Source organism: Williamsia sp. DF01-3 (assembly GCF_023051145.1).
GTDB lineage: Bacteria > Actinomycetota > Actinomycetes > Mycobacteriales > Mycobacteriaceae > Williamsia.
This window is the reverse complement of the sequence record NZ_JALKFS010000005.1, coordinates 3847880-3963222: the sequence shown is the minus strand read 5'-3', so window position 1 is coordinate 3963222 and position 115343 is coordinate 3847880. Positions and strand designations below refer to the sequence as shown.

The following is a 115343-nucleotide window of genomic DNA, read 5'->3' as shown; positions in this document are numbered from 1 at the left end:
ACTCGCAGGGTCTGCGGGCACTGTTCACCACCTGGATCACCCTTCCCGAGTCGGCGTTGTCCACTCTCATCCCGGCAGTTCTGGCCGGGGCAATCCGGTATCTCGAATCCGGGCAGGACCGCTTCGCAGCCGAGGCCCGTACGGTGCTGGAGATCGGCGAGAACTACCCGCTCGACCCTGGCGTTCTCGCTGTGCTCCTGCTCAATCGGGTCACGCTCGCGCCGGGGAAGGCCTGTATCTGCCGGCAGGCAATCTCCATGCCTACCTCTGGGGCACCGCTGTGGAAGTGATGGCCAACTCCGACAACGTCCTTCGCGGTGGTCTCACCCCCAAACATGTCGATGTCCCCGAGTTGTTGCGCGTCCTCGACTTCACCCCGGTCGCTCCGGGCGACATCGCTCCATCGATCCACACCTTGAATTCCGAACTGATCTACCAGACACCGGCGGCGGAGTTCAGACTGTCGAAGGTGGAGCTCGACGGGACCGGTCTACGCAGGCCGTCGTCGATCCTCTTCGATGTTCCCGGTCCGCAGATTCTGCTGTGTACAACGGGTTCGATCGAACTGCGGGGTCCATCAGGTCATCTGGTGGTGCCGCAAGGTCGGGCGGCGTGGCTGGGTGACAACGATCCCGACGTCATCGTGCATGCGGCATCGGCCCACACCACATTCTTCCGAGGGTTGGTACCCGGACACTAGCCGTCCGGTCCGACGTGGTCAGACCCTGGAAGGAACCGGCAGCGTACTGCCGATGAATGCCATCTCGTCCGGCGTCGCGACCATCGTCACCATTGCGCTGCCGGTGGGTGTGGCAACCCAGATGTCCTGAGGAGCGGCTTCATTCTGTACCAGCCGGACGTCCGCCGGTTCACCCGGTGAGCCGGGAGGAACCACGGTGATCACGGTCGGAGCATCGACGGGCGCCGGTGCCACGCCATGGAAGACCGCCACGGTGTAGTGACCCTGGGGGTTTCGCCCTCCTGCGAGTGCGAGGAGACCCGGATCCCCGACGGCGGTGACGAATTGTTGCCAGACTGCGCCATGGTCGGTGTAGACGAGGACTCGAGCGCCGACTGCGATGGCGCGCAGCAACACCTGCTGAGCCAGATGTAGGCCGCCGGCGATCGACACCCGATGCGGTGGACCACCCAGCAGGTCGACCGCAACGGCCCGGCCTGAGTGGTCCGCCCCGACGAGCTGACCGCAGCCCGTTGCCGACAGGGCCACATCGGACAAGGAATCGAACGGCACCGTCTGCCTTCCGATCGGGGGTAGCTCGGCGGCAGCCCCCACCGGCAGACTTGCCGCGAGCGCTGTGCGCTGACGGCCGGGCAACTCGATCAACCCGGTTATCGCCGAATGATCAAGGGACGCAGAGTTGAACCGGACGAGCGTCCGCATCGCGACCTCGCCGGGCCCTGCCGGCGACAATCGCATCGTCACCGTCGTGGAGATCGACGGAACGGCCCATACCGCGTCGAGGATCTCGTCGAGGTGGTCGGGATCGACCGCATACGTACACATGCGCAACCGATCGGAGGTCACCGCATCCCAGTCTTCGCGCACCTCACCGGTGTCGGCGCCGTGAGCGAGGTGGCCGGTCGCGGCGGTGATCTGCGCCGCCGTGAGAATGCTGGCCGACAAACCCTGTCCCGCAAGGCGGTTGGCTACCCGGCGGGTCGCGATCATCGCGGTGCGCAGAGCGCCTTCGGAACCACCACCCCGACGTGCGACGGCGTCGGGACAGTGCGACGGGTCCAGCCGCAGCACAACAAGCACCGACCGATATGCAGTGGCAGGCAACGGGCCCAGCGTGCGCCGGTAGACCTGGGCCACCGGCCCGGTGCCGTGCGTGCGTATCCCGTGGCTGATCACATCGACCGACTCCAGGCGGATGTCGAACTGGCGAACGCATTCGGCGAGGGCGGCCAGGGGGATCGGCGGAAGGCCGCGACAACCGCTGGGGTCGAGGAAACTCAGGGTGGGTGGGGGAGTGTCGATACGCACCACCGTGACCAGAGCCGTTCCGTCCCAACGTGCGCCGATCGCATTCGATCCGGATACGGGTATGTCGAACGGTGCCTGATCCGGTTTCGAACCGTCCGACTCCGCTGCACCGATGAGCCTTCTGCGCCACAGGCCCAGTCGCAAACCGGTCCGCTCCGCCAGCGACATACGGCCCGGCAGCGCGACAAGCGTCGCGGACAACGCGATTGCCGCGACGATCCCGGCCCACCAGAGACCGCCCACGTCGTGAGACAGCACCAGCGCCCCGGCGATCAGAACTTCGATCGCGACCACTACCTTCATGATCCCCCCAAGAATCATCAACACCGCACGTCATGGACGAGCCCCGCTCGCATCCCCCCGGTTGCGCTGCGTCTACTGCAAATATGGTCGAGCTCCGCTGCGCTGCGCTACGTCTACCGGCATCCTCGATCGAGCTCCGCTGCGCTGCGTCTCCCGCAAGTCTGGTCGAGCTCCGCTGCGCTACGTCTCCCGCAAGTCTGGTCGAGCTCCGCTGCGCTACGTCTCCGCCGGCCCAATGGTGCTATACGCTACACGCCGGGGAGATGGGGGGACGGCATGCCGGCTCAATTGACGACGAAGGCTCAGGTCAACGGATACCGCTTTTTACTGCGCAGACTCGAGCATGCGCTGATCCGTCGGGACGTGCGGATGTTGCACGACCCGATGCGGTCGCAGCTGCGGTCGCTTATGGTCGGATTGGTACTCGCAATCCTGGTGCTCGCCGGCTTCGGGGTATACGGGTTGATCAAACCGCAAGGCTCCGTTGGTAAGTCGCAGATCATCATCAGCAAGAAGGCCGGCGCGATGTATGTGGTCCTGGACGGCCGACTGCATCCTGTCCTCAATCTCGCCTCGGCGCGTTTGATCACCGGCAGCGACGAGTCCCCGAAGTCGGTCGGTGAGAAGAAGTTGACGGGATACGCGCGCGGCCCGCTTCTCGGAATTCCCGGAGCGCCCGCGGCGCTGCCCGGCCCCACCGACACGAAGCGTTCGGACTGGGTTGTCTGCGACACGACGTCGGCCGGTCAGGTCGCCACCAGCGTGCAAGGCGTGGCCCCCGTACTCGGCGAACAGGTCCGTTCGGCCGGCGGAGCCGACGGGCCCGGGGACGAGGCCGTTCTCGTCTCCTCCGCGGGGCAGGTCCACCTGATCGGTGCGGGGCGCCGATCCCGCGTCGACACCGAGAGCGTGCCGGTACGCCGAGCTCTCGATCTCGACCACGCCGAGGTGCGCGAGGTCAGTCCGGGGGTCCTCAATGCCTTCCCGGAAACCGATCCCATTGCGGTGCCCGACATATCGAATCGGGGTGCCCCTTCGGCTCTCGGCCGGGACACCCCAGTCGGATCGGTGTTCAAGGTGACTGCGCTGTCGGGAGAGGCGACGTTTTATGTGGCGTTGGCGCAAGGAGTGCAACGGATCGGTGAGGTCGCTGCTGAGATCATCCGGCAGGCTGATCGATCGGGTGCCGACAGTGTGCCGACACTCAATCCCGGCGCTCTGACAGGGGTGGAGACGGTCAACATTCTCCCCACGGACGACTTTCCGACGGCACCGCCACGATTCGCGGACGCTACGGCCGACCCCGTCATATGTGCGGCCTGGTCACGGTCGGTGGACGACCACGAGGCGTCGCTACAGACACTGCTCGGTTCCGCCCTGCCGCTGAGGCCACGCGACAAGCCGGTTCCGCTCAGCGGCGCCGACGGTCCCGGCCCGGGTCTCGACGCGGCGTTCGTCACCCCCGGACGTGGACACTACATCCAGGCGACGGGGTCAGAACCCGACAGCACGCGAGCCGAATCCCTCTTTTACGTCAACGATTCGGGGGTTCGTTTCGGCGTCCCCGACGCTGCGACCGCCGATGTCATTGGGCTCGGAGGAGATCCACTGCCGGCGCCTTGGTCGGTCATCTCATTGCTCGCTGTCGGACCGACACTGAACCAGTACGACGCACTGGTGTCCCACGACGGCATCGCGCCGAATCTGGCCGGTGCGCAGTTCGAGCCACCCGGCAACTAGACGGATCGATTCGGGATGATGGCCCGCAGTTGTCCAGCGGAGTCAGCGTCGTGGCGGCGTCAGCGCCCGCACGAGTTCTTCCCACCGATCGCCGATCTGACCGAGGGCCATGTGGTCGTTGTGGAGCATGTGGTGGATGGCCGGAGCTTCCAGCGGTGCCAGCACCGCCATGCACATCAGTTCGAGATTGCCGCGAAAACCCATCTGTGTGAGCAACATTCGCGTGTGGGTGACCACAACAGTCCTGGTGGGATGGCTGAACCGCTGTGGCCCGGTGTCCTCGGCTTCGAGCAGTAGATCGAGGTGTGCCGCTGCCATCGCCAGGCGGGCGCGGCCGAATGCGATCAACCGGTCCAGCGGGTCGACCTTCTCGCCCGGGTCGCCGGGTCCGAGTGGCGCCGGGCCGGTGAGGAAGGCTTGTTGCAGCTGGATCTCGGAGTGGTTGAGCAGAGCGAGCATCAGGCCGGACCGGTTGCCGAATCGGCGAAAGACGGTGCCTTTGCCGACGCCCGCCTCGCGTGCGACCGCGTCCATGGTGACCGCCGCCGCGCCACACGATTCGATGAGGCGAGTCGCGGCTTCCATCAGCAGCTGACGGTTGCGAGCGGCATCGGCCCGTTCCGGTTCCTGGTTGTCGACCAGGGGGATCGAGGCGGGGTGGCGTCCGGTCAGTGTCAGGGGAAGGGGCGGTCGAGGCGTGTTGGGGGCATCGATCAACGGCAGCTCGGCGCCGATCGCGCTGGACTGCTCGGAGTTCGCCCCGGGTGCCGGGTGCCGTGCGGGCTTGGACACACCTTGACTGTAACGCCTGCTGCAACGACGGAATTATTCGGACCATGGTCCGGTTGAGTCGGTTGTAGGCCGAATCAATCTTGGAGGAAGAGCAGTGACAAACGAGAACAAAACGGAGTCGACGAAGATCGTGGTGCTGGTCGGGAGCCTGCGACGCGAGTCGGTGAACCGCGCGCTGGCACGCGTGGCCGCGGAGAACGCGCCGGCCGACGTCGCAGTGGACGTGTACTCGGGCCTGGAACTGTTGCCGTTCTACAACGAGGACCTCGACACCGAGCCGGTTGATGCCGAGGTTGCCAGGGTGCGCGGGACCGTGGGAGACGCGGACGCTGTACTGATCGTCACCCCGGAGTACAACGGCACCATTCCGGCGGTTCTCAAGAATGCCATCGACTGGCTGTCACGCCCGTACGGCGACGGCGCCCTCACCGGTAAACCGGTCGGAGTGCTGGGCGCAGCGCTCGCGCAGTTCGGCGGGAAGTGGTCACACGACGACACCAGCCGGTCGGTGGGTATCGCCGGAGGCCGGGTGGTCGAGGACGTCGAACTGCATCTCACCATCGGCAAGCTGGGCGGCAAGCCGGTGGCCGAAGTGCCCGAGGTGGTCGATCAGCTGCGGCACGCCGTCACGGTGCTGGTCGATGCCGTCGACGCCACCGTCGCCGCCTGAGGGCGGGGTTCGCACAGCCGACAACACCTTTGACGGACCGCCGTGGCGAGATCGATCGACTCGCCGTGGCGGTCCGTTCGTATTCGGCGCGACATGTGACGAACGACACGCCGAGACACGCCAGATGCCGATTTTTTCGGAGCTCCCGACCTGGGACTTTCATGAATGTGATTCGCAACGTGTTGTGTCGCTCCCGAATGTCAGACACTAGGTGTAGTGTTTGGAACACTGAACGGCACGACGGGGTTGACTCTTACGAACAGCACTGACAGGCCGGCCAGATCGAGATACGAAAGACACGATTTGCTGCTCGAGACACATTTTCGGCAGCGATAACCGGTCCGCACACAGGGAGTTCTGGGATATGACTACTTCGGCCACCGCAACGATCACCGTCTACACCAAGCCTGCTTGCGTGCAGTGCAACGCCACCTACAAGGCGCTCGACAAGAACGGTCTCGACTACGAGGTCGTCGACATCACCGAGGATTCCGAGGCCCGCGACTACGTGATGGCTCTTGGTTACCTGCAGGCGCCCGTGGTGGTCGCCGGCGACAGCCACTGGTCAGGGTTCCGTCCGGATCGCATCAAGGCGCTCGTCGCAGCCGCAGCCTGATCCACGTCGTCTCATCCTTTCTTAGCTTCACCGTCAGCACCATCGCGGAGGTCGGGACATTGGGGAAGATTCCCGTACATTCCGCGGAGGCCGGATCCGATGGCCCCCCGCTGATCGTGTACTTCTCGAGCGTCTCGGAGAACACACACCGATTCGTCGAGAAGCTCGGTCTTCGGGCGGTCCGGATCCCCCTGTTCGACCCCGAGGGCACGTTCGTCGTCGATGAGCCCTACGTCTTGGTCTGCCCTACCTATGGGGGTGGGAAGGCGTCAGGAGAGCCCGGCGGATTCGTTCCCAAGCAGGTCATCAAGTTCCTGAACAACAAACACAACCGTTCGCTGATCACCGCGGTCATCGCGGCAGGGAATACCAATTTCGGTGAAGAGTTCTGCCTCGCAGGCAACATCATCTCGAACAAATGCCAGGTGCCGTACCTGTACCGGTTCGAGCTGATGGGCGACGCCGAAGACGTAGAGCGAGTCCGCACCGGCCTCCATCAATTCACACTCGATCAACTCGCACAGGAGCCAGCACAGTGTCGCCAACCGCAACCGCAGTAGAGACCTCGGCAAGCAAGTCAGGCGCACATGCCGACCCGTCGGGACACAACCCGGGTGAGATGGACTACCACTCGCTCAACGCGATGCTGAACCTGTACGACGCAGACGGCAAGATCCAGTTCGAGAAGGATCGCGAAGCGGCCAATCAGTACTTCCTGCAACACGTCAACCAGAACACCGTTTTCTTCCACAACCTGGAAGAGAAGCTCAAGTACCTTGTCGAGGAAAACTATTACGAGCCAGAGGTTTTGGCGAAGTACGACCGCGAGTTCGTCAAGGGGCTCTTCGATCACGCCTACAGCAAGAAGTTCCGGTTCCCGACGTTCCTCGGTGCGTTCAAGTACTACACCTCTTACACGCTGAAGACGTTCGACGGTAAGCGGTACCTCGAGCGGTTCGAAGACCGTGTCGCCATGGTGGCTCTCACCCTCGCCGACGGGGACACCGCGCTGGCCCGCAACCTCGTCGACGAGATCATCGAAGGCCGATTCCAGCCGGCCACACCCACGTTCCTCAACTCGGGCAAGAAACAACGCGGCGAGCCGGTGTCGTGCTTCCTGCTCCGCATCGAAGACAACATGGAATCGATCGGGCGCTCGATCAACTCCGCACTGCAGCTCTCCAAGCGCGGCGGGGGAGTGGCCTTGCTGCTGAGCAACATTCGTGAGCACGGTGCCCCGATCAAGAAGATCGAGAACCAGAGCTCGGGTGTCATCCCCATCATGAAGCTGCTCGAGGACTCGTTCAGTTACGCCAACCAGCTCGGTGCCCGGCAGGGTGCGGGTGCGGTGTACCTGCATGCACACCATCCCGACATCTACCGCTTCCTCGACACCAAGCGCGAGAACGCGGATGAGAAGATCCGCATCAAGACGCTGTCGTTGGGTGTGGTGATCCCTGACATCACCTTCGAGCTGGCCAAGCGCAACGACGACATGTATCTGTTCAGCCCGTACGACGTCGAACGGATCTACGGTGTGCCGTTCGCGGACATCAACGTCAGCGAGAAGTACCACGAAATGGTGGAGGACAAGCGGATTCGCAAGTCCAAGATCAAGGCACGTGAGTTCTTCCAGACGCTGGCAGAGCTGCAGTTCGAATCGGGATACCCGTACATCATGTTCGAGGACACGGTGAATCGCGCCAACCCGATCGACGGCAAGATCACCCACTCCAACCTGTGCTCGGAGATCCTGCAGGTCTCCACGGCCTCGGAGTTCAACGACGACCTGTCCTACGCCAACATCGGCAAAGACATCTCGTGCAACCTGGGTTCGCTGAACATCGCCAAGACGATGGATTCGCCCGACATCGCGCACACCATCGAGACCGCGATCCGCGGGCTCACGGCCGTGTCGGATCAGACCGCGATCACGTCGGTGCCCTCGATCCAGAAGGGCAACAACGAATCCCACGCCATCGGCCTCGGGCAGATGAACCTGCACGGCTACCTGGCGCGAGAGCGGGTCTACTACGGATCGCCCGAGGGTATCGACTTCACGAACATCTACTTCTACACCGTGCTCTTCTACGCGCTGCGCGCATCGAACCGCATCGCCAAGGAGCGCGGTAGGGCGTTCGGTGGATTCGAGCGGTCGAAGTACGCGACCGGCGAGTTCTTCGACAAGTACACCGACCGCACTTGGGCACCGGAGACCGACAAGGTCCGAGAGATGTTCGGACAGGCCGGGATCGCGATCCCCACGCAGGACGACTGGCGTGAGCTGAAGGTGTCCGTGCAGGAGCACGGGATCTACAACCAGAACCTGCAGGCCGTTCCGCCGACGGGTTCGATCAGCTACATCAACCACTCGACCAGCTCGATCCACCCGGTCGCCGCCAAGGTGGAGATCCGCAAAGAGGGCAAGATCGGCCGCGTGTACTACCCGGCGCCCTACATGGACAACGACAACCTGGACTACTACCAGGACGCGTACGAGATCGGCTACGAGAAGATCATCGACACGTACGCCGCAGCCACCCAGCACGTGGACCAGGGGCTGAGTCTCACGTTGTTCTTCAAAGACACCGCGACCACTCGCGACGTGAACAAGGCGCAGATCTACGCATGGCGCAAGGGAATCAAGACGCTGTATTACATCCGGCTGCGTCAGATGGCTCTCGAGGGGACCGAGGTGGAGGGTTGCGTCTCCTGCATGCTGTAGTGGCTGTCTCGATGTGTTTGGCCGACAACAACTTTCATGATGAAGAACTCGTAAGCGAGGAACGATGACGTCCACTCAGAGCCATTCGCCGGCCGACGGAGCACCGATCAAACTGGTCAGCCGGGTCTCGGCGATCAACTGGAACCGGGTTCCCGACGAGAAAGATGCCGAGGTGTGGGACCGCCTCACCGGTAATTTCTGGCTACCGGAAAAGGTGCCGGTGTCCAACGACATCCCGTCGTGGGGCACCCTCACCGAGGTCGAGAAGCAGCTCACCATGCGGGTTTTCACCGGCCTGACGCTGCTTGACACCATCCAGGGCACCGTCGGCGCCGTCAGCCTGATCCCGGATGCCACCACCCCTCACGAAGAGGCGGTGCTCACCAACATCGCGTTCATGGAGTCGGTGCACGCCAAGAGCTACAGCTCCATCTTCTCCACGCTGTGCTCCACCAAGGACATCGACGAGGCGTTCCGGTGGTCCGAAGAAAACGAGTACGTGCAGACCAAGGCGCGCATCGTCATGGACTACTACCGGGGCGATGACCCGCTCAAGCGCAAGGTGGCCTCCACGTTGCTCGAGTCGTTCCTGTTCTACAGCGGCTTCTACCTCCCGATGTACTGGTCGTCGCGGGCCAAGCTGACCAACACCGCTGACCTCATCCGGTTGATCATCCGCGACGAGGCGGTGCATGGCTACTACATCGGCTACAAGTACCAGCGGGCGCTGGAAACCCAGACGCCAGAGCGTCGGCAGGAGCTGAAGGACTACACCTTCGAATTGCTCTTCGAGCTGTACGACAACGAAACCGACTACACCGAACAGCTGTACGACGATGTGGGCCTCACCGAAGACGTCAAGAAGTTCCTGCGGTACAACGCCAACAAGGCGCTCATGAACCTGGGCTACGAGGCGATGTTCCCCCGGGACGAGACAGACGTGAACCCGGCGATCCTGTCGGCTCTGTCACCGAACGCGGACGAGAACCACGACTTCTTCTCCGGCTCGGGCAGCTCGTACGTCATCGGCAAGGCCGTCAACACCGAAGACGAAGACTGGGAGTTCTGACCCACGCCACAATTCGCTCCACTTACGACAAGACGCTCCGGCCGCAACCGGAGCGTTTTGTCGTAGGTGGAGCGAATTTCTCAGCTGACCTCGTTGAGTTTCCCGGTGGCGACATCGAACACAAACCCGCGCAACGACGTCGTCTTGGTGATGAACGGGGACTTCTCGATCCGCGCCACTTACTGCCGCACGTCTTCGTCCAGGTCGCTGAACGCCTCGGCAGACCACGCCGCCTTCACGCCGACCTCGTCCTGGATGGCTCGTTTGAAGTCGTCGTCGGTGAACGTCAGCATGCCGCAGTCGGTGTGGTGGATCAGGATGATCTCGGTGGTGCCGAGCAGCCGCTGGCTGATGGCGACTGACCGGATCTCATCGTCCGTGATCACGCCGCCGGCATTGCGGATGACATGTGCCTCACCAGCCACGATGATTCCAACGAAGTCCGCCGCGATGATCTGGTCGAACGCCTTCGGCGAACCTGGGAAACGGGGGTCTCACACCAATGAGTTGCCGACGTTGAAGAGCACTATGTTCGCCGCCGACAGTCCTCCCGAGCCGAACCAGACCTCGTCTTCCACGATGCGCACGCGTCCCCAGCTCGGTGCACCCATGTCGCGCCATCGATCGCTCTCAAGGACCGAGGTGCCGTGCTCCAGCCCGGCAGGCCCGTCGAATCCGACGTAGATGACATCTCCGTCGGCAATCTCGAAGTTCTTGTCGTCTATCGGCGTCGGCTCCGGCTCACGCTGACCGGGCGGACGTTGCACACCCATGTCGGTCAGGACGCTCGCGGCGAACCCGTCGGTGCCCTCCACCGTCTCGGAGTCCTTGCCGAACCGCACGAGAGAGGCCTGGTTGTATCGCGCTCCGAGTCGGTCGCCGGTGGTCTTGGCGGCGTCTTTGTAGGCCCGCAGTCGTTGCTCGCCCGCGTCACCGCGGCCCACCGCCTCGGCAACCGCCGAGAACCGCTCGCGCCAGTCCTGCGCCGGGTCGATCTGGACGGTCCGGACCGAGCCCACAGCACCGTCGAGTGGGGATTCGCCGACCGTCAGCAGGAGGTCAGGTTTGCTCGCGGCCGCCCGTGCGACGTCTGGCCGACTCTTTTCACCGACGGTGGGAAGATCCTGCACCGCTGTGCCCATGAACGAGGGGAGTGAGCCGCCGACGGTGGTGGATGCGACCACTTTGCCCTGCACGCCGAGCGCGCACAGAGCGTCGAGGAGGCTCGGGTCCGCGACCAGGATGCGACTGGGGTCGGGGGCTCCGGAGTCGACCGGTGCCGGTGTTTGACATGTCTGGTTCTTGTGGCGATCGGGGTCCGCGAGATCGACCGAGGCGATACGTGTCGTCGTCTTCACGATCGACCCTTCGCCCTCGGGTACAGACGAGTCGAGGCATCCACTCACACCTGCGCTGACCAGGGTGGCAAGCGCAAGAGTCGCCAGGGCGCGACGGCGACGGATCACTTCGCTCACAGGTTCTCTTCCACTCTTCGGTTGCGGCCCGATGACGGCTGAATCCCGAACAAACTAGCACTGCTCCGCCGGGTGGAGACCGATGTCGAAAGCCGCGTTTGCCCACCCCCGGATCGACTACGACAGTTCGTAGGACCCGATCGGCTGCGGGCCGTATGAGGGTCTAGGATCAACATCAGCGCACATTCATGGCCGTCGCCCCAACGTCCTCCGCGGAACACACTTCCGCACCTGACGCAGGCGAGAGGCCACGCAGGCAGGAGGATCAGTGACCGCGGTAGACCAGCCCACCACTCAGGTGGCTCCGGTTCGGCCTTATCCCGAGCGCACGGGTGCCAAGGGTTCGTTCATCTACAAGATGTTGACGACGACCGATCACAAGATGCTGGGCATCATGTATTTGGTTGCGTGTTTTGCGTTTTTCCTCATCGGTGGCTTGATGGCGTTGCTGATGCGTTCTGAGTTGACGGTGCCTGGTCTGCAGTTCTTGTCGACTGAGCAGTACAACCAGTTGTTCACCATGCATGGCACGGTGATGTTGCTGATGTATGCGACGCCGATTGTGATCGGGTTTGCCAACGTGGTGTTGCCGTTGCAGATCGGTGCGCCGGATGTGGCGTTCCCGCGGTTGAATGCGTTCAGTTTTTGGTTGTTCGTGTTTGGTTCGACGGTGGCGATTGCCGGGTTCATCACTCCCGGTGGTGCGGCTGACTTCGGTTGGACTGCGTATACGCCGTTGACCGATGCGGTGCATTCGCCGGGTCCGGGTGCGGATATGTGGATTTTGGGTCTGGGTGTGTCGGGTCTGGGCACGATTTTGGGTGCGGTGAACATGATCACGACGGTGGTGTGTTTGCGTGCGCCGGGTATGACGATGTTCCGGATGCCGATTTTCACTTGGAACATTTTGGTGACGAGTGTGCTGATCTTGCTGGCGTTCCCGTTGTTGACGGCGGCGTTGATGGGGTTGGAGGTTGATCGGCAGTTCGGGGCGCATCTGTATGACCCGTCCAATGGTGGTGCGATTTTGTGGCAGCACTTGTTCTGGTTCTTCGGTCATCCCGAGGTGTACATCATTGCGTTGCCGTTCTTCGGGATCGTGTCGGAGATCTTCCCGGTCTTCTCGCGCAAGCCCATCTTCGGCTACTCCACACTCGTCTATGCGACCTTGGCGATTGCGGCTTTGTCGGTGGCGGTGTGGGCCCATCACATGTATGCCACCGGGGCTGTGCTGTTGCCGTTCTTCTCGTTCATGACGTTCATCATCGCGGTGCCGACGGGTGTGAAGTTCTTCAACTGGATCGGGACGATGTGGAAGGGTCACATCACGTTCGAGACGCCGATGCTGTTTTCGGTGGGCTTTTTGGTGACGTTCTTGTTCGGTGGTCTGACCGGTGTGTTGCTGGCGAGCCCGCCGTTGGATTTCCACCTGTCTGACAGTTACTTCGTGGTGGCGCACTTCCATTACGTGTTGTTCGGCACGATCGTGTTCGCGACGTACGCCGGTATCTATTTCTGGTTCCCGAAGATGACTGGCCGGATGCTTGATGAGCGTTTGGGCAAGATCCACTTCTGGTTGACGATGATCGGGTTCCACACGACGTTCTTGGTGCAGCACTGGGTGGGTAACGAGGGTATGCCGCGTCGGTATGCCGATTACCTGTCCACGGATGGGTTCACGTCGTTGAACATTGTGTCGACGGTGGGTGCGTTCATTCTGGGTGCTTCGACGTTGCCGTTCTTGTGGAATGTGTTCCGTAGCTACCGGTATGGCGAGGTGGTGACGGTGGATGATCCGTGGGGCTTTGGTAACTCGTTGGAGTGGGCGACCAGTTGCCCGCCGCCGCGGCACAACTTCACCGAGCTGCCCCGGATCCGTTCGGAGCGTCCGGCGTTCGAGTTGCATTACCCGCACATGGTCGACCGGATGCGCGAAGAAGCACACGTCGGCCATGCCAGCGAAAAAGCAGAACATGCCAAGCGTGATCCACTCACAGTCGGCACGCACGAGTCCTCGACGGATCCCGATCCGAGCTGACCAGGCACAACTGAGTTCTCTCACACCGCGGCGGCACTGGTTTTCAGTGCCGCCGCGGTGCTGTGTGCGAGCTTTCCGAGCCGGGCGACGACGACGCGCTACGACAGTTCGTAGGACCGGCTCGGCTCATGAGGGTGTGAGGGTTTACGATCAGCTGAGTTTCACGTCATGCTGCCCAACACACAGATGAGCAGATCGGCCACAGGAGGATCAGTGACCGCGGTAGACCAGCCCACCACTCAGGTGGCTCCGGTTCGGCCTTATCCCGAGCGCACGGGTGCCAAGGGTTCGTTCATCTACAAGATGTTGACGACGACCGATCACAAGATGCTGGGCATCATGTATTTGGTTGCGTGTTTTGCGTTTTTCCTCATCGGTGGCTTGATGGCGTTGCTGATGCGTTCTGAGTTGACGGTGCCTGGTCTGCAGTTCTTGTCGACTGAGCAGTACAACCAGTTGTTCACCATGCATGGCACGGTGATGTTGCTGATGTATGCGACGCCGATTGTGATCGGGTTTGCCAACGTGGTGTTGCCGTTGCAGATCGGTGCGCCGGATGTGGCGTTCCCGCGGTTGAATGCGTTCAGTTTTTGGTTGTTCGTGTTTGGTTCGACGGTGGCGATTGCCGGGTTCATCACTCCCGGTGGTGCGGCTGACTTCGGTTGGACTGCGTATACGCCGTTGACCGATGCGGTGCATTCGCCGGGTCCGGGTGCGGATATGTGGATTTTGGGTCTGGGTGTGTCGGGTCTGGGCACGATTTTGGGTGCGGTGAACATGATCACGACGGTGGTGTGTTTGCGTGCGCCGGGTATGACGATGTTCCGGATGCCGATTTTCACTTGGAACATTTTGGTGACGAGTGTGCTGATCTTGCTGGCGTTCCCGTTGTTGACGGCGGCGTTGATGGGGTTGGAGGTTGATCGGCAGTTCGGGGCGCATCTGTATGACCCGTCCAATGGTGGTGCGATTTTGTGGCAGCACTTGTTCTGGTTCTTCGGTCATCCCGAGGTGTACATCATTGCGTTGCCGTTCTTCGGGATCGTGTCGGAGATCTTCCCGGTCTTCTCGCGCAAGCCCATCTTCGGCTACTCCACACTCGTCTATGCGACCTTGGCGATTGCGGCTTTGTCGGTGGCGGTGTGGGCCCATCACATGTATGCCACCGGGGCTGTGCTGTTGCCGTTCTTCTCGTTCATGACGTTCATCATCGCGGTGCCGACGGGTGTGAAGTTCTTCAACTGGATCGGGACGATGTGGAAGGGTCACATCACGTTCGAGACGCCGATGCTGTTTTCGGTGGGCTTTTTGGTGACGTTCTTGTTCGGTGGTCTGACCGGTGTGTTGCTGGCGAGCCCGCCGTTGGATTTCCACCTGTCTGACAGTTACTTCGTGGTGGCGCACTTCCATTACGTGTTGTTCGGCACGATCGTGTTCGCGACGTACGCCGGTATCTATTTCTGGTTCCCGAAGATGACTGGCCGGATGCTTGATGAGCGTTTGGGCAAGATCCACTTCTGGTTGACGATGATCGGGTTCCACACGACGTTCTTGGTGCAGCACTGGGTGGGTAACGAGGGTATGCCGCGTCGGTATGCCGATTACCTGTCCACGGATGGGTTCACGTCGTTGAACATTGTGTCGACGGTGGGTGCGTTCATTCTGGGTGCTTCGACGTTGCCGTTCTTGTGGAATGTGTTCCGTAGCTACCGGTATGGCGAGGTGGTGACGGTGGATGATCCGTGGGGCTTTGGTAACTCGTTGGAGTGGGCGACCAGTTGCCCGCCGCCGCGGCACAACTTCACCGAGCTGCCCCGGATCCGTTCGGAGCGTCCGGCGTTCGAGTTGCATTACCCGCACATGGTCGACCGGATGCGCGAAGAAGCACACGTCGGCCATGCCAGCGAAAAAGCGGAACAGGCCAAGCGTGATCCTTTGACGGTCGGTGGCACCGAGTCATCCACCGAACCCAACTCGTTCTGACGGTGGGATACAACATCAGCCAAAGCTCGGAAGAAGCAGGACCTCTCGGCACCTCGGTGCTGATCACGGTCACCGGTCACGACAAGCCAGGCGTCACGTCGGTACTGTTCGGAGCCCTGTCCACCCGCAACGTCAGCGTGCTGGACGTGGAGCAGGTGGTCATCCGCGGTCGCCTCACCCTCGGTGTGCTGGTGAGCTGCATCGGCGACAGCGAAGAGTTGCAAGAGGTCATCGAGCAGGCCATGGATTCCCTCGGAATCGATGTCACGGTCGAGGTGGGAGCAGTCAACGGCGACCGCAGGCTGTCCACCCACGCTGTGGTGATCCTCGGCAGCCCGGTCAGCGCCAAGGGGTTCAGCGCACTGGCGGGTGAACTCGCCCGCCAGGGTGGCAACATCGACTCCATTCGTGGAATCGCGGACTATCCGGTCACCGGACTCGAACTACTCATCAGCGTCGACAAGGACAGCGTCGCCGCCGATGCCGCACTGCGTCAGGGACTTGCCGCCGTGGCCAGCAAGTACGGCATCGATGTGGCCGTCGAGCGCGGCGGTCTGGCCCGGCGGGCCAAGCGCCTCATCGTGTTCGACGTCGACTCCACCCTGATCCAGGGCGAGGTCATCGAAATGCTCGCGGCCCGGGCAGGCCGCGAACAAGAGGTCGCCGCAGTCACAGAGGCTGCCATGCGAGGCGAACTCGACTTCGCGGAGTCTCTCCACCAGCGTGTGGCCGCACTTGCCGGCCTCGACGTATCGGTGCTCGACGAAGTGGCTATGGAACTGCAGCTCACGCCCGGTGCCCGGACGACCATCCGCACCCTCCACCGCATGGGTTACCACTGCGGCGTGGTGTCGGGTGGCTTCCGGCAGGTCATCGAACCGCTGGCGCATGAACTCGAGCTCGACTTCGTGAAGGCGAACACGCTGGAGATCTCCGAGGGCAAGCTCACCGGCCGGGTGAAAGGCGAAATCGTCGACCGGGCCGGGAAGGCGAAGGCCTTGCGTGCGTTTGCCGACAGCGTCGGTGTGCCGATGGAGCAGACCATCGCGGTCGGTGACGGGGCCAACGACATCGACATGCTGACAGTCGCCGGCCTCGGAATCGCCTTCAACGCCAAACCGGCGTTGCAGGAAGTCGCCGACGCCGCGCTGTCGCACCCGTTCCTGGACGCCGTCCTCTTCATCCTCGGTGTCACACGCGACGAGATCGAGGCCGCGGACGCCGTCGACGGTGTGTTGCGCCGGGTGCCGCTGAACTGATGGTCGCGCCCGACGCCGACAACACTTTTGTGCAGCGGTACCGGCGCCTGACCGAGTACGTCGGTGGCGGTTCGGATCCGGTGGATCCGGGCCAGGTGCTGGCGATGCCGATGGTGCTGCACATCCCCAAGACCGATCCTCCGCCCAGGACCGAGCTGCTCAACGCTGCGGCTTCAGCGGTCGCGGCATTGTGCCTCGATCCGCGCTCGGGCGGCGACGGCCCGTGGTCGGAACCGATGGACGCGTGGTGCGACGCGCGGATCCGTAAGATCGCGCGCCGCGCACGTGGATCGCATTGGAGTGCGGCACAAGAAGTCCCGGGGGTCACCGCACGATGCGGTTCGGCCGAGGCCCGGGCCATCGTCCCCGGACCGGTCGGCGACATCGATCGGCGGATCGGACGCCTCCAGATCGGGGGCACCGACGTGCCCGGCGACGATGCCGACGTGGGCACCGGGCCGGTGTTGTGGGTCAATCCGACTCTCGAGATGACGGTCGGGAAGCTGGCCGCGCAGGTCGGGCACGCTGCGATGCTGGTCGTCCGGTTGATGTCCTCGGAGGACGCCGAGCGATGGTGGTCCGATGGATGTCCAGTACGGGTACGCACCGCGTCGCCGACCGACTGGACCAGGTTGATCGACGCCGACCTCACCGGCCATGCGGTTGCTGTGCGCGATGCCGGCTTCACCGAGATCGCGCCGGGCTCGGTGACCGTGATCGCCGAAATAGGGCAGGACGGCCTGGGCTCTGCCGATTAGTCTGGCGCCATGACCGAGCTCCCCGACTGGGCCGCCCAACTGCAACTGGAACCGCATCCTGAAGGCGGGTTCTACCGGCAGACCTGGGTGAGCGACCTGACTATCCCGAAAGATGCTCTGCCGCAGGGGTATCCGGCTGAGCGAGCGGCCGGGACGGCAATCTTGTTCCTGCTGTTGCCGGGACAACAATCCGCGTGGCATACCGTGCGCAGCGCTGAGATCTGGCTGTATCACCGCGGGGCTCCGGTGGCCCTCGGTCTCGGTGGTGACGGACCTGAGCCTGCCGGTGAACGAACCGTGCTGGTCGGCGCCGACATCACCGCCGGTCATCGCCCGCAGTACATCGTCGCGCCTGGCGAATGGCAGCGCGCGCAGCCGCAGGGAGACGAACCGTCGCTGGTCAGTTGTATTGTCGTGCCCGGCTTCGACTTTGCCGACTTCACCATGCACTGACCTCGGGGACCACAAACCCGGTCGGCAATGTACCGGACGTATTCGGCCCGCCTGCGTCGTCTTCGTGTCCCGGTGCGGCACGATAGGGGGGTGCGTGAAACGGATCCGGACCTGCTGATCGACTTCGAGGATGTCGCCCTGCGACGCTCCGGCAACACCTTGGTGGGGCCGATCACCTGGAAGGTGGAACTGGACGAACGGTGGGTGATCCTCGGTCCCAACGGGGCCGGGAAGACCTCGCTGATGCGCATGGCCGCCGCGCAGACCCATCCGAGCAGTGGAAGCGCTTTCTTGCTGGGTGAGCAGGTCGGTCGTACCGAGATGAGAGAGCTCACCACTCGTATCGGCGTCACGTCAGCGTTGCTCGGCGAACGCATCCCCGATGACGAAAAGGTGAGTGACCTCGTCATCTCCGCCGGCTACTCGGTGCTCGGCCGATGGAAAGAGGAGTACGACCAGGTCGACCGCGAACAGGCCCTGGAAACCCTCGAATCGATGGGTGCCGAACACCTCGCCGACCGCACCTTCGGCACGTTGTCCGAGGGCGAGCGCAAACGGGTTCTGGTCGCGCGTGCCCTGATGATCAATCCCGAGCTGCTCCTTCTCGATGAACCGGCCGCAGGGCTCGACCTGGGCGGGCGCGAAGAACTGGTCGCGAGACTCGAGGTCCTCGCCTCCGACCCCGACGCCCCGGCGATCGTTCTGGTGACACATCATGTGGAAGAGATCCCGAACGGGTTCACACACGCGATGCTCCTGAAGGAGGGTGCGGTGGTCGCCCAAGGCCTGATCGAGGATGTGGTCACGTCGGAGAACCTGTCGAGCGCCTTCAGCCAGTCGATCGTGCTGACCAACACCGGCGGTCGTTTCTTCGCTCGGCGGGCACGTCGCGCGGGCGGGCATCGGCGGCGTGCCGAATGACGTTCGGGCAGGTCTCCGATCCCGAGTCCGTCCCTCTGCGCGATGCGGCAACGGTGGTTCTCGTCCGCGGCGGAGCGGATGGGCGGCCCATCGAGGTCTTCCTGATGCGGCGGGTCAAGCAGATGGCGTTTGCCGGGGGGATGACCGTGTTCCCGGGTGGCGGCGTCGACCGCCGCGACGCCGAGGCTGATCTCGCATGGATCGGGCCCGACGAGCACTGGTGGGCGGAGCGCTTCAACACCGATGCCGCGACAGCACAGGCCCTGGTGTGCGCGGCCGTTCGTGAGCTGTTCGAGGAATGCGGTGTGCTGCTTGCCGCACGCCCGGATGGCACGTTCCCCGACACCTCTGCCCTCACCGCCGAGAGGGCAGCTCTCGTCGACAAATCGTTGTCGTTCGCCCAGTTCCTCCGTGAGCACGACCTGTCGTTGCGCGCGGACCTGTTGCGTCCGCTCGCGCACTGGATCACGCCGATCGGGGAGATCCGTCGCTACGACACCAGGTTCTTCCTCGCTGCTCTGCCCAAAGGCCAACAGGCAGACGGCGAGACCACCGAGGCCGCGGAGACAGCGTGGGCGACGCCACGTGCGGCGCTCGAGGCCTGGGACGACGGGAAACACTTCCTGTTGCCGCCCACCTGGACTCAACTCAAGGAGATCAGCTCCTACGGCAGTCTTGCCGACCTGCTCGCGGCCGAACGCGAGATCGAGACGATCCTCCCCGAGGTCGTGTCGACCGGCGAGCGGATGCGTGTCCGGTTCGACGGGGAATCCGACTACCGCCGCTATCGGACGGACCTGGCCTGAGGGGTCACTCGGGCTCAGGCGGCGGTGTGGCACCCTCACGCTCGTCGCGGTCGGCCCATTCGAGGAGTGTGTCCAGCCGGTAGGCGTGGTCGTCGATCGCCGAATGCAGGTCACCGAGTTCGGCGAACCGGGCCGGAACCGTCGCGATCGTGAACTCCTTCGGTTCCACATCGTCGATCTCGTCCCAGCGGATCGGGGTGGACACCGTTCCCTCCGGGTTGCCCCGAACCGAGTAGGCGCTCGCGATCGTGTGGTCGCGGGTGTTCTGGTTGTAGTCGACGAACACGGCGGCGGGGTCGCGGTCCTTGCGCCACCAGGTGGTGGTCACGTCGTCAGGGGCGCGGCGTTCCACCTCCCGGGCAAAGGCATGAGCCGCGCGGCGGACGTCGGCGAAACCCCACTCGGGCTCGATCCGAACGTAGATGTGTAGGCCCGAGCCGCCGGATGTCTTCGGATAGCCGGTTATGCCCAACTCATCGAGTACCTCATGGGCGACGTGTGCACTGCGGCGCACCCGGTCGAACGGGCAGTCGGGCATCGGGTCGAGGTCGATGCGCCATTCGTCAGGCTTCTCGGTGTCGTAACGACGCGAGTTCCACGGGTGGAACTCGACGGTCGACATCTGGACCGCCCAGATGACACTGCCCAATTCGGTGACGCAGACCTCGTCGGCCGTCCGGCCGAATCGGGGGAAGTAAATGTTCACCGTCTCGAGCCAGGGAGGTGCTCCGGACGGGATGCGCTTCTGATGCACCTTCTGTCCGGCAACGCCCTTGGGATACCGGTGCAACATGCATGGCCTGTCGAGCAGGGCGCGGACGATTCCGTCACCGACGGCGAGGTAGTAGTTGACCAGATCCAGCTTGGTTTCGCCCCGGGCAGGGAAGTACACCCGTTCAGGACTCGATACGCGCACGACGCGGTCGCCCACGGAGATCTCGATCGGCTCGCCGTGCGAGCTAGCTGCCATCCCCCGACAGTAGGGGATGGACCGGACACCCGGTAGCCTCCGATACATGCCTGAGTTCGTCACATTGCAGACGTCCGACGAGTTCCCCGGGGTCGGCACGATTCTTCTCAACCGCCCTCCGATGAATGCTCTGAGCCGGCAGGTGCAGAGTGAATTGGCCGACGCCGCCCGCGACGCCACCCGCCGTGACGACATCAAATCGGTTGTTGTCTATGGCGGACCGAAAGTGCTTGCCGCAGGGGCCGACATCAAAGAGATGAACGACATGACCTACGCCGAGATGCGTAAGGTTGCCGGCCAGTTGCAGGACGGTCTGAGTTCCATCGCCGCCATCCCCAAGCCCACCGTTGCGGCCATCACGGGGTACGCCCTCGGAGGCGGGCTGGAAGTTGCGCTCGGTGCCGATCGCCGGATCGCCGGCGACAATGCGAAGCTCGGCGTTCCCGAGATCCTTCTGGGCGTCATCCCGGGTGGTGGGGGCACGCAGCGCTTGGCACGGCTGATCGGGCCGGCCAAGGCCAAGGACATGGTGTTCACGGGCCGATTCGTCGGCGCCGCCGAGGCCCTGCAGATCGGGCTCGTCGACGAGGTCGTCGCTCCGGACGAGGTCTACAACGCGGCGCTTCGGTGGGCGTCGAAGTTTTCGGGCGCGGCCAGCGTGGCGCTTGCCGCAGCCAAGGCGGCCATCGACCAGGGTCTCGACGTCGACCTGCGCACCGGCCTCAAGATCGAGGAGCATCTCTTCGCTGCGTTGTTCTCCACCGACGACCGAGCGATCGGCATGGCGTCGTTTGTCGAGAACGGCCCGGGCAAAGCAGAGTTCACGGGCAAATGAGTATCGATCCGAAAGCAGTTGTGGAACCAATGACTTCGCCTACCAGTGATCCCGCTCCCAACCCGCATGCCACCGCGGACGAGGTCCAGGCCGCACTCGCAGACACCAAGCTCGCGCAGGTTCTCTACCACGACTGGGAAGCCGAGACCTACGACGACAAGTGGTCGATCAGCTACGACGAGCGCTGCATCGACTACGCCAGGGGTCGCTTCGACGCCGTTGCGGCCGACGAACCGTTGCCGTATGGGCACGCGCTCGAATTGGGTTGTGGTACGGGATTTTTCCTGCTCAATCTCATGCAGGGTGGGATCGCGACCAAAGGTTCGGTCACCGATCTGTCGCCGGGCATGGTGAAGGTGGCGTTGCGCAACGCGGCGAACCTGGGCCTCGACGTCGATGGCCGGGTGGCCGACGCGGAAACGATTCCCTACGACGACAACACCTTCGACCTCGTGGTGGGTCATGCGGTGCTCCATCACATCCCCGACGTCGAGAAGTCGCTGCGCGAGGTGCTGCGAGTACTCAAACCCGGGGGGCGGTTCATCTTCGCCGGCGAACCGTCGACCATCGGTGACTTCTACGCACGGTGGCTCTCGCGTGCCACGTGGGCAGCGACGACGAAGGTCACCAAACTGGGGCCGCTGCAAGGCTGGCGCCGACCGCAGGCCGAACTCGACGAGTCGTCGCGCGCTGCGGCGCTCGAGGCGGTCGTCGACATCCACACCTTTGATCCCAGCGACCTGGAGCGGATGTCCACATCTGCCGGAGCTGTGAACGTGAAGACCGCAACCGAAGAGTTTGCCGCCGCCATGCTGGGCTGGCCGGTTCGGACCTTCGAGGCCGCCGTTCCGCCGGAGAAGCTCGGCTGGGGCTGGGCGCGGTTCGCGTTCGGCGGCTGGAAGCGGCTCACCTGGGTGGACGAGAACATCTTGCGAAAAGTGGTGCCGCCGAAGTTCTTCTACAACGTGATCATCACAGGCACCAAGCCGGAGTAGTTTCGGGCTCGCCTGTGTCGGCAAAGGATGCAGGCGCTCACGGCGACAGCTCGGTCCGTGTCGTCGATCAGCAGGTGGCCACGATCTGGGCCATGGCTTCCTTCTCGGCCTCCGTGACCCACAGGTCGTAGCGCGCCTTGACGTCCATCTGCCGGGACACGTAGGTGCAACGGTAGGACTTGTTGGGTGGAAGCCAGGTGGCCGCATCGCCTGCGCCCTTGCTCTGGTTGGTCGGCCCGTCGGTGGCCTGCAGATTGGCCGGGTCGTTCGCGAAGTCGGTCCGCTTGGCGCGGTCCCATTGCGCTGCTCCTTTCTGCCAGGCGTCGGACAACGCTACGACGTGGTCGATTTGTACTGCGGGAGAGGTCTTCTCGCCTCGGACGAAGTCGATGCGACGGCCGGTGTAGGGGTCGTCCAGGACGCCGGTGAGGATGACACATTCGCGTGTACCGGGCTTCACCGTGACAACCGTCAGGTCGCGACGCAGGATGTCGTTGCGGGTGTCGCATCCGTTGTGGCCCTGCGCGACATTCACGTCGTCGGTCCAGGCCTGCCCGAATTGCTCGCGGCTGTAACCGGTATTGGGCGCTCGGCCCTTGACCGTCAGCGAGTCGAGCTGAGCAAGCGCGGGGCTCTGGGCCGTCGGCGCGTCGGGCTGGGCAGGACGGGCCGCGGTCTGACTCCCGGGTGGGACGGGCGCGTCCTCGATCTGGCAGGAGGCGACTGCCAGCACACTCAGCAAGGTGAGCGCCAGGTGGCGGCCCTGTTCGGGTCGGTTCACGTTCTCCTCGGTTTCGGCACGGATACTGTTATACCCGTGGGCTACGACTTCTCGACCGACGATGTGGCGTTCCTCCGTTCCGAAACCGGACGCGAGGCACTGCGGTTGGCCGATTCGCTTGCTCTGCAGCCGGATTCATTGATGACCGACATCGGGCGCCTGACCGCTGCCTATCCCGGGCGGCAGGCGGCGCTGGTGGAGACGGTCTCCTGCCGCCGTCGGGCAGCCGGGAAACTGCGTGACCCGCATCGCTGGCTGCTGACCTCCGACGCCCTGCAACAGGCCACCGCCTACCCCGTCGCCGATCACCGGGCAGCTGAACTCGCCGCCCGATATCCCGGTGCCACCGTCCACGACGTCACCTGTTCGGTAGGTGCCGATCTCGCGTCGCTGACGCACGCCGACGGGTTGGGCGGCGTGATCGGCAGCGACATCGACCAGATCAGGTTGGCGATGGCGGCGCACAACGTGCCCCAGGCTGCGCTGGCCCGCGCCGATGCACTCACGCCGACGAGTGCTGCCGACGTCTATGTCGCCGACCCCGCACGCCGCAGTGGGGGCCGCCGGAGCTTCCGGATCGAGGACACCGCGCCGCCGCTCCTGGAACTGCTGACCGTCTACGCAGGCCGTTCACTGGTGGTCAAGTGCGCCCCCGGGCTCGACTACCGACTCTTGCGCGATCGTTACGGATTCGCAGGCGAAGTGCAGATCATCTCGCTGAACGGCGCGGTGCGCGAAGCGTGCCTGTGGAACGACCCTCGCCCTGGCGTCAAGCGCCGGGCAACCGTGATCCGCACCGACGGCTCAGGTTTCGAGATCACCGACGCTGCCGACGACGATGCAGGCGTCGATGACGCAGGGGAGTGGATCTTGGATCCGGACGGCGCCGTCGTCCGGGCCGGTCTGGTCCGCCACTTCGCAAAAGCCCACCGGCTGTGGCAACTCGACCCCCAGATCGCCTATCTCAGCGGCGATCACCTGCCGACGGGTGAACGCGGATGGCGGGTCATGGAACAGTTCAACTTCTCGGAGAAACACCTCAAGCGACGCCTGGGCGAGTTGGGTTGTGGCACCCTCGAAATCCTGGTCCGCGGTGTCGACATCGATCCCGACAGGCTGCGTAAGAGACTGAAGCTCAAGGGTTCTGCGGCCCACGCTGTGGTGATCACCAGGATCGGGCGGCGCGGGGTGATGTTCATCTGCGAAGAGGGGGTGCGGCAACGCTGATGACCACCGCGATGTGTGCGGTCTATTTGTCCTTCGGTGCGTCGTAGAAGTAGACCTCACCGAGGTTGGTCGCAGTCGCGACCTGGCCGGTGTTGGACACGGCCACACCCGTGGTGAAACCGACCGACCCGGGGATCACAAACTTCCGCACCGTGGCACCGTCGGCGGAATCGACCTCCATCAATGTCAGTTCGTCCGCGTTGTTCTCGCGCACGACCGTCCATGCGGTCCCGGAGGTGGTGAGTGCCGACAGCCCCACCGATTGCACATCGGTGCGTTGCCACACTCGTTCGGCCTTGTCGCCCAGATCTCGGTAGGCGCGCACCGGTGCGTTGAGCAGTCCGGTCGGGATGATCAGGCCGTCGGGTGAGACGGTCATCGTCCCGAAACCGTAGTTGTCCACGAAGTAGTCCCATTTGGGCGTGCCGGTGAGGGCGTCGAGAGCGTAGATGCTGCCGAGGCGGTTGAACACGTACAGCGTGCGACCGTCGGCCGACAAGGTGGGCGTTCCGATGACGCCGCCGGGGATCTCCGCTTTCCACGATTCGCGAATCGAGCGGGTGCCGTTCTCCTCGGAGTAGTCGTAGCCGCGGACCCCGGATGCGATGACACCTTCGGGCCAGTAGTTCAGATAGAAGCGCTCGCGATCGGAATCGACTGCGGGAGGCGCTTGGACGGGGCACCGGGGACCACCCGAGACGCAGTCGCCGAGGCCGTAGAGCGGCTGTGCCGGATCGGCATCAGGACGCAACGCAATACCCGGCGCGGCAAGTTTGCCGGTCTGCGAGTCGAACAGCAGGATCTGGCCGAGATGGCTCACCATCAGCACCAGCCCCGGCGCCGCGAACTTTGCCGAGAGCGGCACGCCGACGACGCCGAAACGCCACCGGAAATCACCTGCTCCGTTGAGCCCGTAGAACATGCCGGCGTCACCGATGTAGATGTTCTCGTACTGATCGAAGAGCATCGAATTGAGTTCGATGCCCGGTCCGTAGTACTTGCAGAAGTTCTTCCGTCCGGCTCGCTGATCGAAGAGGAATGTGTTGCAGCCCCCGGGGGTGGCGGCCGTGACGCCTACGTTGGATCGGCCGGAGATCGTCAGGGGCGAGGAGATGGGCCCACCGACCGGCCGCGACCACGAGAGTTCCAGTTCGCCGGTCTTGGGGTACGCGAAGTTCGAGTTGTGGGCGTTACCCCCATAGCTGGACCAGCCTGCGCTGGCCACCGAACGCACGTCGTCGACACCGTCAGAGCACGAACTGAGCAGAACGGCCAGCAACATCACCAGGGCCGCGGCGGCTCGTGCGGTGGTCCGGCGCCCCATCGTGCTCCTCTTCGTTGCTTCGGCAGATCGGGCCTGAGCCTATCGCGAGTGACCCGCAGGATCGGGTATCGGCGTCCATTAGTGTTCGTATCCATGACGAGCATGTGGAACGCACCGCTGCATCGCCGGTGGCGTGCTGGAATGCGGCGGGAACCGGAGCAGGCCCGTTTCCTCACCCGGGAATCGCTGCGGTGGGTGCTGGAACATCGGGCGTACACACCCTGGTACCTGGTGCGGTATGTGCGGCTCCTCCGGTTCAAACTCGCCAACCCACACGTGATCCTGCGCGGGATGGTGTTCCTCGGCAAGAACGTGGAGATCCACGCGACCCCTGAACTTTCCCGGCTCGAGATCGGCCGGTGGGTACACATCGGAGACGGGAACTCGATCAGGTGCCACGAGGGTTCGCTGCGCATCGGCGACAAGGTCGTCTTCGGTGAGAACAACGTCGTCAACACCTACCTGGACATCGAGATCGGCGCATCGACACTGGTGGCGGACTGGTGTTACATCTGCGACTTCGACCACCGGATGGACGACATCACCGTTGCCATCAAAGACCAGGGGATCGTCAAGGGGCCCGTGCGGATCGGCCCGGACACCTGGATCGCCGCCAAGGTGTCGGTGCTCCGCAACACCCTGGTCGGCAGGGGTTGTGTGCTCGGATCTCACGCGGTGGTGAAGGGGACGATCCCGGACTACTCCATCGCGGTCGGTGCGCCGGCGCGAGTGGTGAAGAACCGCATGGACGACTGGGCGAGCAATGCTGCCGAGCGAGCCGAACTGGAGCGTGCTCTCGCCGACATCGAACGCAAGAAGGCTGCCGCCCAAGGGGATTGAGCCCAGGGGATTTCAGAACAGGCGTTTCAAGCCAGGGGGATCGAACCGGCCCGCCGGATGGCCCTCACCTGGACGGATCAGATCGGCCCAGCCGGGTCCCGCTCCGGCAATGGCCTGTCGACGATGGTCGGCCGCCCCAGTGGGCGCCGTGGGCGCCGTGTGGCCTTCTCGTAGACAGCCGCCGTGCGCGCCGCCACCTGGTCCCAGGCGAATCCCTGTGACACCCGGACGCGCGCGGCGATGGCGCGCTGTTGAGCGGCCAAGGGGTCGGCGAGAGCGGCGCGGATCGCAGCCGTGAGGCCACCGACGTCGGCCGGGGCGAAACTGAGCCCGGTGACCCGGTCGGTGACGGCCTCGCCGAGACCGCCGGCGGTCGAAGTGACCAGCGGGGCGCCGGTGGCTGCCGCCTCCAGGGCGACGATCCCGAACGGTTCGTATCTGCTGGGAAGCACCATCACGTCGCAGTCCTTCATCAGTTCGGCCAGTCCCGCCTTGTCGACGGCACCGACGAAACGGACCGCCCGCGACACCTTGTGGTCGCGGGCGACCTCCCGCAGCCACGACAACTGCGTGCCGTCACCGGCGACCGTCAGCACCGCTCCCCGGTGGGTGCGCCGAATGCGTGCGAGGGCCGCGATGGCGTCCTGGACACCTTTCTCGTATTCCAGTCGCCCCGCGAACAACAGGCGCGGGGGGCCGTCGTGCGCGACGCGGCGCGCGAATGGCCACGCATCGATGTCGATGCCGTTGTGGATGGTGTGGATCTCGGCCAGTTCGGGGCCGAACAACCGATGCACCTCGTCCCGCATCGACGCCGAACATGTGATCACGGCGTCGGACTCGGCTGCCAGCCACCACTCCACCGAGTGGACCTGCTTGTTCACCCGTCCGCTGACCCATCCGCTGTGCCGGCCCGCCTCGGTGGCGTGGAAGGTACTCACCAACGGCACGTCGAAGTGTTCGGCCAGAGCTATTGCCGGATGAGCGACGAGCCAGTCGTGGGCGTGCACGACGTCGGGTACCCACGTGCCCTCGCCGTCAACGCCTTTCGGATGCCCGAGCCCGAGACCGGCGCGGATGAGCGTGTGGCCGAGCGCCAGGACCCACGCCATCATGTCCTCACCGAACACAAAATGCGGGGGATCTTCGGCCGCAGCGATCAAGCGAACCCCGTCGCACACCGTGTCGGTACCCGGGTGTGTGAGTCCGTCGCTGCCCGTGGGTTGTCTCGACAACACCACCACGTCGTGTCCCGCTCGGGCGAGCTCGGTTGCCAGGTGGTGGACGTGCCTGCCGAGGCCGCCGACCACCACCGGGGGATACTCCCAGGAGACGACCAGGATCCTCATGTGATCGCGTCGGACGGCAATCGGCGGGAGTCGAGTCCGGGGAATACGTTGTCGGCGAGATTCCAACGCGCCGAGAGGGTTTCGGCCCACTGCTCGCGACCCCGGTCGGCGGCGTCGCAGATCTCCCTGGCAGCGTGCGCGTGGGTGTACAGGCGCCGGCGCGCATAGTCGGCTGCGGTGTTCTTCGACACCATGAAGGGCCAGTCGGACGACAGCATCATCAGCGTCTCGCGCAGGATCTGATCATTGACCCGGTCACGTCCGGGGCCTTGATCGTCCAGGCGTTTGTCGACGGTGGCCAGGGCTGCGGTGACGACCTCGGCGTTGATCCGGACCAGATCGTCGACCTGCGGCCCGTTCCACACCCGCCAGTCTTTGCCTGAGCCCCAAGAGGTCTCGGGAAGGTCGACCGGATCGCCGACGAAGCCCCCGACTTTGGCGCTCTGCAGGCTGCCCACACGGACGCCGGCGCGAGGGAGTGCACGCAACACTGCATCGAGCCACTGGGGGCCTTCATGCCACCAGTGGCCGAACAGCTCGGTGTCGAAGGCGGCGACAACCAGTGCCGGCCTTCCGATCCGATCGGTCTCGGCGATCAACCGGGCTCGGACGTTGGTGACGAAGTCGTCGACGTGACGCTGCACAACTGCGTGGGTGCGCTCCGGTTCGTACGGCTTCTTGTCGCCGGCGGCGACGGAGCGGCCGGTCACCCGCGAGGCCTTCAGCCCGAATCGGTGGTCGTAACTGTGGAAGTCGCGGTAGGCGCTGTGCCCGGGATATCCCGATCGCGGTGACCACACCCGGTACGACACCGGCAGATCCCGGCCGAACGCGATCACATCGCTCCCGCTGACCGGGCGTCCGAGTGCCGTATCCCCGTGCAGCGCAGGGCCGTCGACCATGAAGTGCTCGACGCCGGCTTCGTCGTAATCCTCTTCCATGCCGGGTGCGTAAGCGCACTCAGGTGCCCAGATCCCACGCGGACGTACGCCGAAGCGTTGGCCCGCATCTGCCAGTCCCTCCCGGAGGGAGAACGCCCGGAGGCGCGGATCGAGCAGGGGGCCGAAGTGATGTGCCAGCGGGCCGCCGAGCAACTCGACGGTTCCCGCGTCCACCAACGACCGGATGAGCGGGGAACCGCCGTGGCGCCAATGGCTTTCGAAGTCGTCGAGAGCTTCTGCCGCACTGCGGTATTCGCGCGCGCCGAGGTTGTTGATGTCGGAGGACCGGCCGTCGGGGCTGTCGGCGACTGCGGCCTCACCCGCCCGCAGCTGCCAATCCGCGAGCCATTGATACATCGAATCCAGGCAGTGCGGATCATCGAGCTGCGCCGCCAGCACCGGCGTCATCCCGAGACTCAGTTGGTCTGTGTATCCATCTGCTGCGAGTCCTCGCAGGACTGCGAACACGCGTTGATAGGAGCCGCCCACGATTGGTACAGCCACTCCTCGCCGACGGGCCATCGGCCGTGATTGGCGAGCCACGGGAGATGCGAGTGCAGGACCAGGGCGAACATACCGGGGACGGCATCCGCGACCCCGTCGTCGCGAAGACCCGCTTCGGTCACGGCTTCACCGCGACGAACAGCAGGTCGAGGCTGCTGTCGAGATCAGTGTCGGAGATGTCGAAGTCGGCGGTGCTCACCCCCGCCACGTCTGCGGTCAAGTCGCTGGGCCAGGCCTGACCGGACAGTGCCCGGTCGATCTGGGCGTCGATGAACGAGCCACCCCATCTGGTGTCGAGTTCGCGGAGTCCCCGGCCATGACGGACGCCCAATTGCTCGGTGACGGAGAAGCCCGCTGCCGAGAGCAGTTCGTGGAGTTCGGCGGGATCGAGTTCCCGGGTGTGGAACGGGTTGAGTGGGGTGTCGCGGCCGGGGGAGAAGGTGATCCGGTTCGGCGTGGACATGAGCAACTCACCACCGGGTCGGAGCACCCTCAGGCACTCGGCCACGAACGCGGGCTGATCCCATAGGTGTTCGATCACCTGGAAGTTGACGACGCTGTCCATCGAGGCGTCGGCAAGGGGTAGGTCGATCAGGTTCGCCTGGTGGATGGTGAGGTGCGGGTAGCGCGCCCGGGTGTGCTCGACGGCGGACTGGTCGTAGTCGACGCACGTCACCGACCGGGCGACGGCGGAGAGCAGGTCGGCGCCATAACCTTCGCCTGATCCGGCTTCCAAGACATCGCGTCCGCGACAACGGTCGGCGATGTACTCATAGGCGACCTCGTGGCGGCGGAACCAATAGTTCTCCTCGGGAATTCCGGGAACTGTCCGCTCCCCGGTGAGCGATAAACCCTGCTCGGGGGCTGTTGCGCCGTCCTCGGCGCCGATCGGGGCAGGCGATCCGACGGCGTTGTTGGATCCATGCGTGGGGCTGACCATCCAGCAGAGCCTAGTGGGCCGTGTGTGGAGCCGGAGGCGGACCTCGCGGTGACCCTCGCGATGCGGGGTTCGGCAAGGCAGTGTGACCGACTTCATTCCCCTGCAATCGGGTGTTCGACCTGCCGGAAGTGCGCGCTAAGGTGGTAAAGAAACAGGAGTACTTACCGACGGGTAAGTTGTCCAGAACCCTACGCAGGAGGTCGACGAAGACCCATGACAAACATTGTCGTTCTGATCAAGCAGGTCCCTGACACCTACTCCGAGCGCAAGCTCAGCGACGGTGATTACACCCTCGATCGCGAAGCCGCCGACGCCGTACTCGACGAGATCAACGAGAAGGCCGTCGAAGAGGCTCTGAAGATCAAAGAAGCGGACGGCGGTGAAGTCACCGTGCTGACGGTCGGACCGGATCGCGCGACCGACGCCATCCGTAAGGCACTGTCGATGGGAGCCGACAAGGCCATCCACGTCAAGGACGACCAGATGCACGGCAGCGACGCCATCCAGACCGCATGGGTCATCGCCCGTGCGCTGGGCACCGTCGAGGGCGTCGAACTCGTCATCGCAGGCAACGAGGCCACCGACGGTCGCGTCGGCGCTGTGCCGGCCATCATCGCCGAGTACCTCGAGCTCCCGCACCTGACCCACATGCGCAAGCTCACCATCGAGGGCGACAAGATCACCGGCGAGCGTGAGACGGACGAGGGCATCTTCCATCTCGAGTCAACCCTGCCTGCCATCGTCAGCGTCGGAGAGAAGATCAACGAGCCTCGCTTCCCGTCCTTCAAGGGCATCATGGCGGCGAAAAAGAAAGAGGTTCAGGTTCTTTCGCTTGCCGACATCGGCGTCGAAGCCGAAGAGGTCGGACTGGCGAATGCCGGATCGACGGTCACCAGCGCGACCCCCAAGCCGCCGAAGAGCGCGGGCGAAAAGGTCGTCGATGAGGGTGACGGCGGCACGAAGGTCGCCGAGTTCCTGGTCGGTCAGAAGATCATCTGATCCCCGCCGATCACATCCCCCGACATCGACCACACCGCAAGGAGTTAACAAATGGCTGAAGTACTCGTCCTCGCCGAGTTGGACGCGGAAGGTGCCCTGAAGAAGGTCACTTCCGAACTCATCACCGCTGCCCGCGCACTGGGCACCCCGTCTGTTGTCGTCGCGGCCAAGCCCGGAACAACCGACGCCATCGCCGACGAGCTCAAGGAGTTCGGCGCCGAGAAGATCTACGTCGCCGAGTCCGACGACGTCGACGGCTACCTGATCACGCCGAAGGTCGACATCCTCGGCACCTTGGTGGAGCAGGTTTCCCCGGCCGGTGTCCTCGTCACCGCCAACTTCGACGGCAAAGAGATCGCCGGCCGCCTTGCCGCACGGCTCGGTTCAGGCGTTCACGCCGACGTGGTCGAGGTCAAAGAAGGCGGAGTGGGCGTCTACTCCATCTTCGGCGGCGCCTTCTCCGCCGAGGCACAGGCCGGCGGCGACGTCCCGGTGTACTCGGTGCGTCCTGGCGCGGTCGAGGCTGCCCCACAGGCCGGCGCAGGCGAGCGCGTCGACGTCGAGGTGCCCGAGGTTCCCGAGAACGCGGTCAAGATCACCAAGGTCGAGCCGAACGTCGGCGGTGACCGTCCGGAACTGACCGAGGCCACCATCGTCGTGTCCGGTGGACGCGGCGTCGGCAGTGCCGAGAAGTTCTCTGTCGTCGAGGAACTCGCCGATTCGCTCGGTGCCGCTGTCGGTGCCTCGCGTGCGGCTGTCGACTCCGGTTACTACCCCGGCCAGTTCCAGGTCGGCCAGACCGGTAAGACTGTGTCGCCGCAACTGTATGTCGCTCTGGGTATTTCAGGCGCGATCCAGCACCGTGCGGGTATGCAGACCTCCAAGACCATCGTGGCGGTCAACAAGGACGAAGAGGCTCCCATCTTCGAGATCGCCGACTACGGCATCGTCGGTGACCTCTTCAACGTGGCGCCGCAGCTCACCGAAGCGGTCAAGAAGCGCAAGTAACACCGCTCGCAGCTGAACCACAGATGACCCCCTGGCACCCTGCCCGGGGGTCATCTGCTGTTCATGCACGTTGCACCGACACGACACGCCGCCGATTCCGACCGGTCCGACGCGCTCGATACACCTGTGCCCATGAGGACACCCGCAGTCATCAGCACGACCGCACTCGTCTCCGGGCGCGACTACAGCCTGTATCTGAGTACCGACCCTTCCGACATCGACGTCATCGCGCGTCTGCGTTACCAGGTCTTCGCGAACGAGCCGGGTTTCGGCGGCGCAATGGCCGGAGTCACCGACGGGCGGGATTGCGACCCCTTCGACGAGTTCTGTGACCACCTCATGGTGCGACACAACATGACCGGCGCCGTGGTCGGCTGTTATCGCCTCCTGCCGCCGCCGGGTGCCATCGCCGCCAGAGGCCCTTACACGGCTACGGAATTCGACGTCCACGAATTGGATTCGATTGCGCCGCAAACTGTCGAGATGGGCCGGGCGTGTGTTGCCCTCGAACACCGGTCCGGATCTGTCCTGGCTCTCATGTGGGCGGGCATCTTGAGGTATCTGGATCTCAGTGGCTACCGGTACCTGATGGGCGCGACCTCGGTGCCGATCTGCAAGGACAGCGACCGCGACCGGCCCGGCGCACAGGTCCGCGGTATCCGGGACTTCGTACGCGACCGGCACCGTGGTCCGTGGGAGGTGTACCCGCACAGGCCGGTGGTGCTCGACGGCCTGCGGCTCGACGACATCGCACCGCCCGACCGCTTGGCATTCCCACCCCTGCTCAGTGGATACCTGAGGATGGGGGCCTGGGTGTGCGGAGAACCGGCCTACGACCCCGATTTCGGGGTGGCCGACTTCTTCACGGTGATCGATCGCGAACGCGCGAACACCAGGTACCTGGACCGGCTCCGCCAGGCCGCCGAGCGGGTACCCGGATGACAGACGACCCGATGGTGACGAACGCGCCCGCTCGGCACAGCTGGTTTCCGGCGAGTGCCTGTGATAGCAGCTGCCTGTCCACCTCGAGCTGCGAAGCGGGGCGGGTACGCAGGAGCTGGCGCGTCGTCGCACTGATGACCACCGTGGCGGTCGCGGTCACCCTCGGGGTCCTGGTGCCTCTGCTGCCACGGTCGGCGCGTGCCGGGTACGTGCGGTGGATGGCTGTCCTGTTGCTGGCTTCGATCGGCATCCGGGTACGCGTCCGGCACAGCGAATTGTCTTTGGGAGGTCCGCGAGCCGCAGGCGCAGGCCTGATCGTCGCCAACCACATCTCGTTCCTGGACATCCTCGCGATCGCGACCGTCAGCCCTGCCCGCTTCGTGGCCAAAGCAGAACTGACCCGATGGCCGGTGATCGGAACGCTCACCCGTCGCCTGGGTGTGATCCCGATCCGCCGCGAGTCGTTGCGCGACCTCCCGTCTGTCATCTCGGACGCCGTCGACGGACTCCGAGCGGGAGACAGCGTCGGGTTGTTCCCCGAGGGGACGACGCGATGCGGTCGCGGCGGTGGTCGTTTCCGTCCTGCGATCTTCCAGGCCGCGGTCGAAACGGGGGTTCCGGTCCAGCCTCTGGTGGTGAGTTTTCACACACCGGACGGCGCGATCAGCCCTGTCGCGGCCTTCATCGGGACCGACAACATCGCCGACACGATGGGTCGGATCCTGCGGGCCAAAGGTCTGACCGTGCACGTCCGCCTCTGCGAAACCCAATGGCCGGGATCGGACCGACGTGAGCTCGCCGACCGCTGCGAGCGGATCGTGTTCGGAGAACCGTCGCTGATCGGCCTCTCGTCGGGCATCCCCGCCGCGATGGTGAGCTGACCACTGGACGGTCCCGGTGGCGGGGCGCTGTCCAGACGCCGGTGGAATAGAACCGGCTCTGCGAGCGGTTATCCTGGATTGGTTATGTACTCCTCCGACCGGGCCCCGATCTACCTCGATCACGCAGCGGCAACCTCGATGGTGCCTGCAGCAGTCGTGGCGATGAGTCAGATCCTGGGCACTGCGGGCAACGCTTCGTCGCTGCACGCGTCGGGGCGGCGCGCCCGCCGGCACCTGGAGGAATCGAGAGAATCTATCGCGGCCTCGCTGGGTGCACGCCCGTCTGAGGTGATTTTCACCGGGGGCGGAACCGAAAGCGACAATCTCGCGGTCAAAGGCATCTTCTGGGCGCGGAACAAGTCGGGTTCTCCGGCCGCCGCCCGCCGCCGCATCATTGCGTCATCCATCGAACACCACGCCGTTCTCGACCCGGTGCTCTGGCTTGCCGACACCGAGGGAGCCGAGGTCACCTGGCTGCCCGTCGATCATCAGGGTCTTGTCGACCCCGCAGATCTGCGGGCGGCGCTCACCGCGCATGCAGAGGACACAGCACTGGTCAGTGTGATGTGGGCGAACAACGAGGTCGGCACCATCGAGCCGATTGCGGAGCTTGCCGCGATCTGCCGGGAGTACGGCGTTCCCATGCACTCCGATGCCGTGCAGGCGGCCGGACACCTTCCGCTCGACTTCGCCGCCAGCGGCCTCTCGGCGATGAGCATCGCCGGACACAAGTTCGGTGGGCCCCACGGGATCGGCGCGCTGTTGCTCGGCCGCGATGTGGACTGCGTGCCGCTGCTCCACGGTGGTGGGCACGAACGGGACGTTCGCTCGGGTACCCCCGACGTCGCGGCTGCGGTGGGAATGGCTGTAGCACTTGAACATTCGGTGCAAGAGCTGTCGGTCACCGTCCCGGCAGTGACGAACCTGCGTGACCAGCTGTTCGCGGTGCTGACCGAGAACACCGACGACTGTGTGGTCAACGGACCCACCGGCTCGGCACGGCTGCCGGGCAACGTGCACGTGTCGTTTCCGGGCTGCGAAGGTGATTCGCTGTTGATGTTGCTCGACGCCAACGGCATCGAGTGCTCCACCGGGTCGGCCTGCACCGCAGGCGTGGCCCAGGCGTCTCATGTGTTGACCGCGATGGGCGTATCCACTGCGCGGGCCCGCAGTTCGCTGCGGTTCTCACTGGCGTCCTCGACAACCCGCGATGACATCGACGCCGTAGGCGCCGTCATCGGTGAAGTGGTCTCCCGCGCCCGCGCCGCCGGGATGGCCACGGCAATGGCAGGAGAGCGCTGATGCGAGTACTCGCAGCGATGAGTGGCGGTGTCGACTCGGCGGTGGCTGCCGCACGGGCGGTGGCCGCCGGACACGACGTGGTCGGGGTACACCTGGCACTGTCCACTGCGCCCGGCGCACTGCGGACCGGATCCCGGGGTTGCTGTTCGCGCGAGGACGCGTCTGATGCCCGGCGGGCCGCAGATGTTCTCGGAATCCCTTTCTACGTCTGGGATTTCGCCGACCGCTTCAAAGATGACGTCATCGACGAATTCGTTGCGGCGTACGCCGCCGGGCAGACTCCGAATCCCTGCCTGACATGCAACGAGAAGATCAAGTTCTCGGCTTTGGCCGAACGCGCCATCGCCCTGGGCTTCGACGCGGTTGCCACCGGCCACTACGCGCGGCTCGAAGGCGGCCGGTTGCGTCGGGCGGTCGACCACGACAAAGACCAGTCGTACGTGCTCGCCGTGCTGACTCCGGAGCAGCTGTCACGGGCGATGTTCCCGGTGGGCGACACACCCAAGGACCAGATCCGGGAAGAGGCCGCTGCGCGCGGCTTGTCCGTTGCCAACAAGCCCGACTCTCATGACATCTGCTTCATCCCCACCGGTGACACCCGGGCGTTCCTGGGTGCCACGATCGGTGTCCGGCCCGGCAAGGTCGTCGACGCCGACTCCGGTGCCGAACTGGCCCAGCACGAAGGCGTCCACGGGTTCACCATCGGACAGCGCAAGGGGCTCGGTATCGATGCACCGGCTGTCGACGGCAAACCGCGATACGTGACCGAGATCGATCCCGACTCCGGAACCGTGACGGTGGGTTCCTCCGAGCATCTCCAGGTGTGGACGATCATCGCCCGCAAGGCCATCTGGACGTCCGGACACACTCCCACCGAACCGTTCGAGTGCATGGTCCAGGTCCGGGCACACGGCGGATTGGCGCCGGCCGTGGCCGAAGCCATCGAGCTCGAGCCTTCAGACGGTGTCGACGGACAGGGCCCGGGTATCCGCATCACCCTGCGCAGTCCCCTCACCGGGGTGGCCCGCGGGCAGGCGGCGGTGCTGTACCAGCCGGATTCGGTGTCGGGTGACCTGGTCCTCGGCAGCGGACGAATCGCGGTCACCGGCTCGGTCCCGTCGGATCTCGTCAGCAGCGCCACCACGTGACCGTCCTGCCGTCCGGCACCGGAACCGGTGTCGGATCGATGCCGGGTACCGATCCGATCGAATCCGCGGGCATCAGCCTGGGCGAGTGCGAGCTGGCGTTTCTTCCCGAACTGCCGCAGCGCGGGCTCGGGGCCGACACGATCGGGCGGTCGGCTGCCCTGCTGGTGGACATGCCGATGGACACCGTGGCCTCCGGCTACCGCCTGTCGGCACGCAAATCCGGATTGACCCGCCGCGCGCGCGACTTTCTGAACGCCGACCTCGACGCCTTCGAAGAGGCCTGGGAGCGGGCCGGGATGGCCGCGACCGACCGTTTCGTCAAGCTGCAGGCGTGCGGCCCGTTCACATTGGCCGCGTCGGTGGAACTGCGCAACGGTCACAAGATCCTGCACGATGTCGGGGCGTGGTCGGATCTCGTGGATTCGATGGCCGAGGGCCTGCGAGTACATGCCGACGAGGTCCGTCGCCGCACCGGAGCTCAGGTGATCGTCCAGATCGACGAGCCGATGATCGGGCGGGTGATCGAGGGCTCGGTGGAGCCGCTCACCCGTTTCGACATCATCAGGCCCGTACCCGTCGCTGTGCTCGCCGAGAAGTACGACGGCTTCATCGATGTCGTCGGCAGGCCGGTGGTGATGCACGACTGCTCAACGAATATTTCGTGGGAGCTGTTGGAGCGCGCCAAATTCGCCGCGGTCAGTGTGGATCTCGCCCAGATCCGCACGGCGGATCTCGACGGTATCGGTCAGCTGCTCGACGAGGGTCGGGACGTCATCCTGGGCGCCGTGCCGACAGCTGCCCCCGCAACCGAACTCGCCGCAGAACAGGTGGCCGCGTCGTGCGCCGCCCTGACCGACCGAATCGGGCTCTCCAGGAAGGTCCTGGCGGAGCAGGTGGTGATCAGTCCCGCGTGCGGTCTGGCCGGTGCCGATGCCGCCTGGGCGAAGACGGCGCTCTCGCTGTGCACCACAGCGGCGGCCGGTTTGCGCGCCGACCCGACCGCGGTATAGCGACCCGGCCCGGTCGGTCGGGAACATTCATCGCCTGCGCAGCCTCTGATGAGGTATGGACAACTTTGCCTGCCGCGCACGGATTTGCGCGAGACCGACGCGGGTTCGGACCGCGATGCAGGGCCGCACCTTCATCTGGCCGCTCCCGTGCCATGGCCGTGACGATGCGGGCCCCCAGCCCACCGAGGACGGTGATGAGTTCGGCCACGGCGCAGCAACCGAGCGATGACGTCAGGTCAGTTCGGCGGGGCGCTCGCCGGCGTCGAGCCGGGCGATCAGCTTCTTTGTCGCGACAGAGCGGTAGCTGGCATCGAGTAGTTCGGCCACCTCCGTCCAGTCCGGCCGTGCCGACAGGTCGATCCCCATCCATCCGTACGGTCCCACGTACGCCGGATAGAAGAATCGCGAGTCTTGTTCCAGTGCAACGCGTTCGGTCTGCTCCACTTTGAACAGCAGCGATTGCTCGAACTGCGGTCCGCCTTTGACCCCGCCGCCGTACATGCCGAACATCTTCCCGCCGCGGAACGTCGGGCGACCGTGTGCGATCTTCTCCGTCGCATCCGGGAACGCGAGTGCAATGGTGCGCAGTCGAATCAGGACCGGGTCGTCCTCGGAGTACATGATCGGGTGGGGCATGGCGACAGTCTAGAACCGGTGTCTGTTCGGGTGCCGGTGAAATGTTAGGTTGACCGGGCGTTGGTTTCCGTCGGTCATAGACCGGCGGATCGTAAGAGGGAATCCGGTGAAGATCCGGAACTGCCCCGCAGCGGTGAGTGGAAACGAACGCGGTCACCAGCACTGGGTGTGAGCCTGGGAAGCGACCGCCGGTAGGAGACACCGAACGTACGGTGTCATGTCCACGAGTCCGAAGACCTGCCAACGTGACCGCGCCGCCGGCGTGGTCGCCCGTCGACTCCGAGGGACACGGTTGACGCGGTGATGGTGTGCTCGCGCGCGCCTTCATTCGCTGACGCATGCGTACGGGTCGGTCGGCATCCGGTACAGCGGAAAGTGCGGCGATGCGCCCTCATTCGGTGACTGCGTTGGTGGTCGGGTTGTGTTCCGCGCTGGTCGCTGTGTCGGTGATGGCCCTCATGTTCGGTACCGTTCACGTTCCCTGGCGCGACACCACCTCGTTCCTCTGGGCCGAGTTGGTCGGAGGCGCAATATCCGCAGACGACGTGCCCAACTACCGGATAGTGGTCGATTCCAGAATGCCGCGACTGATCGTGGCAGTGTTCGTCGGCGCCGGACTCAGTGCTGTGGGTCTACTCGTTCAGGCGATGGTACGCAACGCATTGGCAGACCCGTATGTCCTCGGGATCTCCTCGGGAGCATCTGTGGGCGCGACAGCAGTTGTGCTGTTCGGCACTTTCGGTGCGCTGGGTATCTACGCGCTGAGTACCGCAGCGTTCCTGGGCGCCCTCGGTGCCACCGCCCTCGTTTATCTGATGGCGAGATCGGCAGCCGGATTGGTGCCTTTGCGGCTCGTGTTGACGGGAACCGCGCTCGGATACGGTTTCTCGGCGGTCACCACCGTGCTGATCTTCATGGCACCGCAAGGTGACGGTGCGCGCAGCGTGATGTTCTGGCTCCTTGGAAGCCTGTCGGGCGTCAGCTGGGGCATGGTTCCGCTGGTGGTGGTCGTCGCCGCGGTGGGAATGGTGTCCATCGCCCTGTGTGCGCGACGCCTGAACGCGTTGTCGATGGGCGACGAGGTCAGTGCCGCACTGGGACTGAACGCGTCGCGGTTCAGGATCTTCCTGTTCGTCATCGCGGCCGCCATGACGGGTTGTTTCGTGTCCGTCTGTGGCGCGGTCGGATTCGTCGGTCTGGTCGTCCCACACGTGGCGCGACTGCTGGTCGGCGCCGATCACCGGCGACTCATCATCGTGACGCCCTTGCTCGGCGCCGTCTTCCTCGTTTCTGCCGACCTGTTGTCACGCACGGTGGTTCCGCCACAGGAACTGCCACTGGGGGCGATCACCGCGGCAGTCGGGGTACCGGTGTTCGTGTTCTTGATGAAACGCCGTGATGCATCGATGGTGCAGATCTGATGCGCGTGCAGTTCGATCACGTGGACGTCGAGATCGGCGGCCGTCTGGTGGTGGGCGACATGAACCTGACCGTCGAGGCGGGTCAGTTCGTCGGGATCGTCGGGCCCAACGGCAGCGGCAAATCCACGACGCTGCGCTGTCTGTATCGGGCGTTGAAGCCGTCCGACGGTCATATCGTGGTGGGTGAGCGCGACATTCGTGCCATCAGCATGCGCGAGAATGCCCGTCAAGTGGCCGCGTTGACCCAAGACAACACCTTGCATTTCGACTTCACAGCGCGCGAGGTGGTCGCCACCGGGCGACTGCCACACAGCGGGATCGTCGCCCGCGACCGTGCCGCCGAAGACGAGGCCATCGGGGAGGCGATGGACAAGGCCGATGCCGGGGATCTGCGCTCGCGATTGTTCTCCTCTCTGTCCGGCGGCGAGAAGCAGCGCGTCCTGATCGCCCGTGCTCTGGCCCAGGAGCCACAGGTGCTCGTGCTCGACGAACCGACCAACCATCTCGACGTGCAACATCAACACGGCGTGCTCGGTGCGGCAAAAGGGTTGGGCATCACGGTGATAGCGGCATTGCACGATCTGAACTTGGCCGCGCAGTACTGCGACCGTGTCCTCGTGCTCGTCGACGGCGCGGTGGTGTGTGCCGGAACCCCTCACGAGGTCTTCACCGAAACCGTGATCAACCGGTGGTTCTCGATCGGCTGCCACATCGTCGCCCATCCCCGCCTCGGCGTTCCCCAGATCATCTTTGACGGTCTCAACAGGGCCGTCTCCGACGGGCACAAACCAGTGCCGAATTGCACACCCCACGCCCTTCACCACGAGGAGAGCTGAATGTACCGAAATCGCTGTGCCCTTGCGATGATCGTGATGGCGGTGGCAGTCAGCGCGTGTGGCGCCGACGTGGAGCCGAAGACCCCGTCCGGCGGCCCCACGGTGACGGTGACGAATTGCGGTGCACCACTGACGGTTTCCGGAGTGCCGACTCGGGTGGTGACCAATGACACCGGCATCACCGAGATGATGTTCTCGCTCGGACTGGCCGACCGGCTCGTCGGGTACACCACCTATCCCGGCAAAGAACGTGACGTGCAGACCTCGCCTTGGAAGGCGGATTTCGAATCGACCCCCGAACTGGGGGAGGCATTCACCCGGGAGATCGTGCAGGCGGCCGACCCCGATTTCGTCTTCGCCGGGTGGAATTACGGCTTCCGGGAGTCGACCGGCCTGACACCGGACTGGATCAAGCAGATCGGCGCCGTCCCGTACCAACTCACCGAGGCATGTCGACAGCCCGGAACAACGCGCCGAGGAATCATGTCGCCGTTCGATGCGCTCTATGCCGACTTGGAGAACCTCGGTGACATCTTCGGGGTCCGCGAGCGTGCGGACAACCTGGTGGAGGAGTACCGGAACGTCTTGCGCGGTGTGAACGCGGCTGTGCCGCGAGACCGTGATTCGGCCAGGGTCTTCCTCTTCGACAGTGCCGCCCCTGAACCCTTCACCTCGGGCAGAACCGCTGCACCACAACAGATCATCACCGAGGCCGGTGGCCGCAACATCTTCGATGACCTGAACGACTCGTGGACCACCACCTCGTGGGAGGCCGCCGCCCAGCGTGATCCCGAGGTCATCCTCATCGTCGACTACGGGGCGGGACCGTCCGATTCCGTTGCCGCGAAGATCCGTCAGCTCGAATCGCACCCGTTGATGTCGGGCTCGACCGCGGTTCGAGAGGGACACATCCTCGCGCTGCCCTACGCCGCCTTGGTGGAGGGCCCCAGGAACCCGCAGGCTGTGGTCACGGTGGGGGACTACCTGCGATCGATCGGCCGCTAGAGCCCTGCGGGGGCTCTACAGCGGAAGTCCATACTGACGAGTCGAACCCCGCGAGTCCGGTTTCGGTGTCAGCCCTCTGGACTATCTTCGAGGGGTGGCCAACAGTGCAGACATCAGTGAGCAGACGCCCGCGGAGCCGACTCCTTCTGCGGCCAGAGAGCAGTGGTCGCAGCTGGCCGAGGAGGTGCGTGACCACCAGTTCCGCTACTACGTGAAAGACGCTCCCGTCATCACCGACGGTGAGTTCGACACGTTGTTGCGCCGCCTGCAGGCCCTCGAAGACCAGTACCCGGAGTTGGCTGTCGCCGATTCGCCCACCAAGTTGGTCGGCGGCGGTTTCGCCACCGAGTTCAAGGCCGTCGACCATCTCGAGCGAATGATGTCGCTGGACAACGTGTTCGATGCCGACGAGATGCGCAGCTGGGTGTCGCGGGTGGAGGCTGACGCCGGCTCGGGCTTGGAAAATCTGTGTGAGCTGAAGATCGACGGCGTAGCCCTGGCCCTGGTGTACGAGAGAGGTGTCCTCGTTCGCGGCACCACACGCGGCGACGGACGTACCGGCGAGGACGTCACGCTCAACGCCAAGACCATCAACGACGTACCGCACCGACTCACGCCGTCCGACGACTACCCGATACCCGACCTGCTCGAGGTTCGCGGCGAGGTGTTCTTCCGAGTCGAGGATTTCGAGGCGCTCAACGCGTCGCTCGTGGAGGCGGGCAAGGCGCCGTTCGCCAACCCACGCAACTCTGCCGCCGGGTCCCTCCGCCAGAAGAACCCGCAGATCACCGCCAGAAGACGGCTGGGGATGATCTGCCACGGGCTCGGCCGGATCGACGGAACGCCGCCCAAGACTCTCCATGACGCCTATCTGGCGCTCGGTGCCTGGGGACTGCCGGTCTCCGAGCACACCACCAAACTCACGGGCGCCGATGCCATCCTGGAGAAGATCGCATATTGGGGTGAACACCGCCACGACGTCGAACACGAAATCGACGGGATCGTCGTCAAGGTCGACGACATCTCGCTCCAACGTCGGCTGGGGTCCACCTCGCGCGCGCCCCGCTGGGCCATCGCGTACAAATACGCCCCCGAAGAAGCGACCACCAAACTGCTCGACATCTTGGTCAATGTCGGACGCACCGGACGGGTCACTCCTTTCGCATCGATGAAGCCTGTTCTGGTGGCGGGCTCGACGGTCGGCATGGCAACGCTCCACAACGCGTCCGAGGTCAAGCGCAAGGGCGTCCTGATCGGCGATACCGTCACCATCCGGAAGGCCGGCGACGTCATCCCCGAAGTACTGGGCCCTGTGGTCGACCTGCGAGACGGCACCGAACGTGAGTTCGTGATGCCGACCCACTGTCCCGAGTGCGGCACCGAATTGGCGCCGCAGAAGGAGGGCGACGCCGACATCCGGTGTCCCAACAGCAGATCGTGCCCGGCCCAGCTGCGAGAGCGGCTGTTCCACATCGCCGGTCGCGGATCATTCGACATCGAGGCTCTCGGATACGAGGCTGCCACCGCTCTTCTGGGCTCCGGGGTGCTCGACAACGAGGGTGATCTGTTCAGCCTGACCGAGGACGATCTCCGCAAGACCACTTTGTTCACCACCAAATCGGGAGATCTCTCCGCGAACGGTAAGCGGTTGCTCGCGAACCTTTCTGCGGCCAAGAAGGTACCGCTGTGGCGGGTATTGGTCGGGTTGTCGATCCGGCACGTCGGCCCGAGTGCCGCACGCGCATTGGCCACCGAGTTCGGCAGCCTGGAGGCCATCGAATCGGCAACAGCCGAGCAGCTCGCCAGCGTAGAGGGTATGGGGAACACGTTGGCGCAGAGCGTCGCTGACTGGTTCACGGTCGATTGGCATCGTGAGATCGTCCGGAAATGGCGTGAGGCCGGTGTGCAGCTGGAGGACGAGCGCGACGCTTCCATCCCGCGCACGCTTTCGGGCTTGAGCATCGTGGTCACCGGCTCGCTGCAGGACTTCTCCCGCGACGGCGCCAAGGAGGCCATTCTGGTGCGCGGGGGCAAGGCGTCAGGATCGGTGTCGAAGAAGACGGCCTATGTTGTCGTCGGGGATTCGCCCGGCACCAAGGCGGACAAGGCCGAGCAGCTCGGCGTACCCATTCTCGACGAAGACGGGTTCAAAAAGCTTCTCGCAGAAGGGCCTCCGCCGGCAGACACCGACGAATCACCTGCCGACCTGGACGAAGGTGACCCGCCGCAGGACTGATGACGCGGCCGACCAGATCAGGGTTGTTTGAGCACCGTCGTCACGATCTTCGCGAGGTAGCCGATCCTGGCGATCTCGGACGGACGAAAGTCCGGGCCACCCGGTCGACCGAGGAGTAGCGCCTTGCCCGGTGACCCGATGGGTGCTGCGGCCAGCCGAGTGTCCATGTCGCGCCAGGACTGCGGTACCCACGGCGATTCGGGATCCAGCTCGGCCTCGTGGTCGATCGGCAGCCAACTCGCATCGGTGAGTTGGGTTTCCGGGGCACCAGAGCTCCCGAAGAGCTGGATCGCCCCGTTGGCGCCTGAGGTGATGATGGTGGCCCACGCAACCCGAAGAACCCGGGGCGCCGCCTCGACCAGGACCTGTAGCCGATCGCGGCCGGCGGCCGCGATCTCGTTGACCAACTCGAGTTCCCGGTGGGTCTCGAGGACGCCGGTGTACGGGCGGATCGAATCCACCCGCACACCATCAACCTTTTCTGCAGCAGTGATCAGGGTGTCGGGCAGCGAGCTGCGGGGAACCTCGACGACGATGTCATCGACTGCGTACCCTTCGCCGCGTTCGACAACGTCGAGCGAAAGGATGTCGGCACCGATCGAACCCAGGGAAACGGCCAGGAGGCCCAAGGATCCGGGTCGGTCCTGTAGGTAGACGCGCAGGAGATAGGACACGGTCGACATTCTCCCACCGCCACGTCGGCCCTGCCGTGTGGCGCGCCCTCAGTGGCCGGCGCCCAGTGGCCTGGCGATCAGGCCGGAGGAGTGGTCCCGGGGAGCGCCTCGACACCTACTGCGGTGCCGTACGCGCACACCTCGATACCGGTTCCACCGAACTCGGTGGTCTCGAACCGGAACGCCACCACGGCGTTCGCGCCGCGTTGTTGCGCCTCGGTCGCCAAGCGCTGCAGCGCTTCCTGGCGGCAATCGTGGAGTAGCTGTGTGACTCCCTTGAGTTCACCACCCGCCATCGCCTTGAAGCCGGCACCGAGGTTCGATCCGATGTTGCGTGACCGGACGGTCAGCCCGAAGCACTCGCCGAAGGTGTAGGTGATCCGGTAGCCGGGGATGTCGTTTGTTGTGACGATGATCATGAACGAGACGATACGTCGGCGACCCATCATCTGCCCGCCGGATATTCGCCTGATCACTACGCGGGCTCAGAGTTCGGGGCGGTAACCGGTCGGGCTCGATAATGACCGGATGGCAATCGACGATGCGCGCGATCATTCCGACGTGACCACGTCCGTGGCACGCCGGATCGAGCCTGATCGAGAACACGACTTCATCGCCTGGACCGACGCCGGAATCGCACTGGCCCGGACATTCCCGGGCTTCCTCGGCGGAGGGTGGTTGCGCTCATCGAAGGTCCCCGGCGAGTACTACGTCATGTACCGGTTCGAGAACCACGCGCAGGTCGACGATTGGGTGTCGTCGCCGGTGCGCAAGGCCTGGCTCTCGCGTGGGGAGGGGATCGCGGTGGAGTACGCCACCCATCGCCTGTCCGGCATCGAAGGATGGTTCGAGCCACAGTCCACGCTGACGCAGGCGGTACGCGTGATGGGCGCTCCGCCACCACGCTGGAAGCAGGCGATCACCATCTGGCTCGGCTTCTTTCCACTCAGTCTGGCGATCAACATCGGCATCATCGCCCACCTGGGGGACACGCCGCTGGTGGTGAAGACGTTGATCGCCACATTGGTGAGCACACCGCTGATGGTGTACCTGCTGCTGCCGTGGATCACCGCGCGACTCAAACGCTGGTTGTAGGGCTCGCGGCACCTGAGGCGCTCGGGGGACCGGCGCCGACTAGTCTGGACCGGGGTTCGGGCCGACATCATCGTGGGCCGCCCTCGAACAGAAAGGGTGCATCTCTCGTGTCTGCCATCTCGCGTGATGAGGTTGCGCATCTCGCCCGGCTGTCGCGGCTGGCGCTGACCGACGACGAACTCGACCACTACGCCGGTCAGCTCGATTCGATTCTGTCCCATGTCGCCAACATCTCGGAAGTCGCCGCGGCCGACATCCCCGGCACCGCACATCCGGCAGACATCGCCAACGTCTTACGGCCGGACACCATCGTGCCCAGTCTCACCACCGAGGAAGCCCTCTCGGGTGCACCTGCGGTCGAGCAGGGACGGTTCGCAGTGCCGCAGATCCTTGGAGAAGAACAGTGACCGCACCCACCCGCCAGTCCGGCGAGATCACCGGCCTGTCCGCCGCCCAACTGGCGGAGAAGATCCATGCCGGTGACCTGTCTGCCGTGGAGGTCACCAGCGCACACCTCGACCGGATCGCCGAGGTGGACGGTGAGCTGAACGCCTTCCTGCACGTCAATTCCGATGAAGCACTGCAGGCGGCCGCGGCCGTCGACAAGTCCATCGCTGCGGGCGAGTCCCCGGCATCGCCGCTTGCCGGTGTCCCGGTGGCCCTCAAGGACGTGTTCACGACCACCGACGCGCCCACCACCTGCGGTTCGAAGATCCTCGAGGGCTGGGTACCTCCGTACGATGCCACCGTCACCTCACGGCTGCGTGCTGCGGGCATCCCGATCCTCGGCAAGACCAACATGGACGAGTTCGCGATGGGATCATCCACCGAGAACTCGGCATATGGGGTCACCCGAAACCCTTGGGACACAACAAAGATCCCCGGCGGGTCGGGTGGCGGCAGCGCGGCGGCCCTGGCCTCGTTCCAGGCGCCGCTCGCCATCGGCACCGACACCGGCGGTTCTGTCCGTCAGCCGGCGTCGGTCACCGGGACCGTGGGCGTGAAACCGACATACGGCACCGTCTCGCGGTACGGGCTGGTGGCATGTGCCTCGTCGCTCGATCAGGGTGGACCGTGCGCGCGCACCGTGCTGGACACCGCGCTCCTGCACCAGGTGATCGCCGGGCACGACCCACGGGATTCGACGTCGATCGACCAGCCGGTCGGTAATATGGTCGCCGCCGCAAAAACCGGCGCTTCGCAAGACCTTTCAGGTGTCAAGGTCGGCATCGTCGCCGAATTGCAGGGTGACGGTTACCAGTCCGGCGTGCTGTCCTCGTTCAACGCGGCCGTGGAGTCATTGCGTGAGCGTGGCGCCGAAGTGGTCGAGGTGTCGTGCCCGCACTTCACCTACGCACTCGGTGCCTACTACCTGATCCTGCCGTCCGAGGTGTCCAGCAACCTCGCACGCTTTGATGCGATGCGGTATGGACTGCGGGTCGGCGACGACGGCAGCCACAGCGCCGAACAGGTGATGGCAATGACCCGCGCGGCCGGCTTCGGTCCAGAGGTCAAGCGCCGCATCATGATCGGAACCTACGCATTGTCGTCTGGCTACTACGATGCGTACTACGGTCAGGCGCAGAAGGTTCGCACGCTCATCGCCCGCGACTTCGCCAAGGCGTACGAGACCGTGGACGTTCTGGTGTCGCCGACCACTCCGACAACGGCGTTCGCGATCGGTGAGAAGGTCGACGACCCGCTGGCCATGTATCTCTTCGATCTCTGCACCCTCCCGGTGAACCTGGCCGGGAACTGCGCCATGTCGGTGCCGTCGGGCTTGTCCGAGGACGATGGACTGCCCGTGGGACTGCAGATCATGGCTCCGTCGATGGCCGACGAGAGGCTGTATCGCGTCGGCGCTGCCTACGAGGCGGCCCGAGGCCCGATCGTCTGACCCCCATTCCCCGATGATGTGCCCTTCTGGCGACGAAACCCCCAGGTGGGGTGCGCCAGAAGGCCACATCATCGGGGGCAGAAGGGGATGACGTGGCCCTGTTCGGTTCCGTACTGATGACCGTGACCGGCAGGAAACGACAGTGCCCCGATCAGGTCCGCGCTGGCCTGGACGAACCCGGCCACCGGTAGCCACGGTGGTGTCGGCAAGTCGTGGGTGATGCCGGACGCCAGCGCCGGCGGCTGCCAGATCAACCGCGGGGACCAGCGCACCACAGGATCCGATCCGTTGGCCAACACGGTGGTCGAAGGCGCCGACAGTGACGCTGTGCCCGCCGGGGCACCCGCGAGCACCGTGTGGCACAGCGCGCCGGAACGATTGTCCTGTGCCCATTGCCGTGCCGCGTCGGCGCCGACCGCACCCAGACTTTGACCGTAGAGGTAGATGTGCGGGCGGCTGGGCGAGGCCGACCGGTTGACGGCATCGATGAGCGCGGCCGTGACCGCGATAGCACTGTCGCGGGCGGGTGCGGAACTGGACAAAAAAGCCTGCCAAGACGGAATGTCGCTGTACTGCAGTGCAATAACTCCCACATCTCCGGCCATTCGCGACTCGATCCCGACCAGAGCGTCCGGGTCCACCCACCCCGATCCGGTGGGTACTGCGACCACCACCGCGCTGCGGTGCATCCCACCCGCTGCCTGCCAGCGTTTGACCAGATTCTGCGCGCGGTCGGTGACGTCGCGGGTGTCGAGTTCCCCGTAGACCCGTAGCGATGTGGATTGGGCGCCGACAGCGGTGAATTTGTGTGCCACAGACTCGCCTGCCCCCGCAGCACCGGCAGGTGACGGGGCGACCGACAGCGCGATGGCGGCAGCGAGCACTGCGCCGATCATGCGAATACGGGAAGGCAGGGCAACAGCCACGGCCACCACACCGGAGGGCGCGGCGGCCACGGCCACCCATCCGAGGTCGAGGGTTTCGGTGCCCAGAGCCCATCGCAACTCGAGTTGCCACCAGATCATCTGTACGAACATCGCAACGATGACCAGGCCCCCGGCGACGGCAGTGACCTTTCTCGCGCGCGCGGCCGGCCACGGGACGAAGCGGGACGCCAGCATGCCGATGAGGGCGCCGATGCCGGCGAAGGCCGCGAGTAGCACGCCCTGGATCAGTGATTCGCGGGGCAGCGAGCCGGGGGCCAAAGCGATTGCCGCGCCTGCTGTGGTGCCGGCCGTCACCAACGGGTGTGGCCACGTGCGTGCGTTCATGCCAGACCCACCAGAGATGCGAGCGACTCGCCACTGCGGACGAAGGTGGATGCAACGATCGCCGGGAAAGACTCCCGCGCGACCGGGGCGCCAGAGTGCTGACGCCAGGTGTTGAAGCTCAACCCCACCCGGGCGAGATCGGCGGCCCAATTGCATGCGGGATCGTCGCAGACCTCATGCATTCGCTCGGCGAGCATGGTGTCGAGTGCCACCCGAGCCCAACCGGCCAGCGGAACGCCGTTCTTGTCGGCGAGGCGCAGCAGGTCGTATCCGAAATCGTGTGTCTTGCATAGTGGTTCGAACCGGTCGGGCAACGGGATGGGTGATGAGCAGGCGCCCGCGGGATCGATCGGCATGTCATCGACCACCTCAGGCCGATAGCCCATCTCGGCCTCGAAGTCCACGGGCAGGACAGCGATCGCATCGGCGGGCCTCGGCCCTGTCAATGCCGCAATCGCCGCGCCGGCCGGGGTACGGATGTCGGCGGCCTCGGCGGGTGACATCCCCGGCGCGGAGGTGGCTGCGGCGGCGGTTGCCGGCCACAGACCCAACGCCACCACGAAGCAGATCACCAAGCTGGACAGGAAGATTCGATTGTGTACGGCTCGCATGGATTGAACGTAGGAATCGGGAGCACCCGGGCGCATCGGTCGTCGGACGCGTTGTCCGGTGGCTACAACGGGGTGCACCGGGGCTGCGCGTGCTACCTGCGGGTCGGCGCAGATCTCACTCTCAGGTATGGGGTCGGACGAGGAATGGGTGGCTACTGTCGAACCAATGAAACTGTGGACTGCTGCCGCCGACTATGTGGTCGACGAGGCCAAGAAACTGCCGATCACCGCCGACCCGGCGGTCATCGGATTCTTGAGTCGCAAGGTCAACATCTTCTTCACGCTCGTCGCACTCATCATGTACGCCATCGCGTGGCCCACTCTGGCCGTAACACATGACGTGCAGCCTGCGCTGATGCCCGTCGTCGCGGCGTTCGCGGCCCTCCCGATCATGCTGGGTTGGGCGAATCCCACACTGGGCTGGGCGATCTCGGTGGTGTCCTCGCAAGTCATCGGGCTGACCATCGATCGGCTCGACACCTGGAACTACTCCATCCAGGTGGTGCACTTCATCGAACTGGTGGTGCTCACGGTTCTCGCCTATCTCAAGGCGCCGCTACGTCTTCTGCCGGTGATCTGGCTGGTGTCGGCACTGGTGATGTTCTCGGTTGCACCGAGCGAGGCCGAGGTCGGCTGGGTGATCGGATTGGCTGTCGCCGGCATCATGTGCGTGCTGATCCGCATCATCGTGCGATCCCGTGCCCAACTCGCCCAGCAGACCAGACTGAAGGACACCGAGAAGTCGAAGAATGCGGTGCTCTCGGAACGGACCCGCATCGCTCGCGACCTCCACGACGTTGTGGCTCACCGGATGTCGGTGGTGGTGGTGCAATCACAGACCGCGAAATACCGGATCGAAGGTGTCGGCGACGCGGCTGCGGCCGAGTTCGATGCCATCGCCAACGTCGCACGCGAGGCCCTCGACGAGGTGCGCACCATGCTCGGTGTGCTTCGTCTCGAAGATGATTCGGCCGCCGATGCACTTGCACGCAACCCGAACCCGGGGTTGGCGCAGATCGACGGACTGATCTCCGCGACGAGGGGCGCGGGGATCGACGTCACGTATTACCCGGCCGTCGGCGCGGACGAGGTGGGTGACGCGTGTGCGTTGGTGGCGTACCGGATCGTGCAGGAATCGTTGGCGAACGCCACCCGTTACGCGGCGGGGTCGCAGGTGCGCGTCGATGTGTCGGTCAAGGGAACCGAACTCGCGGTGACCATTGCCAACACCGCTCCGACGGAACAACCCATCGGGCTCGATTCTGAAGGTGGACTGGGCATTCCGGGAATGATCGAGCGGGCCAAGGCTGTCGGTGGTGTGCTGTCCGCAGCGCCGCAACCCGACGGTGGGTTTGTTGTGCAGGCACGCCTGCCGATTCGGGCGCCGGGTGTGGTCGATGATTCGGGACAGTCGGGTCTGCAGTCCGGGATGGTGGAAAAGTAGGCTGTCGACGTGTCGATCACGGTCTTCATTGCGGACGATCAAGCAATGGTTCGACAGGGCTTCGGTGCCCTGCTCGCCGCACAGTCCGACATCTCGGTGGTCGGGGACGCGCCGGACGGCAAGGCCGCGGTGGCGGCGGTCCGTCAGCTCCACCCGGACGTGGTGCTGATGGATGTGCGCATGCCCGTCCTCGACGGCCTCGCAGCAGCTGAACAACTGCTCTCCGGACCGGCAAAGGTGTCCAGCAAAGTCCTGATGCTCACCACCTTCGACATCGACGACTACGTCTATCAGGCCCTGCGGATCGGTGCCTCAGGCTTCATGCTCAAAGATGCGCCGGCCGAAGAGCTGGTGCGGGCGGTCCGCGTGGTGGCAGCCGGTGACGCACTGCTCGCACCGTCGGTGACCCGTCGGCTGATCGCCGAGGTGACCAGTAGACAACGCCCTCGCCGCGCCCCGTCGAGCGAACTCTCCGGGTTGACCCCTCGCGAACGCGAGGTGCTCGAGCAGGTGGCCGAGGGCAAATCGAACGCCGAGATCGCCACCCATCTCTTTGTGGCCGAGCAGACGGTCAAGACCCATGTCAGCAACTTGCTCTCGAAGTTGCAGCTGCGCGACCGCGCGCAAGCGGTCGTCTATGCCTACGAAAACGGCGTGCGCTGAGCCGGAGCTTGCATTCGGTTGCACAATTGAAGCCAGTGGCGCCCGCAGAGCGCGTGCTGTCCGAGCAGAGATGACAGTCTGAGCACAGATGAAGAGGGAGCGGGAACACCAGATGCGCATTGGAGTGCTAACCGGTGGCGGTGACTGCCCGGGATTGAACGCGGTGATCCGGGCCGTGGTCCGGACCAGCGAGGTCCGGTACGGGTCGGCGGTGGTCGGATTCCTCGACGGCTGGCGGGGATTGCTCGAGGACCGGCGGATCCATCTCGCCGCCGACGACCGGAACGATCGGTTGCTCGCGAAGGGCGGCACCATGCTGGGTACTGCCCGCACACATCCGGACAAGCTGCGTGCCGGCCTCGACCAGATCCGGCAGACATTGGACGACAACGGCATCGACGTACTGATCCCGATCGGCGGCGAGGGCACGTTGACCGCCGCGTCCTGGCTGTCCGATGAAGGCGTCCCGGTGGTCGGGGTGCCCAAGACCATCGACAACGACATCAATTGCACCGACGTGACGTTCGGGTTCGACACCGCGCTGACCGTCGCAACCGACGCCATCGATCGTCTGCACAGCACCGCCGAGTCGCATCAGCGCGTGATGCTGGTGGAAGTGATGGGCCGCCACGCCGGCTGGATCGCGCTGCATTCGGGCATCGCGTCCGGTGCACACATGATCCTCATCCCCGAACAGCCGTTTGATGTCGAAGAGGTGTGCCGTCTGGTCAAACGCCGCTTCCAGCGCGGTGACTCGCACTTCATCTGCGTGGTCGCCGAGGGGGCCAAACCTGCCGAGGGCAGTAACTTCTCGGTGCTCAAGGGTGGACTCGACGAGTTCGGACACGAGCGGTTCACCGGGGTCGCTCAACAGCTCGCCGTCGAGATCGAGCGCCGGATCAACAAGGAAGTACGGACGACCGTGCTCGGTCACGTGCAGCGCGGTGGCAAACCGACACCTTACGACCGGGTGCTGGCCACCCGATTCGGGGTCAACGCCGCCGACGCCGCGCACAACGGGGACCACGGGATGATGGTCAGCCTCCAAGGGCCGAACATCGGATTGGTTCCCATCGGTGAGGCCACCAAAGAGCTCAAACTCGTTCCCCAGAACCGCTACGAAGACGCCGCGGCCTTCTTCGGCTGACCCCCACCCCGATGATGTGCCCTTATGGCGAGTAAAGCCCAGGTGAGCGCCGCCAAAAGGGCACATCATCGGGGGTGTGGGGGCCAGTTAAACTCGGTGCATGACCGAACTGCTCGACTACGACGATGTCATTTCCGAATTCGACCCCGTGATGGGCATGGAGGTGCATGTCGAGCTGGGCACCAACACCAAGATGTTCTGTGGCTGCCCCACCACCTTCGGTGCCGAACCGAACACCCAGGTGTGCCCCGTCTGCATCGGCTTGCCGGGCTCGCTGCCGGTGGCGAACGAGAAGGCCATCGAGTCGGCGATCCGCATCGGCCTGGCCCTCAATTGCTCGATCCGCCCGTCGAGCACCTTCGCTCGGAAGAACTACTTCTACCCGGATCAGCCGAAGAACTACCAGATCTCGCAGTACGACGACCCCATCGCGTACGACGGCTACCTCGACGTCGCGCTCGACGACGGCACCACCTGGCGCGTCGAGATCGAGCGGGCGCACATGGAGGAGGACACCGGCAAGTCGCTGCATGTCGGATCCACCGGTCGTATCCACGGCGCGAGCCACTCGCTGCTCGATTACAACCGCGCGGGTGTGCCACTGATCGAGATCGTGTCCAAGCCGATCGAAGGAGCGGGGGAGCGGGCACCGGAGGTCGCCCGCGCGTATGTCACCGCACTGCGTGATCTGCTGAAGTCGCTCGGTGTCTCCGACGTCCGCATGGACCAGGGCTCGATGCGCTGCGACGCCAACCTGTCGTTGATGCCCAAGGGCGCCACCGAGTTCGGTACACGCACCGAGACCAAGAACGTCAACTCACTCAAGAGCGTCGAGGTCGCGGTCCGGTACGAGATGCGGCGCCAGGGTGCGCTGCTCAAGTCCGGGGTCGACATCATCCAGGAGACCCGGCACTTCCAGGAGTCCGACGGATCCACCTCGGCCGGGCGCCGCAAGGAAACCGCAGAGGACTACCGCTATTTCCCGGAACCGGATCTGCCTCCGGTGCAACCCGATTCGGCATGGATCGAGGAACTCCGCGAGACCATCCCCGAACTACCTTGGCTGCGGCGCGCACGGATTCAGCAGGAGTGGGGTCTGTCCGACGAGGTGATGCGTGACCTGGTGAACCTCGGTGCCGTGGACCTGATCATCGCGACAGTGGAGTCCGGTGCGTCGGTGGACGCCGCGCGCGGTTGGTGGGTCTCGTTCCTGGCCCAGCAGGCGAATTCCCGGAGTACCGAGCTGGCGGATCTGCCGATCACCCCGAAGCAGGTTGCGGCCGTTGTCGCTCTCGTCGACGAGGGCAAACTCACCAACAAGCTCGCGCAGCAGGTCGTGACGGCAGTGCTCGACGGTGAGGGCGAACCCGAACAGATCATCGCTGACCGAGGTCTGGAGGTCGTGCGCGACGACTCCGCGTTGCAGAAGGCGGTCGACGAGGCGTTGACCAACAACCCCGACATCGCGGAGAAGATCCGCAGCGGCAAGGTGGCCGCCGCAGGCAAGATCGTGGGCGATGTCATGAAGGCCACACGGGGACAGGCAGATCCGGCCCGGGTCAAGGAACTGGTACTGGCCGCCTGCCAGTAGCGGTTCAGATGTTGGTGTCGGCGGGGCCCTGCGGCATCGGGATGATGATCACCCGATCGTCTGTGGGGCCGGCCGTACCGGTCTGTTTGTTCACCGTCGCGACCTGAAACAGGCCACCGGGTACAGCGGTGAGGCGTCCGAGCGACCCGTATCGCTTCTCCAGCACGGTGACCGGTTCAGCCGTGGTGGGCTTCTCCTCGGTCGGTGCCGCCAGGGCCTGAAGTCGTTGAGTCCTGGTCTGCGACACCATGATCATGCCGTTGACCGCAGCGCATCCCGCCGTTTCCGGTTTGTCGGGCCAGGTCCACAGCGTGCGCGCCACCCCGGTGGCGCTGATCAGCTGGAGGCGGTCCTCGGCGGGGGCGCGGTCGGTAAGGTACAGCGCACCGGTGGCGACGTCGGGGCACAAGGCCGGATTCGATCCCAATCCCGAGGTCAGCACCCGGGGTGGGGTGGTGCTACCCGATGCCAGGTCCGTGACCGACAGAATCTTGCCCGCCAGGGATGCCGGGTCCGAGGCCGCTTGTGGATCGCCTGCGTCGCCGGTGGCCACCAGCAGTTCGGTCGGACTCTTGAAATAGATGGTTCCCATGTTCCCGACCGGGCCCTTCGGGATACCGACGAGGATCGGCTTGGGCACGTCATTCGGGGCCAGCCGGACAACCCGGTTGTCGGTGGGGGTGGTGATGTAGGCGTAGAGCAATTGATCCTGCGCGAAATCCGGGGAGAACGCGAAGTCCAGCAGGCCGCCGTCGCCGGAGGCATCGACCTCGAACGAGGCCACGTCCTGAGTTGGGCCGCCGCGCTTGGTGCGCACGATCTTTCCCGTGGTGCGTTGCGCGACCACGGTCGCCGTCGCGTCGGCATTTCCTGGGAGCACGCCGCTGGTGGTGTCGAGACACGTGGCGATGACGGTCGGGTCGGGGTCTGGGCACGGACCCGTCGGAGCGCCCGGATCGGTCGGCGGCGGACTGCTCGGTGTCTGTTCCTGCTGCTGCAACGGCGGGTTGGGGTTGGTGGAGAACTGGCCGGCGTCGCGGTTGCGGTCCTGCTCGGCGAAGCCGTCGGCACATCCGGTCACCACGGTGGCTGCCGCCACCAGCATGATCACGATCCGTGCGATCGCAGACCCGTGGTGCATTGTCATGGCGTCCACCCTACTGATCGGGCGCGCCCGGCCCGGCGAACACTTGGGTTGCCCGGTGAGCCTCTAAGGTCGAACTGTGACCGAACGAGATCCTGACGGCCAGGGGTCGAGCCCCTACGACGAGCCCACCGAACAGATCGGAGTGCCGCAGCGTGCGGCGCGCGACCCGCAGGCGACCCGGCCGGAGGGCGATACCGGCGCCTATGGCTACGCGCCCTACCGCTCTCCTCGCTCCGGTGAAAGTGGTCAGTTCGCCCAGGACGAGGCGGAACTGGAAGAGACCGAGCAGATCCCGACCATGCGCAAGCAGCCTGCCGGCGCGACGCCGGCCGGTGGTCAGGCAGTCGACGACGATCTGTCCCGTCAGGACACCGATGTGGTGGCCAGGCCCGCTGCAGCGGCGCCCTCCACCGCGACAACCCGGATTCCGACGGCGGGTGTGGACCGGGACGACTTCCATCGTCAGCACGGTCCGCAGCCGCGATACGACGACGATGACGACTTCGCGACCCGCGGCCCGGCTGAGCCCGAACCCGTCGGTCCGGTGGTCACCGAGGCGCCCGTGCGGCGTGGGACCACCGATCTGGGATTGCTGATCCTGCGGGTGGGTGTCGGCCTGATCGCGATGGCCCATGGCAGCCAGAAACTGTTCGGGTGGTGGAACGGCCCCCGGCTCAGCGGCTTCGAGGACTACCTCGTCAACTCGGCGAACACCAACATCGGGTTCAACCCGGATGCCGCCAAATGGCTTGCCGTGCTGGGCGCACTCTCGGAGACCATCGGCGGGTTGATGCTGGTGCTCGGACTGCTGACCCCCATCGCGGGCGCGGCGGTCCTGGGCGTCATGGTTGTCGCCGCGCTGTTCAAGTCGACCCTCGCGGGCGGCGTGTGGTTCTTCGCCGTCGACCCCGACTTCACCAACAAGGGCATCGAGTACGAACTGTTCCTCGGTCTGGCGGCCGCGGTGATCATCTTGACCGGGCCCGGCCGTATCTCTCTCGACTTCAACCGGGGCTGGGCCACCCGGCCGTTCATCGGATCGGTCGCCTGGCTTGTTGTCGGCATCGCCGCACCGGTGGCGATCTGGTTCCTGTTCAACGGAACCAACCCGTTCGAATCGCCGGGTAACCCCGCCCAGTAGTCGGGCCCCTCGCAACTTCGCCAACTTCGTCGCCGTGGCGGGCCGCCGGGGGCATATGTCCCTCGGCGGCCTCGCAACGGGCCGATCTCAGGGCCGATCGAGACCGGTCAATCGACCTGGCGGACCGCACCCTTGTCGGCTGACGTGGCGAGCTTGGCGTACGCGCGCAGCGCGGTGGTCACCTTCCGATCGCGGGCTTGCATCGGCTGCCACGGGCGTTCGGATGCGTTCATCTTTGCTCGGCGATCGGCGAGGACCTCGTCGTCGACGAGCACCTCCAGCTTGCGGGTCTTCACGTCGATCAGGACCTGGTCACCGTCCTCGATGAGTCCGATGACACCACCCGCAGCCGCTTCCGGCGAGATGTGGCCGACCGACAGGCCCGAGGAACCACCCGAGAAACGCCCGTCGGTGATGAGCGCACACTTCTTGCCCATGCCCGTGCCCTTCATGAAGGCAGTGGGATGCAGCATCTCTTGCATGCCGGGCCCTCCAGCAGGACCTTCGTACCGCACCACCAACACTTCGCCGGCCTGAATGGTCTTGCTCAGGATGACCTGGACGGCTTCGTCCTGGGACTCGACCACGCGAGCCGGGCCCTGGAAGTGCCACAGTTCCTCGTCGATGCCGGCCGTCTTGAGTACCGCGCCGTCCTCGGCGAGATTGCCGCGCAGCACGCACAACCCGCCTTCGATCGTGTAGGCGTGCTCGATGTCGCGGATGCATCCGCCGGCAGCATCGGTGTCGAGAGAGCTCCATCGATTCGCAGTCGAGAACGGTGTGGTGGTGCGAACGCCACCGGGGGCGGCGTGGAACAGCTCGAAGGCCTCGTCGGTTGCCTTGCCGCCGCGGATGTCCCAGTCGTCGAGGAAGGCAGCCATCGTCGGCGAATGAACCGTGCTGGTGGTGTCGTCGAGCAGTCCTGCCCGACGGAGCTCGCCCAGGATGGCGGCGATTCCGCCGGCCCTGTGCACGTCTTCCATGTGGTAGTCCGAGTTGGGCGACACCTTCGACAAGCAGGGCACCCGCCGGCTGATCTCATCGATGACCGTGAGATCGAAGTCGCGGACCTCGCCTTCCTGGGCGGCAGCCAATACGTGCAGAACGGTGTTCGTCGAGCCGCCCATGGCCACGTCGAGCGCCATGGCGTTGCGGAATGCACTGGGAGTCGCGATGTTCCGGGGGAGCACCGACTCGTCATCGTCCCGGTAGTACCGCAGCGCCGCCTCGACGATCACCTGTCCGGCCTTGCTGAACAGACTGCGGCGCGCTTCGTGGGTCGCGAGGGTGGAACCGTTGCCCGGCAGGGCCAGCCCCAGCGCCTCGGTGAGGCAGTTCATGGAGTTGGCCGTGAACATGCCCGAGCACGATCCGCAGGTCGGGCACGCGGCGAGTTCGACCTCTCGGAGCGCGGCATCGTCGACGGCGTCGTTGGCAGAGGCCGAGATCGACGTGATCAGGTCTGACGAGGGATGCACCGTGTCTCCGACGACAACTGCCTTGCCGGCCTCCATCGGGCCGCCCGAGACGAAGACGGTGGGGATGTCGAGCCGCATGGCCGCATTCAGCATTCCCGGGGTGATCTTGTCGCAGTTGGAGATACAGACCAGCGCGTCGGCAGTGTGGGCGTTGACCATGTACTCCACCGAATCGGCGATGATCTCCCGGCTGGGCAGCGAGTAGAGCATGCCGTCGTGGCCCATCGCGATACCGTCGTCGACAGCGATGGTGTGGAACTCCCTCGGCACGCCTCCCGCAGCACGAACAGCGTCTGCCACGATCTCGCCCACGTCCTTGAGGTGCACATGGCCGGGTACGAACTGGGTGTACGAATTGGCAATGGCCACAATCGGTTTGCCGAAATCGTCGTCAGTCATCCCGGTGGCGCGCCAGAGCGAGCGGGCGCCCGACGCATTACGTCCGACAGTGGTGGTGCGTGACCTCAAATTCGGCATGGCTGCAGATTCCTCGATTGCTCGACCAGATCCGGCCGGGCTGCGGCACGGAATAGTTGCGCGGTCAACCGTACTCCGGTGCGCGCGGCCGCATTTGCGCGGCCGTACGGATTCAGCAGCACTCAGTCCGTGTTTCGGCCCACCAGGTTTCGGCGCACGCGGAGTAGACGCGGACCATCCCAACGCTGATCATCTCGACGCGGACGGGCCGGCGGAGGGCCCTCCAGGACTCAGGTGGCTGTACCCTCGCCCGGTTTGGTGCCGGACTCTCCATCGTTGTCGGAGATGGTGTCATCGGTCGACGAGGTCGGCTCGGGTGTGGGCTCCTCGACCTCTGCTATCCGTTCCTGCTCGGGGCTGTCGATCGCGTAGGGGTCGGGTATGCGTCCGCGGCTGGCCGCCGACAGGCGGGGAGGTCACGGAAGGTGATGGCGGGCAGCACGAGTTTGGACTTGTCGGTCCGGACCGCACGCACAGCGCCCCACTTGGGGAACTGCAGTCCGGCGATCTGGTCCCATGTTGCCGAACGGCGACCCCGCAGACTCACGGCGGTGACCCCGTCCTCGGTGACGATGGTGCGCAGCCGATGGATCCACAGGGCCAGCAGGATCGGGACCACCAGGGTCCAGCCGAGGTAGCGCAACGATGCGCCCGCCAGGGCCAGCGACGTCACCGCCATCATGAACGCGGCAAAGTAGGCGACCGGAGTGATGCGGAACACCGCGGGCAGCTCGATTGATTCGGTCTCGGACACCGAGACATTGTGGCATCCCCGAAGACGCAGACGGAATCGGCGATGGACACGACCCCGCGGCCTGGTCGTCGAGCCGATCCCACGATGTGGGATCGGATCTCAAGGAGTTTGACTCACTGCATCCGCAGTTCTAGCCTGGCTAACTGTGATGCAAAAACAGATTCTCGTACTCGGCCGGCGCGTCATCGCCTGACCGGGTATCTCCCACGAGTACTCACAAAGCATCGACGCGCCACCCTCGCACAGCAACGGCTGTCGGGGGTTTTTTGTTGTCCACCGACGCATACGGCCCAGGGCCGTGGTGTCCGAACAGAGGGAAGGTGCAGTGAGCGCACCAGCAGCACGCACCCAGCCGGGGTCCCACCCCGGTGGTCAGACAACGCAGCAGGCCAAGGGGCCCGTCGCCCCGCGGCGTACGCCAGGGAATGGTTCGCCGGTAGCCCCGTCCGCAACCGGTCCCCGTCGAACGGTGGCACCGGAGCGGGTCAGTGGTGCCAAGGCAGTAGTGCGCGCCCTCGAGGAACTCGGCGTCGATGCGGTCTTCGGCATTCCCGGCGGAGCGGTCCTCCCGGTCTACGACCCACTGTTCGACTCCAAGCAGGTCCGCCACGTCCTGGTTCGGCACGAGCAGGGGGCCGGCCACGCCGCCACCGGTTACGCGCAGGCCACCGGACGCGTCGGGGTGTGCATGGCGACCTCCGGTCCCGGTGCCACCAACCTGGTCACGCCCCTGGCCGATGCGCAGATGGACTCGGTGCCCATCGTCGCGATCACCGGGCAGGTCGGCCGTGCGCTGATCGGTACCGACGCCTTCCAGGAAGCTGACATCTCCGGCATCACCATGCCGATCACGAAGCACAACTTCTTGGTCAACAGTGGTGCGGAGATCGCGAAGGTGATGGCCGAAGCTTTCCACATCGCCGAAAGTGGCCGTCCCGGAGCAGTTCTCGTCGACATCCCCAAAGATGTGCTGCAGGCCCAGACCACGTTCTCGTGGCCGCCGCAGCTCGATCTGCCCGGCTACCGTCCTGTCACCAAGCCTCACGGCAAACAGGTGCGGGAAGCCGCCAGGCTGATCGCGTCGTCGCGTTCACCCGTGCTCTACGTCGGTGGCGGGGTCATCAAGTCCGATTCCTCCGCTGAGCTGCTCGAGCTGGCCGAATTGACCGGTATTCCCGTGGTCACCACCCTCATGGCCCGCGGCGCGTTCCCCGACAGCCACAAGCTGCACCTCGGAATGCCCGGAATGCACGGAACGGTTGCCGCGGTCGCGGCCCTTCAGCGCAGCGACCTGCTGATCACCCTCGGCGCTCGCTTCGACGACCGTGTCACCGGCGCGCTCGATTCGTTCGCTCCCGACGCCAAGGTCATCCACGCCGACATCGACCCTGCCGAGATCGGCAAGAACCGGCACGCGGACGTGCCGATCGTCGGGGATTGTCGTGCGGTGATCACAGAGCTGACCGAGGCCATTCGTGACGAGCGGGCGACCACCGCGGCTGCGCCGGACCTGAGCACCTGGTGGAGCTACCTCGACGGGATCCGCCGCACCTACCCGTTGAGCTACGACCGCCCGGCCGACGGCTCGATGTCGCCGGAGTTCGTGATCTCGGCGATCGGCAAGACCGCCGGCCCGGACGCGATCTACTGCGCGGGTGTCGGACAACACCAGATGTGGGCCGCACAGTTCGTCTCGTACGAGAAGCCGCGTACGTGGCTGAACTCGGGCGGACTGGGCACCATGGGTTACGCCGTCCCGGCTGCCATGGGCGCCAAGCTCGGTATGCCCGACACCGAGGTGTGGGCCATCGACGGCGACGGCTGTTTCCAGATGACCAATCAGGAACTGGCCACCTGCGCCATCGAGGGCATCCCCATCAAGGTCGCCGTCATCAACAACGGCAATCTGGGCATGGTTCGGCAGTGGCAGACCCTCTTCTACGAAGAGCGGTACTCCAACACCAATCTCTCGACTCACCATTCCGAGTCGTCGGTGCGGATCCCGGACTTCCTGAAGCTCGCCGAAGCACTCGGCTGTGTCGGATTGCGTTGTGAGCGCGAGGAAGACGTCGATGCCGTGCTCGCCGAGGCGCGTGCGATCAACGATCGTCCGGTGGTCATCGACTTCGTCGTCGGTGCCGACGCCCAGGTGTGGCCCATGGTCGCCGCGGGCACCGGCAACGACGAGATCATGGCGGCCCGCGGAATCCGGCCGTTGTTCGACGACGACGAGGCCGCATCCACCGAACCCGCCGAGATCCACCGGACGATGGCCGGCGGAGACATCGCCGGCGTCGAATCGGTGCAGACCACCCGGATCAGTGACGAGAAAGACGAGACGAAATGACGACGCATCACACCCTCAGCGTGCTCGTCGAGGACCGTCCAGGTGTCCTGGCCCGCGTTTCGGCTCTGTTCTCGCGCCGCGGGTTCAACATCGAGTCCCTCGCCGTGGGAGCCACCGAACTCAAAGGTGTCTCGCGGATGACCATCATGGTCGCGGTCGAGGATTTCCCTCTCGAGCAGGTCACCAAGCAGCTCAACAAGCTGATCAACGTGATCAAGATCGTCGAGCAGGACCCGGACACCTCCGTGGCCCGCGAGCTCATGATGATCAAGGTGCGCTCGGATGCGTCGGCGCGCGGAGAGGTGATCGAAGTGGTCAACCTGTTCCGGGCGAAGGTCATCGACGTGTCGCCGGAATCGATCACCGTCGAGGCGACCGGTACTCCCGACAAGCTCGAGGCACTGCTGAAAATGCTTGATCCGTATGGAATCCGCGAGATCGCCCAGTCGGGCATCGTCGCGCTCGGTCGAGGTCCGAAGAGCATGTCGGCGGCACGCTGAGGCGTTCGCCGGAATGCGGTCGGCCCGTCCCGGGCCGAGTTCGTCACCACACCAGAAGTTCGAGTCGAATAAAGAACTAGTCCCTGGCCAATGAGGGCCGGGGGATCACCGAAGAAGGGAAAACCAAGTGGCAGTCGAGATGTTCTACGACGACGATGCCGACCTGTCGATCATCCAGGGCCGTAAAGTTGCGGTCATCGGATACGGCAGCCAGGGACACGCTCACTCGCTGAGCCTGCGTGATTCCGGCGTCGAGGTCGTGATCGGCCTGCGCGAGGGCAGCGCTTCGCGCGCCAAGGCCGAGGAGCAGGGCCTCAAGGTCCTGACCGCGTCCGAGGCCGCCGCCTGGGCCGACGTCATCATGGTGCTCGCCCCGGACACCTCACAGGCGAAGATCTTCAAAGATGAGATCGAGCCCAACCTCAACGACGGCGACGCGCTGTTCTTCGGCCACGGCCTCAACATCCACTTCGACCTGATCGAGCCGGCTGACAACATCACCGTCGGCATGGTCGCCCCCAAGGGTCCGGGCCACCTCGTGCGTCGGCAGTACGTCGACGGCAAGGGTGTGCCCTGCCTCATCGCGGTCGATCAGGATCCCAAGGGCAACGGCGAGGCCCTGGCCCTGAGCTACGCCGCTGCGATCGGTGGAGCCCGCGCGGGTGTCATCAAGACCACGTTCAAAGAAGAGACCGAAACCGACCTCTTCGGCGAGCAGGCCGTGCTCTGCGGCGGCACCGAGGAACTGGTCAAGATCGGTTTCGAGGTGATGGTCGAAGCCGGCTACGCGCCCGAGATGGCGTACTTCGAGGTGCTGCACGAGCTCAAGCTCATCGTCGACCTCATGTACGAAGGCGGCATCGCCCGCATGAACTACTCGGTCTCCGACACCGCCGAGTTCGGTGGCTACGTCTCCGGTCCCCGCGTCATCGACTCGGGTACCAAAGAGCGTATGCAGGGCATCCTCAAGGACATCCAGGACGGCACCTTCGTCAAGCGTCTCGTCGCCAACGTCGAGGGCGGCAACAAAGAGCTCGAAGGCCTGCGCAAGCAGAACGCCGAACACCCCATCGAGGTCACCGGCCAGAAGCTGCGTGACCTGATGAGCTGGGTTGATCGTCCGATCACCGAAACTGCCTGATACGCAGTAGTTTTCACAACAAGCCCCGGGCCACTTTGGACCGGGGCTTGTTTGTTGTGGTTGCGTTTGTTGTTGTGGTTGCGTTTGTTCTTCGTCTCACCAACTGTGTTTTTGGCTCGCTGGCGCTCGCGGGCAGGCGGCCTTTCTCGCGTCGTCTTCCCTCGTCGACTCAGTCGCTGCGCTCCCTCGCTCCTCAGTCCAGACAACGCGGGCCGCCTGCGTTGCGGCCGGGTTCGGAGTGGGTAAACAGGCTCAGAACACTCTGAAACCCTCAACCCCCCGCTTGGGCATGTCATCGAGGAGCGCCTTGATGTTGGTGCCGGTCTCCGGACCGATGCACCCTACGAAGTAGTAGGCGTTGACCATGCCGATGAGCCTGTCGCCGACTACGACGGGGCTTCCGGAATCGCCTTCGACAACGCAGATCTGGCTGATGTGTTCGGTGCCGTTGGAGAACCAGGTGATGCCACAGGTGTTGCCGGTGGTGCGGCCTTCTTTGCAGGCGATGCTGCCGACTGCCGGGGGAGTGGTCTGGACGCCGCGGATGGTGACACTGCCGACCGTGCGGGTGGGGGTCACCTTGGTGTTGTCGAACTTGATGATGGCGTAATCGAGTTTGTGGTTGGAGAACGCGATGCGGCCGAGTAGACCGCGGTTCTGGAACTGTTCGGAGATGACCCGCTGGCCGCCCTCGCCGCAGTGTGCCGCCGTCAGTCCGTAGAGGTCGCCCCGGTTGTCGGTGCCGATGGTGGTGAGGGTGCACGCCGCTGCGGTGTTGCCCCCGGTGAGGATGAGGATTCCCGACCCGCCTCCGAGGGTGACCTTGGCGGGATCCGCGCTCGCCGTGCCGGCCCCCACCAGCACGAGTGCGGCCATTGCGATCGCAGCGCAGACGGCGAGCAGTTTCCTCAACATTTCGATTCCCCAATCGTGTGTGCGGGCCACCTGAGCGCCCCCCGCCCGGATGCAATATAACCGTAACGCAAGTCACACGGAGCTAGATTGCCTGCACGCGAATGAAGATTCTTTAATCACGCAGGTCGGATGCTTGTCGGTCTACCCACCCGCGGGAAATCCGCAGGAGAGGGCCTCTAAGCTGATCGCTGGAGTTGCCAACTGAGTTTGCTCCCGGTAGAGCACCGGGCGCGGCCCGACACCAGGAGAAAATCACCGTGAGTCCCACCGGCCGCCCAGTCGTCCTGATCGCCGACAAATTGGCCCAGTCCACCGTTACTGCACTGGGTGAGGATGTCGAGGTGCGCTGGGTCGACGGCCCGGATCGTCCCAAATTGCTCGAAGCCGTCAAGGACGCCGATGCGATCCTGGTCCGATCGGCCACTCAGGTTGATGCCGAGGTCCTGGCTGCCGGACCCAATCTGAAGATCGTCGCCCGCGCCGGAGTGGGCCTGGACAACGTGGACGTGCCGGCTGCCACCGAACGCGGGGTCATGGTCGTCAATGCGCCGACCTCGAACATCCACACCGCCGCAGAGCACGCCGTCAGCCTGCTGCTGTCCGCGGCCCGCCAGATCCCCGCAGCCGATGCGACGCTGCGTCAGCACGAATGGAAGCGGTCGAGCTTCAACGGCGTGGAGATCTTCGGCAAAACCGTCGGTGTCGTCGGGCTCGGCCGGATCGGGCAGCTGTTCGCGCAGCGCCTCGCGGCCTTCGAGACCAACATCATCGCGTACGACCCCTACGTGTCCCCGGCTCGCGCCGCGCAGCTCGGCATCGAACTCGTCAGCCTCGATGAACTCCTCGAGCGTGCCGACATGTTCTCGGTGCACCTGCCCAAGACGCCGGAAACCCTCGGGCTGATCGGCGCCGAGCAGCTGGCCCGTACCAAGAAGGGCGTCATCGTGGTCAATGCCGCCCGTGGCGGTCTGATCGACGAGCAGGCTCTCGCCGACGCCATCGCGTCCGGTCAGGTCTTCGCTGCCGGGCTCGACGTGTACGCCACCGAGCCGTGCACCGATTCGCCGCTTTTCGAGCTGCCGCAGGTTGTCGTCACCCCGCACCTCGGTGCGTCCACCTCGGAGGCCCAGGACCGCGCGGGCACCGACGTCGCCAAGAGTGTTCGGTTGGCCCTCGCCGCCATTTCGTTCCCGACGCAGTCAACATCACGGGCGGGTCTGTGGACGATGAGGTCGCGCCGTGGCTCGAACTCGTCCGCAAGCTCGGCGTCCTCGTCGGCGCGTTGTCCGGTCAGGTTCCGGCCAACCTCACCGTCGACGTGCGCGGCGAGATCGCCGTCAAGAACGTGGACGTCCTCGGACTGTCCGCGCTGCGCGGGTTGTTCTCGGCGGTCATCGAGGAGCCGGTCACATTCGTGAACGCTCCGGCTCTGGCAGCGGAGCGCGGCGTGACCTCCGAGGTCACCACCGCGTCCGAGAGCCCGAACCACCGGAACCTGGTCGACCTGCGCGCTGTGTTCGGCGACGGCACCGTGCTGAACGTGGCTGGCACCCTCTCGGGTCCGGCCGAGGTCGAGAAGGTCGTGAACATCAACGGCCGCAACTTCGATCTGCGTGCCGAAGGCCGCAACCTCGTTGTCGCCTACGGCGACAAGCCCGGATCGCTCGGCAAGATCGGCACGCTGCTGGGTAACGCCGGTATCGACATCCAGGCTGCCGGCCTCTCCCAGGACGCCGAGGGTGAAGGCGCAACCATCCTGCTCCGTGTCAGCCAGGAAGTTCCGGCAGCTGTTGTCGAGGCCATCGGCGAGGCCGTCGACGCCACCCTCATCGAGCAGGTGGACCTGTCGTGAAGCTGGCTGTCATCGCGGGAGACGGCATCGGACCCGAGGTCGTCGGGCAGGCGCTGGACGTTCTCGATCAGGTGCTTCCGGGGGTCGAGAAGACGGAGTTCGACCTCGGCGCCCAGCGCTACCACCGCACGGGCGAACTGCTCACGGACAGCGACCTCGCCGCCATCCGCGAACACGACGCGATCCTGCTGGGTGCGATCGGGGACCCGTCGGTGACGCCGGGCATCCTCGAGCGCGGGCTGCTGCTGAAGATGCGATTTGCTCTCGATCACCACGTGAACCTGCGCCCCAGCAAGCTGTTCCCGGGCGTGCGTTCGCCGCTGGCCGGAAATCCTGACATCGACTTCGTGGTGGTACGTGAGGGCACCGAGGGTCCGTACACCGGAAACGGTGGCGCGATCCGCGTGGGTACCCCCAACGAGGTCGCCACCGAGGTCAGTGTCAACACTCGCTTCGGCGTCGAACGTGTTGTCCGAGATGCTTTCTCGCGTGCGCAGGCACGCCGCAAGCACCTCACCCTGATCCACAAGACAAACGTGCTGACCTTCGCCGGGTCACTGTGGAAGCGCACCGTCGACGAGGTCGCGGCCGAGTTCCCGGAAGTGACGGTCGATTACAACCACATCGACGCGGCAACCATCTACATGGTCACCAACCCGTCGCGCTACGACGTCATCGTCACCGACAACTTGTTCGGCGACATCATCACCGACATCGCCGCGGCGGTCAGTGGCGGTATCGGTCTGGCGGCGTCCGGCAACATCGATGCCACTGGTACCAACCCGTCGATGTTCGAGCCGGTTCACGGCAGCGCACCCGACATCGCCGGGCAGGGCAAGGCCGATCCGACGGCTGCCATCTTGTCCGTGGGACTGCTGCTGCGTCATCTCGGTCATGACGCCGAAGCCGACCGCATCGACCAAGCGGTCGCTGCCGACCTCGCGGGCCGCGGCGATCAGCCGGTGACCACCGACGAGGTCGGGACCCGGATCAAGGCTGCACTCGGCTGAATCGAGTACCTCCGAAAGTCCGCTCCACCTACTTCTGTTCGCTCCCGTCGCAAGCGGTGCGAACGAAAGTAGGTGGAGCGGATTTGTTTGGTGGCTCTTCGTCGGCCGGGACCAAGCCGATCGCGATGGCCGGCGCGGCCGCGGAGATCAAGAAGGCCGCCGGATAGCCGAAGGCGCCGATCGCCATTCCGAACAGGGGAGTGGATCCAGCCATCCAGAGATACTGGCCGGTGTTCTGGATCGCGAGTCCACGCCCGCTCCACCCGGGGCCCGCGAATTCGGCGATGGCGGTGAAGGCCAACCCGTTGTCCGCCACGGTGATCACGCTCGCGACCACCATGACGATGGCTGCGGTCGGGCTGTCGAGCCAGTCCGTGAACGCGAGCAAGCCGACCGAGGCAGCCGCGCCGACGGCGATCAGCCGAATGGGTTTGGTGCGCGACCCCCACGAGTCCGACCACCGCCCGGCGGCGATACGGCCGAATGCGCCGAGTACCTGGCTGATCGTCACCAGTATCCCGGCGCTGAGGGCTGACCATTCGTGTTGCACGATGAGCCACGCCGGGACGAAGGTCCACAACATCCCCTGCGGGATCGACAGCAGGATGCTGACGCCGTGTACTCGCGGCAGAAAACTGCTCCCACGATAGGGATTCGGGGACTCGACCGCGGATCCGTCGGCTTTGGTCTCACGGGGTGGGTCTGCGATGACTACTGCCACGAATACGGCCGCCAATGTTGTGACCACCAGAGGAACAGCCAAACCCGCGGTGACGTCGAAGGTTTCGGCCAGCACCGGGATCGTCAACGCGCAGACCCCGATGCCCAACGGCTGCGCCATCTGCCGGACCCCCATCGCGGTGCCCCGGCGATCGGGAGGAAACCATCCGACGACGATGCGCCCGCCGGCGCCGTTGGTCGCCGCCGAAGTGATTCCCGCGACCAGTAGGCACGCGCCGAGGATCACGGTCGGCGCTTCCAAAGCGTTGGCCAGGCAGGCGGATCCGGTTGCCGCGACGGTCAACGTCAGCGACAGCAGCAAGATGCGACGTTCACCGAAGCGGTCCAGCGCAACGCCCCAGGCGATGGTCGCGAGCAGCAGGCCGACCATGGGGACCGCGGCAAGGGTCGAGGCGGCCGTCAGCGACATTCCCTCGGACCGGTGCAGCTCTGGGATCAGGAAAGCTATCCCGCTGACCACGCACGTGGTTGCCATTGCTGCCGTCAGTGAAGCGGCGAGCATCGCCCGACGTCTGGTTTCCGTAGGCACCGCACACCTCCATCGATCTCAATATATGAAACTGATCGTCCACATTCTAAAACACTTAGGGAATGCAACCAACCCGGCTCCCGCCCTGTGAGACGGCGCCGGTGCGATAGTGTGGCGACCATGCGTCTAGGTCGAATTGCGAGCCCCGACGGGGTTGCCTTTGTCAGTATCGAGGGAGAAGGCGGTGATGCCACCGCCCGCGAGATCGCCGAGCATCCCTTCGGCACACCCACGTTCACGGGCCGCAGCTGGCAACTGGCCGACACCAGGCTGTTGGCGCCCATCCTCGCCAGCAAGGTGATCTGCATCGGTAAGAACTACGCCGCGCATGCTGCCGAGATGGAATCGGACGTGCCGCAGAACCCGGTCATCTTCATCAAGCCGAACACGTCGATCATCGGTCCCCAGGTGCCCATTCTGCGACCCAAGTCGTCGGAGCGGGTCGACTACGAGGGCGAGCTGGCCGTTGTCATCGGGCGACCGTGCCGTGATGTGAAGGCCTCTGCCGCCAAAGACGTCATCCTCGGCTACACGGTCGGCAACGATGTGACTGCTCGCGATCAGCAGAAGGCCGACGGTCAGTGGACCCGCGGTAAGGGGCACGACACATTCTGTCCTCTCGGCCCATGGATCGAAACCGAGCTCGACCCAAGCGATCTCGAGATCCGCACAGAACTCGACGGCGAGGTGAAGCAGCGCAGTCGGACCAGTCTGATGCTCCACGACGTGGGTGAGATCGTGGAGTGGATCAGCGCGGTGATGACCCTGCTCCCGGGCGACGTCATCCTGACTGGCACCCCAGAAGGTATCGGCCCCATGAACGCCGGCCAGACGGTGAGTGTGACGGTCGAGGGCATCGGAACCCTCACCAATCCGATCGCCGATCGGGGCAAGTGACATGCGGCCGCAACCCAAGACCGCTCAGGTCAACGGAATTCAGCTGAGTTTTGAAGACGCGGGGACCGGTCCTCTGGTCGTGATGGTGATGGGGACGGGTAGCCCCGGCCGGGTGTGGAAGGCGCACCAGCAGCCGGCGTTGGTCAAGGCCGGCTACCGGGTCATCACCTTCGACAATCGCGGGATCTCGCCGTCGAGCGAGTGCCCCGGTGGGTTCACCCTCGCCGACATGGTGGCCGACACCGCGGCACTGATCGAGTTCATCGGTGCGGGCCCGGCCGCGGTGATCGGCACCTCGCTGGGAGCGAAGATCACCCAGGAGTTGGCGCTGGCTCGTCCCGAACTCGTCAAGTGCGCGGCGATGATCGCCACGTACGGCCGCAGCGGGCCTCTCCAGGAGGCGATCTCAGAGGGTGAGCGTGCCCTGTATGACCAGGGCATCACGCTCCCGCCGCGTTATCACGCCGCGATCACCGCGCACCTGAACCTGTCGCGGCACACACTCGACGACGACGCCGCGGTCCGGGATTGGCTGGACGTCATCGAATTCTCGGGTCAATCCAACACCGCGGGAGTTCGTGCGCAACTGGCGTTGCACGACGGCGAGAGCGACCGGCTGTCGGCCTATGCGGCCATCAACACGCCTTCTCTCGTGGTCGGCTTCGCCGACGATCGGACGTTGCCACCTCACCTTGCGCGCGAGGTAGCCGACGCGATCGGCAGTGCCGAGTACCGCGTTGTCGAGAAGGCCGGACACTACGGGTATCTCGAGCAACCCGACGAGGTGAACTCATTGCTGATCGGGTTCCTCGACCAGCACGCCCGCTGAGCCACGACCGGGCGAGGGCGGCCGGCGGTCAGCGATAGCCTGGGGACATGAGTGATTCGCAGGTCCGCGTCCGTTTCTGTCCATCACCGACCGGCACCCCCCACGTCGGTCTGGTGCGCACCGCGCTGTTCAACTTCGTCCACGCGCGGCACACCGGCGGCACCTTCGTGTTCCGGATCGAGGACACCGACGCGGCGCGAGACAGCGAGGAGTCGTATCAGTCCCTGCTCGACGCCCTTCGCTGGCTCGGGCTCGAGTGGGACGAGGGCCCCGAGGTCGGTGGCCCGTACGAGCCGTACCGTCAGTCGCTGCGCAAGGCACAGCATCTCGACGTGGTGGCCAAGCTGCTCGAGGCCGGCGAAGCGTATGAGGCCTTCTCGACGGCCGACGAGGTCGAGGCCCGCCACAAGGCGGCCGGCCGCGACCCGAAGCTGGGTTACGACAACTTCGACCGCACTCTGACCGATGAGCAGAAGCAGGCCTACCGCGACGAGGGCCGAACCTCGGTGGTGCGTTTGCCGATGCCCGACCGCGACATCGAGTGGGACGATCTCGTGCGCGGCCGCACGGTGATCCGGGCGGGCACGGTCCCCGACTTCGCCTTGACGCGCGGCAACGGTGATCCGTTGTACACGTTGGTCAATCCGGTCGACGATGCCTTGATGAACATCACCCACGTACTGCGGGGCGAGGATCTGCTGTCGTCCACGCCTCGCCAGATCGCGCTGTACGAGGCGCTCACACGGATCGGAATCGCAAAGGGCACACCGGAATTCGGTCACCTTCCGTTTGTGATGGGCGAAGGCAACAAGAAGCTGTCGAAGCGCGACCCGGAATCGAGTCTGTTCCACCACCGCGACCGGGGATTCATCCCCGAGGGGCTGCTGAATTACCTGGCGCTACTCGGCTGGGGCATCGCCGACGATCACGACATCTTCACCCTCGACGAGATGATCGCGGCGTTCGACATCCGTCAGGTCAACTCCAACCCGGCCCGGTTCGATCAGAAGAAGGCCGACGCGATCAACGCCGAGCACATTCGACGCTTGGCTCCGGACGACTTCGCCGGCCGGCTGCGCAGGTACCTGGTCTCCGCTGGGCTGCTGACCCAGCCGGTGGACGACAAACAGTTCACCGTGGTCGCCGATCTGGTGCAGACCCGCATCCAGGTTCTCGGTGACGCATGGGGCTTGATCGCGTTTCTCTATGTTCCCGACAACGAGTTCGCCATCGACGAGACGGCTGCGCGCAAAAATCTGGGAGCCGACGCCGGGCCGGTGCTCGACGCCACCATCGCCGCCCTGAGCGCTCTGGACGAGTGGACCACCCCCGCGATCGAGGCGGCCCTCAAAGATGCGCTGGTGGACAAGCTGGAGCTCAAGCCGCGCAAGGCGTTCGGCCCGGTGCGGGTGGCGGTGACCGGATCCCACATCAGCCCGCCACTGTTCGAGTCGCTCGAGCTGCTCGGCGAGGCGCGCAGTCTCGAACGTTTGCGGCAGGCCCGGGCAAACTTCTGCTGAAAACCCGTTCTGAGCTGGCGATTGTAGGTTCTGGCGGGGGGTTTGATACCCTTCTTTTCGGCGCTTTTCCGGCGGTCACAAGCGGCTTGGAAAGCACCCATTGGGGTATGGTGTAATTGGCAACACAGCGGTTTCTGGTACCGCCATTCTAGGTTCGAGTCCTGGTACCCCAGCGTTCACAGCGCAGCTGTGACAGTTCTGGCCCCGTCGTCTAGCGGCCTAGGACGCCGCCCTCTCAAGGCGGTAGCGCGGGTTCGAATCCCGTCGGGGCTACAACAGAAAGACCCTCTCACCTGCAATGCAGGGGAGAGGGTCTTTTGTTTTGGGTCGCGGCTGCAGAGTCTTCGGGTCGGCAGAGCCCGTCGCCCCGATTCAGTCGGTGGACGGTGTGGAAATACGAACGGCCCCGGTGGGATGCCAGGCCAGCGAGCCGTTTTCGAAGTCCTGTGCTCGGCCGCCGTTGTACTCGTACTCGTTGGACACCGGCCAACCCAGCTCACCGGTTTCGGCCCCTCGGCGGTAGTACGCGTCGCCGATCACGCCGTGAACATGATGTCCGGGGTCGGCTCCCAATCTGCGAAACACGACGCCGCGTTCGAACGCCTGGATGTCGCCCACCCCCTCCACGTAGGTGTGACCCTGCACGGGGTAACCCAGAGGACCGTTCTCCCAGTTCAATCCGGCCCAGTACTCGAAGATGCGCATGTTCACCGCATGTGCGCCGAACCGCGGGTGCCAGTAGATGTAGCCGGCGCGGAACTTCGCGTACCTGCCCGCGCCGTCTGATCCGCAGACCATCTCTCCGGGCGTCTCACGTTCTCCCAGCCAGAAACCCGCCACCTTCTGGACTTCATCGATCTGGTTGACCGCCGGCGGTGTCGGGCCTCGGTTGATCTGTTGCTGGATGTCTTGCCGAAACGCGTCCATGTCCATGCCGCCCGGGTCCCACTTCCCCTGCGAGCGGCCGGCCCATTCCTTGTGACCGATGACGCGATCTGCGCCCAGTCCGAGCCGTCGGCAGATCGCTGCACACACCTTCACGTAAGCCCAGTACTGCGCCGCGGACCATCCTTCGGTGCCGCTGTTCTCCGCCTCGATCCCGATGGAGACCCGGTTGGCGTCATCGGTGGGAATGCCGGGCCAGTCGCCAGGACCGGCATGCCAGGCGATGCCCGCGCCCACAACTGTCGCGACGCCGTTGCGGGCAAGGTGTATCTGGGAACTCAGTCCCAGCTCAGGATGCTCGGCGATGGATCGGGGACTGGCGTCGCCACCGGTGTGGTGTGCCATGACATGTGTGATCTGGCCGAAGTCGCCGTGGCCGCGGTCAAGCCAGCCCGGATACTCGACGGTCTCCACACCCTCGGCGCGCAGAACGTCGGCGAGCCAGACGGGATCTGCCACGGCAGCGTCTCCTAGGTGTCTTGTCGGGTGCGGTCGCGTCAGAGCGGTTGGGCGACGTGGAACACCATCCAGGCCGCCCAGCGCCCCGGTTGCACGGCGAGCGTGGTGATCTCCACCTGGCCGTCCATCACGATCGGCACGTTGACGAACGCTTGCGCTCGAACGCCTTCGGCGAGCCAGGTCTGGATCGAGTCGGGATCGGCATCGTGATGGAGCCGGTAGTTCAACTCGCGACCAGAGTCCGAGACGAGGCGCAGATAGTGCACCATCGGTACCTCCTCGAGTACGGGGTCAACCCGATGAGCGTACAAAAGCCGTCGGACAGCTGAGTGGATCCACCGCGTGTGCGTCTCTGATGCCGTCGATCGGGCGGCGAGTTGAAGAAACCGACGTCGCTGACGCAGGATTGCCCAATGACCAAGAACGAGCTGCTCGCCGAACTCGACCTGAGGATCGGATCATCATCACCCGACATGCCGGGGACGTCATCGACAACCAGCGCCACCGAGAGTGCGGACGACATCCATGCGAGGGATGCGAAATTGTCGTCGTGGCGCGATCAGGTCCAGAATGCAGCCGACGGTGACCCGGTCCTGGACGAGATCGCCGCGCACCTGGCCGAGTGATCACACACTCCGCGGTCGGTGCACGCGATCATTGCTGGTTCAGGAACTCAGCTGTGCTGCCGGCCAACGGGATTTCGGGCATACCCAGCTTGCGGTGATCCCAGCTGCGGACGCGGTCGGGTGAGACCCGGACCGCCACGCGCTTGTTCATCATCTGGTCCACGAACGGTCGCATCTCTTCGGTGTACGGGCCGTTGTACCGTTCCCACACACTGATCCCGACCTTCAGGATGGTGTCGGGGTCGTCGTGGATCGATGCCGTGCCTTCGATCGCAACGCCGCGGAGTTTGTCGTAGGTCAGGCCGTCTTCGATCATCACGGTGCAGATCGGGTTGCGGCGCACGTTCACCGCCTTCTGTGACTTGGCCTTGGTCTCGAACCAGATCTCGCCGTCGATCACCGCGTACCACATCGCGACGAGGTGCGGCCTGCCCTGAGCGGACACCGTTGCCAGTGTCGCGGTTCGGCTCTGGACGATGAACGTCGAGATCTCGTCCTCGCTCATGACAATCTTGCCGCGCTCGTTCGTACCCACTCCGTGCCCTCTCGCCGCGGGAGAGTGATGGGTCGACGACCCTCAATCTCCATCTCAGATAAACGTGTTCTCACACACTAATGCCGTGCTACAGCCGCTTGTTGATCGCATCGGCTGCAGCCAGCAGGTCAGCGGCCCATCGCGATCCCGGACGCCGGCCCATACGGTCGATGGGGCCGGATACCGAGATCGCCGCGATCACCTCACCGCTTGGGCTGCGAACCGGGGCGGACACACTCGCGACGCCGGGCTCGCGTTCTCCGACGCTCTGTGCCCAGCCGCGCCGTCGCACCTCGAGCAATGTTCGCTCGCTGAACCCGTTCTCTCCCAACAACAATCGCGCAGTTGCCGGATCAGCCCAGGCAAGAAGGACCTTCGCTCCGGAACCGGCGTTCATCGGCAGACGCGCGCCAACCGGGACCGTGTCCCGAAGCCCCGACGGCGGTTCGATCGCCGCGACACAGATGCGGTCGGCACCTTCGCGGCGATAGAGCTGCACACTTTCCCCGGTGATCTCGCGAAGCCTCGGCAGCACCAGGGCTGCGGCCTCGCGGACCGTGTCGGTGGCTCCGGCCGCCAATTCGCCCAAGACCGGACCGGGGCACCACAAGCCGGATGTGTTGCGTGCCAGCAGTCGATGGGTCTCCAGGCCGACCGCCAATCGGTGCGCGGTGGCGCGGGGCAGGCCGGTGCGTGAACAGAGCTCTCCCAGATTGCACGGGCCCTCGGCGACGGCGTGCAGAACTGCAACGGATTTGTCCAGAACACCGATGCCACTGGAGGTGGCCGATGCGGTATCATTTCTCACAAGCCGATACTATGCTCTCGCATACTGAGATGCCAGCCCCAACTCGGTAAGACAGAAAAGTGGTGATTGTGGTGACCGACCGTCCGATGACCCTGGCCGAAAAGGTCTGGGAAGAGCATGTTGTGGTCCGCGGTGAGGGAGAAGGATCCTCGCGCAACCCCGACTTGATCTACATCGATCTACATCTCGTGCACGAGGTGACCAGTCCGCAGGCATTCGATGGGCTCCGCCTGGCGAACCGTCCGGTGCGCAGGCCCGACCTCACGATCGCGACCGAGGACCACAACGTCCCGACGGTCGACATCGACAAGGTCATCGCCGACCCCATCTCGCGATTGCAGGTGGACACCCTTCGCCGCAACTGCGAAGAGTTCGGTATCCGACTGCATTCGATGGGCGACGCCGAACAGGGCATCGTCCACATCATCGGTCCACAGCTCGGACTCACCCTGCCCGGTATGACAGTGGTCTGCGGCGACAGCCACACCTCGACCCACGGCGCCTTCGGTGCGATCGCTATGGGCATCGGCACCTCCGAGGTCGAACACGTCATGGCCACTCAGACTTTGTCGTTGCGCCCCTTCAAGACAATGGCGATCACCGTCGACGGCGAGCTGCCGCCCGGCGTGACGAGCAAAGACCTGATCTTGGCGATCATTGCAAAGATCGGCACCGGCGGAGGACAGGGCTACGTCCTCGAGTACCGCGGATCGGCGATCGAGAAGCTGTCGATGGAGGCACGGATGACCGTGTGCAACATGTCGATTGAGGCCGGCGCACGCGCGGGTCTGATCGCTCCCGACGACATCACCTTCGAGTTCATCAAGGGCCGTCCGCACGCCCCGCAGGGTGCCGATTGGGACGCGGCGGTGGAGAATTGGCGACAATTGCGTACCGATCCGGACGCTGTCTTCGATGCCGAGGTGCACATCGACGCGGCGTCGCTGACGCCGTTCGTCACCTGGGGGACCAACCCCGGCCAGGGCGCGCCTCTTGGTGCCACGGTGCCGGACCCGGCCGAGATGACCGACGAGGGGCTGGCCGCCTCGGCGCAGAAGGCGCTCGAGTACATGGATTTGAAGCCCGGAACCCCACTGCGTGATGTGGAGGTGGACACCGTCTTCGTCGGATCGTGCACCAACGGGCGCATCGAGGACCTACGTGCGGTGGCCGAGATCCTCGACGGTCGCACGATCGCCGACGGGATGCGCATGCTGATCGTTCCCGGGTCCACCCGTGTGCGGCTGCAGGCCGAGCAGGAGGGCCTCGGTGAGATATTCGATGCCGCAGGCGCACAGTGGCGACAGGCGGGGTGCTCGATGTGTCTGGGGATGAACCCGGACCAGCTGGCGCCAGGGGAACGGTGTGCGTCCACATCGAACCGGAATTTCGAAGGGCGACAGGGCAAGGGCGGCCGAACCCACCTGGTCTCACCGGCGGTGGCGGCGGCCACCGCCATCCGAGGTCGGCTTTCTGCGCCCACGGATCTGCCCGATCCCGTCCGATAAATCTCACAGGCCGAAAAGAAAGAACAGACGATGGAACCGATCACCACGCACACCGGCATCGGCGTCCCGATGCGCAGGGGCAACGTCGACACCGATCAGATCATCCCGGCGGTCTACCTGAAGCGGGTGACTCGCACGGGCTTTGAGGACGGTTTGTTCGCCGCGTGGCGCAACGACCCCGATTTTGTCCTCAACACCGAGCCGTACAACCGCGGCTCGGTGCTCGTGGCCGGGCCCGACTTCGGCACCGGGTCGTCGCGCGAGCACGCCGTCTGGGCGTTATCCGACTTCGGATTTCGGGTTGTCATCTCGTCGAGATTCGCCGATATCTTCCGCGGAAACGCCGGAAAAGCGGGTTTGGTGGCCGCCCAGGTGGAGCAGTCGGACGTCGAACTGCTCTGGAAACGGCTCGAAGAGCAGCCGGGACTGGAATTGACGGTGAGCCTTGAAGATCAGACCGTCACCGCCGGGGACCTAGTGGTGCGCTTTGCAATTGATGAGTACACAAGGTGGCGTCTGATGGAGGGTCTGGACGACATCGGACTGACATTGCGGCAGGTCGAAGCCATTTCTGCGTATGAAAAGTTAAGGCCCGTATGGAAACCGAAAACCCTGCCGGTCCCTCCCTCGGGAGCCTGAAGCCGGCCTCTGACGTAACCTGTTAGAGGACAAACCTTTCGCCACGCCGGGTGAATTTGGCGTGGATCGTGGACGTTTTGCCATTTGACGTTTACCGTGTCCTGTAGCTGGCCCAAAGTGGGCCAACAGTTTGCGGAGGTTGAATCCATGAACAAGGCAGAGCTCATCGAGGAACTGACAAAGAAGTTGGGGACCGATCGCCGGACGGCTACAGATGCCGTTGAGCACATCGTCGATACGATCGTTCGCGCTGTGAACAAAGGCGAAAGCGTCACGATCACCGGCTTTGGTGTTTTCGAAAAGCGTCGCCGCGCTGCACGGGTTGCCCGCAACCCCCGCACCGGTGAAACAGTCAAGGTCCGTCCGACTTGGGTTCCGGCATTCCGTCCGGGCGCCCAGTTCAAGTTGGTGGTCTCCGGCAAGCAGAAGCTGAGCGCGTCGGGACCAGCAGTCAAGCGGGGCAGTGCAACTGCTTCGAGCAGTGCACCGGCCAAGAAGACCGCCGCCAAGAAGGCGGCTCCGGCCAAGAAGGCGGCCACTCCGGCCAAGAAGACCGCCGCGAAGAAGACCACGGCAGCACCGGCCAAGAAGACCGCTGCCAAGAAGACCACGGCAGCACCGGCCAAGAAGACCGCCGCGAAGAAGACCACGGCAGCACCGGCCAAGAAGACCGCCGCGAAGAAGACCACGGCAGCACCGGCCAAGAAGACCGCTGCCAAGAAGACCACGGCAGCACCGGCCAAGAAGACCGCTGCCAAGAAGGCTCCGGCCAAGAAGACCGCTGCAAAGCGCACAAGCAAGTAGCCAGACCAGCACCAGACCGAACAAACCCCGGCGGACCTTCCCTCCGCCGGGGTTTGTTTTGTGTTGTGGCCACCCCTGCGCGCTAGGGCAAGGTGGGACGTCCCGAGATCAGGTGCCGGGGCTGCCGGGCAGTGGGCTGTCGATGTGGTTGGCAGCAACCAATTTGCCGTCCAACAAAGAAAGCACCCACACGCTCGCCTTACGGTTTCGTGCGGGCGGCAGCTTCACACCGTCGTGCGCCGACCACCACTTCATCAGCGGCGGGATGACCTTGCCTTGGCTGCACACGACATGGATCCCGCTCTCGCAACCGATCTCTCGGATCCGCCGCCGCCCCGGCTTGGGATCGTCGTTGAATGCTTCCTCGGCCAGGCTGGGTTCGCTGATGATCGACACACCCAGCTCATCAGCAAGCGGTGCCACTGTCTGCTCGCACCGAACGCGGTCAGCGGAGTGCACATGCGTGGGCCCGAACGCGAGTAACTGACCGAGCAACGCCTCGGACTGGGTTCGGCCGACCTTCTCCAACGGCCGCAGACGGTCATCGCCGTGGTACCGAGATTTGCGGCCCGCCTTGGCGTGACGCACCAGTAGGACCGTGTCGAGTCGTGCGGGTAGCTGCCCGAAAGTTGCCAAGACCTTCTGGTCCAGCCGGAAGGAAAGTTGCTCGGCCGCTGATTCGATTGGCAGCCAACGTATTTCGTCAACCTCGTGGTTGGGTGTAAAGCTGCCACCGACCGCTTCGGCGGACCAGTAGTGCACGTGCTTGCGACCGGGTCCACGTAGGTCGTAGCTGACCATGCGTAGGTGCCGTACCAGCCGGACGTCGTAACCGGTTTCTTCTTTGATCTCCCGTACCGCGGTGCTGATCAATGTCTCGCCCGACTCGACCTTGCCCTTGGGCAGCGTCCAGTCGTCGTACCGCGGGCGGTGGACGATCACGACTTCGACGTCACCGGCGGAGTTCTCGCGCCACACGACTCCGCCGGCCGCATAGACAACAGTGTTCTTGCCGTCTGCCGCTTTACTCACTGGATCAGGTCGGCCCGGCTACGGTTGCGACGCATCATCTGGCGCTGATGATCACGTACCTCTTCACCTGCGGCAGGCGACGCCGTCCAGCCGCCGTCCTCGCCGAGCACCCAACTGCGGGTGGTCGGGTCCATCGCCGAATTGAAGACGTCGTCGAGTTCGCGGGTCAGTCGTGGATCGCGCACCTGCGCCATCACTTCCACGCGGCGGTCGAGATTACGGTGCATCATGTCGGCGCTGCCGATCCAGAACTCGTCGAGGGACTGGAAATGCAGAACACGTGAGTGCTCCAGGAACTGTCCGAGTATCGAGCGGACGGTGATGTTGTCGCTCATACCCGGAACGCCCGGCCGGAGCGCGCAGATCCCGCGCACCACGACCTCGACAGGAACGCCGGCCTGCGACGCCCGGTACAGGGCGTCGATGACCTGTTCATCAACCAGAGCATTCATCTTCAACCGGATACGAGCATCGGTGTGGCCGGCCTGACGCCGTTCACTCTCTGCGAGGATCCGGTCGATGATGCCCGCCCGCACTCCGTGCGGGGCGACCAACAGGTTGCGGTACGCCACCTTCCGTGAGTAGCCGGTGAGGGTGTTGAACAGATCGGTCAGGTCGGCACCGATGTCCGGGGCCGCGGTGAACAGGCCCACGTCTTCGTAGAGCCGCGCGGTTTTCGGATTGTAGTTACCCGTTCCGATGTGGCAGTACCGGCGGATGGTGGATCCTTCACGGCGCACGACAAGACAAGTCTTGCAGTGTGTCTTGAGTCCGACGAGTCCGTAGACGACGTGGACGCCGGCCTGCTCGAGTTGTCGGGCCCATTTGATGTTGGCCTGCTCGTCGAAGCGGGCCTTGATCTCCACAAGCGCGACAACCTGTTTGCCGGCCTCGGCAGCGTCGATCAATGCGTTCACGATCGGGGAGTCGCCCGAGGTGCGGTACAGCGTCTGCTTGATCGCCAGCACCTGGGGATCTGCCGCGGCTTGCTCGAGGAACCGCTGCACACTCGTGGAGAACGAGTCGTACGGATGATGGACCAGGACGTCGCCGTCACGCAGGGTCGAGAAAATGCTCTTGGGTGTCTCGCGCTCACCGAAAGCCGGGTGGGTGGCCGGGACGAACGGCGGATCCTTGAGAGCCGGACGGTCCACGGCGGCCACCTGGAACAGACTTGACAGGTCGAGCAGCCCGGGGACCTCGATGACGTCTGCCGGGTCGACGTCGAGCTCACGCAGCAACAGTTCCAGCATGTGCTCGGTCATGTCGTCGGCGACCTCGAGCCGGACCGGTGAACCGAAACGTCGCCGCGCCAGTTCTCGTTCGAGTGCCTGCAGGAGATCCTCGTCGCGGTCTTCCTCCACCTCGAAATCCGCGTTGCGGGTGATGCGGAAAGCGTGGTGCTCGACGATCTCCATCCCGGGGAACAGCTGATCGAGGTGGGCTGCGATCAGATATTCCAGCGGCAGCAGAACCGTTTTCGCCGGGGTATCGGCGGTTTTCGCGTAGTTCTGCCGAAATTCCGGCGGCATGAACCGATCGACCTGAACGAAGCGGTCGACGTTGTCGGGCACCTTCACGCGTGCGAAATGTTCGCCGCCTTCGGCGACGTCTTTGACGGTCACCGCCAGATTGAGGCTCAGGCCGGAGATGTACGGGAACGGGTGCGCCGGGTCGACCGCGAGCGGGGTCAGAACCGGGAACACCTCTTCATGGAAGTACGCGGCCATCCGGCGGCGCTCGTCGTCGGTCAACTGGTCCCAGGTGATGACGTGAATGTTGTTGTCTGCCAGGGCCTTGCGGACCGAGTCGAGGAACACCCGGGCGTGGCGTTCGGCCAGCACCTGTGTGCGCTGTGCGATGAGTGCCAGCTGCTCGCGCGGCGACAGTCCGTCGGCCGACCGTACCGACAGGCCGGTTTCGTGTCTGCGCTTGAGCCCGGCGACACGCACCATGAAGAACTCGTCGAGGTTCGAGGCGAAGATGGCCAAGAACTTTGCCCTTTCGAGCAACGGCAGCGAGGTGTCTTCTGCCAGCGCCAGAACCCGGGCGTTGAAGTCGAGCCAACTCAGTTCCCGGTTCAGGTAACGGTCTTCGGGAAGGTCCGCTGTGGCGGTGGGGGCGGCGGTGGCTGCCGGCGGGGCGGCCGGCATCGACGATCGCGGCCGGGGAGCGGGGGTCGTTGATTCGGCTGTGCTCACCAGACCATCATGGCCTATCTGTCGGGGCCCCGACACCGGGAGATCAGGTTTGTTCATCCAACTGCAAGCGTTCGAGAACGGCACTGGTGGAAGTTCCCAGGCCAAGGCGCCGTGCGGTCAGCAAATCCTCGACGGTGTCGACGTCGATCCTCAGGTCCGGCCAGCGACCGGAGTCCTCGGTGAGTTCGACCGCACCCCGGCGACGATGCTCTCGGGCCGAGTGGGCCCCGAACCGAAGGGTGTCGGCGGCGCTGAGATCGGCTGCGTTCAGGAACAGTGCGGTGGTACCGGTGCCCGAATGGTCGGCGATGAAGGCCCGCTCCAGATCCGAGGACCGATCGATGGCGGCCGTGAGCGACTCGGGCCTCACCGCGGGGAGATCGGCCTGCAGCACCATGATTCGGCTGCCCGGCCACAACAACAGAGCGTGGTCGATGCCGATCGCGAACGCCGCGTTGAGAACATCGCCGTTGAGCACGTCGCCGCGGTCCACCACAGTGCGAGCGCCACTCGCCTGCGCGGCCTCGGCAACCGATGTGTCGGGACTGACCACCACCACCTGATCGAGTCCCGCGGCTCGCACCGCTGCGAGGGTGTCGGTCAGCATGGCCAGCACCAGTTGGCGTCGGGCGTTGCCGTCGACGCCCGGCGACAGCCGTGTCTTGGCTGCGCTCAGCTCTTTGACCGCGATGACGACTGCGATCGATCGCGTATCCATGACCTCCATCATGGTCGCCGGTGGTCGCGAGGGGAAAAGGCACCCCACCACCTCCGTGGCCTCTAGTCTTGGACCGTTCGAGAGAATCGGGTCGGTCCGGGCAGCGGATGCCGACACACTCGGACGGCAGAGAACGATGGAAAAGGTGGTGGCGTGATGCAGGCGGTCGTGATGGGCTCGGGTTCGTGGGGCACTGCGATGGCCAAGGTGTTGGTCGACGCGGGCACCCCGACGGTCTTGTGGTCGAGGAGGCCCGAACTGGCGGACGCCATCAACCGCACCCACACCAACCCCGACTACCTGCCACAGGTACCTCTGCCCGAGGGTTTGCGCGCCAGCGCCGACCTCGCCGAGGTTCTCGGGGGTGCCGACTTGGTGGTCTGTGCCGTGCCCTCCCAGTCGCTGCGCGCAAGTATGCAGACCTGGCTGCCGCACCTCGCTGACACCGCAACCCTGATGTCGTTGTCCAAAGGCGTGGAAACCGGGACGCTGCTGCGGATGAGCGAAGTGATCGCAGAGGTGACCGGCGCCGCCTCAGATCGCGTCGCGGTGCTGTCGGGGCCCAATCTCGCCGGCGAGATCGCAGTCGGCCAACCCGCCGCGACCGTGGTCGCGTGTGAGGACGAGTCCCGGGCGCGCGACATCCAGAAGGCGTGCAGTACGAGATATTTTCGGCCGTACACCAACACGGATGTGGTCGGCTGCGAGATCGGGGGCGCGGTCAAGAACGTCATCGCACTCGCATGTGGGATGGCGTCCGGTGTCGGACTCGGGGAGAACACCCTGGCATCCATCATCACTCGCGGTCTGGCCGAGACGATCCGCTTGGGGGTCGCGCTGGGGGCGAGACCCGAAACACTGGCCGGGCTGGCCGGGGTCGGTGATCTCGTCGCCACATGCTCCTCGCCGCTGTCGCGCAATCGCACATTCGGCAGCAGGCTGGGGGAGGGCAAGACACTGGCAGAGGCTCAAGAAGCCACCAACGGTCAGGTCGCCGAGGGTGTGAAGTCGTGCACGTCGGTTCGGGCCCTGGCCGAGAAACACGGTGTGGACATGCCTTTGACCGAAGCGGTTCACCAGGTCTGCCACGAAGGCCTCACGGTCACCGAGGCCATCTATCAACTGCTTGGCCGACGGACCAAGCCCGAGTGACGTGACGTCCTCAGCCGCCCAGATCGATGGGTGCGCTTGTGAGGTTCTGGTCGATCAGTTGCGAAACCTGTTGAATAGGGCCATTTCCGACGTTCTCGGGTAGCCAGATGGCGACATAGGGCCGATGGTCGACGGCGTACCAGAGGAAGCCCTTGGCCTCGGTTGTCGCCGACACCGAGAACCACTGCACCGGATCGACGACCTGCAAACCAGAGGTCGGCGAGAGTGATTCGGGCCGATCGACTCCGCAACGCACCTGGACGGGTCCGGCCACCTGGTCGCCTGGTGCCCAGGTGACCAGGCCGTCCGCAGCGGTCTCTCGCTTGCCGAACCCATCAAAACTCTCGGGAAGGGCGGCAATGAGTTTCGCGCACTCCGGAGAGTCCCGTTCGGGCGCTGCCATCGTCTTCAGCGGGGTGTCGTCAGAGGTTGCGCCGTCTGTGCCGACCACCGCATAGGTGATGAACCCCACGATCACCATGACCGGGATCGCTACGATGCTGGCGATCACGGCCGGACTGAGCCGGCGCGTCGACGAGTCGCTCACCCCTGCCTCGGCGTACCGGTCACCACCGGGCAGGTCAACGTCCGGGTGATCCCTTCGACCTGCTGGATCTTCGGTACGACCGCCTCGGTGAGGTGCGTCCCGTCGGTCGCATCCACGCGCACGATGACGTCGTAAGGGCCGCTGACCTCCTCCGACGAGGCGACGCCGTCGATCTCCGAGATGGTGGCCGCTGCCACGGCGGCCTTTCCGACCTCGGTCTGGATCAGTATGTATGCCTGAACCACGGCGTTCCTTTCGCTGGCGACTGCGATCAACCGGTGGCTGACCCAAATACACTGGCACATATTCTCACCGACAACGGTGCTCAGAGGCCAATCAACAGACTCGAGACGAACAGAGGGGCGGTGAGGGAACCTGTCCAGCGATCCCGTCCGCACGGTCGGCGACGTCGGTGAGCACGAGCTGATCGCGTTGTTCACCGCACGAGACGACTCCGCTCCTGCAGATGGGGTGATCGTGGGCCCGGGTGATGACGCCGCGGTGCTCGTCGGCAGCGGACCGGTGGTGGTGACCACCGATGCACTCGTCGACGGACAGCACTTCCGACTCGACTGGAGCACGCCACGTCAGGTGGGCGCCAAAGCGGTGGTGGCCAATGCAGCCGACGTGATGTCGATGGGCGCCAGGGTCACCGGTTTTGTGGTGTCGCTGACGTGCCCGGATCGAACCCCCACGACAACACTGGTCGGTGTCCGTGACGGAATGCGTGAGGCCGCAGCGCGGTACGGGGCGCAGGTCGTCGGTGGCGATCTCACCGCCGGCGATCAACTGGTGATCGCGGTGACGGCGGTCGGTGCGATGGACGACCGCGCACCGGTTCGACTCTCCACACCGGTAGCCGGCGACGTTCTCGCCGTATCGGGCCCGCTCGGTGGATCCGCCGCGGGCCTTGCTCTCCTGCTGGCAGGCGTCGATGGCTTCGCCGATCTAGTTGCCGCGCACTGCGTTCCGAAGCCGCACCTACAGCTGGCCCTGGCCGCGGCGGAGTCGGGCGTGCACGCGATGACCGACATCTCGGACGGCTTGTCGAGTGAACTGCGAACGATGGCAAGGATGTCGGGTCTGTCGCTTCGGGTGGACCCCGCTGCCATTCCGCTGCCCCCCGACCTGGCCGCAGCAGCAGCCGAGCTGGGTGTCGACCCGGTCCGCTGGGCCGTGGCCGGTGGAGAAGACCATGAACTCCTGGCTGCTTTCGCGCCCGGTGAGCTTCCGACAGGGTGGACCGCTATCGGTTCGGTGCATGCCGCTGACAGCGGTCCTTCCGTGGTGGTGTCGGGCTTGGATGTGTCCGACCTGGGTGATGGCTGGCGGACATTCTGACCGCTGCGCTCGACCGCCGGTGCGCCCGCGATACTGTGACTGCCATGGCGATCTACGCACTCGATGACCGAGAACCGCAACTGGGCGAAGGGGTCTACATCCATCCCGACGCGGTGGTGATCGGAGCCGTCACGCTCGAGGCGGGGGTCTCGGTATGGCCCGGCGCCGTGCTTCGGGGCGACTACGGAACCATCACCGTCGGCGAGCGGACAAACATCCAGGACGGCACCGTCATCCACTGCACACTCGTGGACGCGACGGTGATCGGGGCGCGGTGCACCATCGGGCACAACGCGCACATCGAGGGCGCCGTGATCGGCGACAACTGCCTGATCGCCTCAGGGTCGGTGGTACTCAACGGGTCTCGGATCGGAGCTGGCTCCATTGTCGGTGCCGGGGCGGTGGTGCCGTTCAAGTTCGAGGTACCCGACCGTTCGATGGCGCTCGGTGTTCCGGCGAAAATACGGCAGGGCTACCAGGTTCCGGAAGGTCACATCGACCTGAACGTCGATCTGTATGCCAACAATGCCACCTACTATCGAACCGCCCTGAGGCGGCTCGACTAGGTGATCGGCACTTTCCCAAGGTGAGGAGCGATATGTCCGACGGGCGACCACTGTCCGAACTCGTGGACGCGGGCTGGGCACAAGCCCTCGAACCGGTGGCCGACGATGTCGCGCGGATGGGAGAGTTCCTGCGTGCCGAGTTGGCCGCAGGGCGAACGTATCTGCCGTCGGGGCCCAACGTCTTGCGCGCGTTCACCCGTCCCTTCGACGAGGTGAGAGTTCTCGTGGTGGGCCAAGATCCGTATCCGACGCCCGGACATGCTGTGGGACTGAGCTTTTCGGTGGCACCAGAGGTGAGACCGGTTCCACGCAGTCTGGGGAACATCTTCACCGAGTACAGTTCTGATCTCGGACTTCCGCGACCGTCGAACGGGGACCTGACGCCCTGGGCGGATCAAGGGGTACTGCTGCTCAATCGAGTTCTCACGGTCGCGCCCGGAACCCCGGCGAGTCATCGCGGCAAGGGGTGGGAGGCAGTGACCGAGTGTGCCATCAAGGCCTTGGCGGCCCGAGATCGGCCGTTGGTGGCGATTCTGTGGGGGAAAGATGCCGCATCACTTGCGCCCTGGTTGCCCGGGGTCGCGACGATCACGTCTCCCCATCCGTCGCCGCTGTCGGCAAGTCGCGGATTCTTCGGGTCGAAGCCGTTCTCGCGTGCCAATGCAGCTCTCGCCGAGCAGGGTGCCGATGAGGTGGACTGGCGCCTGCCGTGAACGGCGCCGTCACAGCAAGTCCGGTACCGCCGACTACTTGCCGTTGATGGAGGAGAAGTCCGGCTTGCGTTTGCCGACGAACGCGTCGACGCCTTCGACTCCGTCGGGCTGGCCGGACAGTGCCGATATAGATGCGGCCTCGGCATCGAGCTGATCGCTCAGCGTGGATGTCGGGGAGTTCGTGAGAAGTGCCCGGGTGGCGGACAACGCTCGCCACGGACCGGCCGCGATCGCGGATGCTGCGGCTTCTGCGGTCGCCAGAACCTCGTCGTCCTCGACGATGCGTGAGAGCAAACCGAGTTCGAGTGCACCGGCCGCGTCCACGATCCGGTTGGTCAAGATGATGTCGCGGGCACGGGCGGCTCCGACAACCCGGGGAGCGACCACGTGAGGCCGCCGTCCGGGCTGAGGCCGATCCCGATGTAGGCCGGACGCATCTTGGTGGATGTGCCACCGATGGCGACATCGCTGTGCGTCACCAAACTCATCCCCGCGCCGGCGGCCCAACCGTGCACCGCTGCGACGATCGGGAGATCGGCTCCGACGAGAGCTCGGATGAAGTGGTGGAAGTCACCGGCGAGACCGCCGAGGAAATCGGGTCGGTCGTCGGCAGCCGCGAAATCGCGAACGTTGCCGCCTGCGCAGAAGTTGGCGCCGGTACCGATCAGAAGAATGGCACCGGCTTTGATCTCGCCGCGCGCCACCTGGAGCAAGACCTCGGTGCCGCGGTTGAAATAACCGCGGTCCAGAGAGTTGCCCGCTTTGTCAGAGGCGACGGCGATCCGCAGAACGCCATCGTCGCTGAGCTGGACGGAATCGGACTCGACGGTCGATCCCGGCCGTGTGTCGGTCACGGGGTCAGCCCCGGACGACCTTGCCGGCCTTCAGGCATGAGGTGCAAACATTCAGGCGCTTGCGGTTTCCGGGAGCGATCTGGGCCCGAACGGTCTGGATGTTCGGGTTCCAGCGCCGGTTGGTACGCCGGTGTGAGTGAGAGACCGACTTACCGAAGCCGGGGCCCTTGGCGCATACGTCGCAGACGGCAGCCATCGTCGAACTCCTTAGTGAGAAACTGGTGGTCATGGCCCTCGGTGTTCGGCGTGACGCCGGGCGTCCGATAGGCAACCCTGCAAGGATAGCGGCTCGGTGCGCCGCGATCCAAATAGCGTCACGTTCGCGTCCCGCTGATACGGCCGGGTCCGGTTGGTCGTCCCCTCAGATTAGTCTGTGGAACAGACCACATGAGGGGAGGTGCGGACATGCCGGAGCAGGTTGGTGTACCCGCCATGGATCCCGGGTTGTTGCGCGACTGGATCGAGGGTGCGGTGGTAGGTCTCGGCGCCGTCCGCGCCGAGATCAACGACCTCAACGTCTTCCCCATCCCGGATTCGGATACCGGCAGCAACATGCTGCACACGATGATGGCGGCAGCCGACGCAGTGGGTGAGGTACAGGCCGACGCCGATACGGCGACGGTCGCCAGGGCGATGGCTGATGGTGCCGTGGGCAAGGCGCGGGGTAACTCGGGCATCATTCTCTCGCAGGTCCTCGTCGGACTGGCCGACGCTGCCGAGGTCAACTCCATCGGTGGCCGTGTGTCCTTCAATGAGTTGTGGGTCGCCGGCCTGCGTCTCGGATCGTTGGCCGCCACGCGCGCGGTGAGCCAGCCGCGTGAAGGCACCGTCCTCACGTTGCTGCGGCGCGCGGCGCACAATGCCGCCGAGCACATCGAGGCGACGCCTGCCGACCTCGCCAGGGCGATCGCCGACGGGTGCGCCGAGGATCTCGACCTCACCACCGGCCAACTCGACGTGCTGGCTCAGGCCGGGGTGGTCGACGCCGGTGGACGCGGTCTGCTCGTGATCTTCGACGAACTGGTCAAGGTACTCACCGGTGTATCTGCACGCCGCCGTCGTTATCAGGGCGCGCTTGCCGGTGGCGGTGACCGCATCGGACACCAGATCGGCGAGACGTGCGAGAGCGACGATGAGATGGACTTCGAGGTGATGTACCTCCTCGAAGGCGCTGCCGCAGAGCAGATCTCGACGTTGCGGCGCGATCTGGACGGTCTCGGTGATGCGGTGGTGATCGTCGGCGACAGCGCCGATGACGAAGCAGGTGAACGATTCTCGATTCACGTGCACACCTGCGAACCGGGTGCGGCGATCGAGGCGGGGCTGGCCCTGGGAAGGGTCTCCGACATCCGGATCAGCTGCTTTCTGCTCGATGCCCATCGAGGCCAGGACGACGACTCCGGACACCTTCCCAAACGCAAACGCGCGGTCGTTGCCGTCGTCACCGGCGACGAGGCTGCCGAGTTGTTCGAGCAGGAGGGGGCCGTGGTGGTCCGGGCCGACACCGACGGTGCCGGTGAACTGGATGCGGACGCGTTGGCCAAGGCGATCATCGAGGTCGACAGCGCACATGTGGTGTTGATGGGCAATGGGGCATTGCCGGCCCAGGAACTCGTCGCCGTCGCTGCCGCTGCCCGCTCGCGGGATCGCTCGGTGGTCATCCTCCCGGGCGGGTCGATGGTGCAGAGTTTGTCGGCGATGGCAGTCCACGACCCGACCGAACTGGCCGACGACGATGCCTACGCGATGGCAGAAGCAGCCGCCGCAACGCGTTTCGGCGCGGTGGTGGTGGCCACCGAGACGGCCCTGACCTTTGCCGGAACCTGTCGGCCGGGTGACCATCTCGGACTCATCGGCGACGGAGTCCTGGTGATCGACAGGGAGATCCTCGGCGCTGCGACAGGTCTGATCGATCTGCTGCTCAGCACAGGTGGCGAGATGGTCAGCGTGCTGGCGGGCCGCAACCTCGATCCAGGGGTTCTGGAGCATCTCGAGCACCACGTGAACACCAACCACCCCGGGGTCGAGTTCGTCAGCTATCCCGGCGGCCAGGTCGGCGAGCTCTTGCAGGTCGGAGTCGAATAGGCATGGCACGCTAGTGGTTTCGCTGTCCGACTCGCTCGAAACGGTGCTCGGCGCCAAAGCCGCCGACATGCTCGAGGAACAGATCAAGGTGCAGACCGTCGGTGAGCTCCTACGCTACGTTCCCGACCGCTACGTCAAACAAGGTGATCTCTCGGGCGAACGCAAACCCGAACCCGGTGAGCGCCTCACCGTGGTGGCCCGGGTCGAGGAGAACAAGACGATCCCGATCCGCAATTCCCGCCGGAAGATGGTCAAACTCGTCGTCTTCGACGGGAACGTCCGGATCGCCGTCACGTTCTTCAACTCGCCGTGGATCGCCGCGAAGCTCCCCAAGGGGACACGGGTGATGATGGCCGGCGAGGTCAAGTACTTTCGCAACGAACTACAGCTCACACACCCGAACTGGCTGCTGCTGCCAGAGGACGGCACCTCGATCGAGGCCGACGATGCGGTGGGGTCGGCGGTGATGGCGGGGATCGCCAAAGCGCTTGCGGTGGACGCAGGAGACGGCGGCGGAGAAAAAGATGGGTCGATCGATTTCTCCGAGTTCCTGCGCGATGTGATCCCCGTGTACCGGGGCACGGCCAAGTTGCAGGCGTGGACCATCTGGCAGTGCGTGCGCGCCGTTCTCGGCCAACTCGATCCGATCGACGACCCGTTGCCCGAAACCGAGCGGCTCGCCCGCGGGTTGATCGGTGCCGACGAGGCGCTTCGCAAGATTCACGTGCCCGAGGGGCAGAACGACATCGACCAGGCGCGTGCCCGACTCAAGTTCGACGAGGCGCTCGCGTTGCAATTGGCATTGGCGCAGCGACGCCATGTCGACCGCGGTGCGGCCGGCCCTGTCTGTCGGCACGTACCCGGTGGCCTCGAGGACAAGATGATCGCGCGGCTGCCCTTCACTCTGACCGAAGGTCAGGCGGCCGTGATCGACGAGATCAGCGCCGACCTCGCGGCCCCGATCACCGCGGCCGATCAGTCCAGCGTCGCGCCGATGAGCAGGCTGCTTCAGGGAGAGGTCGGGTCGGGCAAAACCCTGGTGGCGCTGCTGGTGATGCTGAGGGTGATCGACAACGGCTACCAGTGCGCGCTGCTGGCTCCGACGGAAGTCCTTGCCGCCCAGCATCTCCGGACGCTCGAGGCGATGCTCGGAGGACTCGCGCGCGAAGGTGAGCTCGATGGTGAGGAGGGAGCCACCCGGATCGCGCTGATCACCGGATCCATGAAGACGGCGGCCAAACGCACGGCGCTTCTGGAAACCGTCACCGGCCAGGTGGGCATCTTGATCGGCACCCACGCGCTCCTCCAGGAACACGTCGACTTCTTCAACCTCGGTTTTGTCGTGGTCGACGAGCAGCACAGATTCGGTGTGGAACAACGCGATACGTTGCGGTCCCGTGGACGCGACGGAATCGTCCCGCATCTGCTGGTGATGACCGCGACGCCCATCCCGCGCACTGTGGCCATGACTGTGTTCGGAGACCTCGAGACCTCCACGCTCCGAGAGCTGCCGCGGGGTCGTCAACCCATCACCACGAGTGTGGTCCCGCGTGGGAACCCGAAATGGGTCCAGCGCGTCTGGGAGCGGGTGAACGAGGAGGTCGAGGCCGGTCGACAGGTGTACGTGGTGTGCGCCCGGATCGGCGACGACGGGACTGCGGCCGGGCAGAAGTCGGAGCGCAAAGGCGCCGAAGCCGCAGCCGAACCGGCCACGTCCGCGGTGGACATGTTCACAACGCTGAGCGAAGGGCCGTTGGGTGTTCATCGCCTCGGCCTCCTGCACGGTCGACTACCCGCAGACGAGAAGGCCCTGCTGATGGCCGACTTCACCGCAGGGGACATCGACATCTTGGTGTCGACAACGGTGATCGAGGTGGGAGTGGACGTGCCCAATGCGACCACCATGGTGATCGTGGACGCCGAGCGTTTCGGGGTCAGTCAACTGCACCAGTTGCGGGGCCGCGTCGGCCGCGGTGGTCTGCCCGGATTGTGTCTTCTGGTCACCGGTGCGTCGGAGATGTCGCCGGCGATGGAACGGCTACGGGCTGTCGCGGAGTCCAATGACGGATTCGCGTTGTCGATCGTCGACCTGGCGCAGCGGAGGGAAGGTGATCTGCTTGGCTCCCTCCAATCGGGGCAGACGTCGTCGCTCAAGTTCCTCTCTCTCCTCACCGACGGCGACCTCATCGAGGACACCCGCGCGCTGGCCGACGAAGTGGTGGGCCGCGACCTCACGCTCGTCGAACACAAGCCGATGGCGGGTCTCGTCGACTCGATCCTCGGGCCCGTCCGATTGGCCTATCTGGACAAGTCGTGACGGCGGTACCGTTGCCCTGAAATGGTGGGTGGCGCTGTTCGCCTTCGCGATGGCGGCGGTGTTCGCGGCGAGCGACGGGCTCACCGGTGTGGATCCGCACATCGCATCCACCGATGCCCGAGCGGTTCTGGCCGACTTGGCGTTGATCCCGGCACTCGCGGAGCGCCCGAAATCGACCGACTACGAACGCAGCTCCTTCGGCGAGGCGTGGACCGACGGTACCGATGCGCGCGGAGCCGGCAACGGATGCGACACCCGCAACGACATCCTCGATCGGGACCTGCGCGACAAGGTGTTCGCCGCCATCGACAGTTGTCCACGAGCAGTGGCCTCCGGTGAACTGCAGAGCCCGTACAGCGGGCGCTGGATTGTCTTCCGACGGGGGAAAGGGTCCGGTGCCAAGGTGCAGATCGACCACATCGTGCCGTTGGCCTACGCCTGGTCGATGGGTGCGCGCCGCTGGGATGCCGTTGTGAGACAACGGTTTGCGAACGATCCGGCGAACCTGGTGGCGGTCGACGGGGAAGCGAACCAGGACAAGAGCGACAAGCAGCCCTCGCGGTGGATGCCTGCCAACACGGCGTTCCACTGTCAGTACGCAACCCAGTTCGTCAGGGTGGTGCGAGCGTACGGGCTGTATCTCGACCGCGCGTCGTATCCCGTGCTCCGAAAGGCCCTGGCAACCTGCTGATCGCGGCCGCGAGCTGTCCCGCAGAGGTGACGGTGAGGGAAGATGTTGGACATGGACAATCCTCAGACGCCGACATCTTCGAGGACCGATACGCCCCTTGTGGCAGTGGTCGGCACGTTGAACCTGGACCTCGTGGTCCGCACCGACCGCCGGCCACGGGTCGGCGAGACGGTGATGGGCACGAGCTACGTGGAACGACCCGGCGGAAAAGGGGCGAATCAAGCACTCGCGGCCGCAGACATCGGCCCCACCGCCCTGATCGGTGCAGTGGGCGACGACGACGCGGGTACAACGATGCGCCGGCATCAGGACGCCGCCGGCGTGGACACCCGCCACGTCGTCGAGGTGGCCGGCGCCAGTGGCCGCGCCGTCATCGAGGTCGATGCCGATGGCGACAACAGCATCATCGTCATCTCCGGTGCCAACGATCAGGTCTCGGCGGACCATGTCACCGCTGCGCTCGACGCTCTCGACCCGAAAGTGGTTCTGACGCAACTGGAATCACCACGGTCGGTGACGGCGGCCGTGGTGGGGTGGACCGAAGCCGGCGACTGTCGTTTCATCCTCAACCCCAGCCCGGTCGCCCCGCTGGACAACAACATCTTGAGCGCGGCCGACCCGTTGGTTGTCAACGCGGTGGAGGCCGAGTACTACTGCGCCGACCGCCGGCTCACTGATCCCGGTGACATGGCCCGGCGACTGCTGGAGGTGGCGCGGTCGGTGGTCATCACTCTCGGCGCCCGCGGCGTGGTGGTTGCCGCGAACGGCTCGGTCGAGACGTTCGACGTCGAGAAGGTGCACGCACATGACACAACGGGAGCCGGTGACCACTTCGTCGGCTCTCTTGCTGCATACCTGGCCGCGGGATCGGATCTGCAGTCGGCGGCACGCCGGTCCGCAGCCAGAGCGACGGACTACGTCGCGTCCCGCAGATAGGTCCGGCTGCGCGAAGTGGCGTCGCCGCTGCGGTTTCGGCGATACGTTCGGACCCATCCGGCCAAGGGAGAGACATGACGAACACAGTGGTGGTGCGCCGCGAAGGATCGGTCACCACGATCGGCATCAATCGGCCCGACGTGCGCAACGCCGTCGACGGCGAGACCGCCGCAGCGCTGGCGGACGCCTTTCGCGCGTTTGATGCCGATTCCGACGCCGCGGTCGCGGTGCTGCACGGAGAGGGTGGAACCTTCTGCGCCGGTGCAGATCTCAAAGCGGTTGCGACGGGAGACAAGGTCAACCGGGTGGAGCCCGACGGCGATGGCCCGATGGGACCGACGCGAATGCAACTGTCCAAACCGGTGATCGCAGCCATCAGCGGACATGCGGTCGCCGGCGGACTCGAACTGGCCTTGTGGGCCGACATGCGGATAGCCGAGGATGACGCGGTGCTCGGTGTGTTCTGTCGCCGGTGGGGTGTGCCGCTGGTCGACGGCGGCACCGTACGGTTGCCGCGCCTGATCGGCACCTCGCACGCGATGGATCTCATCCTGACCGGACGGGCCGTCTCGGCGGCGGAAGCCCACCACATCGGGTTGGTGAACAGGGTGGTGCCGCACGGCGAAGCGGTGCGCGCCGCGAAGCATCTCGCGCGCGAGATCGCTGCATTCCCGCAGACGTGTCTACGTCAGGACCGGCTGTCGGTGATCGAGCAGGAAGGTATGGCAGAGAGAGATGCACTGAGCAATGAGTTCGCGCACGGACTGACGTCGTTGGCAAGCGACACCGTGGCCGGTGCTTCTCGGTTCGCAGGGGGAGCGGGCCGCCATGGCTCGTTCGACATCGCACAAGACGGTCGCCAGGGTGACGTCGATCAGGGATGAACTCCCCGAACCCTTATCCTGGACCGATGAGTGCTTCCATCACCACTGCGGCTGATGTCGAACAGATCGTTCGTGCCCAGGCGACCGCGGCGAAAGCTGCGTCCAGGATGCTGGCCCGACTGACGACCATCCAGAAGAACCAGGTGCTGCATGATGCAGCGGAGGCTCTTCTCGTCCAGACCGATGCCATTCTGGCGGCGAACGCCGGCGATGTCGCCCGGGCCGAGGCTGCGGGTGTGGAGGCCAGTCTCATCGACCGCCTGCGTCTGACTTCCGACCGCGTCGAGGGCATCGCCCAGGGGCTGCGGCAAGTCGCCGTTCTGCCCGATCCGATCGGCGACGTCATCCAGGGCAAGACGCTGCCCAACGGGATGCAGTTGCGTCAGGTCCGGGTGCCCCTCGGTGTCGTCGGGATGGTGTACGAGGCGCGGCCCAACGTCACCGTCGACGCATTCGGCATCGCGCTGAAATCGGGTAACGCTGCCCTGCTTCGTGGGTCGTCGTCCGCCGCGGGTTCGAACGCAGAGCTGGTACGCATCCTGCGCGAGACGCTGACCGCTGCTGGTGTACCCGCTGATGCCGTCCAACTGCTCCCGTCCGACGACCGGTCGAGTGTGACCCATCTGATCCGAGCTCGTGGACTGGTCGATGTGGTCATCCCACGTGGCGGGGCCGGGTTGATCAAGGCAGTGGTGGAGAACGCGGCCGTGCCGACCATCGAGACCGGTACGGGCAACTGCCACATATACATTCACGCAGCCGCCGACCTCGATATGGCCGAGGATCTGGTGATCAACTCCAAGACCCGCCGGCCGAGCGTCTGCAACACCGCCGAGACCGTCTTGGTCGACCGGGCCATCGCGGAGACCGCACTGCCGCGCCTGACCCAGGTCTTGCAGACCTCAGGCGTGACCATCCACGGGGACGAACCGGGCATGGTTCCGGCCACCGAGCAGGACTGGGCCGACGAATACCTCACCCTCGACATCGCTGTGAAGATCGTGGGTGGGATCGACGAGGCGATCGACCACATCGACCGGTACGGCACCAGCCACACCGAGGCCATCGTCACCACAGACCTCGCTGCCGCCGAAGAGTTCACCAACCGCGTCGATGCCGCCGCGGTGATGGTGAACGCGTCCACCGCATTCACCGACGGTGAACAGTTCGGCTTCGGTGCCGAGATCGGTATCTCCACACAGAAGTTGCATGCCCGTGGGCCGATGGGACTCCCGGAACTCACGTCCACGAAGTGGATCGCGTGGGGGAACGGCCAGACGCGGCCTCGCTGACCCGGTGGACGAGCCGGCCGACACCTGATTTTCGATCCTGAGGAGTGACCTGTGGGCGTACAGCCTAGTTTCACCGATGTGCCCGGCGTCCGCGAAACGCTTGCCGGCGTTGGCTATCTCGCCGACGACGCGACCTCCACGTCGGTGTTCCTTGCCGACCGGCTGGGCAAACCGCTCCTGGTCGAGGGACCGGCCGGTGTGGGTAAAACCGAACTCGCTCGCGCCATCTCGCAGTCGACGAACGCCGATCTGGTGCGACTGCAGTGTTATGAGGGCATCGACGAGGCTCGTGCACTCTATGAGTGGAATCACGCCAAACAGATCCTCGCCATCCAGGCGACAGGGCAGCGCGGATGGGACGAGACGAAAGCCGACATCTTCTCGGACGAGTTCCTCCTGCCCCGGCCACTGTTGAAAGCGATCTCGCAGCCGGGCCCGACGGTGCTGCTGATCGATGAGGTCGACAAGGCCGACGTCGACATCGAAGGCCTGTTGCTCGAGGTGCTCAGCGACTTTGCGATCACCATCCCGGAGATGGGCACCGTGACCGCCGATCGGCGGCCCATCGTCCTGCTCACCTCCAACGCGACGCGCGAATTGTCCGAAGCCCTCAAGCGACGCTGCCTGTACCTCTACATCGACTTCCCCGACGCGGCCCGCGAGCGCGAGATCCTCGCCAGTCGTGTCCCGCAGCTCGCCGAATCCGTCGCGAAGGAACTGGTGCGCATCATCGGAGTTCTCCGCACCCTCGACATCCGTAAGAAGCCATCGGTGGCCGAGACGATCGACTGGGCCAACACCTTGCTCGCCCTGGGAGTGGGGGAGAAGCCCGGGGCGCGGATCGACGACGGAGTCATCGCGAAAACCCTCGGTGTGGTCCTCAAACACCGTCCCGACCTCGCCACCGCGCTCAAAGAGCTGAAGTTGAGCTGAGCGTGCCCGTGGATGCCCCGTTCATCAGCCAGCTCACCGGATTCGTGGATGATCTGCGGGCCCGGGGCATCATCGTCGGACCGGCCAACCTGATCGATGCGGGCCAGGCGACGGCAGTGCTGGATCTGCTCGATCGGGACAGCTTCCGTGAGGGCATGGCGTGCACACTCCTGCACGACAACGGACACCGCCGGGTGTTCGATTCCGTCTTCGACCTCTGGTTCCCGTTGGGCATGGGCGAACGCAGCGGCGTCGACGACGACGCGTTCACGCCTGACGCCGACGGGAACATCGACGTGGACGCAGTGCGCGAACGGCTCGCCGAGTTGCTCGCGGACGACTCACCGCAGGCGCAGGCCGAACTGGCCGCATTCGCGGCGATGGCTGTGGCGCAACTCGGCAGTTACCGATCCAATCGCGGTCCGGCGTTCTCCACGTATCAGGCGATGTCGACGATCAATCCCCAGACCCTCATCGCGCAGATCGCCGCCGCCATGGCAGCCGGAGCGGGAGACGAGACCGCCGGCACCGAACCGCTGTACCGGCGAGCCGCGGCCGACCGGGTACAGAAGTTCAGGTCGCTGATCGAGCAGGAAACCAAGCGCCGGATGGCCCAGCGGAACGGCCGCGAGCAGGTCTCGCAGTACGCGGTCCCCAATCTCCCCGAACGGGTCAATTTCCTCTCCGCCGGCGCAGCTGATCTTGCGGAGGTCCGTCGCACCATCGCTCCGCTGGCACGGTTACTGGCGGCGCGCCTCGAGATCCGCAGGCGACGCGCCCACCGTGGGTCGATCGACGTACGTAAAACGCTGCGTGCGTCGATGTCCACCGGAGGCGTCCCGATCGACCTGGTGCGCCGCAAACCTCGGCCCGGTCGGCCGGAATTGGTTGTCCTGTGCGATGTCTCGGGCTCGGTGGCCGGGTTCTCGCAGTTCACCCTGCAGCTCGTCTACGCCCTACGCCAACAGTTCTCGAAGGTCAGGGTGTTCGCTTTCGTCGACACCGTGGACGAGGTCACCGAACATTTCGACGGGCCCGATCTCGACTTCGCGACAGCTGTGCGCGAGATGCTCGCCGGCGCCCGATTGATCACCCGCGACGGTCACTCGGACTACGGTCACGCGTTCGGCGGATTCGCGGACGACCACCTCGATGCCCTCACGCGCCGGGGCGCTCTACTGATCCTGGGCGACGGGCGCAACAACTACCACGACCCCCAACTCGATGCGCTCACGCGCATGGTCGAGAGCACCCGGCATGCGTATTGGCTCAATCCGGAAGCCGCGGTGAACTGGGACACGGGGGACTCGGTGGCCGGCACCTACTCGGCGGTCATCGAGATGCACGAATGTCGCAACGCCGGTCAACTCGCCAAGGTCATCGCCAACCTGTTGCCGGTCTGATCTGCTGTGGACCTCACACGCTCAGTACACTCAGCCCCTATGCCCGAGATCGCGCCAGACCCACAGCAGCCGCGCGGTCGGCGGATCGGGGTGATGGGCGGCACTTTCGATCCGATCCACAACGGTCACCTGGTGGCGGCGAGCGAGGTCGCCGACCGGTTCGAACTCGACGAGGTCATCTTTGTCCCCACCGGACGACCGTGGCAGAAGAACCGGTCGGACCGGAACGTGAGCCCGCCGGAAGACCGCTATCTGATGACGGTGATCGCCACTGCGGCCAACCCCCGGTTCTCGGTGAGTAGGGTGGACATCGATCGCCACGGGGACACGTACACCGTCGACACCCTTCGCGACCTGCACACACTCAACCCGGACGCGGAGTTGTTCTTCATCACCGGCGCCGACGCGTTGGCATCGATCCTGTCGTGGCAGAACTGGGAGGGTCTGTTCGAGTTCGCGAGCTTCGTCGGCGTGAGTCGGCCGGGGTATGAACTCGGCGCCGCACATCTCGACCAGCACCTCGACAAGCTGCCGCCCGATACTCTTCATCTGATGGAGATACCGGCGCTGGCCATTTCTTCGACCGATTGCCGGATGCGTGCGGCACCGGCCGGCCGGTGTGGTACCTCGTTCCCGACGGGGTGGTGCAGTACATCAGCAAGCGAAAGTTATACCAATCGAAAGGCATTCAGTGACAGCGTCATCCGAGGCGGTTTCCATGGCAACCGTGGCCGCCCACGCGGCCGCCGACAAGTTGGCCGCCAACGTCATCGTGATCGACGTGTCCGAACAGCTCGTGATCACCGACTGTTTCGTGATCGCATCGGCCGACAACGAACGTCAGGTCGCGTCGATCGTCGACGAGATCGAAGAAAAGCTCCGCGAGGCCGGCAGCAAACCTGTCCGTCGGGAGGGGACCAGAGAAGGCCGCTGGACCCTCCTCGACTACATCGACGTGGTGATCCACGTGCTGCACAACGAGGAGCGCGAGTTCTACGCCCTCGAACGGCTGTGGAAAGACTGCCCGATCATCGAGATCCCCGGAATCGAATCCACTGTGGAAGCCGGTGACAGCGATCGGGGTGACCTTGGTGAATGAGTCGATTCGGCCGGACGGCCACGACTCGAGCGTCGAACGGATGACCCCGGTTGTACGACGACTGCTTCTCCTGCGGCACGGTCAGACCGACTACAACGCAGGCAGCCGCATGCAGGGACAACTCGACACCGACCTGTCCGAACTCGGTGTTCGGCAGGCCGCCGCGGCGGCGAAGGTGCTGGCTGCACGCGGCCCTCGGTTGATCATCTCCTCCGATCTGCGGCGGGCCCGCGACACTGCAGCTGCTCTTGCCGATCAGGTGGGCATGGAGGTTGCCACAGATCGTCGGCTGCGCGAAACGCATCTCGGTGAGTGGCAGGGTCTGACCCACCATGAAGTGGATGCCCAGATGCCCGGGGCCCGCAAGGTGTGGCGCGACGATGCCTCATGGCGACCGCCCGGTGGCGAAAGTCGCACCGATGTGGCCCAGCGCAGCATGCCGGTGGTCGACGAACTGGTGGCCGAGTTGGGGGACTGGGGTCGCGGAGACGACGCGGATGCCCCCGTGGTCCTGGTGGCTCACGGCGGGGTCATCGCCGCGATGACGGCGGGCCTGCTGCGGTTGCCGGTGAGCCACTGGCCCGTGCTCGGGGGTCTCGCCAACACGAGTTGGGTTCAGCTGAGCGGTCACGGTGCCGACCACGAGACCACGTGGCGGCTCGATGTGTGGAACGCATCGGCCGAGGTCGCCGACGACGCAGTGCAGTGACCTGTTGATGAGTTCAAGCGACGGCAACTCGCCGAGTCGACCGCCGGTCCCCGACAGCCTGCTGGTCCTGTCCGACTCGCTGGCCTACTACGGACCCACCGGTGGTCTACCTGCCGATGACTCCCGGATCTGGCCGGTTCTGGCGGCCGATCGCCTGGATCTGCGTCTGGAGCTGTTCGGGCGCATCGGCTGGACCAGCCGTGACGTGTGGTGGGCCCTCACCCAGGACCCGCGGATCTGGTCGGCAGTTCCGAGGGCCAAGGCCGTGGTGTTCGCCTTCGGAGGGATGGATTCGTTGCCGTCCCCACTCCCGACGGCGCTCCGTGAGCAGATTCGGTACATCCGTCCCCCGGCGCTGCGGCAGCAGGTGCGCAACGCATACGGGTGGCTGCAGCCGCGACTCTCGCCGCTCGGATGGCCGTTGGCGTTGCCGCCCGCGTTGACCACCGACTACCTGACGAAGATCCACGAGGCCCTGGTCGCGATTCGCCCCGACCTGCCGGTGGTCGCCTGCCTGCCGTCCACCCATCGGAGTCCGTACTACGGGAACGTGCATGCCGGGCGACCGAAAACCGTTGGCGCGATCACTGATTGGGCGACGCAGGCGCACGTGCCCCTGGTCGACCTGCTGGAGCCGACGGCACGCCATTTCGACCACGGTGAAGGCAACCCGGACGGGATCCACTGGGGTTTCGGCTGTCATCGGGAGGTGGCCGACCTGGTGGGCGATGCCGTCGCCGCCGCGACCGCGACTAGCGTGGCACTGTGACCGTCACCATCGTCACCGACTCGTCGGCCCGCCTACCCGCGCCGATCCGCGAGCGGTACCGCATCGAGCAAGTACCCATGCATGTGCTGACCGCCGAGCAGGATCTCCTCGAGGATGTCGACGACATCGGCCCGGACATCTTCAACGATCCGCAGACCACCACGTCCGGCGTCTCCCCGGCCGATCTCGAAGCCGCCTATGAGAAGGCGGTCGACCTCAGCGACGGCGACGGCGTGATCGCCGTGCATCTGTCGCGCCGGTTCAGCGGGACATGGGGCTCGGCGAGACTGGCGGCCGAGAAGTTCCAGGGCCGGATCCGAGTGGTCGATTCCCGCACCGTGGGTCTGGGGGTCGGGTTCGCGGCGATCGCCGCCGCGCAGACCGCGGAGACCGGCGCCGACATGGACCGGGCGTACGAGGCAGCGATCCGGGTGGGGTCCACCACGGAGTGTCTGCTGTGCGTACAACAACTCGAGAACCTGCGGTCGAGTGGTCGCATCGGTGCCACCACCCGTCTGTTCGCCTCGGCCCTCGCGATCAAGCCGATACTTCGGGTGGTCGATGGCACGCTGGCGCTCAAGGAGAAACAGCGAACCATGTCCAAGGCGATCGCCAAGATGATCGACACGGCCGTGGACGTCGCCGAACGCCGTCCCATCACGCTGGGTGTACAGCATTGTGACGCACCCGAATTGGCCGAGCAGATCATCGACTCCCTGCAGTCCAAGCTCACCATCACCTCGCTGGTGCAATCCGACCTCGGACCCGTGTTGTCGCGACATGTGGGGAGCGGTGCGGTGGGGATCGCTGTGACAACGTCGCTCGACCACATCGATGTCGACTGACTCTGTCAACACTCGCCGGGTTGTCCACAGCACCGCGTCGCCGGGTGGCGTTCTGATCTGAACGCAGAGATCGGCCTCCTACTGTTCGGGTATGAGAAGCAACCTGGACCGGTTGACGGCGTCGCCGACCGCGTCGGACACGCCTGAACGATCCGTCCCGGTGGAAGAACCGATGGCCCCTGCCTGGCTCGGGTCGGCGCAATGGATGCATGACAACCCGGATTCGCCCGATGGCGGTGGCGATGCCCCGCCGGCGGGCGCGGCCGGCGGCGCACGTGGTCACTGGACCGATGACCCCGACGACGTCGATGCCGGACCGCTTCGACGGCGATGGCGTTCAACCCCGGCAGCGGCGATCGGGTTGGTGGCGGTCGGCATCGTGGCAACTCTGATCGCCCTGTATACCGCGTTCGCCGGGCCCGACGCGGGATCCGAGGTCCCCGTCAGCTTCCCGGAATCGGCAGGGGTCCCAGCCCCGGTGGACACTGCACCACCAGCGTCGAGCGCTGCACCCCCGGCGGAACTGGTGGTGAGCGTGGTCGGTTTGGTGCACCGTCCCGGATTGGTCCGGTTACCTCCGCAAGCTCGTGTCGCCGACGCCATCGACAAGGCAGGGGGAGCAAAGCCGAACGCAGATCTGTTGAGCCTCAACCTGGCTCAGCCACTTCGGGACGGCGATCAGGTGCTCGTCGGCTTCACCGACCCGGCGGGAGGCTTCCAGATGCGCAGTGCCGTCGTCGCGGTGGACGGTGCCGGGAGTCCGCCGGCCGCTGCCGGCACCGCACTACCCGGGCCCGCTCCGGCAGGAACGGCCGATGGGGCAGGCAAGGTAAATCTGAACACGGCGACCGAAGCCGAGTTGGACACGCTTCCCGGGGTGGGCCCGGTCACCGCGGCCGCGATCATCGCGTGGCGGCAGGCCCACGGGAGCTTCACCTCGGTCGATCAGCTGGCCGAAGTCGACGGGATCGGTCCCGCCCGCCTCGAGAAGCTGAAGGACAAGGTCACGGTGTGAACGGCACCGACATCCGGGCGCCCACGTCGGTGGGTCTCGACGTGCGGCTGGTGCCCGCGGCAGTCGGAGCGTGGACGATGACGGTCTTGGGGATTGTTGGCCCCCTTGGCATCACGGTTGCGGCGAGCGTATCGGCCAGTGTGCTCGCGCTCGTCGCGATCGCTTGGACGGCGCGCGGATCTCGGATGCTGGTTCTGCCTGTGGTGTTGGGGGTCGCCGGAACCATGGCCGGATTCGGGTGGGCGCTGGTGGTGCGTCAGCACCAACTGGCCGAGCACCCGCTGGCGGCCGAGTCGATGCGCGGAAGCAAGACAACTATGACCCTCCGGGTGTCAGACGACCCGCGCATCATCGCCGGCACCGATCGGGTGGTTCTCGCGGTCGATGTGTTGTCGGTGCGGGACCGGAATGTCGCAGACACGGCGGCGACCGTGCTTGGCCCGATGGACGGATGGTCCGGTCTTGTTCCGGGACAGACACTTTCGACTGTCGCCAAGGTGTCGGCGCCACGGCGCCCGGACCTCACCGTGGCCACGCTGACCGTCTCCGCACCGCCGAGCCGTGTGCGTGCGCCGCCCTGGTATCAGCGCGCCGGAGCAGAGGTGCGTACCCGGTTCCAGGAGACGGCCTCACGCGCACTGGGTACCCCGGAATCGGGATTGGTGCCCGGAATGGTGCTGGGGGACATCTCGACTCTGGACGAGGACCTCAAGACCGCATTTCGAACGTGCGGGCTGTCGCACCTCACGGCTGTGTCGGGCGCCAATTTTGCGATCATCATCGGTGCTCTGCTCCTCGCCGTGCGAGCGGTGGGTGCCGGGCCCCGTCTGTCGGTGGCTGTGATCGCCTGCGCCATCGTGGTTTTCGTGCTGCTGGTCCGACCGAGTCCGAGTGTGGTGCGGGCAGCTGTGATGGGTGCGGTGGGACTGCTCGCATTGCTGGTCAGGCGACGTGCTCAGGCGATGCCTGCATTGTGTACGGCCATCGTTGTGCTGTTGCTGATCTGGCCCGCCTTCGCCGTCCATCCGGGGTTCATGCTGTCGGTCGCGGCAACCGCTGGGCTGATCGTGATGGCACCGCCGATCGTGGATCGGCTTCGACGTCACCGCGTTCCGGGTGGTCTCGCCGAAGTGCTTGCCGTCGCCGTCGCGGCGCAGGTGGTCACCCTTCCGATCGTCGTGATGATCAGCGGTCAGATCAGCCTGGTGGCGATCGTCGCGAACATCGCGGTGACTCTTGCGGTCCCGCCCATCACCGTGCTGGGGACGGCCTCTGCGGCCCTGGTGGTGCTCTGCCCGCCGCTGGCAACGTTGCTGGTCCGGTTCGTCGGTCCGGCCCTGTGGTGGATGGTGGTGGTGGCCGAGCAGTTGAGTTCTCTCCCGATGGCCACGATCACTCTGTGGTGACCTGTCGTCGGTCTCTGGCACGATGGCCGGGTGAGCAGTGTGCATCTGGTGTTGGGCGACGACGAGTTCCTCTGTGAGCGGGCAACCGCGGGCATCGTTGCCGCCGTCAGGGGGTCGGTCGACAATCCCGGCGACATCCGGTGACGCGGCTGCGCGCCGGAGATGCGACCGAACACGAACTCGCAGAACTGCTCAGTCCGTCGTTGTTCGCCGAAGATCGCATCGTGATCCTGGAGGCCGCCGGTGAAGCCGGGAAGGAACCGGCCAAGCTGGTCACCGAAGTGGCAGCGAGTCCACCTGAAGGCGTCACGCTGGTGGTGGTCCATTCAGGGTCGGGGCGTGCGAAATCCATGGTCGCCGCCCTGCGGAAGTCGGGTGTCGAAGAGCACGACTGCGCTGCCCTCAAACCATCGGCGCGAGCGGATTTCGTCCGCAACGAACTACGCAGTCACGGTGTGAAGGCGGGCCCCGACGTCGTCGAGAAGATCTTGGATTCGGTACGGGCAGATCTGCGCGAGCTGGCTGCCGCGTGCAGTCAGCTGGCCGCCGACACCGGGGGCAAGGTGGATGTGGCCGCGGTCGCCCGCTACTACTCGGGTCGTCCGGAGATCACCGGCTTCGAAGTCGCCGACAAGGCGGTCACCGGCGACCGGCCAGGAGCCCTGGAATCACTGCAATGGGCTCATCATCACGGTGTTCCGCACGTTCTGCTCGCCGATGCGTTGGCCGAAGCAGTGCATGCGATCGCCCGGGTGCGCGGTATCGGCAGGATGGATCAGTATTCGGCTGCGTCGGAACTGGGCATGCCGCCGTGGCGGGTGAAGAAGGTTCAGGGCCAGGCGTCGGCATGGGACTCGGTGTCCATCGCCAAGGCGATGACCGTGGTGGCAACCTTGAACGGCGAGGTGAAAGGTCAAGCCGCCGACGCGGATTACAGTCTGCAACGCGCTGTGGCCGCGGTCGCCGATCTGCGTCCCTCTCGTCGTCGCTGACAGGGCCCACCGGCCAGGGACTTCGGGAGCAATCCGGGGGTGAGACAGCGAGGCGGCAGGTGATCGGACGACACTCACCCCGACGACCGCGTGGGGGATCGTCGGGGTGAGCGAGGTACAAAAGTTCAGTTGTGCCCGGTCATCGGGCGGGCTCGATCAGAGCTTGTTGAGCGAGACAGCCATCGCCGATTTCTTGTTGGCTGCCTGGTTGGCGTGGATGACGCCCTTGCTCGCGGCCTTGTCGAGCTTCTTGCTGGTGCTGACCAGCAGCTCGGAAGCCTTGTCCTTCTCGCCCGCTGCAACGGCCTCGCGGAAAGAGCGAATCGCGGTCCGCAGCGACGACTTCACCGACTGGTTGCGCAGCCGTGCGCTGTCGTTGGTCTTGTTCCGCTTGATCTGCGACTTGATGTTTGCCACGCGTGTGTTTTCCTTAGCTCAGCGATACGGGGTTTGGTGTCAGCACCAGCGCACTACGTTACCAGCCGGCCCGGTGTGCACCCAAATCGCAGCGGGGCAGGTAGCGGATACCGCTGCAAGACTGCCAACACCAGCCACTTACGGCACGATGTTCACATGAGTGCGGCAACTGCAGCAGGGTCAAAGCGCGCCGTGGCCACTCGCGCCACCGGTACCAAGGTGTCAGCCGAGACCACGACGGGCAAGAAGAAACCGGCAAAGGTGGCCGGGCCGAAAGGCAACGGTTCCAAGCCGCCGGCCAAGAAGACCGCGGCGAAAGGCGTAGCGAAGCCAAGTGGCATCTTCAACGGCTACGCCGCGGGCCCCTACGACGGCGCATTCGACGAGATGTTCGACGACAACGGCGAGGTTCGCGGACCGTACCGGGGGATCCACAAGTCCCTGGGCAGTTACGACGGTGCCGACCTCGACACCCGCGTCGACGCTCTCGGTCGGGCCTTCATCGATCAGGGCATCACGTTCTCGCTGTCGGGGCAGGAGCGCCCCTTTCCCCTCGATGTGGTTCCCCGAGTCATCTCGGCAGCTGAATGGGCGAAGCTCGAACGTGGAATCACCCAGCGGGTCAAGGCCCTGGAGATGTTCCTCGACGACATCTACGGCGAGCAGGAGATCCTGCGCGACGGGGTCGTTCCCAAACGGCTGATCACCTCATGTGAGCACTTCCATCGCCAGGCGGTGGGTATCAGGCCGCCCAACGGAGTTCGCATCCACGTCGCCGGTATCGACCTGATCCGCGACGAGCACGGTGACTTCCGGGTGCTCGAGGACAACCTGCGCTCGCCTTCGGGTGTGTCGTACGTGATGGAGAACCGTCGGACCATGGCCAGGGTGTTCCCGGATCTGTTTGCCTCACACCGGGTTCGGGCAGTGGGCGACTACTCGACCCACCTGCTCCGGGCCTTGCGGGCGTCGGCGGCATTCAACGAGGCCGACCCGAACGTCGTTGTCCTCACCCCCGGGGTGGCGAACTCCGCGTACTTCGAGCACTCGCTGCTGGCCAGGCAGATGGGCGTGGAATTGGTGGAGGGCCGCGACCTCTTCTGCCGCGACAACGTGGTGTACATGCGAACCACCGAGGGGGAGCAGCGAGTAGACGTGATCTACCGCCGCATCGACGACGACTTCCTCGACCCGATGCAGTTCCGTCCCGACTCCATGCTGGGAGTCGCCGGACTGCTCAACGCGGCACGTGCCGGCAACGTGGTGATCTCCAGTGCCGTCGGCAACGGGGTCGGTGACGACAAGCTCACGTACACCTACGTTCCTGAGATCATCGAGTACTACCTCGGTGAGAAGCCCAGCCTCGGCAATGTCGACACCCTGCGCTGCTGGCTCGACGACGAGCGAGAAGAGGTGCTCGACCGGATCGACGAACTCGTGGTGAAACCCGTTGAGGGATCAGGGGGTTACGGCATCGTGTTCGGCCCCGATGCCACATCGGAGGAACTGGACGTGCTGGCGCGCAAGGTCAGACTCGACCCTCGTGGATGGATCGCGCAACCGGTGGTGCAGCTCTCGACGGTGCCCACCAAGATCGGCGGCAAGCTGGCGCCGCGTCACGTGGATCTGCGTCCGTTTGCCGTCAACGATGGCGAGTCGGTGTGGGTGCTGCCCGGCGGGCTGACCCGGGTGGCTCTCCCGGAGGGCAGTCTGGTGGTCAACTCGAGCCAGGGTGGTGGCTCCAAGGACACCTGGGTTCTCGCGACCCGTACTTCGCCTGAGGAGCGCGAACTCTCGGGCGACGAACTCGTCCGGAGCCAAGACCTGAGGGCTCCGAGTACTCCCACAGAGCAGGGGCCGGACACCGCCGCCATGCAGGATCAGCAACAACAGCAGCAACAGCAGGCGGGTGTGACCGGTCGGCACAGTCAGATCCAGAATCAGGGTCCGACCGGTCAGACGCAGAGCCAGTTGATGTCGCAGCAGGGTGGTGTCCGCCGATGATGCTCGCACGCAACGCCGAATCCCTGTACTGGATCGGACGCTACGTAGAACGCGCCGACGACACCGCCAGGATCCTCGATGTGGCGGTACACCAACTGCTCGAGGACGCCACGGTTGATCCCGACGGCCGGTGTCGACTGGTCTTGCAGGTGCTGGGGATGGAGTTGCCCCCAGCCGATGTGGAGCTGGACGCCTGGTCGTTGACCGACCGGGTCGCCTACTCCAAGAAGGAACCAGGCTCCATCGTCGACAGCGTGGGTCAGGCCCGGGAAAATGCAAGGGGCGCACGCGAAGTCACGTCGAGTGAGATGTGGGAATGTCTCAACACCACCTACAACGGCCTGGGTGACGCCGAGCGGGCGTCGCGCAAGCTCGGGCCCTACGAGTTCCTGTCCTTCGTAAAAAACCGGGCGGCAATGTTCGCCGGACTGGCCGACGCCACCCTCAGCCACGACGACGGTTATCGCTACCTCCTGCTCGGCCGATCGGTCGAGCGTGTGGATATGACCATCCGGATGTTGTTGTCGCGCGCGGGTGACCGGTCGGGGTCGCCGGCGTGGGTGACGGTGCTGCGGTCCGCGGGTGCACACGACACCTACCTACGGACCTACCGGGGCGCACTCGATGCGACCCGGGTGGTCGAATTCCTCCTCCTCGACCGGCTGTTCCCGCGATCAGTGTTCCACGCGATCAGCCTGGCCGAACGGCAATTGATCGAGCTCGACAACCGGCCGAGCCGGGTGGGCGCGCAGGCCGAGGCGCAACGTCTCCTGGGGCGGGCGCGAAGCGGGCTCGAGTTCATGCAGCCGGGAATGTTGTTGGACGACTTGCAGACCCGGTTGCTCGATCTGCAGGAGACGTGCCGCGAGGTCAGCGAGGCCGTGACGGCCCAGTACTTTCACGTGTCGCCGTATGTCGCCTGGGCGGATACGTCCGCAAGCGATTCGGTCGACCGATTCATCGAGGAGAGTGAACTGTGAGCTGGCGATTGCGGGTCGTGCATTCGACGGGATTTGCCTACAACGCCCCGGTCACCTCTTCGTACAACGAGGCCCGGCTGACGCCCCGGAGCGATACCCGGCAGAACGTGATCATCAACCGCGTGGAGACGATCCCCGCGACGAGGTCGTATCGGTACACCGACTACTGGGGAACCGCGGTCACCGCCTTCGACCTGCATGCTCCTCACGAGGAACTCGAGGTGTCGGGTCTGTCGGTGGTCGAAACCGAGCCCGACGCAATGCCTTCGGACGACGAATTGCTCGATTGGGAATCGCTGCACCATGAGTCGGTGATCGACCGATATGACGAGGTGCTGAGCAACACCGGATACGTACCGGTGAGCAGGCAGCTCGGTCAGGTGGCCAAACGCCTCACCAAGGGGCTCACTCCTCAAGAGGCTGTGCTCGCCGTGTGCCAATGGGTGCACACCGAGATGGAGTACGTTCCCGGCACCACCGGCGTCCACACCTCCGCGGTCGAGGCCTGGAAAGAGAAGAAAGGCGTCTGCCAGGATTACGCGCACCTGTCCTTGGTGATGTTGCGCAGCCTCGGCATTCCGTCGCGCTATGTGTCCGGCTACCTGCACCCGAGCAGGTCGGCAGTCATCGACCGCACGGTCGAGGGGCAGAGTCATGCATGGGTCGAGGCCTGGACGGGCGGTTGGTGGGGGTACGACCCCACCAACGACCTCGCGATCTCCGAGCAGCATGTGTCGGTCGGTGTGGGCCGCGACTACTCTGACGTGCCTCCGCTCAAGGGGATCTACACAGGCGCGGGCGCCAAGGACCTCGAGGTGAAGGTGGAGATCACCCGTTTGGCGTGATCGCCACCCATTCGCTCGCTGTGCGCCAAACCCTCGGTGGGCGGCCGCTCCGGTGTCACAGTCGTGCAATGACCACTGCAGCAAAGCAATCCGTTGTCCCGTTTGTTGTCAGCGCAACCGGTAGCGGGGTCGCCCAACGTCTTGTCACCGGCGGCTCGGCTCACGAGTTCCACACCGATGCGTACCCGGCGTTCGGCGGTGAGGACAAGGCCCCGAGCCCGTTGTTCTACGCTCTCGGGGCACTGACGTCGTGCAATCAGGTCACCGCGTCGCTGGTTGCCAAAGACCTCGGGATCGCGTTGGGGGAGTTCACGTTCGAGGTGCAAGGTGATCTCGACACCGCAGTCCTCGTACAAGGCGCCGAAGGCAACGCCAACTTCGACAAGGTCACCGTGTCGGCCGTGGTCGAATCAGACGCAAACAAGCAGCAATTCGCCGAGTTCGTCGCCGAAACCGAACGGCGGTGCCCGGTGTCGCAGCTCTTCGTGCGCAGCGGTCTCGAGTTCGTCAACAACTGGACGCAGGCGCCGCTGTCCTGAATCAGACGTGGGTGGCCGGATTCAACGCCACCCGTACCGGTCCCGGAGAACTGTTGCGATCCGATCGAATTGGCCTCGATCGACGATCGCACCCTCGCGGCGGATGGCGTTTTCGGGCACCGTGAGCACCCGGTCGAGCCGGGCGAAGCTCTCGCGGTGGGCGCTGTCCCACTCGCCGGTCCCGATGCTCATCCAGTTCGCGTCGTCGCGCCGGTGCTCCTGACTGGAGAGCATGAGTCCGAGGAGAGCGGGTCCGTCCCGTCCGACCACCACGACCGGACGGTCCTTACCTCGACCTGGATCATCTTCGAACTCGACCCAGGTCCACACCACCTCGCCGGGATCGGCTGCGCCGTCGAGTCGGGGAGAGTAAGCAATCTGCCGCGCGTGTGTGGCCGTCGGTGACGTGCGCGTCACCCGGTTCCCACTCGGTGAGGGCGCAGATTCCCGGCCGGGCCGTGTGGCCGCAGAGCGGGTGAGTTCGCGCACCACGCGCGGCCCGTGTCGACGGATCAACGACATCGCCATCTGTCCCAAGGTGCCTGCCACGCCGTCAGCCTATCGAGAAGAAGTCGAGCACCTCGGTGGCGATCAGCCGCGGCGCGCCTGACCGATCGGGTTTGAGGTCGTGGCCGACCTTGGGGAGATCGAGGAATCGGGTCGGTGACGGGATCATCGCGATGGCGGCGGTCAGCTCGTCCGTGGTGCCGAACGGGTCGGTGGCGCCGTGCACCACCAGGACCGGCTTGGTGATGGAGGGCAGGTGATCGGTGCGCATCTTCTCCGGTCGTCCGGGTGGGTGCAGCGGGTACGAGGTCAGCAACAGTCCATCGGCGATGTCGGGGTTCTCGGCCACCGTCATCGAGGCCTGGCGTCCTCCGTAGGAATGCCCGCCGACGATCAGGGGGCCGGTCGATTGACCCCGGAAGGCGTCACACGCTGCGGCTATCCCTGCGCGGTCGGCTGCCGCGCCGGACGGATGCGGCGGTCCCTTGGGTCGTTTCTGACGGTAGGGCAGGTCGATGCGGGCGACGGCGATCCGGCGGTCGCACAATTCCTCGGCGATGCGGCGCAGGATGACCGCATTGTGGTCACCGCCCGCACCGTGCGCGAGCACCACCACGGCGAGCGGATCGCCATCGGGCCGATGCAACGCGCCGGCCACACCTTCTGACTGCCACTCCTCGACGCTCACGTCCTGAACATTAGCGTCGAGACCGCCGATGGATGGTCGATGTGCCTGCGCATGAGAAACTGGACGGGTATCTCGGCCACTGCAAGGAGTGAGTTCAATTCCCAGGCTTTCCGACACCACGTTCACCGATCCCGCGAAGATCCGGAATTTCTGCATCATCGCTCACATCGACCACGGCAAGTCGACGTTGGCGGACCGGATGTTGCAGGTCACCGGTGTGGTCGAGGGGCGCGACATGCGGGCGCAGTATCTGGACCGGATGGACATCGAACGTGAGCGCGGCATCACGATCAAGGCCCAGAACGTCCGGCTGCCCTGGAACGTGGACGGCACCGACTACGTGATGCACCTGATCGACACCCCCGGCCACGTGGACTTCACCTATGAGGTGTCACGTGCACTGGAAGCGTGTGAAGGCGCAGTGTTGCTCGTCGACGCGGCCCAGGGCATCGAGGCTCAGACGTTGGCCAACCTGTACCTGGCGCTGGACAAGGACCTGACGATCATCCCGGTCCTGAACAAGATCGACCTGCCGGCCGCCGACCCCGACCGTTACGCAGCCGAGATCGCTCACATCATCGGCTGCGAACCCGACGACGTCCTGAGGGTCTCGGGCAAGACCGGCGTCGGCGTCACGGAGCTGCTCGACGAGGTGGTGCGGCTGATCCCGGCTCCGGTCGGCGATTCCGACGCCCCGCCCCGCGCGATGATCTTCGACTCGGTATACGACACCTATCGCGGCGTCGTCACGTACGTCCGTGTGGTGGACGGCAAGATCGTGCCCCGCGAGAAGATCAAGATGATGTCCACCGGCACCACCCACGAACTCCTCGAGGTCGGCATCGTCTCGCCGGACCCGAAGCCGTCCAAGGGGTTGGGCGTCGGTGAGGTGGGTTATCTGATCACCGGTGTGAAAGACGTCCGCCAGTCCAAGGTCGGTGACACCATCACCTCTGCTCGTCATGGCGCGGAGACCCCGCTGACGGGCTACCGCGAGCCACGGCCGATGGTCTACTCCGGTCTCTACCCGGTGGACGGGTCCGATTACCCGGTCTTGCGAGAAGCCCTCGACAAGCTGCAGCTCAACGACGCCGCACTGGCGTATGAGCCGGAGACGTCGGTGGCGTTGGGGTTCGGTTTCCGTTGCGGCTTCCTCGGGTTGCTGCACATGGAGATCAGCCGCGAACGACTCGAACGGGAATTCGGCCTGAACCTGATCTCCACCGCACCGAACGTGGTGTATCGCGTGGAGATGGAGGACGGCACCGAGCACATCGTCACGAACCCGTCCGATTGGCCGGACGGCAAGGCGCGCAACATCTTCGAACCGATCGTGAAGACGACGGTGATCGCACCGAGCGAATTCGTCGGTTCGATCATGGAGCTGTGCCAGTCCCGGCGTGGCGAACTCGGCGGGATGGACTATCTGTCCGAGACCCGCGTGGAACTGCGATACACCCTGCCGATGGCCGAGATCATCTTCGACTTCTTCGATTCGCTCAAGTCGCGTACCCGCGGCTACGCCAGCCTCGACTACGAGGAGGCAGGCGAGCAGGTGTCGAGCCTGGTGAAGGTGGACATCCTCCTGCAGGGTGAAGCCGTCGACGCCTTCAGTGCGATCGTCCACAAGGACGGCGCCGCCGCGTACGCCACCAAGATGACAACCAAGCTCAAGGAACTGATTCCCCGCCAGCAGTTCGAGGTCCCCATCCAGGCCGCGATCGGCGCCAAGATCATTGCGCGCGAGAATATTCGGGCGATCCGCAAGGACGTCTTGGCCAAGTGCTACGGCGGCGACATCAGCCGTAAGCGCAAGCTGCTCGAGAAGCAGAAAGAGGGCAAGAAGCGGATGAAGACGATCGGCCGGGTGGAGGTCCCGCAAGAGGCGTTTGTGGCTGCACTGTCATCGGATGCGTCGAGCGACAAACCCAGGGGCAAATAAGGCCGGAGGGAATCAGGACCGAAAGTCAAGCACCGCAGTACCATCGGGCCATGCCCTCTAACCCGGTCCTGGCTCGAAGTCCTCATCTGCACGGTCTGCCCGACTTCCCGTCGTTCACCGACGACGACTTCGTGCCCGCCTTCGAAGAGGCGATGGCCGAGCACCTGCGTGAGGTGGAGAAGATCGCCGGCGCCCGCGCCGAACCGACCTTCGTCAACACCATCGAGGCACTCGAACGCAGCGGGCAGGCGCTGGCGCGGGCGGCAGGCATCTTCTTCAACCTCACCGGTGCCGACACCAACCCCAAGCGCAATGCGATCGCCACCGAGCTCGCACCGAAGCTCACCGCGCACGGCAACGCCATCGCACTGCACGCCGGTTTGTTCGCCAGGATCGACACGTTGTTCCAGAACCGCGACGGCCTCGGTCTCGACGAGCCATCGCTGCGTTTGCTCGAGCGGCGCCATCGCGACGCGATCCGCGCCGGGACCGGTCTCGACGCCGACGGCCAGGCCCGGATGCGGCAGATCTCCGAGCGCCTTGCCACCCTGACGACCGAGTTCGGTCAGCGAATACTGAACGACAGCAACGACTCTGCGGTGCTCGTCGACGACGTGGGCAAGCTCGCCGGTTTGTCCGACGGCCAGATCGCGGCTGCGCGTCGCGCCGCGCAGGATGCAGGACACGACACCGGCTACCTCCTCACCCTCGAATTGCCGTCGAGCCAATCCGCTCTCGCCGTGCTGGAGGATCGCGACACCCGGATCCGGCTGTACGAGGCGTCGGTGAACCGCTGTTCGCGTGACAACAACAACGACACCCGGGCACTCATTCTCGACATCGTCCGTCTTCGTGCCGAACGGGCACGTCTACTCGGCTACCGCGACCACGCCGAGTACGTGATCGCGGAAGAGACCGCTCCGAGTCCCGAGGCCGTCGAGGAACTGCTGAGAGACCTGATCGCGTCGGCCATGCGGGCAGGGGGGCGCGAGCTCACCACCATCACCGAGACCATCGGCACCGACATAGGTCCGGCAGATCTCACGTATTGGCTTGCGAGGCAGGAAGAACAGCGTGCTGCGGTCTCGTTGAGCGGGCTGTCGGACTACCTCGAGCTCGACAGCGCGCTTGCCAACGGAGTGTTCTACGCCGCCGGCCGACTCTATGGTCTGCGGTTCGTCGAGTTGGACAACGTGCCCACGTACCACCCTGATGTCCGCGTCTGGCAGGTGTTCGACCGCACCAACACCTCGATCGGATTGTTCCTCGGCGACTTCTTCGCCCGTCCGAGCAAGCGGGGTGGCGCCTGGATGAACAACTTCATCGATCAGAGCCGGCTTCTCGAATCCCGTCCGGTGATCGTGAACGTACTGAATCTGACTAAACCCGATGAAGGTGAGAAGTGCCTGCTCACCATGGACCAGCTAACCACACTCTTCCACGAGTTCGGACACGCACTGCACGGCCTGCTGTCGGCGGTGCGGTACCCGTCGCAGTCGGGGACATCGGTCCCTCGCGACTTCGTCGAGTTCCCGTCACAAGTTAACGAGATGTGGGCGCTGCACCCAGAGGTGTTGCGACAGTACGCAAAACACCACGAGACCGGTCAACCCATCCCTGATGACCTCGCCGAGGCCGCAAGGGCAAGCGCGGACGTCGAGTCGGCGCACGGCACCATCGAGTACTTGGCGGCCGCAATCCTCGACATGGCCTGGCATCGGGTGACCGTCGAGGATGACATCGACGACGTCGAGGCCTTCGAGAAGGCGGCACTCGCCAAAGCCGGTGCCGCGGCCGACCTCATCCCGCCGCGGTACCGCAGCGCGTACTTCAATCACATCTTCGGCGGCGGATATTCGGCCGGCTACTACTCGTACATCTGGTCCGAGGTCCTCGACGCCGAGACCGAACAGTGGTTCCTCTCCGGCGGTGGCCTGTCTTCGGATCTGGGGGCCCGGTTCGCCGAAACGACCCTGTCTCGAGGCGACAGCGTGGACCCCATTGCCGCGCATCAGGAACTCCTGGGCCGTCCCGCCGAGATCGAACCCCTGCTGCGTCGGCGCGGTCTGCTACCGGCCTGAGGCCAGCACGCCCGCCGCGATCGCGGCCAGTGCCGACTCGGCGGCGCGTTCGGCATCGACCTTCTTCAGCGGCCTTGTCGAGGTGAGGAACTGATAGTAGAGCGGTGCTGACACCTGCCGGATCGCAGCTGTCGCGTCGGTGTCGGCAGGCGCTTCTCCACGGGCGATCCCGTCGAGTACACACGGTGCCCATTCGGCGACGCGGGTGTCGTAGAAATGCGCCAGTGCGTCAGCGGTACGCGCGTCGCAGGTCGCCGCAGCGATGATCGCCTTGAACAACGGACCTTGACGCTTGTCCGACAGGGTCTTTCGCACCAGTGCGGCATTGGCGTGCAGGTCGGCGGACAGGGTGCCGGTGTCTGCCCGCGGCACGGATTCGGCGGCCATCTCCGACAACAGGTCCGCCACCAGGCCGGGCGCCGAACCCCACCGGCGATACACGGTGGTCTTGCCCACACCGGCACGACTGGCCACGTCGGTGAGGTCGAGGCCGGGCAGGCCTGATTCGGCGAGTACATCTCCGGTCGCACGGAGAACCGAAGCGCGGACCGCCGCCGTTCGCCCGCCTGGTCTGACCATCCCTGGCTCAGTCATGCCATGAGTGTAACGGGAACGCCGTTTCATTAACCGAACTGTCGTGCTACCGTCACTAAGGGAACAGAAGTTCCGTTAAGGAGGAAGATCGTGGATTATCGGCGCGTGGGCAATTCAGGACTGGTGGTGTCCGAACTGAGTTTCGGCGCAGGCACATTCGGCGGCGCGGGCGAACTCTTCGGAGCTTGGGGCGACACCGATGTCACCCAGGCCCGGAGGATCGTCGACGTGTGTCTGGAGGCGGGTATCACCCTCTTCGACACAGCAGACGTCTACTCCGCCGGAGCCTCGGAGGAGGTTCTGGGCGCGGCGATCGAAGGGCGCCGAGACGATGTGCTCATCTCCACGAAGGCGAGCTTGCCGATGGGAGACGGGCCGTCCGACCATGGGTCGTCGCGATCGCGGTTGATCGGTGCCGTCGAGCGCGCGCTCACGCGGCTGCGGACCGACCGGATCGATCTGTTCCAGCTGCACGCCTACGACTCGAGTACGCCGATCGACGAGG

General features: G+C 65.0%; 103 protein-coding genes, 2 tRNA genes, 8 pseudogenes and 1 riboswitch (2 of these 114 running past the window's edge). Of the genes and pseudogenes, 78 read left to right on the top strand and 35 right to left on the bottom strand.

Annotated elements, in window-relative coordinates; translation table 11 throughout:
• Window positions 1-700: pseudogene (gene manA, locus MVA47_RS20775) on the top strand (mannose-6-phosphate isomerase, class I); it begins 532 nt to the left of the window's first position.
• Between the two features lie 18 nt (window positions 701-718).
• On the opposite strand, the gene eccE reads toward manA, so the two are convergent.
• Entirely contained in the window at window positions 719-2311 is a 1593-nt protein-coding gene (gene eccE / locus MVA47_RS20770) for a type VII secretion protein EccE (RefSeq protein ID WP_247209717.1), read from the bottom strand.
• Between the two features lie 276 nt (window positions 2312-2587).
• Between eccE and eccB the strand changes: the two genes are divergently transcribed.
• Complete coding sequence (gene eccB, locus MVA47_RS20765; RefSeq protein WP_247209716.1) at window positions 2588-4051, top strand: type VII secretion protein EccB; 1464 nt, start codon at window positions 2588-2590, stop codon at window positions 4049-4051.
• Between the two features lie 42 nt (window positions 4052-4093).
• On the opposite strand, the gene MVA47_RS20760 is transcribed toward eccB, so the two are convergent.
• Window positions 4094-4843, bottom strand: a complete 750-nt coding sequence (locus tag MVA47_RS20760; protein WP_374474285.1) for a TetR/AcrR family transcriptional regulator — start codon at window positions 4841-4843, stop codon at window positions 4094-4096.
• Between the two features lie 94 nt (window positions 4844-4937).
• Here MVA47_RS20760 and MVA47_RS20755 point away from each other — a divergent pair, with 94 nt between their 5' ends.
• From MVA47_RS20755 to nrdF, 5 genes are all read left to right on the top strand, one after another.
• Entirely contained in the window at window positions 4938-5513 is a 576-nt protein-coding gene (locus tag MVA47_RS20755; protein WP_247209714.1) for an NADPH-dependent FMN reductase, read from the top strand.
• 364 nt (window positions 5514-5877) lie between these two features.
• Window positions 5878-6129, top strand: coding sequence for a redoxin NrdH (locus tag MVA47_RS20750; protein WP_030163979.1), 252 nt, complete (start codon window positions 5878-5880; stop codon window positions 6127-6129).
• A 59-nt stretch (window positions 6130-6188) separates the two neighbouring features.
• A complete protein-coding gene (nrdI, locus tag MVA47_RS20745; protein ID WP_247209712.1) occupies window positions 6189-6689 on the top strand; it encodes a class Ib ribonucleoside-diphosphate reductase assembly flavoprotein NrdI in 501 nt (166 codons plus the stop codon).
• Entirely contained in the window at window positions 6665-8854 is a 2190-nt protein-coding gene (nrdE, locus tag MVA47_RS20740; RefSeq protein ID WP_247209710.1) for a class 1b ribonucleoside-diphosphate reductase subunit alpha, read from the top strand. The genes nrdI and nrdE overlap by 25 nt, the downstream gene beginning before the upstream one ends.
• Window positions 8855-8918: 64 nt before the next feature.
• Complete coding sequence (gene nrdF, locus MVA47_RS20735; protein WP_023963321.1) at window positions 8919-9923, top strand: class 1b ribonucleoside-diphosphate reductase subunit beta; 1005 nt, start codon at window positions 8919-8921, stop codon at window positions 9921-9923.
• Between the two features lie 80 nt (window positions 9924-10003).
• On the opposite strand, the pseudogene MVA47_RS20730 reads toward nrdF, so the two are convergent.
• Window positions 10004-10351 (bottom strand): annotated as a pseudogene (locus tag MVA47_RS20730) (beta-class carbonic anhydrase); the annotation flags it as partial.
• A 66-nt stretch (window positions 10352-10417) separates the two neighbouring features.
• On the bottom strand, window positions 10418-11398 hold the full coding sequence (locus MVA47_RS20725; protein WP_247209708.1) for an ABC transporter substrate-binding protein: 981 nt from the start codon (window positions 11396-11398) through the stop codon (window positions 10418-10420).
• 268 nt (window positions 11399-11666) lie between these two features.
• Between MVA47_RS20725 and ctaD (MVA47_RS20720) the strand changes: the two genes are divergently transcribed.
• The 7 genes from ctaD (MVA47_RS20720) to MVA47_RS20690 all read left to right on the top strand — a co-directional run bounded on the left by ctaD (MVA47_RS20720) (window position 11667) and on the right by MVA47_RS20690 (window position 19616).
• Window positions 11667-13436: a cytochrome c oxidase subunit I gene (gene ctaD / locus MVA47_RS20720; protein WP_247209706.1), complete on the top strand. Its 1770-nt coding sequence runs from the start codon at window positions 11667-11669 to the stop codon at window positions 13434-13436.
• Window positions 13437-13649: 213 nt separating this feature from the next.
• Window positions 13650-15419 carry a cytochrome c oxidase subunit I gene (ctaD, locus tag MVA47_RS20715; protein WP_247209704.1) on the top strand — a complete coding sequence of 590 codons (1770 nt, stop codon included), beginning with the start codon at window positions 13650-13652 and terminating at the stop codon, window positions 15417-15419.
• A 2-nt stretch (window positions 15420-15421) separates the two neighbouring features.
• Entirely contained in the window at window positions 15422-16678 is a 1257-nt protein-coding gene (gene serB / locus MVA47_RS20710) for a phosphoserine phosphatase SerB (RefSeq protein WP_247209702.1), read from the top strand.
• Window positions 16678-17436 (top strand): aminoacyl-tRNA hydrolase, encoded by a 759-nt coding sequence (locus MVA47_RS20705; protein WP_247209701.1) that lies wholly within the window; start codon window positions 16678-16680, stop codon window positions 17434-17436. Before serB ends, MVA47_RS20705 begins: the two co-directional genes overlap by 1 nt.
• 9 nt (window positions 17437-17445) lie before the next feature.
• Window positions 17446-17889 carry a cupin domain-containing protein gene (locus MVA47_RS20700; RefSeq protein WP_247209699.1) on the top strand — a complete coding sequence of 148 codons (444 nt, stop codon included), beginning with the start codon at window positions 17446-17448 and terminating at the stop codon, window positions 17887-17889.
• A gap of 90 nt (window positions 17890-17979) precedes the next feature.
• Complete coding sequence (locus tag MVA47_RS20695) at window positions 17980-18810, top strand: ABC transporter ATP-binding protein (RefSeq protein ID WP_247209697.1); 831 nt, start codon at window positions 17980-17982, stop codon at window positions 18808-18810.
• A complete protein-coding gene (locus MVA47_RS20690) occupies window positions 18807-19616 on the top strand; it encodes an NUDIX domain-containing protein (protein WP_247209695.1) in 810 nt (269 codons plus the stop codon). The genes MVA47_RS20695 and MVA47_RS20690 overlap by 4 nt, the downstream gene beginning before the upstream one ends.
• Window positions 19617-19620: 4 nt before the next feature.
• Here MVA47_RS20690 and ligD read toward each other — a convergent pair whose 3' ends face one another.
• Window positions 19621-20586 carry a non-homologous end-joining DNA ligase gene (ligD, locus tag MVA47_RS20685; protein WP_247209693.1) on the bottom strand — a complete coding sequence of 322 codons (966 nt, stop codon included), beginning with the start codon at window positions 20584-20586 and terminating at the stop codon, window positions 19621-19623.
• Between the two features lie 46 nt (window positions 20587-20632).
• Here ligD and MVA47_RS20680 point away from each other — a divergent pair, with 46 nt between their 5' ends.
• Together MVA47_RS20680 and MVA47_RS20675 are read left to right on the top strand one after the other, a co-directional pair.
• Complete coding sequence (locus MVA47_RS20680; RefSeq protein ID WP_247209691.1) at window positions 20633-21421, top strand: enoyl-CoA hydratase/isomerase family protein; 789 nt, start codon at window positions 20633-20635, stop codon at window positions 21419-21421.
• A gap of 29 nt (window positions 21422-21450) precedes the next feature.
• The gene (locus MVA47_RS20675) at window positions 21451-22416 is read left to right on the top strand and encodes a class I SAM-dependent methyltransferase (RefSeq protein ID WP_247209689.1); all 966 of its coding nucleotides are present in this window, start codon (window positions 21451-21453) and stop codon (window positions 22414-22416) included.
• 70 nt (window positions 22417-22486) lie between these two features.
• Here the strand turns inward: MVA47_RS20675 and MVA47_RS20670 are convergent.
• A pseudogene (locus MVA47_RS20670) lies at window positions 22487-23170 on the bottom strand (HNH endonuclease family protein); the annotation flags it as partial.
• Window positions 23171-23233: 63 nt separating this feature from the next.
• Here MVA47_RS20670 and MVA47_RS20665 point away from each other — a divergent pair.
• Entirely contained in the window at window positions 23234-24424 is a 1191-nt protein-coding gene (locus MVA47_RS20665; RefSeq protein ID WP_247209687.1) for a class I SAM-dependent methyltransferase, read from the top strand.
• 22 nt (window positions 24425-24446) lie between these two features.
• Here the strand turns inward: MVA47_RS20665 and MVA47_RS20660 are convergent, their stop codons facing one another.
• Entirely contained in the window at window positions 24447-25748 is a 1302-nt protein-coding gene (locus MVA47_RS20660; protein ID WP_247209686.1) for a PQQ-binding-like beta-propeller repeat protein, read from the bottom strand.
• Window positions 25749-25841: 93 nt separating this feature from the next.
• On the opposite strand from MVA47_RS20660, the gene MVA47_RS20655 reads away from it, so the two are divergent.
• A complete protein-coding gene (locus MVA47_RS20655) occupies window positions 25842-26588 on the top strand; it encodes an acyltransferase (protein WP_023963874.1) in 747 nt (248 codons plus the stop codon).
• Window positions 26589-26665: 77 nt separating this feature from the next.
• Here MVA47_RS20655 and MVA47_RS20650 read toward each other — a convergent pair whose 3' ends face one another.
• The 3 genes and pseudogenes from MVA47_RS20650 to MVA47_RS20640 form a co-directional block, all read right to left on the bottom strand.
• Entirely contained in the window at window positions 26666-27937 is a 1272-nt protein-coding gene (locus tag MVA47_RS20650) for a glycosyltransferase family 4 protein (protein WP_247209684.1), read from the bottom strand.
• Window positions 27934-29453: pseudogene (locus MVA47_RS20645) on the bottom strand (1,4-alpha-glucan branching protein domain-containing protein). The gene MVA47_RS20650 and the pseudogene MVA47_RS20645 overlap by 4 nt, the downstream one beginning before the upstream one ends.
• Window positions 29454-29500: 47 nt before the next feature.
• Window positions 29501-30322 carry a bifunctional 2-polyprenyl-6-hydroxyphenol methylase/3-demethylubiquinol 3-O-methyltransferase UbiG gene (locus MVA47_RS20640; RefSeq protein WP_247209683.1) on the bottom strand — a complete coding sequence of 274 codons (822 nt, stop codon included), beginning with the start codon at window positions 30320-30322 and terminating at the stop codon, window positions 29501-29503.
• Window positions 30323-30535: 213 nt separating this feature from the next.
• On the opposite strand from MVA47_RS20640, the gene MVA47_RS20635 reads away from it, so the two are divergent.
• The 7 genes from MVA47_RS20635 to MVA47_RS20605 all read left to right on the top strand — a co-directional run bounded on the left by MVA47_RS20635 (window position 30536) and on the right by MVA47_RS20605 (window position 37612).
• A complete protein-coding gene (locus MVA47_RS20635) occupies window positions 30536-31321 on the top strand; it encodes an electron transfer flavoprotein subunit beta/FixA family protein (protein ID WP_023963866.1) in 786 nt (261 codons plus the stop codon).
• A gap of 51 nt (window positions 31322-31372) precedes the next feature.
• Window positions 31373-32329, top strand: a complete 957-nt coding sequence (locus tag MVA47_RS20630; RefSeq protein WP_062801131.1) for an electron transfer flavoprotein subunit alpha/FixB family protein — start codon at window positions 31373-31375, stop codon at window positions 32327-32329.
• 132 nt (window positions 32330-32461) lie between these two features.
• On the top strand, window positions 32462-33271 hold the full coding sequence (locus MVA47_RS20625; RefSeq protein ID WP_247209682.1) for a GNAT family N-acetyltransferase: 810 nt from the start codon (window positions 32462-32464) through the stop codon (window positions 33269-33271).
• Between the two features lie 134 nt (window positions 33272-33405).
• Window positions 33406-34152 carry a 1-acyl-sn-glycerol-3-phosphate acyltransferase gene (locus tag MVA47_RS20620; protein ID WP_247209681.1) on the top strand — a complete coding sequence of 249 codons (747 nt, stop codon included), beginning with the start codon at window positions 33406-33408 and terminating at the stop codon, window positions 34150-34152.
• 84 nt (window positions 34153-34236) lie between these two features.
• Window positions 34237-35454, top strand: coding sequence for a cysteine desulfurase family protein (locus MVA47_RS20615; RefSeq protein ID WP_247209679.1), 1218 nt, complete (start codon window positions 34237-34239; stop codon window positions 35452-35454).
• Window positions 35454-36602: a tRNA 2-thiouridine(34) synthase MnmA gene (gene mnmA, locus MVA47_RS20610; protein WP_247209678.1), complete on the top strand. Its 1149-nt coding sequence runs from the start codon at window positions 35454-35456 to the stop codon at window positions 36600-36602. The genes MVA47_RS20615 and mnmA overlap by 1 nt, the downstream gene beginning before the upstream one ends.
• Complete coding sequence (locus MVA47_RS20605; protein WP_247209676.1) at window positions 36599-37612, top strand: vitamin-B12 independent methionine synthase; 1014 nt, start codon at window positions 36599-36601, stop codon at window positions 37610-37612. The genes mnmA and MVA47_RS20605 overlap by 4 nt, the downstream gene beginning before the upstream one ends.
• Window positions 37613-37843: 231 nt before the next feature.
• Here the strand turns inward: MVA47_RS20605 and MVA47_RS20600 are convergent, their stop codons facing one another.
• Entirely contained in the window at window positions 37844-38248 is a 405-nt protein-coding gene (locus MVA47_RS20600) for an MmcQ/YjbR family DNA-binding protein (protein ID WP_247209674.1), read from the bottom strand.
• Window positions 38249-38292: 44 nt separating this feature from the next.
• Window positions 38293-38508: riboswitch (cobalamin riboswitch) on the top strand.
• 123 nt (window positions 38509-38631) lie between these two features.
• Here MVA47_RS20600 and MVA47_RS20595 point away from each other — a divergent pair.
• From MVA47_RS20595 to ligA, 4 genes are all read left to right on the top strand, one after another.
• Window positions 38632-39669 (top strand): iron ABC transporter permease, encoded by a 1038-nt coding sequence (locus tag MVA47_RS20595; RefSeq protein WP_247209673.1) that lies wholly within the window; start codon window positions 38632-38634, stop codon window positions 39667-39669.
• Window positions 39669-40505: an ABC transporter ATP-binding protein gene (locus MVA47_RS20590; RefSeq protein ID WP_247209671.1), complete on the top strand. Its 837-nt coding sequence runs from the start codon at window positions 39669-39671 to the stop codon at window positions 40503-40505. Before MVA47_RS20595 ends, MVA47_RS20590 begins: the two co-directional genes overlap by 1 nt.
• Complete coding sequence (locus MVA47_RS20585; protein ID WP_247209669.1) at window positions 40506-41510, top strand: ABC transporter substrate-binding protein; 1005 nt, start codon at window positions 40506-40508, stop codon at window positions 41508-41510. It abuts the gene before it with no gap.
• 94 nt (window positions 41511-41604) lie between these two features.
• Complete coding sequence (ligA, locus tag MVA47_RS20580; RefSeq protein ID WP_247209668.1) at window positions 41605-43746, top strand: NAD-dependent DNA ligase LigA; 2142 nt, start codon at window positions 41605-41607, stop codon at window positions 43744-43746.
• A 17-nt stretch (window positions 43747-43763) separates the two neighbouring features.
• Here ligA and MVA47_RS20575 read toward each other — a convergent pair whose 3' ends face one another.
• Both MVA47_RS20575 and MVA47_RS20570 read right to left on the bottom strand, forming a co-directional pair.
• Window positions 43764-44429: an amino acid-binding protein gene (locus MVA47_RS20575; protein ID WP_247209666.1), complete on the bottom strand. Its 666-nt coding sequence runs from the start codon at window positions 44427-44429 to the stop codon at window positions 43764-43766.
• A gap of 68 nt (window positions 44430-44497) precedes the next feature.
• Window positions 44498-44839: a YbjQ family protein gene (locus MVA47_RS20570; protein WP_030172081.1), complete on the bottom strand. Its 342-nt coding sequence runs from the start codon at window positions 44837-44839 to the stop codon at window positions 44498-44500.
• Window positions 44840-44948: 109 nt separating this feature from the next.
• Here MVA47_RS20570 and MVA47_RS20565 point away from each other — a divergent pair, with 109 nt between their 5' ends.
• The 3 genes from MVA47_RS20565 to gatA all read left to right on the top strand — a co-directional run bounded on the left by MVA47_RS20565 (window position 44949) and on the right by gatA (window position 47412).
• Window positions 44949-45515, top strand: coding sequence for an antibiotic biosynthesis monooxygenase (locus MVA47_RS20565; protein WP_030172078.1), 567 nt, complete (start codon window positions 44949-44951; stop codon window positions 45513-45515).
• 107 nt (window positions 45516-45622) lie between these two features.
• Entirely contained in the window at window positions 45623-45922 is a 300-nt protein-coding gene (gatC, locus tag MVA47_RS20560; protein WP_030172075.1) for an Asp-tRNA(Asn)/Glu-tRNA(Gln) amidotransferase subunit GatC, read from the top strand.
• On the top strand, window positions 45919-47412 hold the full coding sequence (gatA, locus tag MVA47_RS20555) for an Asp-tRNA(Asn)/Glu-tRNA(Gln) amidotransferase subunit GatA (protein WP_247209664.1): 1494 nt from the start codon (window positions 45919-45921) through the stop codon (window positions 47410-47412). Before gatC ends, gatA begins: the two co-directional genes overlap by 4 nt.
• Window positions 47413-47480: 68 nt before the next feature.
• On the opposite strand, the gene MVA47_RS20550 is transcribed toward gatA, so the two are convergent.
• The gene (locus MVA47_RS20550; RefSeq protein ID WP_247209662.1) at window positions 47481-48683 is read right to left on the bottom strand and encodes an alpha/beta-hydrolase family protein; all 1203 of its coding nucleotides are present in this window, start codon (window positions 48681-48683) and stop codon (window positions 47481-47483) included.
• Window positions 48680-49294: a hypothetical protein gene (locus MVA47_RS20545; protein ID WP_247209660.1), complete on the bottom strand. Its 615-nt coding sequence runs from the start codon at window positions 49292-49294 to the stop codon at window positions 48680-48682. The genes MVA47_RS20550 and MVA47_RS20545 overlap by 4 nt, the downstream gene beginning before the upstream one ends.
• A gap of 166 nt (window positions 49295-49460) precedes the next feature.
• Here MVA47_RS20545 and MVA47_RS20540 point away from each other — a divergent pair, with 166 nt between their 5' ends.
• From MVA47_RS20540 to gatB, 4 genes are all read left to right on the top strand, one after another.
• Entirely contained in the window at window positions 49461-50738 is a 1278-nt protein-coding gene (locus tag MVA47_RS20540) for a sensor histidine kinase (RefSeq protein WP_247209658.1), read from the top strand.
• 9 nt (window positions 50739-50747) lie between these two features.
• Entirely contained in the window at window positions 50748-51401 is a 654-nt protein-coding gene (locus tag MVA47_RS20535) for a response regulator transcription factor (protein WP_247209655.1), read from the top strand.
• A 112-nt stretch (window positions 51402-51513) separates the two neighbouring features.
• Entirely contained in the window at window positions 51514-52548 is a 1035-nt protein-coding gene (locus tag MVA47_RS20530) for an ATP-dependent 6-phosphofructokinase (RefSeq protein ID WP_247209653.1), read from the top strand.
• 100 nt (window positions 52549-52648) lie between these two features.
• Window positions 52649-54139, top strand: coding sequence for an Asp-tRNA(Asn)/Glu-tRNA(Gln) amidotransferase subunit GatB (gene gatB / locus MVA47_RS20525; protein ID WP_247209651.1), 1491 nt, complete (start codon window positions 52649-52651; stop codon window positions 54137-54139).
• A gap of 4 nt (window positions 54140-54143) precedes the next feature.
• Here the strand turns inward: gatB and MVA47_RS20520 are convergent, their stop codons facing one another.
• Complete coding sequence (locus MVA47_RS20520) at window positions 54144-55280, bottom strand: sorbosone dehydrogenase family protein (RefSeq protein WP_247210963.1); 1137 nt, start codon at window positions 55278-55280, stop codon at window positions 54144-54146.
• Window positions 55281-55362: 82 nt separating this feature from the next.
• Between MVA47_RS20520 and MVA47_RS27090 the strand changes: the two genes are divergently transcribed.
• Window positions 55363-56427: a DoxX family protein gene (locus MVA47_RS27090; RefSeq protein WP_247209649.1), complete on the top strand. Its 1065-nt coding sequence runs from the start codon at window positions 55363-55365 to the stop codon at window positions 56425-56427.
• Window positions 56428-56534: 107 nt separating this feature from the next.
• On the opposite strand, the gene ilvD is transcribed toward MVA47_RS27090, so the two are convergent.
• Window positions 56535-58382 carry a dihydroxy-acid dehydratase gene (gene ilvD / locus MVA47_RS20510; RefSeq protein WP_247209647.1) on the bottom strand — a complete coding sequence of 616 codons (1848 nt, stop codon included), beginning with the start codon at window positions 58380-58382 and terminating at the stop codon, window positions 56535-56537.
• 337 nt (window positions 58383-58719) lie between these two features.
• Window positions 58720-59136, bottom strand: coding sequence for a PH domain-containing protein (locus MVA47_RS20505; protein WP_247209645.1), 417 nt, complete (start codon window positions 59134-59136; stop codon window positions 58720-58722).
• A gap of 325 nt (window positions 59137-59461) precedes the next feature.
• Here MVA47_RS20505 and MVA47_RS20500 point away from each other — a divergent pair, with 325 nt between their 5' ends.
• From MVA47_RS20500 to ilvC, 3 genes are all read left to right on the top strand, one after another.
• A complete protein-coding gene (locus tag MVA47_RS20500) occupies window positions 59462-61483 on the top strand; it encodes an acetolactate synthase large subunit (RefSeq protein ID WP_247209644.1) in 2022 nt (673 codons plus the stop codon).
• Entirely contained in the window at window positions 61480-61983 is a 504-nt protein-coding gene (gene ilvN / locus MVA47_RS20495) for an acetolactate synthase small subunit (protein ID WP_023963810.1), read from the top strand. The genes MVA47_RS20500 and ilvN overlap by 4 nt, the downstream gene beginning before the upstream one ends.
• Before the next feature lie 139 nt (window positions 61984-62122).
• On the top strand, window positions 62123-63124 hold the full coding sequence (gene ilvC, locus MVA47_RS20490; RefSeq protein WP_030172040.1) for a ketol-acid reductoisomerase: 1002 nt from the start codon (window positions 62123-62125) through the stop codon (window positions 63122-63124).
• Between the two features lie 252 nt (window positions 63125-63376).
• Here the strand turns inward: ilvC and MVA47_RS20485 are convergent, their stop codons facing one another.
• Window positions 63377-64039 carry a S1 family peptidase gene (locus MVA47_RS20485; protein WP_247209642.1) on the bottom strand — a complete coding sequence of 221 codons (663 nt, stop codon included), beginning with the start codon at window positions 64037-64039 and terminating at the stop codon, window positions 63377-63379.
• 257 nt (window positions 64040-64296) lie between these two features.
• Here MVA47_RS20485 and serA point away from each other — a divergent pair.
• Window positions 64297-65891, top strand: a pseudogene (gene serA, locus MVA47_RS20480) (phosphoglycerate dehydrogenase).
• On the top strand, window positions 65888-66901 hold the full coding sequence (locus MVA47_RS20475) for a 3-isopropylmalate dehydrogenase (RefSeq protein ID WP_023963802.1): 1014 nt from the start codon (window positions 65888-65890) through the stop codon (window positions 66899-66901). Before serA ends, MVA47_RS20475 begins: the two are co-directional and overlap by 4 nt.
• Before the next feature lie 28 nt (window positions 66902-66929).
• Here the strand turns inward: MVA47_RS20475 and MVA47_RS20470 are convergent, their stop codons facing one another.
• Window positions 66930-68171, bottom strand: a complete 1242-nt coding sequence (locus MVA47_RS20470) for an MFS transporter (protein ID WP_247209640.1) — start codon at window positions 68169-68171, stop codon at window positions 66930-66932.
• Window positions 68172-68291: 120 nt separating this feature from the next.
• Between MVA47_RS20470 and MVA47_RS20465 the strand changes: the two genes are divergently transcribed.
• From MVA47_RS20465 to MVA47_RS20445, 5 genes are all read left to right on the top strand, one after another.
• Window positions 68292-69068 carry a fumarylacetoacetate hydrolase family protein gene (locus tag MVA47_RS20465; protein WP_247209638.1) on the top strand — a complete coding sequence of 259 codons (777 nt, stop codon included), beginning with the start codon at window positions 68292-68294 and terminating at the stop codon, window positions 69066-69068.
• 1 nt (window position 69069) lies between these two features.
• On the top strand, window positions 69070-69897 hold the full coding sequence (locus tag MVA47_RS20460; RefSeq protein WP_247209637.1) for an alpha/beta fold hydrolase: 828 nt from the start codon (window positions 69070-69072) through the stop codon (window positions 69895-69897).
• Window positions 69898-69944: 47 nt separating this feature from the next.
• Complete coding sequence (gltX, locus tag MVA47_RS20455; protein WP_247209635.1) at window positions 69945-71417, top strand: glutamate--tRNA ligase; 1473 nt, start codon at window positions 69945-69947, stop codon at window positions 71415-71417.
• 101 nt (window positions 71418-71518) lie between these two features.
• Window positions 71519-71590 (top strand) — tRNA-Gln (locus MVA47_RS20450).
• Window positions 71591-71617: 27 nt separating this feature from the next.
• A tRNA-Glu gene (locus MVA47_RS20445) sits at window positions 71618-71690 on the top strand.
• 99 nt (window positions 71691-71789) lie between these two features.
• Here the strand turns inward: MVA47_RS20445 and MVA47_RS20440 are convergent.
• Both MVA47_RS20440 and MVA47_RS20435 read right to left on the bottom strand, forming a co-directional pair.
• Window positions 71790-72821, bottom strand: coding sequence for an N-acetylmuramoyl-L-alanine amidase (locus MVA47_RS20440; RefSeq protein ID WP_247209633.1), 1032 nt, complete (start codon window positions 72819-72821; stop codon window positions 71790-71792).
• Window positions 72822-72859: 38 nt separating this feature from the next.
• Window positions 72860-73090, bottom strand: a complete 231-nt coding sequence (locus tag MVA47_RS20435) for a hypothetical protein (protein WP_030172015.1) — start codon at window positions 73088-73090, stop codon at window positions 72860-72862.
• A 144-nt stretch (window positions 73091-73234) separates the two neighbouring features.
• On the opposite strand from MVA47_RS20435, the gene MVA47_RS20430 reads away from it, so the two are divergent.
• The gene (locus MVA47_RS20430; RefSeq protein ID WP_247209631.1) at window positions 73235-73447 is read left to right on the top strand and encodes a hypothetical protein; all 213 of its coding nucleotides are present in this window, start codon (window positions 73235-73237) and stop codon (window positions 73445-73447) included.
• Window positions 73448-73475: 28 nt separating this feature from the next.
• On the opposite strand, the gene MVA47_RS20425 is transcribed toward MVA47_RS20430, so the two are convergent.
• Both MVA47_RS20425 and MVA47_RS20420 read right to left on the bottom strand, forming a co-directional pair.
• The gene (locus MVA47_RS20425; RefSeq protein WP_023963788.1) at window positions 73476-73982 is read right to left on the bottom strand and encodes a pyridoxamine 5'-phosphate oxidase family protein; all 507 of its coding nucleotides are present in this window, start codon (window positions 73980-73982) and stop codon (window positions 73476-73478) included.
• 88 nt (window positions 73983-74070) lie between these two features.
• Window positions 74071-74790 carry an IclR family transcriptional regulator gene (locus tag MVA47_RS20420; protein WP_030172009.1) on the bottom strand — a complete coding sequence of 240 codons (720 nt, stop codon included), beginning with the start codon at window positions 74788-74790 and terminating at the stop codon, window positions 74071-74073.
• 86 nt (window positions 74791-74876) lie between these two features.
• Here MVA47_RS20420 and leuC point away from each other — a divergent pair, with 86 nt between their 5' ends.
• The 3 genes from leuC to MVA47_RS20405 all read left to right on the top strand — a co-directional run bounded on the left by leuC (window position 74877) and on the right by MVA47_RS20405 (window position 77741).
• Complete coding sequence (gene leuC, locus MVA47_RS20415; protein ID WP_247210961.1) at window positions 74877-76298, top strand: 3-isopropylmalate dehydratase large subunit; 1422 nt, start codon at window positions 74877-74879, stop codon at window positions 76296-76298.
• A gap of 30 nt (window positions 76299-76328) precedes the next feature.
• Complete coding sequence (gene leuD / locus MVA47_RS20410) at window positions 76329-76937, top strand: 3-isopropylmalate dehydratase small subunit (RefSeq protein WP_247209629.1); 609 nt, start codon at window positions 76329-76331, stop codon at window positions 76935-76937.
• A gap of 147 nt (window positions 76938-77084) precedes the next feature.
• Window positions 77085-77741, top strand: a complete 657-nt coding sequence (locus MVA47_RS20405) for an HU family DNA-binding protein (protein ID WP_120802952.1) — start codon at window positions 77085-77087, stop codon at window positions 77739-77741.
• A gap of 108 nt (window positions 77742-77849) precedes the next feature.
• Here the strand turns inward: MVA47_RS20405 and MVA47_RS20400 are convergent, their stop codons facing one another.
• From MVA47_RS20400 to cofC, 3 genes are all read right to left on the bottom strand, one after another.
• Window positions 77850-78773, bottom strand: coding sequence for a bifunctional NUDIX hydrolase/histidine phosphatase family protein (locus MVA47_RS20400; RefSeq protein ID WP_247209627.1), 924 nt, complete (start codon window positions 78771-78773; stop codon window positions 77850-77852).
• Window positions 78770-80926, bottom strand: coding sequence for an RNA degradosome polyphosphate kinase (locus MVA47_RS20395; protein WP_247210959.1), 2157 nt, complete (start codon window positions 80924-80926; stop codon window positions 78770-78772). The genes MVA47_RS20400 and MVA47_RS20395 overlap by 4 nt, the downstream gene beginning before the upstream one ends.
• A gap of 91 nt (window positions 80927-81017) precedes the next feature.
• Complete coding sequence (gene cofC / locus MVA47_RS20390) at window positions 81018-81692, bottom strand: 2-phospho-L-lactate guanylyltransferase (RefSeq protein ID WP_247209625.1); 675 nt, start codon at window positions 81690-81692, stop codon at window positions 81018-81020.
• A gap of 156 nt (window positions 81693-81848) precedes the next feature.
• On the opposite strand from cofC, the gene MVA47_RS20385 reads away from it, so the two are divergent.
• Window positions 81849-82844, top strand: coding sequence for an NAD(P)H-dependent glycerol-3-phosphate dehydrogenase (locus MVA47_RS20385; RefSeq protein ID WP_247210957.1), 996 nt, complete (start codon window positions 81849-81851; stop codon window positions 82842-82844).
• Window positions 82845-82854: 10 nt separating this feature from the next.
• On the opposite strand, the gene MVA47_RS20380 is transcribed toward MVA47_RS20385, so the two are convergent.
• Both MVA47_RS20380 and MVA47_RS20375 read right to left on the bottom strand, forming a co-directional pair.
• The gene (locus MVA47_RS20380) at window positions 82855-83391 is read right to left on the bottom strand and encodes a DUF3515 domain-containing protein (protein WP_247209623.1); all 537 of its coding nucleotides are present in this window, start codon (window positions 83389-83391) and stop codon (window positions 82855-82857) included.
• Entirely contained in the window at window positions 83388-83696 is a 309-nt protein-coding gene (locus MVA47_RS20375) for an Lrp/AsnC ligand binding domain-containing protein (protein WP_051406303.1), read from the bottom strand. The genes MVA47_RS20380 and MVA47_RS20375 overlap by 4 nt, the downstream gene beginning before the upstream one ends.
• Window positions 83697-83766: 70 nt before the next feature.
• Between MVA47_RS20375 and MVA47_RS20370 the strand changes: the two genes are divergently transcribed.
• Genes MVA47_RS20370 through MVA47_RS20360 form a run of 3 tightly spaced genes read left to right on the top strand, consistent with a single transcriptional unit; the run spans window position 83767 to window position 86011 of the window.
• Window positions 83767-84732, top strand: a complete 966-nt coding sequence (locus tag MVA47_RS20370) for a thiamine-phosphate kinase (protein ID WP_281505515.1) — start codon at window positions 83767-83769, stop codon at window positions 84730-84732.
• 44 nt (window positions 84733-84776) lie between these two features.
• Window positions 84777-85298: a gamma carbonic anhydrase family protein gene (locus MVA47_RS20365; RefSeq protein WP_247209620.1), complete on the top strand. Its 522-nt coding sequence runs from the start codon at window positions 84777-84779 to the stop codon at window positions 85296-85298.
• Between the two features lie 32 nt (window positions 85299-85330).
• Entirely contained in the window at window positions 85331-86011 is a 681-nt protein-coding gene (locus MVA47_RS20360; protein ID WP_247209619.1) for a uracil-DNA glycosylase, read from the top strand.
• A 33-nt stretch (window positions 86012-86044) separates the two neighbouring features.
• Here MVA47_RS20360 and MVA47_RS20355 read toward each other — a convergent pair.
• Both MVA47_RS20355 and rpmB read right to left on the bottom strand, forming a co-directional pair.
• Window positions 86045-86865: pseudogene (locus MVA47_RS20355) on the bottom strand (enoyl-CoA hydratase/isomerase family protein).
• Window positions 86866-86869: 4 nt separating this feature from the next.
• Window positions 86870-87061: a 50S ribosomal protein L28 gene (gene rpmB, locus MVA47_RS20350; protein ID WP_023954059.1), complete on the bottom strand. Its 192-nt coding sequence runs from the start codon at window positions 87059-87061 to the stop codon at window positions 86870-86872.
• Window positions 87062-87270: 209 nt separating this feature from the next.
• Between rpmB and MVA47_RS20345 the strand changes: the two genes are divergently transcribed.
• The 16 genes and pseudogenes from MVA47_RS20345 to holA all read left to right on the top strand — a co-directional run bounded on the left by MVA47_RS20345 (window position 87271) and on the right by holA (window position 104241).
• Window positions 87271-88950 carry a DAK2 domain-containing protein gene (locus MVA47_RS20345; protein WP_247209617.1) on the top strand — a complete coding sequence of 560 codons (1680 nt, stop codon included), beginning with the start codon at window positions 87271-87273 and terminating at the stop codon, window positions 88948-88950.
• Between the two features lie 13 nt (window positions 88951-88963).
• A complete protein-coding gene (gene recG, locus MVA47_RS20340; RefSeq protein WP_308280575.1) occupies window positions 88964-91267 on the top strand; it encodes an ATP-dependent DNA helicase RecG in 2304 nt (767 codons plus the stop codon).
• A gap of 49 nt (window positions 91268-91316) precedes the next feature.
• Complete coding sequence (locus tag MVA47_RS20335) at window positions 91317-91958, top strand: HNH endonuclease family protein (protein WP_374474437.1); 642 nt, start codon at window positions 91317-91319, stop codon at window positions 91956-91958.
• 51 nt (window positions 91959-92009) lie between these two features.
• Window positions 92010-92894 carry a ribokinase gene (locus MVA47_RS20330; RefSeq protein ID WP_247209614.1) on the top strand — a complete coding sequence of 295 codons (885 nt, stop codon included), beginning with the start codon at window positions 92010-92012 and terminating at the stop codon, window positions 92892-92894.
• 74 nt (window positions 92895-92968) lie between these two features.
• Window positions 92969-93778 carry a crotonase/enoyl-CoA hydratase family protein gene (locus MVA47_RS20325; RefSeq protein WP_247209612.1) on the top strand — a complete coding sequence of 270 codons (810 nt, stop codon included), beginning with the start codon at window positions 92969-92971 and terminating at the stop codon, window positions 93776-93778.
• Window positions 93775-95070: a glutamate-5-semialdehyde dehydrogenase gene (locus tag MVA47_RS20320; protein WP_281504832.1), complete on the top strand. Its 1296-nt coding sequence runs from the start codon at window positions 93775-93777 to the stop codon at window positions 95068-95070. Before MVA47_RS20325 ends, MVA47_RS20320 begins: the two co-directional genes overlap by 4 nt.
• 51 nt (window positions 95071-95121) lie before the next feature.
• A complete protein-coding gene (locus tag MVA47_RS20315; RefSeq protein WP_247209610.1) occupies window positions 95122-96003 on the top strand; it encodes a MoxR family ATPase in 882 nt (293 codons plus the stop codon).
• A gap of 8 nt (window positions 96004-96011) precedes the next feature.
• A complete protein-coding gene (locus tag MVA47_RS20310; RefSeq protein ID WP_247210953.1) occupies window positions 96012-97406 on the top strand; it encodes a VWA domain-containing protein in 1395 nt (464 codons plus the stop codon).
• 39 nt (window positions 97407-97445) lie between these two features.
• A pseudogene (gene nadD / locus MVA47_RS20305) lies at window positions 97446-98101 on the top strand (nicotinate-nucleotide adenylyltransferase).
• Window positions 98098-98505: a ribosome silencing factor gene (gene rsfS / locus MVA47_RS20300; RefSeq protein WP_247209608.1), complete on the top strand. Its 408-nt coding sequence runs from the start codon at window positions 98098-98100 to the stop codon at window positions 98503-98505. The pseudogene nadD and the gene rsfS overlap by 4 nt, the downstream one beginning before the upstream one ends.
• A gap of 40 nt (window positions 98506-98545) precedes the next feature.
• Window positions 98546-99214, top strand: coding sequence for a histidine phosphatase family protein (locus tag MVA47_RS20295; protein ID WP_247210951.1), 669 nt, complete (start codon window positions 98546-98548; stop codon window positions 99212-99214).
• A 7-nt stretch (window positions 99215-99221) separates the two neighbouring features.
• Window positions 99222-99983, top strand: a complete 762-nt coding sequence (octT, locus tag MVA47_RS20290) for a diglucosylglycerate octanoyltransferase (RefSeq protein ID WP_247209607.1) — start codon at window positions 99222-99224, stop codon at window positions 99981-99983.
• A complete protein-coding gene (locus tag MVA47_RS20285) occupies window positions 99980-100828 on the top strand; it encodes a DegV family protein (RefSeq protein ID WP_247209605.1) in 849 nt (282 codons plus the stop codon). The genes octT and MVA47_RS20285 overlap by 4 nt, the downstream gene beginning before the upstream one ends.
• Window positions 100829-100919: 91 nt before the next feature.
• Window positions 100920-101843, top strand: a complete 924-nt coding sequence (locus MVA47_RS20280; RefSeq protein WP_247209603.1) for a ComEA family DNA-binding protein — start codon at window positions 100920-100922, stop codon at window positions 101841-101843.
• On the top strand, window positions 101840-103249 hold the full coding sequence (locus MVA47_RS27085; RefSeq protein WP_247209601.1) for a ComEC/Rec2 family competence protein: 1410 nt from the start codon (window positions 101840-101842) through the stop codon (window positions 103247-103249). The genes MVA47_RS20280 and MVA47_RS27085 overlap by 4 nt, the downstream gene beginning before the upstream one ends.
• 30 nt (window positions 103250-103279) lie before the next feature.
• Window positions 103280-104241 (top strand): annotated as a pseudogene (holA, locus tag MVA47_RS20270) (DNA polymerase III subunit delta).
• A gap of 156 nt (window positions 104242-104397) precedes the next feature.
• Here holA and rpsT read toward each other — a convergent pair.
• Window positions 104398-104658 carry a 30S ribosomal protein S20 gene (rpsT, locus tag MVA47_RS20265; RefSeq protein WP_030171942.1) on the bottom strand — a complete coding sequence of 87 codons (261 nt, stop codon included), beginning with the start codon at window positions 104656-104658 and terminating at the stop codon, window positions 104398-104400.
• 156 nt (window positions 104659-104814) lie between these two features.
• On the opposite strand from rpsT, the gene MVA47_RS20260 reads away from it, so the two are divergent.
• From MVA47_RS20260 to MVA47_RS20245, 4 genes are all read left to right on the top strand, one after another.
• The gene (locus tag MVA47_RS20260) at window positions 104815-106662 is read left to right on the top strand and encodes a circularly permuted type 2 ATP-grasp protein (RefSeq protein ID WP_247209600.1); all 1848 of its coding nucleotides are present in this window, start codon (window positions 104815-104817) and stop codon (window positions 106660-106662) included.
• Window positions 106662-107642 carry an alpha-E domain-containing protein gene (locus MVA47_RS20255; RefSeq protein ID WP_030171937.1) on the top strand — a complete coding sequence of 327 codons (981 nt, stop codon included), beginning with the start codon at window positions 106662-106664 and terminating at the stop codon, window positions 107640-107642. The genes MVA47_RS20260 and MVA47_RS20255 overlap by 1 nt, the downstream gene beginning before the upstream one ends.
• Window positions 107639-108487: a transglutaminase family protein gene (locus MVA47_RS20250; RefSeq protein WP_030171934.1), complete on the top strand. Its 849-nt coding sequence runs from the start codon at window positions 107639-107641 to the stop codon at window positions 108485-108487. The genes MVA47_RS20255 and MVA47_RS20250 overlap by 4 nt, the downstream gene beginning before the upstream one ends.
• A 68-nt stretch (window positions 108488-108555) precedes the next feature.
• Window positions 108556-109026: an OsmC family protein gene (locus tag MVA47_RS20245; protein WP_247209599.1), complete on the top strand. Its 471-nt coding sequence runs from the start codon at window positions 108556-108558 to the stop codon at window positions 109024-109026.
• 21 nt (window positions 109027-109047) lie between these two features.
• Here the strand turns inward: MVA47_RS20245 and MVA47_RS20240 are convergent, their stop codons facing one another.
• Window positions 109048-109575 (bottom strand): type II toxin-antitoxin system PemK/MazF family toxin, encoded by a 528-nt coding sequence (locus MVA47_RS20240; protein WP_374474283.1) that lies wholly within the window; start codon window positions 109573-109575, stop codon window positions 109048-109050.
• Window positions 109576-109579: 4 nt separating this feature from the next.
• Entirely contained in the window at window positions 109580-110221 is a 642-nt protein-coding gene (locus MVA47_RS20235; RefSeq protein WP_062799753.1) for an alpha/beta fold hydrolase, read from the bottom strand.
• A gap of 79 nt (window positions 110222-110300) precedes the next feature.
• Here MVA47_RS20235 and lepA point away from each other — a divergent pair, with 79 nt between their 5' ends.
• A complete protein-coding gene (gene lepA / locus MVA47_RS20230; protein ID WP_247210946.1) occupies window positions 110301-112163 on the top strand; it encodes a translation elongation factor 4 in 1863 nt (620 codons plus the stop codon).
• Between the two features lie 50 nt (window positions 112164-112213).
• Complete coding sequence (locus tag MVA47_RS20225; RefSeq protein WP_247209598.1) at window positions 112214-114244, top strand: M3 family metallopeptidase; 2031 nt, start codon at window positions 112214-112216, stop codon at window positions 114242-114244.
• On the opposite strand, the gene MVA47_RS20220 is transcribed toward MVA47_RS20225, so the two are convergent.
• Complete coding sequence (locus tag MVA47_RS20220) at window positions 114233-114838, bottom strand: TetR/AcrR family transcriptional regulator (protein WP_247209597.1); 606 nt, start codon at window positions 114836-114838, stop codon at window positions 114233-114235. The two genes, MVA47_RS20225 and MVA47_RS20220, sit on opposite strands and share 12 nt — an antisense overlap.
• Before the next feature lie 90 nt (window positions 114839-114928).
• On the opposite strand from MVA47_RS20220, the gene MVA47_RS20215 reads away from it, so the two are divergent.
• On the top strand, window positions 114929-115343 hold the 5' end (the start) of the coding sequence (locus MVA47_RS20215) for an aldo/keto reductase (RefSeq protein WP_247209595.1). It continues 620 nt past the right edge of the window; 415 of the gene's 1035 nt are visible here — the first part of the coding sequence; it begins with the start codon at window positions 114929-114931; its stop codon lies beyond the right edge, outside the window.

Bases quoted from the DNA above. Each gene is read 5' to 3' on its own strand.
- eccE (WP_247209717.1), bottom strand. From the start codon at position 2,311: ATGAAGGTAGTGGTCGCGATCGAAGTTCTGATCGCCGGGGCGCTGGTG.
- eccB (WP_247209716.1), top strand. From the start codon at position 2,588: ATGCCGGCTCAATTGACGACGAAGGCTCAGGTCAACGGATACCGCTTT.
- MVA47_RS20750 (WP_030163979.1), top strand. From the start codon at position 5,878: ATGACTACTTCGGCCACCGCAACGATCACCGTCTACACCAAGCCTGCT.
- nrdF (WP_023963321.1), top strand. From the start codon at position 8,919: ATGACGTCCACTCAGAGCCATTCGCCGGCCGACGGAGCACCGATCAAA.
- MVA47_RS20705 (WP_247209701.1), top strand. From the start codon at position 16,678: ATGGTCGCGCCCGACGCCGACAACACTTTTGTGCAGCGGTACCGGCGC.
- MVA47_RS20700 (WP_247209699.1), top strand. From the start codon at position 17,446: ATGACCGAGCTCCCCGACTGGGCCGCCCAACTGCAACTGGAACCGCAT.
- MVA47_RS20690 (WP_247209695.1), top strand. From the start codon at position 18,807: ATGACGTTCGGGCAGGTCTCCGATCCCGAGTCCGTCCCTCTGCGCGAT.
- ligD (WP_247209693.1), bottom strand. From the start codon at position 20,586: ATGGCAGCTAGCTCGCACGGCGAGCCGATCGAGATCTCCGTGGGCGAC.
- MVA47_RS20680 (WP_247209691.1), top strand. From the start codon at position 20,633: ATGCCTGAGTTCGTCACATTGCAGACGTCCGACGAGTTCCCCGGGGTC.
- MVA47_RS20675 (WP_247209689.1), top strand. From the start codon at position 21,451: ATGACTTCGCCTACCAGTGATCCCGCTCCCAACCCGCATGCCACCGCG.
- MVA47_RS20660 (WP_247209686.1), bottom strand. From the start codon at position 25,748: ATGGGGCGCCGGACCACCGCACGAGCCGCCGCGGCCCTGGTGATGTTG.
- MVA47_RS20655 (WP_023963874.1), top strand. From the start codon at position 25,842: ATGACGAGCATGTGGAACGCACCGCTGCATCGCCGGTGGCGTGCTGGA.
- MVA47_RS20650 (WP_247209684.1), bottom strand. From the start codon at position 27,937: ATGAGGATCCTGGTCGTCTCCTGGGAGTATCCCCCGGTGGTGGTCGGC.
- MVA47_RS20640 (WP_247209683.1), bottom strand. From the start codon at position 30,322: ATGGTCAGCCCCACGCATGGATCCAACAACGCCGTCGGATCGCCTGCC.
- MVA47_RS20635 (WP_023963866.1), top strand. From the start codon at position 30,536: ATGACAAACATTGTCGTTCTGATCAAGCAGGTCCCTGACACCTACTCC.
- MVA47_RS20630 (WP_062801131.1), top strand. From the start codon at position 31,373: ATGGCTGAAGTACTCGTCCTCGCCGAGTTGGACGCGGAAGGTGCCCTG.
- MVA47_RS20625 (WP_247209682.1), top strand. From the start codon at position 32,462: ATGAGGACACCCGCAGTCATCAGCACGACCGCACTCGTCTCCGGGCGC.
- MVA47_RS20620 (WP_247209681.1), top strand. From the start codon at position 33,406: ATGACCACCGTGGCGGTCGCGGTCACCCTCGGGGTCCTGGTGCCTCTG.
- MVA47_RS20615 (WP_247209679.1), top strand. From the start codon at position 34,237: ATGTACTCCTCCGACCGGGCCCCGATCTACCTCGATCACGCAGCGGCA.
- mnmA (WP_247209678.1), top strand. From the start codon at position 35,454: ATGCGAGTACTCGCAGCGATGAGTGGCGGTGTCGACTCGGCGGTGGCT.
- MVA47_RS20600 (WP_247209674.1), bottom strand. From the start codon at position 38,248: ATGCCCCACCCGATCATGTACTCCGAGGACGACCCGGTCCTGATTCGA.
- MVA47_RS20595 (WP_247209673.1), top strand. From the start codon at position 38,632: ATGCGCCCTCATTCGGTGACTGCGTTGGTGGTCGGGTTGTGTTCCGCG.
- MVA47_RS20590 (WP_247209671.1), top strand. From the start codon at position 39,669: ATGCGCGTGCAGTTCGATCACGTGGACGTCGAGATCGGCGGCCGTCTG.
- MVA47_RS20585 (WP_247209669.1), top strand. From the start codon at position 40,506: ATGTACCGAAATCGCTGTGCCCTTGCGATGATCGTGATGGCGGTGGCA.
- MVA47_RS20575 (WP_247209666.1), bottom strand. From the start codon at position 44,429: ATGTCGACCGTGTCCTATCTCCTGCGCGTCTACCTACAGGACCGACCC.
- MVA47_RS20570 (WP_030172081.1), bottom strand. From the start codon at position 44,839: ATGATCATCGTCACAACAAACGACATCCCCGGCTACCGGATCACCTAC.
- MVA47_RS20565 (WP_030172078.1), top strand. From the start codon at position 44,949: ATGGCAATCGACGATGCGCGCGATCATTCCGACGTGACCACGTCCGTG.
- MVA47_RS20550 (WP_247209662.1), bottom strand. From the start codon at position 48,683: ATGAACGCACGCACGTGGCCACACCCGTTGGTGACGGCCGGCACCACA.
- MVA47_RS20545 (WP_247209660.1), bottom strand. From the start codon at position 49,294: ATGCGAGCCGTACACAATCGAATCTTCCTGTCCAGCTTGGTGATCTGC.
- MVA47_RS20540 (WP_247209658.1), top strand. From the start codon at position 49,461: ATGAAACTGTGGACTGCTGCCGCCGACTATGTGGTCGACGAGGCCAAG.
- MVA47_RS20530 (WP_247209653.1), top strand. From the start codon at position 51,514: ATGCGCATTGGAGTGCTAACCGGTGGCGGTGACTGCCCGGGATTGAAC.
- gatB (WP_247209651.1), top strand. From the start codon at position 52,649: ATGACCGAACTGCTCGACTACGACGATGTCATTTCCGAATTCGACCCC.
- MVA47_RS20520 (WP_247210963.1), bottom strand. From the start codon at position 55,280: ATGCACCACGGGTCTGCGATCGCACGGATCGTGATCATGCTGGTGGCG.
- ilvD (WP_247209647.1), bottom strand. From the start codon at position 58,382: ATGCCGAATTTGAGGTCACGCACCACCACTGTCGGACGTAATGCGTCG.
- ilvN (WP_023963810.1), top strand. From the start codon at position 61,480: ATGACGACGCATCACACCCTCAGCGTGCTCGTCGAGGACCGTCCAGGT.
- ilvC (WP_030172040.1), top strand. From the start codon at position 62,123: ATGTTCTACGACGACGATGCCGACCTGTCGATCATCCAGGGCCGTAAA.
- MVA47_RS20485 (WP_247209642.1), bottom strand. From the start codon at position 64,039: ATGTTGAGGAAACTGCTCGCCGTCTGCGCTGCGATCGCAATGGCCGCA.
- MVA47_RS20465 (WP_247209638.1), top strand. From the start codon at position 68,292: ATGCGTCTAGGTCGAATTGCGAGCCCCGACGGGGTTGCCTTTGTCAGT.
- MVA47_RS20460 (WP_247209637.1), top strand. From the start codon at position 69,070: ATGCGGCCGCAACCCAAGACCGCTCAGGTCAACGGAATTCAGCTGAGT.
- gltX (WP_247209635.1), top strand. From the start codon at position 69,945: ATGAGTGATTCGCAGGTCCGCGTCCGTTTCTGTCCATCACCGACCGGC.
- MVA47_RS20435 (WP_030172015.1), bottom strand. From the start codon at position 73,090: ATGGTGCACTATCTGCGCCTCGTCTCGGACTCTGGTCGCGAGTTGAAC.
- MVA47_RS20430 (WP_247209631.1), top strand. From the start codon at position 73,235: ATGACCAAGAACGAGCTGCTCGCCGAACTCGACCTGAGGATCGGATCA.
- leuC (WP_247210961.1), top strand. From the start codon at position 74,877: ATGACCCTGGCCGAAAAGGTCTGGGAAGAGCATGTTGTGGTCCGCGGT.
- leuD (WP_247209629.1), top strand. From the start codon at position 76,329: ATGGAACCGATCACCACGCACACCGGCATCGGCGTCCCGATGCGCAGG.
- MVA47_RS20405 (WP_120802952.1), top strand. From the start codon at position 77,085: ATGAACAAGGCAGAGCTCATCGAGGAACTGACAAAGAAGTTGGGGACC.
- MVA47_RS20395 (WP_247210959.1), bottom strand. From the start codon at position 80,926: ATGCCGGCCGCCCCGCCGGCAGCCACCGCCGCCCCCACCGCCACAGCG.
- cofC (WP_247209625.1), bottom strand. From the start codon at position 81,692: ATGGATACGCGATCGATCGCAGTCGTCATCGCGGTCAAAGAGCTGAGC.
- MVA47_RS20385 (WP_247210957.1), top strand. From the start codon at position 81,849: ATGCAGGCGGTCGTGATGGGCTCGGGTTCGTGGGGCACTGCGATGGCC.
- MVA47_RS20375 (WP_051406303.1), bottom strand. From the start codon at position 83,696: ATGTGCCAGTGTATTTGGGTCAGCCACCGGTTGATCGCAGTCGCCAGC.
- MVA47_RS20365 (WP_247209620.1), top strand. From the start codon at position 84,777: ATGGCGATCTACGCACTCGATGACCGAGAACCGCAACTGGGCGAAGGG.
- MVA47_RS20360 (WP_247209619.1), top strand. From the start codon at position 85,331: ATGTCCGACGGGCGACCACTGTCCGAACTCGTGGACGCGGGCTGGGCA.
- rpmB (WP_023954059.1), bottom strand. From the start codon at position 87,061: ATGGCTGCCGTCTGCGACGTATGCGCCAAGGGCCCCGGCTTCGGTAAG.
- MVA47_RS20345 (WP_247209617.1), top strand. From the start codon at position 87,271: ATGCCGGAGCAGGTTGGTGTACCCGCCATGGATCCCGGGTTGTTGCGC.
- MVA47_RS20335 (WP_374474437.1), top strand. From the start codon at position 91,317: ATGGCGGCGGTGTTCGCGGCGAGCGACGGGCTCACCGGTGTGGATCCG.
- MVA47_RS20330 (WP_247209614.1), top strand. From the start codon at position 92,010: ATGGACAATCCTCAGACGCCGACATCTTCGAGGACCGATACGCCCCTT.
- MVA47_RS20325 (WP_247209612.1), top strand. From the start codon at position 92,969: ATGACGAACACAGTGGTGGTGCGCCGCGAAGGATCGGTCACCACGATC.
- MVA47_RS20320 (WP_281504832.1), top strand. From the start codon at position 93,775: ATGAACTCCCCGAACCCTTATCCTGGACCGATGAGTGCTTCCATCACC.
- MVA47_RS20295 (WP_247210951.1), top strand. From the start codon at position 98,546: ATGACCCCGGTTGTACGACGACTGCTTCTCCTGCGGCACGGTCAGACC.
- octT (WP_247209607.1), top strand. From the start codon at position 99,222: ATGAGTTCAAGCGACGGCAACTCGCCGAGTCGACCGCCGGTCCCCGAC.
- MVA47_RS20280 (WP_247209603.1), top strand. From the start codon at position 100,920: ATGAGAAGCAACCTGGACCGGTTGACGGCGTCGCCGACCGCGTCGGAC.
- MVA47_RS20260 (WP_247209600.1), top strand. From the start codon at position 104,815: ATGAGTGCGGCAACTGCAGCAGGGTCAAAGCGCGCCGTGGCCACTCGC.
- MVA47_RS20255 (WP_030171937.1), top strand. From the start codon at position 106,662: ATGCTCGCACGCAACGCCGAATCCCTGTACTGGATCGGACGCTACGTA.
- MVA47_RS20245 (WP_247209599.1), top strand. From the start codon at position 108,556: ATGACCACTGCAGCAAAGCAATCCGTTGTCCCGTTTGTTGTCAGCGCA.
- MVA47_RS20225 (WP_247209598.1), top strand. From the start codon at position 112,214: ATGCCCTCTAACCCGGTCCTGGCTCGAAGTCCTCATCTGCACGGTCTG.
- MVA47_RS20220 (WP_247209597.1), bottom strand. From the start codon at position 114,838: ATGACTGAGCCAGGGATGGTCAGACCAGGCGGGCGAACGGCGGCGGTC.